General features: G+C 66.1%; 79 protein-coding genes, 5 tRNA genes and 3 pseudogenes. 35 read left to right on the forward strand and 52 right to left on the reverse strand.

Annotated features, from left to right (window positions below):
• Positions 1 to 1883 (reverse strand): two-partner secretion domain-containing protein (locus tag LIG30_RS09195; protein WP_038711508.1); only part of this gene is annotated, 1883 nt, incomplete at its 3' end.
• An 18-nt stretch (positions 1884 to 1901) separates the two neighbouring features.
• Positions 1902 to 3623 carry a ShlB/FhaC/HecB family hemolysin secretion/activation protein gene (locus LIG30_RS09200; protein WP_235510268.1) on the reverse strand — a complete coding sequence of 574 codons (1722 nt, stop codon included), beginning with the start codon at positions 3621 to 3623 and terminating at the stop codon, positions 1902 to 1904.
• A gap of 382 nt (positions 3624 to 4005) precedes the next feature.
• Between LIG30_RS09200 and LIG30_RS26155 the strand changes: the two are divergent.
• Positions 4006 to 4134, forward strand: a pseudogene (locus LIG30_RS26155) (Mu transposase domain-containing protein); the annotation flags it as partial.
• A 304-nt stretch (positions 4135 to 4438) separates the two neighbouring features.
• Here the strand turns inward: LIG30_RS26155 and LIG30_RS09205 are convergent.
• The 6 genes from LIG30_RS09205 to LIG30_RS09225 are packed head-to-tail and all read right to left on the reverse strand — an operon-like array spanning position 4439 to position 9693.
• Positions 4439 to 5239: a c-type cytochrome gene (locus tag LIG30_RS09205; protein WP_038711510.1), complete on the reverse strand. Its 801-nt coding sequence runs from the start codon at positions 5237 to 5239 to the stop codon at positions 4439 to 4441.
• The gene (locus LIG30_RS09210) at positions 5239 to 6861 is read right to left on the reverse strand and encodes a b(o/a)3-type cytochrome-c oxidase subunit 1 (RefSeq protein ID WP_038711513.1); all 1623 of its coding nucleotides are present in this window, start codon (positions 6859 to 6861) and stop codon (positions 5239 to 5241) included. Before LIG30_RS09210 ends, LIG30_RS09205 begins: the two co-directional genes overlap by 1 nt.
• Positions 6848 to 7420: a cytochrome c oxidase subunit II gene (locus tag LIG30_RS09215; RefSeq protein WP_038711514.1), complete on the reverse strand. Its 573-nt coding sequence runs from the start codon at positions 7418 to 7420 to the stop codon at positions 6848 to 6850. Before LIG30_RS09215 ends, LIG30_RS09210 begins: the two co-directional genes overlap by 14 nt.
• Positions 7421 to 7422: 2 nt before the next feature.
• Positions 7423 to 7599, reverse strand: a complete 177-nt coding sequence (locus LIG30_RS26985) for a hypothetical protein (protein ID WP_200929661.1) — start codon at positions 7597 to 7599, stop codon at positions 7423 to 7425.
• Positions 7600 to 7642: 43 nt separating this feature from the next.
• Complete coding sequence (locus tag LIG30_RS09220) at positions 7643 to 8947, reverse strand: c-type cytochrome (RefSeq protein ID WP_442856847.1); 1305 nt, start codon at positions 8945 to 8947, stop codon at positions 7643 to 7645.
• A gap of 32 nt (positions 8948 to 8979) precedes the next feature.
• Positions 8980 to 9693 (reverse strand): c-type cytochrome, encoded by a 714-nt coding sequence (locus LIG30_RS09225; protein WP_038711517.1) that lies wholly within the window; start codon positions 9691 to 9693, stop codon positions 8980 to 8982.
• 560 nt (positions 9694 to 10253) lie between these two features.
• Between LIG30_RS09225 and LIG30_RS09230 the strand changes: the two genes are divergently transcribed.
• From LIG30_RS09230 to LIG30_RS25210, 7 genes are all read left to right on the forward strand, one after another.
• Positions 10254 to 11642, forward strand: coding sequence for a uracil-xanthine permease family protein (locus tag LIG30_RS09230; RefSeq protein ID WP_038711518.1), 1389 nt, complete (start codon positions 10254 to 10256; stop codon positions 11640 to 11642).
• Between the two features lie 148 nt (positions 11643 to 11790).
• Entirely contained in the window at positions 11791 to 12051 is a 261-nt protein-coding gene (locus tag LIG30_RS09235; RefSeq protein ID WP_038711520.1) for a hypothetical protein, read from the forward strand.
• 470 nt (positions 12052 to 12521) lie between these two features.
• Positions 12522 to 12959 carry a hypothetical protein gene (locus tag LIG30_RS09240; protein WP_038711521.1) on the forward strand — a complete coding sequence of 146 codons (438 nt, stop codon included), beginning with the start codon at positions 12522 to 12524 and terminating at the stop codon, positions 12957 to 12959.
• 246 nt (positions 12960 to 13205) lie between these two features.
• On the forward strand, positions 13206 to 13622 hold the full coding sequence (locus tag LIG30_RS09245) for a type II toxin-antitoxin system HicB family antitoxin (RefSeq protein ID WP_038711615.1): 417 nt from the start codon (positions 13206 to 13208) through the stop codon (positions 13620 to 13622).
• Positions 13623 to 13855: 233 nt separating this feature from the next.
• Entirely contained in the window at positions 13856 to 14305 is a 450-nt protein-coding gene (locus LIG30_RS09250) for a site-specific integrase (RefSeq protein WP_152986049.1), read from the forward strand.
• Between the two features lie 404 nt (positions 14306 to 14709).
• Complete coding sequence (locus LIG30_RS09255; protein WP_051994939.1) at positions 14710 to 15156, forward strand: hypothetical protein; 447 nt, start codon at positions 14710 to 14712, stop codon at positions 15154 to 15156.
• A gap of 358 nt (positions 15157 to 15514) precedes the next feature.
• Positions 15515 to 16573: an acyltransferase family protein gene (locus LIG30_RS25210; protein WP_083493971.1), complete on the forward strand. Its 1059-nt coding sequence runs from the start codon at positions 15515 to 15517 to the stop codon at positions 16571 to 16573.
• A gap of 23 nt (positions 16574 to 16596) precedes the next feature.
• Here the strand turns inward: LIG30_RS25210 and LIG30_RS27525 are convergent, their stop codons facing one another.
• From LIG30_RS27525 to LIG30_RS09275, 3 genes are read right to left on the reverse strand one after another with little or no spacing between them, the layout of a single operon-like run.
• On the reverse strand, positions 16597 to 17409 hold the full coding sequence (locus tag LIG30_RS27525; protein WP_051994940.1) for a patatin-like phospholipase family protein: 813 nt from the start codon (positions 17407 to 17409) through the stop codon (positions 16597 to 16599).
• Complete coding sequence (locus tag LIG30_RS09270) at positions 17406 to 17894, reverse strand: hypothetical protein (RefSeq protein ID WP_038711524.1); 489 nt, start codon at positions 17892 to 17894, stop codon at positions 17406 to 17408. Before LIG30_RS09270 ends, LIG30_RS27525 begins: the two co-directional genes overlap by 4 nt.
• 9 nt (positions 17895 to 17903) lie before the next feature.
• On the reverse strand, positions 17904 to 18353 hold the full coding sequence (locus LIG30_RS09275; protein ID WP_162491945.1) for a hypothetical protein: 450 nt from the start codon (positions 18351 to 18353) through the stop codon (positions 17904 to 17906).
• Between LIG30_RS09275 and LIG30_RS09280 the strand changes: the two genes are divergently transcribed.
• The 3 genes from LIG30_RS09280 to LIG30_RS09290 are packed head-to-tail and all read left to right on the forward strand — an operon-like array spanning position 18342 to position 21558.
• Positions 18342 to 19121: a hypothetical protein gene (locus LIG30_RS09280; protein ID WP_051994941.1), complete on the forward strand. Its 780-nt coding sequence runs from the start codon at positions 18342 to 18344 to the stop codon at positions 19119 to 19121. The two genes, LIG30_RS09275 and LIG30_RS09280, sit on opposite strands and share 12 nt — an antisense overlap.
• A gap of 17 nt (positions 19122 to 19138) precedes the next feature.
• Entirely contained in the window at positions 19139 to 20905 is a 1767-nt protein-coding gene (locus tag LIG30_RS09285; RefSeq protein ID WP_038711526.1) for an AAA family ATPase, read from the forward strand.
• Positions 20902 to 21558, forward strand: coding sequence for a hypothetical protein (locus tag LIG30_RS09290; RefSeq protein ID WP_038711528.1), 657 nt, complete (start codon positions 20902 to 20904; stop codon positions 21556 to 21558). The genes LIG30_RS09285 and LIG30_RS09290 overlap by 4 nt, the downstream gene beginning before the upstream one ends.
• Before the next feature lie 26 nt (positions 21559 to 21584).
• Here the strand turns inward: LIG30_RS09290 and LIG30_RS09295 are convergent, their stop codons facing one another.
• Complete coding sequence (locus LIG30_RS09295) at positions 21585 to 22190, reverse strand: hypothetical protein (protein WP_152986050.1); 606 nt, start codon at positions 22188 to 22190, stop codon at positions 21585 to 21587.
• Positions 22191 to 22222: 32 nt separating this feature from the next.
• Between LIG30_RS09295 and LIG30_RS09300 the strand changes: the two genes are divergently transcribed.
• Both LIG30_RS09300 and LIG30_RS09305 read left to right on the forward strand, forming a co-directional pair.
• Complete coding sequence (locus LIG30_RS09300; RefSeq protein WP_038711531.1) at positions 22223 to 22450, forward strand: DUF4224 domain-containing protein; 228 nt, start codon at positions 22223 to 22225, stop codon at positions 22448 to 22450.
• Complete coding sequence (locus tag LIG30_RS09305) at positions 22419 to 23621, forward strand: hypothetical protein (protein ID WP_038711532.1); 1203 nt, start codon at positions 22419 to 22421, stop codon at positions 23619 to 23621. Before LIG30_RS09300 ends, LIG30_RS09305 begins: the two co-directional genes overlap by 32 nt.
• An 85-nt stretch (positions 23622 to 23706) precedes the next feature.
• Here LIG30_RS09305 and LIG30_RS09310 read toward each other — a convergent pair.
• From LIG30_RS09310 to ssuD, 8 genes are all read right to left on the reverse strand, one after another.
• A tRNA-His gene (locus LIG30_RS09310) sits at positions 23707 to 23782 on the reverse strand.
• Between the two features lie 75 nt (positions 23783 to 23857).
• The gene (gene dusA / locus LIG30_RS09315) at positions 23858 to 24889 is read right to left on the reverse strand and encodes a tRNA dihydrouridine(20/20a) synthase DusA (protein ID WP_083493974.1); all 1032 of its coding nucleotides are present in this window, start codon (positions 24887 to 24889) and stop codon (positions 23858 to 23860) included.
• 70 nt (positions 24890 to 24959) lie between these two features.
• The gene (locus LIG30_RS09320; RefSeq protein ID WP_038711536.1) at positions 24960 to 25214 is read right to left on the reverse strand and encodes a hypothetical protein; all 255 of its coding nucleotides are present in this window, start codon (positions 25212 to 25214) and stop codon (positions 24960 to 24962) included.
• Positions 25215 to 25264: 50 nt separating this feature from the next.
• The gene (locus tag LIG30_RS09325; protein WP_038711537.1) at positions 25265 to 25462 is read right to left on the reverse strand and encodes a hypothetical protein; all 198 of its coding nucleotides are present in this window, start codon (positions 25460 to 25462) and stop codon (positions 25265 to 25267) included.
• A gap of 143 nt (positions 25463 to 25605) precedes the next feature.
• Complete coding sequence (locus LIG30_RS09330; protein WP_038711624.1) at positions 25606 to 25821, reverse strand: TOBE domain-containing protein; 216 nt, start codon at positions 25819 to 25821, stop codon at positions 25606 to 25608.
• A gap of 70 nt (positions 25822 to 25891) precedes the next feature.
• Positions 25892 to 26857, reverse strand: a complete 966-nt coding sequence (locus tag LIG30_RS09335; RefSeq protein ID WP_038711539.1) for an ATP-binding cassette domain-containing protein — start codon at positions 26855 to 26857, stop codon at positions 25892 to 25894.
• Positions 26854 to 27666, reverse strand: coding sequence for an aliphatic sulfonate ABC transporter permease SsuC (ssuC, locus tag LIG30_RS09340; protein ID WP_038711540.1), 813 nt, complete (start codon positions 27664 to 27666; stop codon positions 26854 to 26856). The genes LIG30_RS09335 and ssuC overlap by 4 nt, the downstream gene beginning before the upstream one ends.
• A gap of 16 nt (positions 27667 to 27682) precedes the next feature.
• Positions 27683 to 28840, reverse strand: coding sequence for an FMNH2-dependent alkanesulfonate monooxygenase (ssuD, locus tag LIG30_RS09345; protein ID WP_038711541.1), 1158 nt, complete (start codon positions 28838 to 28840; stop codon positions 27683 to 27685).
• 338 nt (positions 28841 to 29178) lie between these two features.
• Between ssuD and LIG30_RS09350 the strand changes: the two genes are divergently transcribed.
• Together LIG30_RS09350 and LIG30_RS26160 are read left to right on the forward strand one after the other, a co-directional pair.
• The gene (locus LIG30_RS09350) at positions 29179 to 29607 is read left to right on the forward strand and encodes a hypothetical protein (protein ID WP_038711626.1); all 429 of its coding nucleotides are present in this window, start codon (positions 29179 to 29181) and stop codon (positions 29605 to 29607) included.
• A 16-nt stretch (positions 29608 to 29623) separates the two neighbouring features.
• Positions 29624 to 29740 (forward strand): annotated as a pseudogene (locus LIG30_RS26160) (IS110 family transposase); the annotation flags it as partial.
• Positions 29741 to 29756: 16 nt separating this feature from the next.
• On the opposite strand, the gene LIG30_RS09355 reads toward LIG30_RS26160, so the two are convergent.
• Genes LIG30_RS09355 through LIG30_RS09365 form a run of 3 tightly spaced genes read right to left on the reverse strand, consistent with a single transcriptional unit; the run spans position 29757 to position 31767 of the window.
• The gene (locus LIG30_RS09355) at positions 29757 to 30896 is read right to left on the reverse strand and encodes an enoyl-CoA hydratase/isomerase family protein (protein WP_038711543.1); all 1140 of its coding nucleotides are present in this window, start codon (positions 30894 to 30896) and stop codon (positions 29757 to 29759) included.
• A 31-nt stretch (positions 30897 to 30927) separates the two neighbouring features.
• Positions 30928 to 31260: a DMT family transporter gene (locus LIG30_RS09360; RefSeq protein WP_442856848.1), complete on the reverse strand. Its 333-nt coding sequence runs from the start codon at positions 31258 to 31260 to the stop codon at positions 30928 to 30930.
• A 9-nt stretch (positions 31261 to 31269) separates the two neighbouring features.
• A complete protein-coding gene (locus LIG30_RS09365; protein ID WP_038711546.1) occupies positions 31270 to 31767 on the reverse strand; it encodes a heme-degrading domain-containing protein in 498 nt (165 codons plus the stop codon).
• Between the two features lie 187 nt (positions 31768 to 31954).
• Here LIG30_RS09365 and LIG30_RS09370 point away from each other — a divergent pair.
• From LIG30_RS09370 to LIG30_RS09400, 7 genes are all read left to right on the forward strand, one after another.
• Positions 31955 to 32031 (forward strand) — tRNA-Met (locus LIG30_RS09370).
• A gap of 147 nt (positions 32032 to 32178) precedes the next feature.
• Positions 32179 to 32724, forward strand: a complete 546-nt coding sequence (locus LIG30_RS09375; protein ID WP_038711547.1) for an NUDIX hydrolase — start codon at positions 32179 to 32181, stop codon at positions 32722 to 32724.
• Positions 32725 to 32736: 12 nt separating this feature from the next.
• Complete coding sequence (gene aat / locus LIG30_RS09380) at positions 32737 to 33501, forward strand: leucyl/phenylalanyl-tRNA--protein transferase (RefSeq protein WP_038711548.1); 765 nt, start codon at positions 32737 to 32739, stop codon at positions 33499 to 33501.
• Between the two features lie 33 nt (positions 33502 to 33534).
• Positions 33535 to 34365 carry an arginyltransferase gene (locus LIG30_RS09385; RefSeq protein ID WP_038711550.1) on the forward strand — a complete coding sequence of 277 codons (831 nt, stop codon included), beginning with the start codon at positions 33535 to 33537 and terminating at the stop codon, positions 34363 to 34365.
• 212 nt (positions 34366 to 34577) lie between these two features.
• On the forward strand, positions 34578 to 35615 hold the full coding sequence (locus LIG30_RS09390) for a quinone-dependent dihydroorotate dehydrogenase (RefSeq protein ID WP_038711551.1): 1038 nt from the start codon (positions 34578 to 34580) through the stop codon (positions 35613 to 35615).
• A gap of 95 nt (positions 35616 to 35710) precedes the next feature.
• Entirely contained in the window at positions 35711 to 36505 is a 795-nt protein-coding gene (locus LIG30_RS09395) for a cystine ABC transporter substrate-binding protein (protein WP_038711554.1), read from the forward strand.
• A 114-nt stretch (positions 36506 to 36619) separates the two neighbouring features.
• A complete protein-coding gene (locus tag LIG30_RS09400; RefSeq protein ID WP_038711628.1) occupies positions 36620 to 37312 on the forward strand; it encodes an amino acid ABC transporter permease in 693 nt (230 codons plus the stop codon).
• Positions 37313 to 37502: 190 nt separating this feature from the next.
• Here the strand turns inward: LIG30_RS09400 and LIG30_RS09405 are convergent, their stop codons facing one another.
• The 5 genes from LIG30_RS09405 to rnr form a co-directional block, all read right to left on the reverse strand.
• Positions 37503 to 38219, reverse strand: a complete 717-nt coding sequence (locus LIG30_RS09405) for a FadR/GntR family transcriptional regulator (protein ID WP_038711556.1) — start codon at positions 38217 to 38219, stop codon at positions 37503 to 37505.
• Positions 38220 to 38482: 263 nt separating this feature from the next.
• Entirely contained in the window at positions 38483 to 39181 is a 699-nt protein-coding gene (rpiA, locus tag LIG30_RS09410; protein ID WP_038711557.1) for a ribose-5-phosphate isomerase RpiA, read from the reverse strand.
• A gap of 65 nt (positions 39182 to 39246) precedes the next feature.
• Entirely contained in the window at positions 39247 to 40125 is an 879-nt protein-coding gene (locus LIG30_RS09415; protein WP_038711558.1) for an N-acetylmuramoyl-L-alanine amidase, read from the reverse strand.
• Positions 40126 to 40138: 13 nt separating this feature from the next.
• Positions 40139 to 40885, reverse strand: coding sequence for a 23S rRNA (guanosine(2251)-2'-O)-methyltransferase RlmB (gene rlmB / locus LIG30_RS09420; RefSeq protein WP_038711560.1), 747 nt, complete (start codon positions 40883 to 40885; stop codon positions 40139 to 40141).
• Positions 40886 to 41030: 145 nt separating this feature from the next.
• Entirely contained in the window at positions 41031 to 43487 is a 2457-nt protein-coding gene (gene rnr / locus LIG30_RS09425; protein ID WP_038711561.1) for a ribonuclease R, read from the reverse strand.
• Positions 43488 to 43719: 232 nt separating this feature from the next.
• Between rnr and LIG30_RS09430 the strand changes: the two genes are divergently transcribed.
• From LIG30_RS09430 to LIG30_RS09440, 4 genes are all read left to right on the forward strand, one after another.
• Positions 43720 to 43806, forward strand: a tRNA-Leu gene (locus LIG30_RS09430).
• Positions 43807 to 43920: 114 nt separating this feature from the next.
• The gene (locus LIG30_RS26785) at positions 43921 to 44088 is read left to right on the forward strand and encodes a hypothetical protein (protein WP_160326688.1); all 168 of its coding nucleotides are present in this window, start codon (positions 43921 to 43923) and stop codon (positions 44086 to 44088) included.
• Positions 44089 to 44221: 133 nt separating this feature from the next.
• Positions 44222 to 44308, forward strand: a tRNA-Leu gene (locus LIG30_RS09435).
• Positions 44309 to 44587: 279 nt separating this feature from the next.
• Positions 44588 to 44674: transfer RNA gene (locus LIG30_RS09440), tRNA-Leu, on the forward strand.
• Between the two features lie 179 nt (positions 44675 to 44853).
• On the opposite strand, the gene LIG30_RS09445 is transcribed toward LIG30_RS09440, so the two are convergent.
• From LIG30_RS09445 to LIG30_RS09455, 3 genes are all read right to left on the reverse strand, one after another.
• The gene (locus LIG30_RS09445) at positions 44854 to 46557 is read right to left on the reverse strand and encodes a SulP family inorganic anion transporter (protein ID WP_038711563.1); all 1704 of its coding nucleotides are present in this window, start codon (positions 46555 to 46557) and stop codon (positions 44854 to 44856) included.
• A 25-nt stretch (positions 46558 to 46582) separates the two neighbouring features.
• Positions 46583 to 47209, reverse strand: a complete 627-nt coding sequence (locus LIG30_RS09450) for a ParB-like protein (protein WP_038711564.1) — start codon at positions 47207 to 47209, stop codon at positions 46583 to 46585.
• 119 nt (positions 47210 to 47328) lie between these two features.
• Positions 47329 to 47871 (reverse strand): GNAT family N-acetyltransferase, encoded by a 543-nt coding sequence (locus LIG30_RS09455; protein WP_038711630.1) that lies wholly within the window; start codon positions 47869 to 47871, stop codon positions 47329 to 47331.
• A 447-nt stretch (positions 47872 to 48318) separates the two neighbouring features.
• Here LIG30_RS09455 and LIG30_RS09460 point away from each other — a divergent pair, with 447 nt between their 5' ends.
• Both LIG30_RS09460 and LIG30_RS09465 read left to right on the forward strand, forming a co-directional pair.
• Positions 48319 to 49086 carry a TetR/AcrR family transcriptional regulator gene (locus LIG30_RS09460; RefSeq protein ID WP_051994942.1) on the forward strand — a complete coding sequence of 256 codons (768 nt, stop codon included), beginning with the start codon at positions 48319 to 48321 and terminating at the stop codon, positions 49084 to 49086.
• Between the two features lie 67 nt (positions 49087 to 49153).
• Complete coding sequence (locus LIG30_RS09465; RefSeq protein WP_038711567.1) at positions 49154 to 50908, forward strand: AMP-binding protein; 1755 nt, start codon at positions 49154 to 49156, stop codon at positions 50906 to 50908.
• Positions 50909 to 51065: 157 nt separating this feature from the next.
• On the opposite strand, the gene LIG30_RS09470 is transcribed toward LIG30_RS09465, so the two are convergent.
• Positions 51066 to 51353: a PXPV repeat protein gene (locus LIG30_RS09470; protein ID WP_038711632.1), complete on the reverse strand. Its 288-nt coding sequence runs from the start codon at positions 51351 to 51353 to the stop codon at positions 51066 to 51068.
• A 297-nt stretch (positions 51354 to 51650) separates the two neighbouring features.
• Here LIG30_RS09470 and hfq point away from each other — a divergent pair, with 297 nt between their 5' ends.
• Positions 51651 to 52172, forward strand: coding sequence for an RNA chaperone Hfq (hfq, locus tag LIG30_RS09475; protein ID WP_038711568.1), 522 nt, complete (start codon positions 51651 to 51653; stop codon positions 52170 to 52172).
• Between the two features lie 83 nt (positions 52173 to 52255).
• Here hfq and LIG30_RS09480 read toward each other — a convergent pair whose 3' ends face one another.
• The 14 genes from LIG30_RS09480 to LIG30_RS09545 form a co-directional block, all read right to left on the reverse strand.
• On the reverse strand, positions 52256 to 52948 hold the full coding sequence (locus LIG30_RS09480) for a DUF2968 domain-containing protein (RefSeq protein ID WP_038711570.1): 693 nt from the start codon (positions 52946 to 52948) through the stop codon (positions 52256 to 52258).
• Between the two features lie 53 nt (positions 52949 to 53001).
• Complete coding sequence (locus tag LIG30_RS09485; protein WP_038711572.1) at positions 53002 to 54393, reverse strand: sigma 54-interacting transcriptional regulator; 1392 nt, start codon at positions 54391 to 54393, stop codon at positions 53002 to 53004.
• Between the two features lie 20 nt (positions 54394 to 54413).
• Positions 54414 to 56225, reverse strand: a complete 1812-nt coding sequence (locus LIG30_RS09490) for a TadG family pilus assembly protein (RefSeq protein WP_083493973.1) — start codon at positions 56223 to 56225, stop codon at positions 54414 to 54416.
• Positions 56226 to 56232: 7 nt separating this feature from the next.
• Positions 56233 to 56568, reverse strand: a complete 336-nt coding sequence (locus LIG30_RS09495) for a DUF3613 domain-containing protein (protein ID WP_038711573.1) — start codon at positions 56566 to 56568, stop codon at positions 56233 to 56235.
• A 1-nt stretch (position 56569) separates the two neighbouring features.
• Complete coding sequence (locus LIG30_RS09500; RefSeq protein WP_038711575.1) at positions 56570 to 57424, reverse strand: pilus assembly protein; 855 nt, start codon at positions 57422 to 57424, stop codon at positions 56570 to 56572.
• A 24-nt stretch (positions 57425 to 57448) separates the two neighbouring features.
• Positions 57449 to 58459: a type II secretion system F family protein gene (locus LIG30_RS09505; RefSeq protein WP_038711577.1), complete on the reverse strand. Its 1011-nt coding sequence runs from the start codon at positions 58457 to 58459 to the stop codon at positions 57449 to 57451.
• Between the two features lie 4 nt (positions 58460 to 58463).
• The gene (locus LIG30_RS09510; protein WP_038711580.1) at positions 58464 to 59468 is read right to left on the reverse strand and encodes a type II secretion system F family protein; all 1005 of its coding nucleotides are present in this window, start codon (positions 59466 to 59468) and stop codon (positions 58464 to 58466) included.
• On the reverse strand, positions 59461 to 60828 hold the full coding sequence (locus LIG30_RS09515) for a CpaF family protein (RefSeq protein WP_038711581.1): 1368 nt from the start codon (positions 60826 to 60828) through the stop codon (positions 59461 to 59463). Before LIG30_RS09515 ends, LIG30_RS09510 begins: the two co-directional genes overlap by 8 nt.
• Positions 60829 to 60831: 3 nt before the next feature.
• Positions 60832 to 62094, reverse strand: a complete 1263-nt coding sequence (locus LIG30_RS09520) for a fimbrial protein (protein WP_038711582.1) — start codon at positions 62092 to 62094, stop codon at positions 60832 to 60834.
• Between the two features lie 60 nt (positions 62095 to 62154).
• Positions 62155 to 63525 carry a type II and III secretion system protein family protein gene (locus tag LIG30_RS09525; protein WP_038711584.1) on the reverse strand — a complete coding sequence of 457 codons (1371 nt, stop codon included), beginning with the start codon at positions 63523 to 63525 and terminating at the stop codon, positions 62155 to 62157.
• Positions 63526 to 63589: 64 nt separating this feature from the next.
• Positions 63590 to 64489: a Flp pilus assembly protein CpaB gene (gene cpaB / locus LIG30_RS09530; protein WP_038711586.1), complete on the reverse strand. Its 900-nt coding sequence runs from the start codon at positions 64487 to 64489 to the stop codon at positions 63590 to 63592.
• Between the two features lie 104 nt (positions 64490 to 64593).
• Positions 64594 to 65064 (reverse strand): TadE/TadG family type IV pilus assembly protein, encoded by a 471-nt coding sequence (locus tag LIG30_RS09535; protein WP_038711588.1) that lies wholly within the window; start codon positions 65062 to 65064, stop codon positions 64594 to 64596.
• Entirely contained in the window at positions 65061 to 65561 is a 501-nt protein-coding gene (locus LIG30_RS09540; protein ID WP_038711590.1) for an A24 family peptidase, read from the reverse strand. The genes LIG30_RS09535 and LIG30_RS09540 overlap by 4 nt, the downstream gene beginning before the upstream one ends.
• Before the next feature lie 76 nt (positions 65562 to 65637).
• Positions 65638 to 65814 (reverse strand): Flp family type IVb pilin, encoded by a 177-nt coding sequence (locus tag LIG30_RS09545; protein ID WP_038711592.1) that lies wholly within the window; start codon positions 65812 to 65814, stop codon positions 65638 to 65640.
• 651 nt (positions 65815 to 66465) lie between these two features.
• Between LIG30_RS09545 and LIG30_RS09550 the strand changes: the two genes are divergently transcribed.
• The 4 genes from LIG30_RS09550 to LIG30_RS09565 all read left to right on the forward strand — a co-directional run bounded on the left by LIG30_RS09550 (position 66466) and on the right by LIG30_RS09565 (position 71973).
• Positions 66466 to 68001, forward strand: a complete 1536-nt coding sequence (locus LIG30_RS09550; RefSeq protein ID WP_038711593.1) for a collagen-like triple helix repeat-containing protein — start codon at positions 66466 to 66468, stop codon at positions 67999 to 68001.
• A gap of 42 nt (positions 68002 to 68043) precedes the next feature.
• A complete protein-coding gene (locus tag LIG30_RS09555) occupies positions 68044 to 69516 on the forward strand; it encodes a collagen-like triple helix repeat-containing protein (protein ID WP_038711595.1) in 1473 nt (490 codons plus the stop codon).
• 143 nt (positions 69517 to 69659) lie between these two features.
• On the forward strand, positions 69660 to 71342 hold the full coding sequence (locus tag LIG30_RS09560) for a ShlB/FhaC/HecB family hemolysin secretion/activation protein (protein WP_038711596.1): 1683 nt from the start codon (positions 69660 to 69662) through the stop codon (positions 71340 to 71342).
• A 169-nt stretch (positions 71343 to 71511) separates the two neighbouring features.
• Positions 71512 to 71973, forward strand: coding sequence for a DUF2147 domain-containing protein (locus LIG30_RS09565; protein ID WP_038711598.1), 462 nt, complete (start codon positions 71512 to 71514; stop codon positions 71971 to 71973).
• Positions 71974 to 72065: 92 nt separating this feature from the next.
• On the opposite strand, the gene LIG30_RS09570 is transcribed toward LIG30_RS09565, so the two are convergent.
• The 6 genes from LIG30_RS09570 to typA all read right to left on the reverse strand — a co-directional run bounded on the left by LIG30_RS09570 (position 72066) and on the right by typA (position 81715).
• Positions 72066 to 72476 (reverse strand): transposase, encoded by a 411-nt coding sequence (locus tag LIG30_RS09570; protein WP_038711600.1) that lies wholly within the window; start codon positions 72474 to 72476, stop codon positions 72066 to 72068.
• A gap of 142 nt (positions 72477 to 72618) precedes the next feature.
• On the reverse strand, positions 72619 to 73716 hold the full coding sequence (zapE, locus tag LIG30_RS09575) for a cell division protein ZapE (protein ID WP_038711603.1): 1098 nt from the start codon (positions 73714 to 73716) through the stop codon (positions 72619 to 72621).
• Positions 73717 to 73812: 96 nt separating this feature from the next.
• Positions 73813 to 75243, reverse strand: coding sequence for a dihydrolipoyl dehydrogenase (lpdA, locus tag LIG30_RS09580; RefSeq protein ID WP_038711604.1), 1431 nt, complete (start codon positions 75241 to 75243; stop codon positions 73813 to 73815).
• Positions 75244 to 75325: 82 nt separating this feature from the next.
• On the reverse strand, positions 75326 to 76573 hold the full coding sequence (odhB, locus tag LIG30_RS09585; protein WP_038711606.1) for a 2-oxoglutarate dehydrogenase complex dihydrolipoyllysine-residue succinyltransferase: 1248 nt from the start codon (positions 76571 to 76573) through the stop codon (positions 75326 to 75328).
• A 135-nt stretch (positions 76574 to 76708) separates the two neighbouring features.
• The gene (locus LIG30_RS09590; protein ID WP_038711607.1) at positions 76709 to 79573 is read right to left on the reverse strand and encodes a 2-oxoglutarate dehydrogenase E1 component; all 2865 of its coding nucleotides are present in this window, start codon (positions 79571 to 79573) and stop codon (positions 76709 to 76711) included.
• A gap of 315 nt (positions 79574 to 79888) precedes the next feature.
• Positions 79889 to 81715: a translational GTPase TypA gene (gene typA, locus LIG30_RS09595; RefSeq protein ID WP_038711608.1), complete on the reverse strand. Its 1827-nt coding sequence runs from the start codon at positions 81713 to 81715 to the stop codon at positions 79889 to 79891.
• Between the two features lie 315 nt (positions 81716 to 82030).
• Between typA and LIG30_RS09600 the strand changes: the two genes are divergently transcribed.
• Positions 82031 to 82531 carry a MarR family winged helix-turn-helix transcriptional regulator gene (locus LIG30_RS09600; protein WP_038711610.1) on the forward strand — a complete coding sequence of 167 codons (501 nt, stop codon included), beginning with the start codon at positions 82031 to 82033 and terminating at the stop codon, positions 82529 to 82531.
• 87 nt (positions 82532 to 82618) lie between these two features.
• Positions 82619 to 82876: pseudogene (locus tag LIG30_RS09605) on the forward strand (efflux transporter outer membrane subunit); the annotation flags it as partial.

Raw genomic sequence — 82876 nt, forward strand, 5'->3', positions numbered from 1 at the left:
CCCACACGCCCCTCCCCGGTCACGCCCGCCGCACCCAGCACCACGCCGACATTGCGGATCGCACCGCTGGTCTGCGAGAACAGCCCCACGTTGACGGTCCACGGCAGGTTGATTTCGAGCCCGGTAATCTGGTGCCCCAGGCCATCGAACACGCCGGCGAAGGCCCCGACATTCGTGCCAAACATCCCGATCGGCGTGAAGGCGCTGGTCAGCGCCACGTCGCTGCCCAGGTAGTAGTAGCCGTTCAATGACAGATTTTGCAGGTCCGCCTGCGACGTGATTTGCGTGTAGGTATTGCCGTTGATGGTCAGGCTGCCGCTCGAATTGAAATCGACGCGTCCCTTGAAGCCGCTGGCATCCAGGCCGACGCCCATGCGCACGGTACCGGTAAGCACAGAGTTGGCCTGGGTCCCGGTAGCGGTGTTCATCACCAGCGAGCCCTGTCCGCTCACGCTGGCCACGGCGTTGAAGTTGATGTTGTTCTGCGCGTTCAGCGTCAGCGTGTTCACGTCCCACGTCACGGCATCGTTCACGTTGATGCTGCCGTTGTCGGTGGTACTGGTCCCCGCCGTCGCGCCGTCGCTGGAACTGATCGTGACATTGCTGCTGGCGAGCTGCGCGCTCAGCGCCGCACCGGTGATGTCGCCGCCCGACGCAGCAATGGTGTAGTTGTTCGGATCGATCAGCCAGTTCCCGGTCCGCCCCTGCGGCGCGCGCGTGTCCACCATTGCGCTGTCCGCAATCTTCACCTGCGACCCCGATGTCTCCACGAAGCCCCCATCCCCGCCCAGGTCCCCCCCGCGCGCACTGATGGTGCCGTCCACCGTGGTCAGGCTGCCGGCGTTACCCAGGTCGGCGATCACGCTCACCGTGCCGCCCTTGCCCGCGCTCTGCGCGGCGGCGTCGGCGTTGATGGTGCCGCTCTGCTGGACTGTGTCGCTGGCCAGCAAGCGCACCGTGCCGCCATCACTGGTCAGGCCGGTGGCTTCCAGCGTCCCGCTGTTCTGCACCACGCCGCCCTGCAGACGGTCGGCCGCCTGCGCCGACAGGATGATCAGCCCTCCCGGCGCACGCACCGCGTTGCCGTTGGCGACCAGCGCCGCGATGGTGGCGGGCGTCACCTGGATATTGGCCAGCGTGTGGCTGCCGCTGAACTGCAACTGGTAGGTCTCGCCCGCCGCCAGCGCCACGGTGCCGAGCTGCGCGACCACCACGCCGTTGTTGCGCACCTCCGGCGCCAGCAGCGCGACGTAGCCGCCCAGCGCGGCCTGGATCTGCCCGTCGTTGACGATGCTACCCGTGGCGCCGTTGCGCGCGAAGCTGTAGTTGCCGGCCATGAAGTCGGCATCGCTGATGCCGTGCGTGGTCGCCACCAGGCTGCCGACGTTGACGCTGGCCGTGGGCCCGAAGTACATGCCCGCCGGGTTGACGAAGAACACCTGCCCCGGTGCGTTGATGTGGCCGTAGATCTGGCTGGGGTTGCCGTCCAGCACGCGGTTGAGGATGGCCGCGCTGGCCGAGGGCTGCTGGAAGTTGACCGTGGCCGCACTGCCGACGTTGAAGTTCTGCCAGTTGACCACCGCGTTCGGCGAGGTCTGCTTGACGTTCATGGTGTTGCCGCTGCTGCTGATGGCGGCCTGCCCGGCGGCCACCTGTCCGCCCGTGGGCAGTTGGTTCGGCAAGGGCGGCACAGCATGGGCCGGCAGGGTACCCGCGAGTGCCAGGACCAGCGGTTTGACGACAAAGCGATGGCGCAACACATTCAATGCGCCCGTGCGTGCGACCGCACTGCGGCCACCCTTGCCCCGGCCACGTGCGGTCTCGGCCACAACCACCCAGGCACGCGTGAGTTCGCTCCAGATCAGGCGATAGATCTTGTTCATAAACGGATTCCTGCAAACTTAGAACGACAGGCTGCCAGTCAGCCAGACGCGGTTGCTGATATGCGAGCCGTCCTGGTCCTTGCCGAATGCCGTGGCGTTCGGGTTGGCGCCGATGCGGTGCGCCCAGGTCACGCCCAGGTTCACCCCGCGCCCGGGCTGCCATTGCACGCCAAGGCCCGCGCCCTGCAGCTGGTAGCTGTTGAGCGGCGACGCACCCGGGAAGTTGTTGTCGTGGTTGACGGTGACGTGGCCCCAGTCATAGAAGCCCGACAGCGACACCCCGTAGCGCAGCCGCCAGCGCAACTCCAGATTGATCAACTGGCCGTCGCTGCCGCCGCCTTCGCCGATCGGGTAGGCGCGCACGCCGCCCGGCCCGCCCAGGTAGAACTTCTCCGACGAGTCCAGGTTCTTGCTCGCCACCTGGCCGGACAGCGTAGCCACGGCCGACAGCGCGTCGGTCAGCACCTGCTGGCGCGACATGGCGTAGCGCATCTTGAGAAACGTCCCTGCCGTGCGCAGCGTCATGGCGTCGGCCGGCTGCGTGGGCGACTGGCCCAGATTCAGGCTGCCACCCGTCAGCATCATGCTGGCCGTGTTGGCCCCGCCGCCGCCCAGGCCGTCGAACAGGTTGCCGCTCAGTCCCACGCTCAGCGTGTCGTCGAAGTAGCGGCTGGTGGTGATCTCACTCGCCTCGTTGTCGTAGGTCTTGTGGTCGTAGTTGAGCACCAGGTAGAGGTTGCGCTGGCGCGCCCGCACCAGCGGGTAGCTCGCTTCCAGCCCCACCGTGTTCGAGTAGCCCCGCGCGTTGAGCGCCTCGAAGTCGTCCGTTACCAGCCGGTAGTCCAGGTGCGAGGCGTTGACGCCCACGCGCCAGCCGTCATAGCCCACCGGCACCGTGTAGCCCAGGCGCAGGTAGTGGTAGCCCTGGCTCAGCAACCCGTTGGCCAGCAACTGGTCACCGATGCCGGCCAGGCTGTTGACGCTTGCGTTGGCCACCAACCGCGCCGCCCCGGTCGAGCGCGCGCCCTGGTTGTCCACCCCGATATTGCCCGTCGCCAGCGGCGTCTCGACGAAGTTCAGCGCGAGGTCGGTCTCCTGCTCTTGCGCGCCCGGCTGCAAGCGCCCCACCAGCGACACGCCCGGCAGGTCGTTGGCCAGCAGCAGCGCGCGGTCCAGCGCCGCGGTGTTCAGCGGCGCGCCCACCGCCTGATGCGCGGCGAAGCCGGCCTCGATGCGCTCGCGGCTGACCCGCTGCGGGCCCTTGCCCTCGATGCGCACCCCGCCGAACATGCCCTCCACCACCTGGATAGTGATGATGCCCGCGCGCACGTCCTGCGCCGGCAGGTAGACCCGCACTACCCAGCCGGCCGCGCGGTAGACCTCGGCCACCGCGGCGGCAGCCGCCTGCAGTTCGCTGAAGGACAGCGGCCGGTTCAGAAAGCCGGCCACCACCGGCGCGAGCTGCGCGTCGCTAAACTGCTTGTTGCCGGCGAAGCGGAAGGCGCTCACCGTGACTGTGGCCTCCGCGCGCGGGCGCATCGGCGGTGGCGGTGCGGTGCGGTCCGGCGCCACCGGGCGCGGCAGCGCCGGCGGCAGTTCCGGCTCGATCTGCTGGCGCAGCGCGCCGGCGTCGGGCGGCATCTGTGCCAGCACCGGGGTGGCGGCCAGGGCGGTCAGCCATAGGCCAGCGAACCGGCACGCGCGGCGCGCGACCGGGAAACGGATAATGGAATGGCGCATTGGACGGCGGCACTGGTTGCATTTGTACGGGTGCCGATGTTAGCGAGCCGCCTGCGCGAAAAGCTGACAAATCCTGACATTGGTCCGACGACACCAACGACGCGTGCACTTCGGCCTCCTGATCACACGCTCGATCGTGCAGGCGACCAAGCGCGCCGATCCCCCGCACCAGGAATCGGCGGCGAAGCATCCACGGGTGAAGCCAGGCTAAATTTGTTGCGGATGTACGCAGGCCTTGCAGATAGGATGGCTGGCCCGCCAGTTAATCGTCGCGCCGCGCGCGGTCGTTGCTCAGGTGGTGGGCCGGGTGGCGGCATATTGGAGCGCCGCCGGGAGCGCCTCGATCTCGCTTCAGAGTCTGGCGGCGTAAGCCGGGTTGCGTGAAAGTCTGGTCTCTGTCGGCGGCAACTATTACAGCGTGCCCGATCACGAGCACACACTCGATGTTCACAGTCCGGCTCACGAGATCCGCATCTTCGAGGACGGCGAGCTGTTGGCCGGGTACCCCGTTACTATCTTCCCGCCCCGATAATCGGCGCCCTGCGCCGCGCCGCGCCACATCGCGTTCGACCGGGTATTTCTACTCTACCGTTCCAGCGCTCGGTAGCCCAAATTCTGCGCTGACGACAGTAGTCATCCCCGAATCCCGTCGCTGTCGTCCAGTCGTAAATTTGTCTTTAGCTTGAACCAGGCCGCCCCGATCAAGGGCGACCGGGTCTTTTTTACCTGAACATCCCTACGCAACACGAAAAACGGGCCGGCGCGGCAAGCGAGCGAATCGCCCGCTTGCCGCGCCGGCCCATCCCGTCCCGTTATTACGGTTGCGCGGCGTAGTACTTCGCGACGCCGTCGATTTCCTCAGGCGTCATGTGGCGCGCGACGTTGCGCATCTGTTCGTTGATGTCGTTGCGACGCTCTCCGCTGGCGAATGCGCGCAGTTGCGTGCCCAGATACACCGCCGACTGACCGCCCAGCCACGGAGCGGCGCCCTTGCGGTCCCGCTCGCCGTGACACGCCGCGCAAGGCGCCATATTGCGCATCGGCGAGCCTTGGTTGACGAGCTTCCGGATATTCGCGTCGCCGTCGAACGCCGTTGCGACGGACACCGGCCGCGACAGCGTCGAGTAGTAGTTCGCGAGATCGTGCAGGTCACGATCGCCGAGACTGCTGACGATCGGCTGCATGATCGCGTTCCCGCGCGCACCGCTCTGGAAGTCGCGCAACTGCTTGTACACGACGTCCGCATGCTGCCCGGCGAGCACCGGCGCGGTCACCTGAACGGCGCTTTCCACGCCGTGGCACATCGAGCAGTTCTGCGCGAGCGTCGCGCCGCGCCCCGTCGACACGACATCGGGATCCGCACGGCGCAGCGGCGGCAGCACGACAACCTCGCTCGGCGCGGGGCCCGCGACGTTCGAGCTTCCCGAGTACCACGACGACGGCGCGCCCGCCGCACTGCAAATTGCCGCCCACAGCCCGCGCTGCGTGAAGTCCGGATGCTGGGACGGAAGCCAGACGAAGCCGATCAGGATCGACACCGCGGCCACCGCGACGACACCGGCGACACTGGTCGTGAACCACCGGTTGCTCAACGTGAATACGCGTTCCTGGCTCATCAACGTGCTCCCACCGCCACTGCGGGCACCGAGGTTTGCTGGAGGCGCAGCAACTGCCCGATCGGCACGCTGTAGTTCACGATCGTCAGGCCGATCATCAGCGCAACCCACAGGCCGAAGGTATTGAGTGCGGCCGGCACGCGATCGACGGGCTGCGCCGGCGCGCTGAAGGTGAACGGACGCGGTTGCTCGACTCGACCGAACTGCCCCTTCACGAGGATATAGATGAACAGCAGGCCAGAAACCACGAGAATCAGGCCGCCAATTGCGGAGACCGTCACCCAGATCGCCTGCGGCGCGATCGCCGGGTCGCTGTAATCGTAATAAGCCATCCGGCGCGGCGCGCCGAGCAGGCCGACGTAGTGCCACGGCAGCGTCACGACCATCATGCCGATGAACCACAACCACAGCTGGGTGCGGATCAGGCGCAGCGAACCGAGCGCGCGGCCCGTCAGCTGAGGCCACAGCTCATACGCGATCGCGAAATACATGATGACGATCGCACCACCGAAGATCAGGTGGAAGTGTCCCGTGACCCACTGCGTGTTGTGCACCGTCTCGTTCAACTGGTAGCTCATGTTGATGAGGCCGCCGGCGCCGCCCAGCCCCAGCATGATGAACGAGAACGCAATGACCAGCATCATCGGGTTGTCCCACGGCAGTGCCTTCAGCCAGCCGAACGCTCCCTTGCCGCCGCGCAGGCGCCCCGCGATCTCGACCGACGCGCAGATCGTGAACACCGTGAGCAGCGTCGGGACCGACACCATGCCCGTAAACACCGCGTGCAGGAACTTGAAGCCCGCGCCGACCTGCGGATCGGCATACAAATGGTGAATGCCGATCGGCATCGCGAACACGAGGAACAGGATGAACGACACGCGCGCCATCGCATCGCTGTACAGGCGTCCGCCGATCGCGCGCGGCACCAGCGTGTAGTACGCGATGTACGCGGGGATCAGCCAGAAATACACGATCGCGTGCAGCGTCCACGAGAACAGCACGCGGGCGAGACCGGCGTCGATCGTGGACTTCAGGCCGAGCGCGACGGGCAGGATCTGGAAGAGGATTTCCAGCGCCGCGCCGATGGCGGTCCATGCCCACAGATAGGCGCCCGCCACGTTCGCGTACATCGCGAGCGGCACCGGCTTGCCGGGGTTGGCACGCTTCCATGCGCGCAGATTCACGTGCATCAACGCGACCCAGATCCACGATCCCACGACGACGAGCACGACGCCGATGTAATAGAGCGGGCTGGCGATCATCGGCGGATAGAACGTAAAGAGCACCGAGGCCTGGCCCATCGAAACCGGCACCATCGCCGTCACCGCGCCGACGGCCAGCATGATGAACGCGGCCCATGCCCACTTGAGGCCGATGAGGCGCTGCTGCAATGCCAGCTCGACAATCGCGTAGCCGAAGCCCATCGCAACGAGTGTCGGCAGCACATAGGCCATCACGGTGCCGTGTGCGGTCACCGAGCGATAGTACAGTTCGGGGTCGCCGATCCACTGATGCAGCGGGCTGCGCACCACCATTTGCCACGCGCCGAGCAGCAGCGCGATGGCGAAGGTGATGAACGCCAGCCAGAAATGCGCGAGTACGAGTCGCTTAGCGTGAAACACAGCTCAACCTCCGGTTTTGTTTTGCCTGCGCGAAGAAGGTGGCCTTGTCGACTACCTTCACGTGCGCCCACATCGTCTGGTGACCGAAGCCGCAGTATTCGTGACAGGGCATCAGGTGCTCGGCCGGTTTGTTGAACACCGTCGAAAACGTCGCGACATAGCCCGGCACGACCATCGTGTTGACGTTGGTGTCCGCGATCAGCAGGCCGTGAACGACATCGGCGCTGGTCGTGCGGAACGTCACCGGCGTATCCGCCGGCACCACCAGGCACTGCGGCGTGAACGAATACTGCTGCGCGACGAAGCGCACGATGACGCTGCCGTCCGGCTCGACCCCGCTGCCGAGGTTGCTCTCGACGAATTCGCCGGATAGCTGCAGGCGCGACGGGTCGATGGTCTCGACCCGCGACGGCGGCATCATCGCCCAGTGCAGCCCCACATAGACGATGACGGCCAGCATGAAGACGATGAGCGCGACAGCGAAATACGCCCAGTTTTTTTCCGCGCGCTCGGAAACGGCATGACCGCCGTTCGGGGAATGGGAAGGTTGGGTCGACATATTCAGTAAATCGTGCCTCGCGGCAAAAACACGAGGAAATAGAAGCCAATCCAGATCGCCATGACGATCACGGTGGCCACGCTCGCGACGGCGATTGCACCGCGCGGTCCTTCCGCGACGATGCGCCCCACTTCGTCGTCCGAAGCTGAAGCACCGCCGGAGTGGTCGTTAAGTTCCATCTGCTCGTTCTCCGGGAACAGGGTTTGAACGGGTAAATCGTGTCTAGCGCTGCGGGGCCTTGCGCAGCTCGTTGACCTGTGCTGCGGTCACCGGCTGGCCGTGATTGCCCCATGCCGTGCGGATATACGTGACGACGGCGGCCGCATCCGCATCGCTCAGTTCCTGCGCGAACGGCGGCATGCCGTAAGGCTCGGGATTGCGGCGCGTGCCCGGCGAGAAACCGCCATTGAGCACGATGCGGATCGGATTGACGGCGGAATCCATTTCGATCGACTGGTTGCCCGCGAGCGGCGGATAGTGCTGCTGCTTGCCTTCCCCGTTGTCGCCGTGGCACGCCGAACATTTCGCCATGTAGATGCGCTTGCCGTTTGCCGCCACCGCCGGCTCGACCTTCGCGGGCGGCCCGGCCTTGCGGCCCGGATCGTTGTCGGGCAGCGTCTTCAGATAGACGGCCATCGCCTTCGCGTCGTCATCGGTCATGTACTGGAGGCTGTGATACGTCACCTCGGCCATCGGGCCATAGACGGCGCCACGATCCGAAATGCCCGCCTGCAGCAGGTCGACGATGTCCTTCGTGCTCCAGTCGCCAAGACCGCCGTCCTTGTCGGAGGTCAGCGACGGCGCATACCAGTTCTGCACCGGAATCAGGCCGCCCGCGAACTGCTCGTCCTTCGACGAGCCGCCCAGCATGTTGATCTTGGTGTGGCACATCGTGCAGTGGCCGAGCCCTTCGACCAGGTAGGCGCCGCGGTTCCATTCGGCCGACCGCTTGGTGTTCGGCTGGAACTCGCCCTCGCTGAAATACAGCGTGCGCCAGCCGATCAACAGCTCGCGCTGATTGAACGGAAAGCGCATGTCATGCTTGCGGTTGGCCTGATGCACGGCCGGCACCGACTTCAGATACGCGAAGATCGCGTCGGAATCCTGGCGCGTGACCTTCGTGTATTGCGCGATCGGCATCGCCGGATAGATCAGCTTGCCATCCGGGCTCTTGCCCGTATGCATCATTGCGTAGAACTGGTCGGCGGTCCACTTGCCGATGCCGTACTTGCTGTCCGGCGTGATGTTCGGCGAATACAGCGTGCCGAACGGCGTCTCCATCGCGAGGCCGCCGGCGAACGTCTTGCCGCGCGGCGCGGTGTGGCAGGCGATGCAGTCGCCGGCACGTGCGAGATATTCGCCGCGAACGACGACTTCGGGGCGTGCATTGGCCGCCACCGCGGACGCTTCGGCCGCCTGCGCGGCGCTGACGAACGGCGATGTCGGCAGGATCGCTGCGAGCGTGAGCACGGCGAGCGCGACGATCGGCTTTGCCGCGCGGTGGGTAAGGTGTGCAGCGCGCTGCATGTGACTCCCGACGCTGAGGGTGCTGAAGGTTTTCATTCCGGTTGACTCCCGCATACGAGCGGCAGCTTGCCGGGCAGTCGAGGCACAGGCCGCGGGTCAGCGGGGCGCGGCTGACGCGCGAGCCAGCTCGACACCGCGGTGATGTCCTTGTCGTTCAGCTTGACGGCAATCGAGTGCATGCAGTCCGGGGCAACCGCGTGACGCGTGCCCGAGCGCCAGGTGCCCATCTGCCCGGCGATGTAGCTCGCATGCAGGCCGAGCAGGCCGGGTATGCCGGGCTGCTGCCCGGTCAGCCGCTCGCCGTGACACGCCGCGCAAGCGGGAATCTTGCGAGACGGATCGCCTCGCATCACGAGTTGCTGGCCGAAGTCGAGCGTGGCCTGCGGCAGCGGATTGGCATCGGCATTCGGGAAAGGCGGCTGCCGATCGGCGAAGTACTGGCTGATCTTGCGCAAGTAGTCGTCGGGCAGGAATGCCAGCAGATAACCCATCGGCGGATACGTGCGACCGCCGTCGCGGAACGCGGTCAGCTGGTTGAACAGGTAATCCGCCGGCTTGCCCGCGATGCGCGGAAAGTAGTCGTTGTCGCGCCCCTCTCCCTGCGTGCCGTGGCACGTCGTGCAGGCATGCATCTTCTCGTCCATTGACGAAGACATCGGCGCCTGGCTCGCGGAAGCGAACGCGGCGCCCGCGCATAAAGCGCAAAACAGCAACAGGATCGAACGGACGACGGCTCTGCGATGCACGACTGACCTCGTATAAAAAAGGTATTCAATGTACTTCATTAAACGCGGAAGGAAGCGTATCGCACCCCTTTCCTCACGTCTGCCGAATCCGTCAAGGCAGGCTCACATTACTGCCGGGAAACATTGCGTCAGGTTGACGCAGCGAATCGCCGCGCCGTCATCGCGGACAGACATCGTGAGCATCGCAATTCGAATCGATACGGCATGCGACTCATCTGACGTCGCCTGCAACACACGTTGAGACACATTCGGACAGACGTAACGCTGTTAACGGCAAGCACACCGACAACTTGAGGCGCCCGTAGTCGCCCGAACGCGACTTCGAATAAATATTGACCTGCATCAATCGAGGCACTCGAAAACGAAGCTCGACATAAAAATTTCGCATGCCGGACCACATCCCGCCGCGCATCGCTTCGGAAAGCATCATTTATCGATTGCGACATGCTTTACCCGCCATGGCCGGGTCGTTCAAGCCACCCATCCGGCGAACTGGCCGGGTGCCGGACCGGGCTTCCCGCTAAAATCCCGCACTTTCCATCTTGACCGGCCCTTCCGCCATGCAACCCGCGTCCCCCACCAAACCCGCTTTCCACGGCGCCGACGATGCCGACCCCGCGCACGACCTGGTCTATGGGCCCGACGACCGCCCCGCCCCGACGGTCGCCTTCGTCGCCGCGCTGCAGCACCTTCTGGCCATCCCGGTGCCCATCGTCACGCCCGGCCTGCTGATTTGCCAGGCGCTGAATGTGTCGAGCCGCGACACCACGCTGATCGTGTCGATGTCGCTGGTGATCTCCGGCATCGCCACGTTCCTCCAGTGCAAACGCATCGGCCCGCTGGGCGCCGGCCTGCTCATCGTCCAGGGCACCAGCTTCAACTTCGTCGGCCCGCTGATCGCCGGCGGCAGCCTGATGGTCAAGCAAGGCACCCCGGTCGAAACCGTGATGGCCGCCATCTTCGGCGTCGTCATCGCAGGCTCGTTCGTCGAGATGTCCGTCTCCCGCATTCTGCCGTTCATCAAGCGCCTCATCACCCCGCTGGTCACCGGCATCGTGGTCCTGCTCATCGGCCTCACCCTGATCAAGGTCGGGCTCGTCAGCATGGGCGGCGGCTACGGCGCCATCGCCAAGGGCACCTTCGCCAGCGTCGACAACCTGATCCTCTCCGGCCTGGTCCTCGGCACCATCATCGTGCTCAACCGGGTGCCGGTCGTCTGGGTGCGCAGCACCGCGCTGGTCATCGCGCTGGCGATCGGCTATCTCGCGGCCGCCGCCATGGGCCGCCTCGACTTCACCGGCGCACGCGAAGCCGCGCTGTTCCAGATCCCGACGCCGCTGCGATTCGGCATCGGCTTCTCGTGGTCGCTCTTCGTGCCGATGCTGATCATCTATCTGGTCACCTCGCTGGAAGCCATCGGCGATGTAACCGCCACCAGCAAGATCTCCAGGCAACCCGTCGAGGGCCCGGTATGGATGCGGCGCATCAAGGGCGGGGTGCTGGTCAACGGCGTCAACTCGCTGCTGGCGGGCGTCTTCAATACCTTCCCCAGCTCCGTCTTTGCGCAGAACAACGGCGTGATCCAGCTCACCGGCATCGCCAGCCGCCATGTCGGCATCTGGATCGCGGGCATGCTCGTGCTGCTGGGCCTGTTCCCCGCTGTCGCCGGCGTCCTGCAAGCCGTGCCCGAGCCGGTGCTGGGCGGCGCCGCCATGGTGATGTTCGGCGCGGTGGCCGCGTCCGGCATCAACATCCTCGCCGGCATCCGGCTGGACCGCCGCGCGCTGCTGATCATCGCTGTCTCGCTGGCGCTGGGTCTTGGCGTGTCCCAGGTGCCGGAGATCCTGAACAGCCTGCCGCATGCGCTGAAGAACGTGCTGGAATCGGGTGTCGCGACGGGCGGCATCTGTGCGGTGGTGATGAACTGGTTCCTGCCGGAGAACAAATAACGCGCGCGTGGCGCGACCCGGCGGCACGGCCAGCAACACGTGCCGCTTCGTCGCCGGGAGCGGCCGGCCAGCCGTCAAAAGAGGCGAAGCGCTGCTGTGCGAAAATCGGCGCCTCGGAGTTCTTCACCCCACACATCACAGGGTTCACATGACCACGACGATCACCCTCGAATTCACCGAACAGGCCGCGGAAGCAATCGGCGATCGGGCGCACGACAGCTTGACCTACGGAGAAGCAGCGCATCTCCCGCAACCGGGCGACTTCGTCGAACTCGAGCACCTGGAAGGGCACCAGACGTTTTTCGTCATCGGGCGCGTGTTCTCGCTCAAGGCCGACACGACCGCAGTGAAGCTGGTCCTCGATCTTCCCCCGGCGGACGAACATCAGGATTTCGATCCGGCATTGTGAAAGAAACCGGGCGAGTCACGCCGTCGTTTTCATCCCCAATCGAATGGCTGGCGGCTGACATGCAACGCGCACCGTCAGCCCCCCCCCGTCTGACGCCCCTGCCCCGGGCGACGATGCGCAGCCACTGAGGCGCGACGCCTCCGTCACGTTCCCGTGACAGCAACGCTCGACGACGCGCTCGCCAGCCCGATCCGCTCCGCTACTCCGCGCTTCGTCACGATCGCAAGATCCCCCGGCTTGCACTGCAACAGTGTCGTTCTGGCTTCGCCCGTCACGCTTGCGTTCGCCGCTCCCGGCCATAACATTTGTGCATATGCAGAATCAGAACCGGGAACGACGGCGCACTCGATGGAATCAGTCAATCGTTTGACGGAGCCGGATTGCCGCACCCGGCTCCGCTGTGTGCCGCGCATGAATATAATAATTAACCACTGCACGACCCAATTCCCGAAAGGGATGAAGTTTATAAAATGAAGAAGATTTTCGTAATTACCACGTTATTGCTGGCCTCAACGCGCGCATTTTGCATCACGACGTACGCCATGGACGAATTCCACAGGATGACCAGGGTGACGTATGACCAGTGCGCCATCAATGCAACGATGGCAATGGTTTCGAGGTCGGATACGCCTTACGACACCCAGAAGGTGAAGGCGAGATCCGAGGAGACCGTTAGTTGCGTAATGAAGTCAATCCAGATCTCGCAGGACTCGTACCAGAAATCACTTGCTTCGGTTGATCAAATGCCTACCGTATCGGCAATGATCAAGGAATACTATTCGATGTGGATCGCGGCGATTCAGCAACTGACGACGATGCAAACGGAGACCAGCGACACGTTCTACACCCACCGCGACGAGGCGGTACGAAAGCTGCGGCAGCAGTGGGAACGCATCACCGTCGAGTGAGCGATCGCTGGCTTCGGGATTGGCGGCATCACCGGCCGGCGCCCGCTGCGTTCGCTAAGCGCTGGCGCAGGGATTCGGCGAGTACGTGACAAGGGGATTTTGTTTTTTGCGGGGGGCTGGCTGGGCATCGGAGCGATACATTTGAGGAGCTGGCGACATGGTGAACGCGCAAGGCAATTGCCGCCGCCCGAAAGCCGATAATCGACAAATGGAGTGAGGCCAACTCACATGCAAGGGAGCTTTACCATGTTGCGCTATCCGGCCCGGTTTGAGCCCGAAGACGGTGGGTATGTCGCGACGTTCCGGGACATCCCGGAAGCGATCACGCAGGGCGACACGCTTGACGAAGCGCGAGAGATGGCGGCGGATGCGCTGTTGACCGCGATGGATTTCTATTTCAACGACAAGCGCCCGGTTCCGGCGCCGTCCAAGGCCTTGAATGACGAGACGCTTGTTGCATTGCCCGCGAGCACATCAGCGAAGATTCTGCTGCTCAACGAGATGTTGACTCAGAAGGTCACGCCCTCGGAACTGGCGCGGCGGCTCAACACACGGCCGCAAGACGTGAATCGCATCGTCAATCTCGGGCACGCCACGAAGATCGACACGATCGCAGAGGCACTCGCCGCGCCGGGGAAGCAACTCGAAATTCGGGTGGTTTGACGCGTAACCGGAACCGGCAGCCTAGGGGACGCGTCATTTGCGTAGGTTGGAGAAGGGTGCGATGGCAAGGCTGGAGTCGATAGCGGACTAGAATCGGATGGAGGTCGAGCCCCCCCTACCGCGAGCTGCGACGCAATGAGGAACAGCCACGCACTGACGAACCGGAGCCGAAAGACTTCCAGGCATTCGCTGCCTGGGTCGCATCGCTCGGTCGTCAACACGCGGTGATCGGCATGGCCGCGGAATATGCCGCGCCCGCCGGGAATCGCAAGGTCGGTTTCATCGACTTGATGTGGCCGCAGATCGACGAGAAGACCGAGATCATCCGGGTGAAACGTGCAAAGCAGCGCGGCGAGAAGATAGAGCACGTCGAGATCACGCCGGCGATCACCGAGCCAATTAGCCGGCTCTGCGCGGCGCGGGAGGATGACTGCCCATACGTGTCCTCGAACCGGTACGGAACCCACTTCACGCCGCAGGGATTCAAGCCGATTGAGGCGAAGCGGATGAGCGACGCGATCGAGAAGAAGGTGATCGCGTGCCGCTTTACATTCCACGATATGCGGGCCTGCTACGTCACTCGACATAACGCCGAACGCGGCGCGTTCCGGACCCTCACGCCAATCCGGAGACGTCTGCGCGCGCACGACCGGACGAAAATCGCGAAACGCAAAGGGATGTAATTCCCAAAACGGGAATTCAAAAGCAAAAACGGCACTGAAAAAAATTCAGTGCCATTTTCTAAAGCGTTGATCTGCTTATGAATTCTTTGGGGTGGCTGATGGGACTCGAACCCACGACAACAGGAATCACAATCCTGCGACATTTTGCATATGAATCAATGCGTTAGGCGCATTCATTGGAATATGGGCGTACCGGAAAGCCCTGTCCTGTAATGGGCTGCTAGACCATCTTCCAAAAAATTTCCGGTCGTTTTCCCCGACTTTCGAGCTGCCGTCGCCGCCACCCGGTCGGCCGGCAGCAGCACGACCGCTGACCGTTTCTCGCCCCGAACGGGTGCCGGATCGTCTCGCGATGCAGCAAATATATACTGCACATCCATACAGCGCGTCGCCAGCATCGCATCATGAAACCCGTCTGGGAATACCGATGGCAGTACACGGACGAGCGTTCGGGCACGCCCGTGTTATCCGCCACCTGGCTGACCGATGACGAGGTGATCTACTGGTATGGGAACGGGATGCCAGATGCTCACCGCCTCGATGAGACCCGGCGCGACCGGAATCTGCACCCGCTGCCCAAAGCAAGGCCATGGCGCGCCACCCTGCCAGAATTCGAGGCTCCGCGCCTGGATGAACTGCGCGAGTTCTGGCAGCGATACCGCGGCAACCCGGATATTGAGCGCCTGATTCTTGAGGTGGTGACGCTCCGGCGCGCGCTGCGCGAGATCGAGGAATGGCGAAAGCTCGCGGAGCAAGCCCCGGACAAAGGTGACATCGGGCGGGCCCGGGGGCCCCTTTTTCTTCTGCGGAACATGCTGCGCCGGCAACGCGAGCGCACCGGCGATGAATAGCCGGGCACCATCGGCGCTACGCGACGCGCGAACAGGCAGGCGCCGAATCGCCGAGTACATCGACCTGCTCTACAATCGCCACCGTGGTGGTGAGCGGTAGCGACGCAGAGCTGCGTCTACTAGACGACAACTGCATCGTGATCGACTGCCTCCAGAACAACGCGATCATAGACGGTAGGATCCATGCATTCTCGTTCCGTGATGAAGCGTGCACGAAGCGGTTGTTCAAAGAGATTGGCAGCAGCGTGCTGTATCAGCATCGACAACCTATGGACGACGTGCTGCCCTAGCACCTTAGTGTCATCGGCATGATCGTAGCGGTAAGTAGCCGACTTTAAATCTGAAGCGTTTTATACAAATGAATAAAATAAGTGGAAATAGATTAGATTCTCTTGATCAAATTAGAGCAATAGCGATTTTATCCGTCATCATCTCCCACTACCATTCGCCGTGGCTACCAGGCGGCGGCGTGGGAGTCGGCGTCTTTTTTGGGCTATCTGAATTTTTAATTGCATCACTGCTTAGCGAGGCACGCCCATCACTTGTTGGGATGATGCAATTTATTATTCGAAGATGGTTCAGAGTCTACCCGTTGTTCATTGCATCGATAACAGTAATTTTTCTGTCACTACCAATTGCGTGGCCCGACAAAACACATCAATTTCTTGAGTCAATCCCGAGGCTAGCACTCATGCTAGGGATGCCGAACGCATGGTTTGGCTATAGCGTTGGTGTTCTTTGGACGCTTCAAATTGAGTTTCTGTTTTATGTCTCGACACCATTGCTAATTTTGCTACTCGGGAAGAAGCGAGCTTTATCAATCCTACCCGCCGCCCTTGTTGCAACCAGCCTGTGTTCTTTCTTTTTTCCGACCGAATTGCAAAAAAGCAATAATTTCTTGTTTAGATATATCTACTGGGGAGGCGCCCTTGGCATAGGGGCGATGCTTTCGTTACTCATGAAGTCAAATACTTCAAGTAGCAATATGATAAAGAAGTTTGTGACAGATAGGGCGATGAGTGTGGCGGCCTTAAGCCTAGCAGGTATCGTTATCCTATTCTTCTTCGAGCCATCACCTATCGAAGCGTGGCATCTTCAGGTCTTTATTGCTGCCATTTGCGGATGCGGTCTGATAATTGCTTACTTATGCAACAGCAAGCTACCGGTCATAGGTGCACTTGTATCGATTGGACGAATATCGTACTCAATGTATCTCACCCATGGCCTATTCCTTGACTACGGAAGCCAGGTATTTCACATCTCAGTTTATGGACACTTTGCGAAATATATATTTGTTGTTATATTTTTGTCGTATATCACTTACTACGCAATCGAAAGACCCGGTATTAAACTTGGTCGAATTGCGGGAAACACTTTGCTCCGCACAAGAACAACGGTTCTTGAATTAAAACCCTAGCCCATCATCCGCGCGCTACCTTACTAGCAGCCCACTGTAGCCGACCGCGCCGCGCACGTACAGCCCCGCAGTTCCTGAATAGCTGCGGCCGTCTCCACATACCCGTCATCATACAGGCGCTGCCGCGTCGCGGACGGCATGTCCCGGTCGAACGAACTGGCGTAGCCGGTCGGCACGCTGATGATGGTCGCGCCGCTCCCGCCGTCGAGCGCCATACGCGCCTCCTCATTCGAGGACAGCATCAGGTCGATGATCCGCGGCGCGAGCGGCGCGTCGTCCGATCGCAGGAAGATCCCGACGCGCGGCGCCGCGTCGACCGTCAGGTCGCTCACCGGGATGTTGTCCGTCGTGCCGCCGTCGACCATCAGGCCGCCGGCCGCAGCGACCGGCGCAAACACGATCGGGATGGACGCGCTCGCTCGCGCGGCCAGCGCGACCGGCACGTCGGGCGTCGCCGCGCGCGAAAACTGAAACTCGCGCTCGGTCAGCAGGTTCGACGCGACGACCTTCAGGTCGACGCCGAGCTGCGCGAACGTCTTGCCGCCCGTGGCGTCCGTCAGGAACGCCAGCAGCTCGTCGCCCGCGCAAAGCGCCTGGTGGCGCAGCACGGGCCACGGCGAGAAGCGCATCATCCGCGACCAGTCCATCTCCATGCACAGCCGGCGCATGTCGGCGAGCGACATGCCGCTTGCGAACAGGCTGGCGACGATCGAACCGCCGGACGTGCCGGCCAGCTCGACGATTTCGAGGCCGGCATCGACGCTCGCCTGCAGCGCGCCCAGGTGCGCGCCGAGGCGAAAGCCCGAGCCGCTCAGTGCGACGCGGATCGGCTTCACTGGAATGCGCTCCCGGCCAGCGGCGCCGACGCCGGCGCAGTCGTGGCGGCCGTCGCGGTTGCCGCCGGGAATGCCGTGTCGATCAGGCCCTTGACCGTGCCGATCGCGATGATCACGGTCACCTTCTGGTCGGCCGGCAGGCTCGATACCTTCACGATCGAGGCCAGCAGCGGCACGGCTGCGCTCGAGATCGACTGCACGTTGACCTGCGTCACGGTCGCGCCCTTCGCGCACACGGCGTCGACGGCCGGCGTGATCTTCTTGTTCAGCGTGTCCGCTGCGCCGCCGGTAAACAGGCCGGCCGCCGACAGCGTGTCGAGTTCGGCGGTCAGCAGCGGGCAGACGTTCGCCGCGACCTGCGCCGGGGTTTGCTTCGGCGCCGGGGTTTGCTTCGGCGCCGGGGTTTGCTTCGGCACCGTGCCGCACGCGGCAAACAGTACGGACGCGGCAACGCCTGCCGCAAGCAGCATCGAAAAACGCTTCATGGGATTTCCTTACTTGAGGGTCTTGAGGGCCGTCACGGCGGCCGACGTGGCTGCAGCGACGACGTTGGATGCCGCAGCTGCGGCGGTAGCTTGCGCTGCGAACGCCTGAACGTCAGTTTCGCGGAGCGAGATGCTGTAGGAGCCGTCAGGCGCCCGGGTGAAACCCGCGTCGACGGCCGCCATCTGCTTGCCGTTCCAGACGCGCAGCACGCAGCACCCGGTCGGCGCGCCGGCCGTGTCGACGAGCGGCGGGATTTCGTAGCGCGCGATGCCGGCGTAGCGCAGCGAATCGCAGCCGGCGAGCGTGGCGCACGCGGCGAGCGCCAGAACGGCGGCCTTCACTGAACCGCCGTCGGCGCCGCCGCGACGATCGGCGCTGCCGGGATGGGCGCGGGCGGCACCAGGTCGAGCTGCGGCCGCTTCTCGCCCCTGCGCTTCGACATCAAGGTGCTCGGCCAAAAGACCGTCGAACGCGTCGAGACGGTCTGGGAAAACGGCAATCGCAGCACGATCACCAAGCAGGTGCCGATCATCGACAAGGTCTGCGTTGCATGGGCGACCGAGAAGGAAACCGGCGAGCAGATCGAGTCCCCGGCCGTGTCGATCGAGATGGCCGTGAAGGAAGGCCGGTACACGAAGAACGGAAGCAAGTGGCAGACGATGGACGAGGTCATGCTGCGCTACCGGACCGCTTCGTTCTTCGGGAAGTTGTACGCGCCCGAGCTGCTGATGGGGCTGACGAGCGTCGAGGAAGTGGCCGACATCGTCGACGTGCACGACGACGGCAGCTACTTGATGAATCGCGCAACGCTCGACGAGCTGCGCGGCAGCCGCACGCAGCCAGCCGAAGAAGTACCGCGCGCCGCCACGCCGACCGGGAACGCGGCCGCCGCCGAGCCGCCCGCCGACTCCGAGCCGCCCGCGCGCGAGGAAGCCGGCGCGCCGCCGGCCACCGACGGCCAGCAAGGCGGCTTCGGGTTCGACGTTTCCGGCCTGGTGCGCGGCATCAGCGAGGACATCGAGTCCGCCAAGACGCCCGAGGATCTCGACCTCGCGCGCAGCGCGATCACCGGCGTCCCGGACGAGGCCGCCAAGGCCGAGCTGAACGCCCTAGCCTCGGCTCGCATGCGTGCAATCAGCGCCGCCGAGCAGCTGGCAGACAAGCCCGCCACCACCCAATCCGCGCCCGCCGCGCGCCGCACGCGCGGCCCGATCAGCGCCGAGTAACGCATCGCGACGAAATCATGAAGATCACCGACATCTGCGTGCAGAACGTGCTCGGGGTCCGCGCCGCGGATCTGCGCTTGTCGAAGCCGGTCGCGCTCTTCGCCGGCCAGAACGGCGCGGGCAAGAGCAGCCTGCAGGAAGCCGTGCGCATGGCGCTGACGGGCGACACCGTGCGCGTCGCGCTGAAGAAGGAGTACGGCTCGCTCGTCACCGAGGGAGCCGAATCCGGCCAGATCGTCGTCGCGTGCGGCGAGCAGGCGAACAGCATCGCCCTGCCCGCCGGCAAGTTGAAGCGCGAGATCGCCGAGGATGCGCGCCTGCCGCTCGTCCTCGACGCGCAGCGTTTCGCGCGGCTCGCGACGGCCGAGCGCCGCGCGTTCCTGTATGACCTGATGGGCATCAAGGTCGGCGCCGACGAGATGCGCCGCCGGCTCGTCGCGCGGCTCGGCATGAAGGCGGACGCGATCCCTGCCCCGGCAGCCGCACGCCTCGACGCGATTACTCCGCTGCTGCGCGCCGGGTTCGACGCGGCCCACAAGGAAGCCGCGGACCGCGCGCGCGGAGCGAAACAGGCGTGGCGCGCGACGACCGGCGAGACCTACGGCAGCCAGAAGGCTGAGACGTGGCGCCCGGCGGCCGTCTCGTTCGACGCGGCCGCGCTGCTGAAGCTCGAGGGCGAGCGCGCGTCGATCGACGGCCAGATCGGTGAGTTGCGGCAGCAGATCGGCGCGGCCGACGCCAGCGAGACCGCCGCGCGCGGCCGTGCCGCGAAGATCGCAGCGCTGCGCGAGGTGGCGGCCGGCTACGCCAAGGCTGCCGAGCTCGCGCAGCTCGCCGACGACCAGGTCGACGAGTTCCTGCCGAAAGTCGAGGCGCTGCGCGCGCGCACCGGCGCCGCGCCGACGGGCGTCGAATGCACGTGCCCGGAGTGCGGCGCACTGCTGCGCTATCTACTCGGCACGCTCACCGCGGCGACGGCCGGCGCCGAACGCGACGAAGACGCCGTTGCGAAGCTGCCCGAGTACGAGCGCAGCCTGAGCATGCTGCAGAACGCGGCGCGCAACCGGCGCGCCGACCTCGAAGCCACAGACGCGGCCGCAACGCAGCTCAAACTGCTCGAGGACGAAGCCGCAGGCAACGACACGCCCATGTCGCGCGAGAGCGTCGACGGTCTGCGCGGCGAGCTGGGCACGCTGCAGGCGCGCCGCAAGCAGCTCGACACAGACATCAACGCCGCGCGCGACGCGGAGCGCCGCGCGGCAGCTGCTGCCGATCTCGCGAAGAAAGCCGCGGCGCTGCACAGCGACGTCTGCGCGTGGGATGCGATCGCCGACGCGCTCGCGCCGAACGGCATCCCCGCCGATCTGCTGCGCGAAGCGCTCACGCCGATGAACGCGCGCCTGACCGCGCTCGCCGAAATGTCCGAATGGGCGGACGTCACGATCACGCCCGAGATGGAGATCCTCGCGAACGGCCGGCCGTACGACCTGCTTTCGGAGTCCGAGTGCTGGCGCGCCAACGCGCACATCGCGGCCGCGATCAGCCACTTCTCCGGCCTGAAGCTGCTCGTGCTCGATCGCGCGGACGTCCTCATCGCGCAGGAGCGCGACCGCCTGCTGTACTGGCTCGACGACCTCGCCTACGCCAACCAGATCGACACAGCGTTCGTGTTTATGAGCCTCAAGGCACCGCCGAGCGGCCTGCCCGATGGCATCGAAGCATTCTGGGTCGAGAACGGCCAGATCACGGCCGCCGCGCAGCGCCATGTCCGGGAGGCCGCATGAGAATCGACATCGAACGCGTCCTCGGCGCGAAGCCCGACGCCACCGCGAAGGCGATCGCCGCTGGACTCGGACTTCCTCAGCTCGAGGTCACGAAGGAGCTGAACAGGATGCTCAACGACGGCACGGTCGAGCGCGAGAAGCGCGTCGGCGGCGGCAACGAATACGTGTACTGGCTCGCGCGCGCCGCCGCGCCCGCGCAGCCTGCTGTCGACGCGCCGCCGGCCGCCGTGGTGACGGAGACACCGGATGCCGCCGCGTCGCCCGACGTGATTGACGCGAACTTCGTCATCGGCGGCCTGCGCGCCGACGTCGCGCGCCTCACCACCGAAAACGAGACTCTCGTCGCGGATGTGGCCGGCCAGATCTCGCAGCTGCAGATCGAGAACGCTGAGCTGAAGCAGGAGGCCGAGACCTGGCGCACGAACTGCGCCGCGCTCGAGGCGCGCATCGACGAGCTGACGCTCGGCCCGGTCGGCGCCCGCGCGCCACTGTTCGTGACGGTCGGCCGGAACTGCAAGCCGCAGCGTCACGACTCGCTCGAGAAAGCGCAGAAGCGCGGCCGCGCGCTGGTGCGCGCCGACAAGGAATCCGAGGTGCTGGTGCTCGAGCCGGTCGGCCGGATCGTTCGCGGTACCGAATGGAGGACGCAATGACCTACGCCCCATTCAGCCAACTGCAATCAACGCGAGCGGGAAAGCTGTCTCGACCAGCTATCGAACTGAGAGCGAGCCGCCTCTGCAATATCTCGAAGGCGCTCGAGCTCCTCCTGTTCAAAGAGCCAGTACCTCATATGCATATCGGAAGTCATGTCGCCGGACGGAAAGAATTCGAGACTTGCCGCTGTCGCCGAGCGCAGCTCCAGGATAGATGCGCGCAGTTCGAACGGCTCGACTTCCGGCAGGTGTATTGCATTGAGCGCGTCGAAGGCGATTTCACGAGCAATACGATTTTTACGTACAAGAAAATATTCCCGTGCCGCCTCAATCGTCGAGGATTCTTCATGTGGCAATTCCAGCAGAAGATTGATCGCCTCGCGGGTGATCGCATACCACCCGTTGAACTTCCGTTTCACCTCACCCATCGCCTTCACGGCCTCGCGGCGTCTATCTTCGACGCGCTGATGCCACGCGATGAATATTGCAACAAAGATGGCGCCAATCGAGCCAATGGCTTGTACCCACGCCGCAACATCACCAGATCTATGTGGCCGGTAGTGCACGAACACCGGAATTGCAATCGTGAATACAGCGCAGCCCAAGATCATTACCCACTTGTCAATCTTCACGCTTTGCCCTCGCTTTTCCGAGGAATCCTAGCATGAGCGACTATCTCACTGCCCACGAGCTGGCCGATCTAGTCGGCTGCAAACCGAATCGGCGCGCGGCGATGTCCCGCTGGCTCGACCAGAACCACTGGCGCTACGTCCTCGACATGAACGGCGTGCCGAAGGTCGCGCGCGCGTACCGCGACCAGAAGCTCGGCCTCTCCACGAAACCCAAAGCGACACGACACGATGCCGGCCCGAACCTCCAAGCCTTCTGCTGAAAACGAATCGACCGGGGTCGACCGGCTGTACCGCCGCAACGGCGCACGCAAGGTGTCGTTCTGGTACAAGTACCCAGACGGCCGGTCCGAGACCCTCGCGACCGCGCCGCGTGGCGACCGCGCCGCCCTCGTCGTCGCCGAGCGCACCGCGAAGCGCCGCGCGCTCGATATTCAGGAAGGCGCCATCATCGCCGGCACTGTCGGCCAGGCGATCGAGCGGTTCCGCGACGAGATCGACCCGCAGCATTACCGCGACCAGTCGCGCGACGGCAAGGCCGTGCGCACGTCCGCGTACGACCGCCTCACGAAGTTCTTCGGCCGGATGGCGCCCGAGCGGCTCGAGACGATCCACGGCTACCAGTACCTCGACGCGCGTGCGAAATCCGGCGCGCCGATCGGCGCCAACAAGGACATGGCGCTGATGTCGACGATGTGCAATTACTGGATCCGGTGGGGCGTCATCAAGGCGAACCCGTTCACCGGCATGATGCAAAACAAGGCCGAGAAGGACGTGCGCGCGATCGAGCGGCACCAGGTGCTCAGCTTCTACGTGTGGGCGCTGCGACAGAACCAGGCATACCGCACGATGGGCGTCGCCGCGATGTTCTGCTACCTGACTGGGTTCCGTGCGGCCGAGGTTCGCCCGTACCACATGGGTGGCCTAACCGAGGGCGGCGTGAAGGTGATCGCGGCGAAGCGGAAGAAAGGCGAGGCGCAGACGGTGAAGCTGCGGCACTGGTCGCCGCGGCTGCGCGCCGTGGTCGAGCGCGCGAAGCGCGACCGGCAGCTCGACAGCGACTTCCTGTTCCCGAACCGGCGCGGCCAGATGTACTCGAAGAGCGGCTGGGCGTCGGTGTGGCAGGACGCGATGTACGCCTTCATCGGCGAGCGAGATCCGGAGATCGCGAGGGAGCAGGAGGTGAAGAAGATGCGAGAGGCGGCGCAGCGGATCGCGAATCGCATCAACCGGCCGGTGAAAGGCGGGATGGAAACGATGCTGACGAAGCACCCGGATTATTTTTCGCTGCAGGACATTCGCCCCGCCGCCATCACGACAAAACTCGCGAATCGCGACGCGGATGCCTATGATTTCGCGGCGCACGCGAATCCCGGCACGACGCACCGACACTACGATAGACGGAAGGTAAAAGCCGCGGACGCAACAGAGTGAATTCCGAAATTGATATTTCCGTTCCGAAATTCAGATCGTGAAAAGCAAAACAGGCGCCTAAGCGCCTGTTTTTACTTGAATTTTTTGGGGTGGCTGATGGGACTCGAACCCACGACAACAGGAATCACAATCCTGGACTCTACCAACTGAGCTACAGCCACCACTGACATCTACTGTTTCTTCGTCGCTTTCGTTTGCTGCTCAACAACGAAGAAATAAGATTATACAAACCCTTTTTAACTTTGCAAAGCTTTTTCTTCAAAAATTTCGTCGACGCTGTTTTCGGTGCTGTTCAGGTACGCGCGCGCCTCGTCGAAGATCGCCAGATCGCCGCGCGCCAGCTTCTTGTTGTCCGACAGAATGCGCCGCCAGCCGCGCGCGCCCGCCACCCCGCGATACAGCCCGAGCGCATGACGGACGATCGCACCGAGGTACGTGCCGCGCTTCAGCTCCGCTGCACAGTACGCGATCAGTGCCGCCTCGGCCTCTTCGCGCGTCGGCGCGGGTTCGGTCGCGCCGTAAAAGCGCGCGTCCACGCCCGCGAGCAGGTACGGGTTGTGATACGCCTCACGGCCGATCATCACGCCGTCGACGTGCTCGAGATGCTGCGCGACTTCGTCGAGGGTCTTGATGCCGCCGTTGATCACGATCTCGAGCGACGGGAAATCGCGCTTCAACCGATACGCGTAATCGTACTTGAGCGGCGGAATCTCGCGGTTCTCCTTCGGCGACAGCCCCTTCAGGATCGCGTTGCGCGCATGCACGATGAAGACTTCGCAGCCCGCTTCGGCCACCTTGCCGACGAAATCGCGCACGAATGCGTAGTCCTCGACCGTATCGACGCCGATCCGGTGCTTGACCGTCACCGGCACCGACACCGCATCGCGCATCGCCTTCACGCCATCGGCCACGAGCTGCGGCTCGTTCATCAGGCACGCGCCGAACGCGCCGCGCTGCACGCGCTCCGACGGGCAGCCGCAGTTCAGGTTGATTTCATCGTAGCCCCACTGCTCGCCGAGCTTCGCCGCGCGGGCGAGATCATCCGGCTCGCTGCCGCCGAGCTGCAGCGCGATCGGCGATTCGCTCGGCGTGAACGCCAGGTGACGCTGCACGTCGCCATGCAGCAGCGCGCCGGTCGTGATCATTTCCGTGTAGAGCCACGTATGGCGCGAGAGAGTGCGATGGAACGACCGGCAATGACGGTCGGTCCAGTCCAACATCGGCGCGACGGAAACGCGGCGCGGGCTGAGCGGGGGCGAAACAGACATGAAATCGGGCAAGGTACGGCACAGGAACAATCGGCGATTCTACCGCAATGTGCGCCCTGCCCGCCCGGCACTATGCGCCGCCCGTGTCCGCCAGTTCCGCGTCGACTGCGCGCCGCGCCTCGTCGAGCACCTGCTCGATGATCCGGTGTTCGGTCAGGATCAGGCCGTCGACTTTCACGAGCCGCCAGTCGATGCGCACCGCGTCGCCTTGCAGCACGCGATAATGCACGCGCTCGCCGTCCCAGACCTGCTCGGTCTTCACCTCGATCTCGAAGCCGCGGTACGGCTCGCTGAAATCACCGAGGTCGCTGCCTTTCAGTTCCATCGCACGCTCTCCCTGTTCCGTGGACACGCCCGTACGCCGGCGCAACCGGATCAGTCGTATTCATCAGACAAACACGTGCGCCCGTCATCGGTGAGATCGACCCGGCCGGGCGTCGGCTCGTAGATCAGCCCTTCGCTGATCAACACATAGACGATGTCGCTGAACGCGGCCGGAAACGGCCGGCTGTCGCCGAACTGGTCGATCCACTTCAGCGCTTCGATGGCTTCGGGAGTAAGGATGGGGGACATGCGCCGCCTCCGGCATCGTTGTCGCTCCATCCTAGCACTTCGCCCGGACGACGAACATCAATGCATACGCGGCGCGACGTTGCGCGCGCATGCGGCGGGCAGGCAACGCTCGGCCCGCCGCATGCCAGCCCTGTGCCCGGCACTCACAGCCGGGCGAGCGACACCTCGGTCGACTTCACGAGCGCAACGACTTCCGCGCCGACCTTCAATTCGAGTTCATCGACCGAGCGGGTCGTGATGACCGACGTGACGATGCCGAACGGCGTCTCGACATCGACCTCGGACACCACGGGACCGCGAATGATCTCCTTGACCTTGCCCTTGAACTGGTTTCGCACATTGATCGCGGTAATGCTCATCGCGTTGACCACTCCCGAAAAAACGTCTGAAAACGAACGGGCGAGCGCCTGTCCGCGCCAACGACAGGCCCTAAACGGCCCAGCGAATCCGCCCGGCCGGCAGCCCGTCGCTCGCCTCCCGCGCAGGCTGCGCCGATTGCGCCGTCGCCGTGCCACCTGCGAGCACCCGCTGCAGCACCCGGTCCTCGAGCGCCGCGAACCCCGCCGACGCGCGGCCACGGGGCCGATCCAGCGGCACCGCCTGATCGAGCGCAACGCGCCCTTCCTCGATCAGCAGGATGCGATCGGCGAGCGCGACGGCTTCCTGCACGTCATGCGTGACGAGCAGCGCGGTAAAGCGGTGCTCGCGCCACAGCCGCTCGATCAGCGCGTGCATCTCGATGCGGGTCAGCGCGTCGAGCGCACCGAGCGGCTCGTCGAGCAGCAGCAGTTGCGGCCGGTGCACCAGTGCACGCGCCAGTGCGACGCGCTGCCGCTGGCCGCCCGACAGCTGCGCCGGCCAGTCGTTCGCGCGTTCGAGCAGGCCAACCTCGTCGAGCACCGCGCGCGCGTCATCGCGCCCCCCCCGGCCGAGGCCGAGCATCACGTTATGCAGCACGGTCTTCCACGGCAGCAGGCGCGCGTCCTGGTACATGATCCGGGTGTCGAGCGCGCCGCCCGCGTCGCCGTGCGCGGCAAGCGTGCCATCGCTCGGCGTCTCGAGGCCGGCCACGAGGCGCAGCAGCGTCGACTTGCCGCAACCGCTGCGTCCGACGATCGCGACGAAACTGCCGCGCTCGATGCCGAGATCCACGTCGGCGAGCACCGTGCGCGCGCCAAAGCGCTTGCTCACGCCGCGCAGCGTGACCGCGTGGTCGTCGCGCGCGCCGTTCGCCGCGCCGCGCCGCGCGAGCGGGACGACGGCCGCGCCGCCGTCCCGCTCGAGGATCGCCGCATCGCGGGCGTTGCCGTCCGCGATGCGCGCATGCGCAAGCTCGGTTTCGAGATCGGCGCCGGAAAGCGGCCCGTAGACGGCCGCCGAAGTCGTCGCATTCATGCCTTCGCTCCTGGTTGATAGGCGGGGTGCCAGCGCAGCGTCGCGCGCTCGATCCATTTGGCCAGCACGTCGGCCAGCTTGCCGAGCACCGCGTACAGCAGGATCCCGACCACCACCACGTCGGTTTGCAGGAATTCGCGCGCGTTCATCGTCATGTAGCCGATGCCCGATTGCGCGGAGATCGTTTCCGCGACGATCAGCATCACCCACATCAGGCCGAGCGCGAAACGCACGCCGACCAGGATCGACGGCAGCGCGCCGGGCAGGATCACGTCGCGATACAGCGCGAAGCCGCGCACGCCGTAGCTCTTCGCCATCTCGATCAGGTTCGCGTCGACCGAGCGGATGCCGTGGTAGGTGTTGATGTAGACCGGAAAGAACACGCCGAGCGCAACGAGGAACAGCTTCGCGCTCTCGTCGATGCCGAACCAGAGGATCACGAGCGGAATCATCGCGAGCGCGGGGATGTTGCGGATCATCTGGATGGTCGAGTCGAGCGCGGTCTCCGCGGCCTTCGAGAGGCCGGTCGCGAGGCCGAGCGCAAGCCCGACGCCGCCGCCGGTCACGAAGCCGAGGAGCGCGCGCCACGTGCTGACCTTGACGTTCGCCCACATCTCGCCGGACGCGACGAGCCCCCACGCCGCGCGCACGACGGCGACCGGCTCGGGCAGCACGCGGGTCGACAGCCACCCGACGCGCGCGGCGAGCTCCCATCCGGCCAGCAGTGCGAGCGGCACGAGCCACGGCGCCACGCCGCGCCATGCGTGGGCGGCCAGCCTGCCGCCCGTTGCCGATAGTTTCGTTGTCATCGTGCGCCTCCGTCGCTCAGCTCTGGCTCGCCCTGGGCACGTAGTTGTTGCCGACGATCTCGCCGCGCGGACCGGACAGCGCCCCCGTCGAGTTCGCCGCGTCGCGCCCCTTGATCAGCGGGAACACCAGTTCGGCGAACCGGTACGATTCCTCGAGGTGCGGATAGCCCGACAGGATGAAAGTCTCGATGCCGAGTTCCGCGTATTCGCGCATCCGCGCGGCCACCTGCTCCGGATTGCCGACGAGCGCGGTGCCCGCGCCGCCGCGCACGAGGCCAACGCCCGCCCACAGGTTCGGGTACACCTCGAGCTCCTTGCGGCCGCCCCGCTTGCCGCCGTGCAGCGCGGCCATGCGACGCTGCCCTTCGGAATCCATGTTCGCGAACACCTGCTGCGCGCGCGCGACCGTGTCGTCGTCGAGGCGGCTGATGAGCCGGTCGGCGTCGGCCCACGCCTCTTCCTCGGTTTCCCGCACGATCACGTGCAGGCGGATGCCGAACTTGATCTGGCGGCCGCGCTCGGCCGCGCTCGCACGGACGTCGGCGATCTTCTTCGCGACGGCCTCGGGCGGCTCGCCCCAGGTCAGATAGGTGTCGATGTGATCAGCCGCGATCGCGTGCGCGGCCGGCGACGAGCCGCCGAACCACAGCGGCGGGTGCGGCCGCTGCACCGGCGGATAGAGCGCCTTGCCGCCCTTCAGCTGCAGGTGCGAGCCGATGTAGTCGAACGAGCCGCTGTCGTGCGACGCGCTCAGCAGCCCGCGCCAGATGTGCAGGAAATCGTCGGTGATCCGGTAGCGCGTGTCGTGATCGGCGAACAGCCCGTCGCCTTCGAGCTCGGCCGCGTCGCCGCCCGTCACGACGTTGATCAGGAGCCGCCCGCCGGACAGCCGGTCGAAGGTCGCGGCCATGCGTGCCGAGAGCGCGGGCAATGCCACGCCGGGCCGCACGGCGACGAGGAACTTCAGGCGGCGCGTCGCCGGAATCAGGCTCGATGCGACGACCCACGCATCCTCGCAGGAGCGCCCGGTCGGCAGCAGCACGCCTTCGTAGCCAAGCGTGTCGGCCGCGACCGCGACCTGCTTGAAGTAGTCGTAATCCGCGGCGCGCGCGCCTTCGGTCGTGCCGAGATAGCGGCTGTCGCCATGCGTGGGGATAAACCAGAATACGTTCATCTGCTGCTCCTGCCTGACTGGCCTTACCAGGAATTGAGATAAAAGCCCGCCCTGCGCGCGTCACCGGCGGGTGGCGCGCACGTCGCGTGCGCTCGAATCGGGATGTCTCGCCGGTCAGGCCGCGCGGCGGGCGAGTACGCGAATGCGCGGCTGTTTCTGGGAAATCAGTCTAGGGATGGGGGTAGCGCTTTGGAACGATTTTTTTGAGCTTAGGTTTTCCGCTTTCGTGATTAGGGTGTCGCTGGAACGAAGGTCGTCCCGAGCGCCCCTATAATGGCGCATCCATCCGAACAATTTCACGGGTGCGGCACGCGCCGCGCGCGTATGCGGTGTCACCGATGCAGAAAATCATCCTGCCTTTCCTTTCCGGCTTCCTCGCCGCCCTGTTCTTCCGTGAAGCGACGCTCGCGCTCCTGCACACGGCGAACGTGATCGACGCGACGGGTTTCTCGACCCTCCCGCTCTTACCGCTCGGCATTCCTGAATTTGTCGCAAACGCGCTGATGAGCGCAGGCTGGGCGATCCTGCTGGCGTGGCTGCTGCGCGTGTCGCGGGAGCAACATGCGCCGTGGATCGGCGCGTTCGTATTCGGCGGCGTCGTGCTCACCGCGGCGCGCGTGTTCGCGATCGACCCGCTGCGCGGCATCTGGCCGTCGGGCAACATGCTGCCGCCGCTCGCGGTGGGCTTCGCGGCGAATGCGATGTGGGGCTGGGGCACGCTCGTGTTCCTGCGTGCGTTCATGTCCGACGACGCCGGCGAGGACTGAGCCGCCCACATGCGCGGCGGGCGGCAGATTGGCCGAGGTCGCGCTCGTTGCCTGCATGCGCAAGCTTCTGACCATGCTCAATGCCATGGTCAGAACCAGCGCGCGTCGGCACGCTTCACTTCATCGGGCTTGACCCGGAAGACGTTTGCTCAGTCCTTCAGATCCCGCAGCGGATGCGTCTGCGGCGTCCACGGGCTGTCGAACATCGCGAGCACGTCGGCCCGGCCGACCTCGCCGATCGACTTGAATCGCCACACCGGCTGCTGATCCTTGTCGACGATCAGCGCGCGCACGCCTTCGATCACGTCGCCGCGCGCGAACGTCGAGCGCGTCAGATCGAGATCGCGCCGCAGGCAATCGGCCATCGTCGCGCCGCGCGCCCGCTCGACCACCTCGAGCGACACCGCCATCGACAGCGGCGACAGTTGCCCGCGCATCGCGTCACCCGCCTTCTCGACCCATGCATCGACCGCCGCGCAATCCTGCTCGCCGTCGAGCGACGCGAGAATCGCGACCAGATCCGGATGCGCGAAATGGCGGTCGATGCCGGCACGCGCGTCGGCAAGCGCGGACGTGTCGGGCGTCGGCACGACCTTGTGCGCGGCGGCCGCCGCGGCGACGCATTCGACGACCTGCGCGCCGCTCGCGAAAGGCTCGTGCCGCAGCGCATCGAGCAGCGCGGGCAGCGCCGCATCGGGCAGATAGACGTCGGCGAGCTGTGCGTACAGCGCGCCCGCCGCGTCGAGCGTGGCGCCCGTGACCGCGAGATAGCGGCCGATCGCGCCGGGCGTGCGCGCGAGGAACCAGCTCATCCCGACGTCCGGAAACAGGCCGATGCGCGTTTCCGGCATCGCCATCTTCGTCGAGTCGGTCACGACGCGCAGCCCGCCCGTATGGCGCGCCGCCTGCGAAATGCCCATCCCGCCGCCCATCACGACGCCGTGCATCAACGCGATGTAAGGCTTCGGATAGGTGAAGATCGCGTGGTTGAGCGAGTACTCCTCGATGAAGAACGTATCGACCGCGTCGCGATCGCCGCGCCCCCACGCATCGTGGAAGAAGCGCACGTCGCCGCCCGCGCAGAACGCGCGCGGATGCGGGCTGCAGACGACGACGGCGACGACCTCCGGATCGTCGCGCCATGCGTTCAGCGCCGCGTGCAGCATGCGGATCATCTCGACCGACAGCGCGTTGAGCGCCTTCGGCCGGTTCAGCTCGAGAAAGCCGATGCGGTTCGCGACGAAGGCGCGCACGTCGGGCTGGGCGATATCGACAGTGGAATCGGTCATGAAGAAAATCCGGCAATCGCAGGCGCGCCGGTCAGTGCGCCTGCATCCTGGAGAACAGGTTCAGCACCACGACGCCGGCGATGATCAGCGACAGGCCGATCATCGCCGGCACGTCCGGCACCTGGCGGTAAAGCAGCATCGCGACGAGCGTGATCAGCACGATGCCGGCGCCCGACCAGACCGCATAGATGATGCCCACCGGCATCGTCTTGAGCGTGACCGACAGGCAATAGAACGCGGCGGCATAACCCGCCACGACGATCAGCGACGGCCCGAGCCGCGTAAAGCCGTCCGCCGCGCGCAGCGCGGAGGTGCCGATCACCTCGGCGACGATCGCGATCGCAAGCCACGCATATCCCGGTATCTGCATCGCTCAGCTCCTGTCCAGCGCGAGCGCGGCGTAATCGCAGCCCAGCTCCGCGCACAGTGCTTCGACCACCAGCTCGTGGTCCGCGCGTTGCGGCAACCCCGACACGGTGACCGTGCCGATGACGCCCGCCCCCGCCACCGTCAGCGGAAACGCGCCGCCGAACGGCGCGTATTCGGCGACCGCCAGGCCGTACTTCGCGTCGAGCGTCGTGCCGGCCTGCTGCGCGCGCAGCCCGACCGCATACGAGCTACGGCGAAAATGCGCGACGACGTTGCGCTTGCGGCGCACCCAGTCGACGTAGTCGGGCGTCGTGCCGGCCAGCGCCGCGAAAAAGAGCGGCTGGCCGAACGTGCCGACATCGATCGCGACCGCATGGCCGCGCGCGGTCGCGAGCGCGTGCAGCCGGTTGCCGAGCGCCCACGCGCGGGCCGGATCGAAATGGGGAAAAACGAGCGCCTGTTCCTGCGCGTTGATCGATTGCAGATCGAGAGCGATATCCATGAACCCTGCCAGAGCGAGAAGAAGACACAGACGAGGCCCGATCCGCTCGCGCGCGCCTCGCTGCCAGAGTGACGACACAAACCGCACGATTCTAGCGCACGCGCTTCGCGCGCCGGCCCAGCGAGCCGTTTATAAAAAACGCTTGCACGCCACGAGGTTCGTCCCTATAATTCAATTCTTCGACGGACGCGGGGTGGAGCAGTCTGGCAGCTCGTCGGGCTCATAACCCGAAGGTCGTAGGTTCAAATCCTACCCCCGCAACCAATCGTCCCGAATCGATGCAAAAAGCCCGGCCCTCGCGCCGGGCTTTTTGTTTTTCCGCGCCCCGGGCGGCATGCCGCCCGGGGCCACCGGTTCGAGAATGCCCCGCCCGGGTGATACACTCGCATCACCTCGTCCCTTCCACTCGACATGAAATTCTGCTCCGTCTGCGGTCACGAAGTCATCGCGCGCATCCCTCCTGGCGATAACCGCGAGCGCTTCGTCTGCGATCACTGCGGCACGATTCACTACCAGAATCCGCGTAACGTCGTCGGCACGGTCCCCGTCTGGGGCGATCAGGTGCTGCTGTGCCGCCGCGCGATCGAGCCGCGCTACGGCTACTGGACGCTGCCTGCAGGCTTCATGGAGATGGGCGAGACAACCGCCGAGGCCGCCGCACGCGAGACGCTCGAGGAAGCGGGTGCACGCGTCGAGGTGCAGAGCCTGTTTACGCTGCTCAACGTGCCGCACGTGCACCAGGTCCATCTGTTCTACCTCGCGCGGCTGACCGATCCCGCGTTCGAGGCGGGCGAGGAAAGCCTCGAAGTGCGCCTGTTCGACGAGGCGGAAATCCCGTGGGACGAGATCGCGTTCCCGACCGTCAGCCAGACACTGCGCTTCTTCTTCGCCGACCGCGAAGCCGGCGACTACGGCGTCCACACCGGCGACATCTTCCGCTCGCTGCGCAGCGGCTGAGCACCTCCCCTCATGGTTCCCTGGCTCGCCCCCGACGACCCGTTCCCGCCCATCGAGCGCGCGCTCGGCGAGGGAACCGGCGCGCCGGGGCTGCTTGCCGCCAGCGCCGACCTGCTGCCGGCGCGCCTCGTCGACGCCTACCGGCGCGGCATCTTCCCGTGGTATTCCGACGGCCAGCCGGTGCTGTGGTGGAGCCCGGACCCGCGCATGATCCTCGCGCCGCGCGAGTTCAAGGTGTCGCCGTCGCTGAAGAAAACGCTCAGGCGCGTGCTGCGCGAGCCGGGCTGGGAAGTGCGCGTCGATCACGATTTCGCCGGCGTGATGCGCGCGTGCGCGCAAGCGCCGCGCCGCGGCCAGCGCGGCACCTGGATCACCGCGGAGATCATCGACGCGTATTCGTCGCTGTATCGCGCCGGCAGCGCGCACAGCATCGAGACCTGGCACGACGGGCAGCGCGTCGGCGGGCTTTACGGCGTCGCGCTCGGCCGGATGTTCTTCGGCGAATCGATGTTCGCGAACGTCACCGACGCATCGAAAATCGCCCTTGCCGCACTCGTCGCGCACCTTCGCGAGCACGGGCTGGAAATGATAGACTGCCAGCAGAATACGTCGCATCTGGCGTCGCTCGGCGGCCGCGAGATCGCACGCAACGCATTCGTCGCTCACGTGCGCCGCGCAGTGGCCGAGCAGCCGATTCCGTGGCAGTTCGACAAGCGCGTGCTCGTCGGGCTGACGGGCTGCAGCGAACCCGCTGCCTCGCACGGCATCGTGCGCTAGCGCGGTACTTCACCCCTGCATCGAGAGCTGCCCATGACTCATCCGACTGAGCTGCCGCTTTCACCGCTATCGGCGCTGCAATTCTATGCGACGGCCCCCTACCCCTGCAGCTATCTGGACGGGCGCATCGCGCGCTCGCAGGTCGCCACGCCGAGCCACCTGATCAATTCCGACATCTACACCGAGCTCGTGAAGGCCGGCTTCCGCCGCTCGGGCGTGTTCACCTACCGCCCGTATTGCGACGGCTGCCGCGCGTGCGTGCCGGTGCGCGTGCCGGTCGCCGCGTTCGTGCCGAGCCGCACCCAGCGACGCATGTGGAAGCGGCACCGCGCGCTCGTCGCGATCGTGTCGCCGCTGCATTACGACGAGGAGCATTACGCGCTCTACATGCGCTATCAGGCCGCGCGCCACGCGGGCGGCGGCATGGATCGCGACAGCCGCGACCAGTACGAGCAGTTCCTGCTGCAAAGCCGGATCAACTCGCGCCTCGTCGAATTCCGCGACCTCGACGCGACCGGCGGCGGGCCCGGCACGCTGCGCATGGTCAGCATGATCGACATCCTCGGCGACGGGCTGTCGTCGGTCTACACGTTCTTCGAGCCGGACGAGCCGCACGCGAGCTACGGCACGTACAACATTCTCTGGCAGATCGAACAGGCCAGAAGCCTCGGCCTGCCGTACGTCTACCTCGGCTACTGGATCCGCGAAAGCCCCAAGATGGCCTACAAGGCGAATTTCCATCCGCTCGAGGGGCTGGTCGACGGCCGCTGGAACGTGCTCGATCCGGCGCGCATCGACCTGCCGCCCGTCGACGCCGCGTTCGCGCGCGCGCCGCTTCCGGGCGGCCATTCCGGCGCCGACTGAGCCGTCGCCGGCCGCCGCAGCCAGCCAAAATCCGCCACGCCACCGGCTGTATCCGCCGCTTCGCCCAGTCTCGCGACATCGGTTTCGCGGTGCCCGGCCGCGCCGCCGTCCGGTGCACGCCGGCCTGCCCGCACCCGGGAAAGCGAGCCCCGGCCGTACAACTCCCGGTAAAATGACGGGTTACCAATTTTCTGGCTGCCCGCCCTTTCGCCGTGTTCAGTTCCCTCTATCCGCTCGCCCGCGCATCCCTGTTCAAGATGGATGCGGAAGATGCCCACCACCTCACGCTGCGCGCGCTCGGCGCCGCCGGCCGCACCGGCCTCGCGTGCGCGCTGTCGGCCCGCGTGCCCGACGCCCCGCGCACCGTGATGGGCCTCACGTTCCGCAACCCGGTCGGCCTTGCGGCCGGTCTCGACAAGGACGGCGCGGCGATCGACGGCCTCGCGGCGCTCGGCTTCGGCTTCATCGAGGTCGGCACGGTCACGCCGCGCGCGCAGCCCGGCAACCCGCGCCCGCGCATGTTCCGGCTGCCGCAGGCCGACGCGCTGATCAACCGGATGGGCTTCAACAACAGCGGCGTGGACCAGTTCGTGAAGAACGTCCAGGCAGCCCGCTACCGCGGCATCATCGGCCTGAACATCGGCAAGAACGCCGACACGCCGATCGAGCGCGCCGCCGACGACTACCTGTACTGCCTCGAACGCGTCTACCCGTTCGCGAGCTACGTGACGATCAACATCTCGTCGCCGAACACGAAGAACCTGCGCCAGCTCCAGGGGGCGGGCGAGCTCGACGCGCTGCTCGCGGCGCTCAAGGACAAGCAGCAGCGCCTCGCCGACCTGCACGGCAAGCTCGTGCCGCTCGCGCTGAAGATCGCGCCGGACCTCGACGACGAGCAGATCAAGGAGATCGCCGACACGCTGCTGCGCCACAAGATCGAAGCGGTGATCGCGACCAACACGACGCTGTCGCGCGCGGCCGTGCAGGGCCTGCCGCACGCGGACGAGGCCGGCGGCCTGTCGGGGCGCCCGGTGTTCGAGGCGTCGAACCAGGTGATCCGCAAGCTGCACGCCGAAGTCGGCGACACGGTGCCGATCATCGGCGTCGGCGGGATCTTCTCGGGCGAGGACGCCCGCGCGAAACTCGCGGCGGGCGCGTCGCTCGTCCAGCTCTACACGGGCTTCATCTACCGCGGCCCCGCGCTCGTCTCCGAATGCGTGAAGGCGATCGCCCGCGAGCGGACGTCGTAATATAGAAACAGGCAAACGATATTTCCATATCAATTGCCTTTTTGCTATCGTCGCCCCCAGTGCATTGACCCGAAAGCGGGCAAGGAATCCACACGATGAAAATGATGCTGCTGAAGAAACTGATGGTTTCCGGGCTGATCGGTGCGTCGTTTGCGGCCGCGACCGCGCACGCAGCCGACCTCCTCGACGAAGTGAAGCAACGCGGCACGCTGCGGGTCGGTCTCGAAGGCACGTTCCCGCCGTTCAATTCGAAGAATCCGCAAGGCGAGCTGGTCGGCTTCGACGTCGACATCGCGAAGGCGGTCGCGGCGAAGCTGGGCGTGAAGCCCGAGTTCGTCACGACCGAATGGAGCGGCATCATCGCGGGCCTGCAGGCCGGCAAGTTCGACGTGATCGTCAACCAGGTCGGCATCACGGACAAGCGCAAGGACGTGCTCGACTTCTCGCCGGCGTACACGTATTCGGCCGCGCAGCTGATCCAGCGCAAGGACGACGCGCGCCAGTTCAAGTCGCTGGAAGACCTGAAGGGCAAGAAGCTCGGCGTCGGCCTCGGTACCAATTACATGGACATGGCGAAGTCGGTGCCGGGCATCGACGTGAAGACCTACCCGGGTGCGCCCGAATACCTGCGCGACCTCGCGGCCGGCCGTCTCGACGCGGCGCTCAACGACCGCCTGATGCTCGCGTACCTGCTGAAGAGTTCGCAGCTGCCGTTGCGCACCGGCGCAAGCGTCGGCGCGGGCAACCCGTCGGGCATTCCGTTCAGGAAGGGCAACCCGAAGTTCGCGAAGGCGATCGACGACGCGATGACGCAGCTCGAGGCCGACGGCACCTTCGCGAAGATCTCGGACAAGTGGTTCGGCATCGACGTGACGAAGCCGCTCAAGTAAGCACCCCGACATTTCCCGCCACGCCCGGCGGGACGAGGGCGGCATCCGCAACGATGCCGCCCTTTCTTTTGTTTCCGCGGTTTATGATTGCGCTTTCGCGTATTCATCCATTACATGTCCACCACCACCCTGCTCGTCCAGTCGCTGCCGGTTCTCGCCCAGGGCGCCGTGCTCACCGTCAAGTTCGCCGTGCTGTCGATGGTGTTCGGTCTCGCCGGCGCCGTCGTGCTGGCGACGATGGGCATCCGGCAGAGCGACGGGCTCGTCGGGTTCAAGCGCTTCTGCGTCAACGCGCTCGCGGCGATCGCACGCGCCTACGTCAGCGTGATGCGCGGCACGCCGCTGCTGGTGCAGATCTTCGTCATCTATTACGGTCTGCCAAGCCTCGGCATCTCGCTCGACCCGACCCCGGCGGGCGTCATCGCGCTGTCGGCGAACGTCGCGGCCTACATGTCCGAGAGCATGCGCGGCGCGATCAACGGCATTCATCGCGGCCAGTGGCTCGCGGCGTACAGCCTCGGGCTGTCGTGGGGGCAGACGCTGCGCTACGTGATCGGGCCGCAGGCGCTGCGCATCGCGGTGCCGAGCCTGTCGAACAGCCTCATCAGCCTGATCAAGGACACGTCGCTCGTCTCCGTGATCACCGTGACGGAACTGCTGCGCAGCGCGCAGGAAATGATCGCGGCCACCTACCAGCCGCTGCCGCTGTATCTCGCCGCCGCCGCGGTGTACTGGGTGCTGTGCCAGATCCTCGAATGGGTGCAGCGCTGGTACGAGAAGCGGCTCGCGCTGCCCGCGCGCCACTGAGGACGCCCGGCGCGGGCCGGGCGCAAAGCCGTCCGTGCCGGCGGCGCCGAAGCCTGCCGGACCGGCCGGAATCGAGATCGCCCGTCCAGGGTAGCGCCCCGCCCGCTCGACACTGAGCGAAACGCGACACGCCGGCGGCCGGCCGTCAGGATCGACGGCCGGCGCGCGCCGGACGAGCGAACCGCACGGCTCAGGCGCGCATCGGCACGTCGACGGAGAAATCGCGCGAGATTTCGTCGGCGCTATAGTCGATCAGCGCGAGCGAAGCCGCCTCGGCCTCGCGCGGATCGCGGCGCTCGATCGCCTCGACCACACGCGCATGCGCCTTGAGCGCCACCTCGTGCGCGCCTTCCTTCTGCGCGAGGCGCGGATTCACGAGCCGCACCGCGCCGCGAACGATCGCGGCCATTTGCTGGAAGAACTGATTGCCGCTCGCGTGAACGATGCGCGTGTGCAGCAACTCGTCCGCGGCATCGTAGCCGGCGTCACCCGGCTGCAGCACCTTGAACGCGTCGAATGCCTCGCGAATGCCGGCAATCTCCACCGCGCTCGCGCGCACGGCTGCCTGCGCGGTCGCGCGCGGCTCGATCAGCATGCGGAATTCGATCACGTCGCGCATGAACTGCGGATCGGGCTTGGCCCGAAACCGCCAGCTCACCACGTCCTCGTCGATCATGCGCCAGTCGCGCATCGGACGCACGCGCGTCCCGACTTTCGGGCGCACGTCGAGCATGTCGCGCGCGAGCAACATCGACAATGCTTCGCGCATCACCGTGCGGCTCACGTCGAAATCCTTCGACAGCACGTCCTGTGGCGGCAGGATGCCGCCGTACTTGTCCTCGACAATGCCCGCGACAAGCCCATCCATCACTTTGGCGACCAGTGACCGGTCTTTTCCCTGCTCCATGACACCTCCCCGTACGTCTATTTGCGAAAAACTGCTCCGCAGTTCCGCCGGCCCTGTCACGACTTTGTTCTTATGATCTATAAGTTGATGAGTTTCGGGGCTATTTCGCTATCTGGTAAACACCTGACAGGGTTATCCCTCTTTTGATTCAGCTGCTTTATAAGGTCTCAAAAAAAGCCCGGGAAGCGCTCTGCGCTCACCGGGCCACGACTTCCGCAAGATTCGGGCACATGGCGCACAACACGCGCCACACGCCGTCCGGCTCAACCGCGCGGCGGATAAACGATCGTCTCGACGCCGTCAGCCGTGCCGAGCAGGCACAGGTCTGCGCCGCGCACGGCGAACAGGCCGACCGTCACGACGCCCGGCCAGCCGTTGATCTGCGCTTCGAGCGCGCGCGGATCGGTGATCTGCAGCCCCTTCACGTCGATGATCTCGTTGCCGTTGTCGGTGATGTACGGCGCGCCGTCCTGGGTCACGCGCAGCACCGGCACGCCGCCGAGCGCGGTCACGCGGCGGCCGATCGCCGTGCGCGCCATCGGCACGACCTCGATCGGCAGCGGAAACGCGCCGAGCACCGGCACGCGCTTGCTCGCGTCGGCGATGCAGACGAACGTCTGCGCGACCGACGCGACGATCTTCTCGCGCGTCAGCGCACCGCCGCCGCCCTTGATCATCGCGCCGCTGCCGTCGATCTCGTCGGCGCCGTCCACGTACACCTGCAGCGATTCGACCTCGTTCAGATCGAAGACCTGGATGCCGTGCGCGCGAAGGCGCTCGGTCGTCGCGATCGAACTGGACACCGCGCCGCGATAGCGCGACTTGACGGCCGCGAGCGCGTCGATGAAGCAGTTGGCGGTCGAGCCGGTGCCGACGCCGATCACCGAGCCTTCCGGCACGTGCTGGATCACGTAATCGGCCGCGGCCTGGCCGACGAGGCGTTTGAGTTCGTCTTGAGTCATGGGGGATCTGAAGCTGTCAGAGTGCAAAAACCACAAGTTTACCGGATTACCGCCAGCGGCCCGGACTACGGCGCGGCGGCGCCCGACGCGTCGGCCGGCGGCGCCGCGCCGGGGAAATACTTGTCGAGCAGCGCCTGCGCGATCGCATCTGTTTCGGCATCCGGATTACCGGCGTAGTCCGACGGCCGGAAGTGCATCTGGAACGCCGCGAACACGCGCCGCGTGCGCGCGTCGAGCACACCGTCGACCGGCACGTCGTAGCCGTAGCGCGCGAGCTTCCACTGCAATCCGCGCACGTCGGCGGGCGCATTCGGCGCGCGGCCCGCGAGGCGCGCGGCGACCATCGCGCCGTCCGGCCACGCGCCGACGCCTGCGTCGGCGAGCGCGTGCCACGGAAACAGCGGGCCCGGGTCGAGCTTGCGTTGCGACGCGATGTCGCTGTGCGCGACGACGCGCGTCGGCGGGATGCCGTAGCGCGCGACGATGTCCTTCGACAGCCGGATCAACGCATCGACCTGCTCGCGCGGGTACGGCTGCCAGGTGCGGCCCTGCGGCGTGTCGACCGGGCCGAGGTTGACGTTCTCGATGCCGATCGACGCCGCGTTGAGCTCGGTCGCGCCCTGCCACGCGCTCGCGCCGGCATGCCATGCGCGCTCCGATTCGGGCACCAGCTGGTAGACGACCGGCACGCCGCGCTCCACGTGCGGATGCTCGGGCACGAGGTAGTGCGAGCTGACCGTATCGCCCGTCAGCACTTGCAGCGCGCCAGGCTCGCCGATCTGCGTGTAGTGCATCACGAGAAACCGCACGCGCGAATCGACGCCCTTCGCCGGATGACGCGTATCGGCGTAGTACGTCCCGCGATCGGTCAGCCCCGGCGCCGCGCACGCCGCAAGCACGGCGATCGTCGCAAGGGACGCGGCGAGGCGAAGGCGCGCGCGCACGATTGCCGCTCCGTCAGGCCGCCTTCACCCGGCGCTGCCGCACGGCTTCGTACAGGCACACGCCGCTTGCAACCGACACGTTCAGGCTCTCGACGCTGCCGGCCATCGGGATGTTCATCACCTCGTCGCAGGTATCGCGCGTGAGGCGCCGCATCCCTTCGCCTTCGGCGCCCATCACGAGCGCGACCGGACCATCGAGCTTCGTCTCGTAGACGCTCGCCGATGCGTCGTCAGACGTGCCGATGATCCACACGCCCGCCTCCTTCAGCTCGCGCAGCGCCCGGGCCAGGTTCGTCACCGTGATGTACGGCACGGTGTCGGCCGCGCCGCTCGCCACCTTGGCCGCCGTCGCATTCAGGCCGACCGCGCGGTCGCGCGGCGCGATCACCGCGTGCGCGCCGGCGGCGTCCGCCACGCGCAGGCAGGCGCCGAGGTTATGCGGGTCGGTGACGCCGTCGAGCACGAGCAGCAGCGCCGGCCCGTGGATGCCGTCGAGCAGCTCCGACAGGTTCTGCGCGAGCGGAATGTCCTCGACGCGCGCGACGACGCCCTGGTGACGCTCGGTATGCGCGAGCCCCCAGAGGCGCGTCTCGTCGGCCGCGATCAGCCGCACACCCGCTTCCTTCGCGGCGTGCAGGAAATCCTGCATGCGGCGATCGCGGCGGGTCTGGTCGTACAGCACCTCCGCGACCGTCGACGCATCGTGCCGCAAGCGTGCGGTCACCGCATGAAAACCGTAAAGAACCTTCAGACGTGACATGACTGGAACAACCTTCGATCAAACGCGCGACCGCGCAACGCACGGCCGCAATCCATGGAAATGTAAAGCGCCGCGTTCCCGGCCCGTGACCGGCAACGCGGCGTCTCGATACCGCCGGGCGCCGCGCAGGCGCCGCCCGGAACGGTCAGTACTTCTTGCGCGCGCGAACCTTCTTGGCCGTCGGCTTGGCCGGTGCCGCGCCTTTCTTCTTCGCGGCGACGCGCGCCCCACGCGCATCCTTGACGGCGGCGCTCGGCGCGCTCGCCGCCCGGTTGCGGCGCGCCGGCTCCTCCGCCGGCGGCAGCGCGCGCACGCGCGGGCCGCCGCGCTCGGCGCCGGGCGCAGCAGCCGGTGCCGCCACGCGCGGCGCCTTCACCGGCGTCTCGCGCACCAGCCGGAAATCGATCTTGCGCGCATCGAGATCGACGCGGCTCACCTGCACGCGCACACGGTCCGACAGGCGATAGCGGATACCCGTGCGCTCGCCGCGCAACTCGTTCTTGATTTCGTCGTACTGAAAATAATCCGAGCCCAGTTCGGTGACGTGCACAAGCCCTTCGATGAACAGCGTGTCGAGCTGCACGAAGATGCCGAACGACGTGACGCCGTTCACCATCCCGCCGTATTCCTCGCCGAGCTTGTCGCGCATGAAGTAGCACTTCAGCCAGGCCTCGACGTCGCGCGACGCCTCGTCGGCGCGGCGCTCGTTCGCCGAGCAATGCAGGCCCAGCTCCTCCCAGATCGCCGTGTTCGACGGCTTGCGCGAGCGCGCCTCGTCGTCGGCCTGCTGCATCGCGCGGGCACGCGGCGAAATCGCCGTGTTCAGCGCGATGCCGTCCGGCGCCTTCGGCATGTACTTCTTGCCCGACAGGATCGCGTAGATCGCGCGGTGCGTGAGCAAGTCCGGATAACGGCGGATCGGGCTCGTGAAGTGCGCGTATGCCTCGTACGCCAGGCCGAAGTGGCCGATGTTGTCCGGGCTGTAGACTGCCTGCTGCATCGAGCGCAGCAGCATCGGCTGCAGCATCTGCGCATCGGGCCGGTCGCGGATGTGCGCCATCAGCGCCGCGTAGTCGCTCGCGTGCGGCGTGTCGCCGCCGCCGAGCGTGAGGCCCATGCCGCGCAGGAATGCGCGCAGGTTCTCGAGCTTCTCCGCGGTCGGCCCCGCGTGCACGCGGTACAGCCCCGGATGCTTGTTGCGCTTCAGGAAGTCGGCCGCGCAGACGTTCGCGGCCAGCATGCATTCCTCGATCAGCCGGTGCGCGTCGTTACGCTGGCGCGGCAGGATCTGCTCGATCTTGCCCTGCGCGTTGCAGACGATGTACGTCTCGGTCGTGTCGAAATCGATCGCGCCGCGCTTCTGGCGTGCGGCGAACAGCGCCTTGTACACGCCGTACAGGTTCTGCAGGTGCGGCAGCAGCTCCGCGCGGCGCGTCGCCTCCGGCCCCTTCGTGTTCGACAGCACGGCCGCGACTTCGGTATACGTGAGACGCGCGGCCGAGTGGATCACCGCCGGATAGAACTGATAGGCCTTGATGTCGCCGCGCGCGGTGATGACGATATCGCACGCGAGCACGCAGCGGTCGACCTGCGGATTGAGCGAACACAGCCCGTTCGACAGCTTCTCCGGCAGCATCGGGATCACGCGGCGCGGGAAATAGACCGACGTGCTGCGCTCGACCGCATCGGCGTCGAGCCCGCTGCCGGGCTGCACGTAGTGCGACACGTCGGCGATCGCGACGATCAGCCGGAAGCCGTCGCCGCGGCCGACCTTCACCGGCTCGCAATACACGGCATCGTCGAAGTCGCGCGCGTCCTCGCCGTCGATCGTCACGAGCGGCACGTCGCGCAGGTCGACGCGGAAACGCAGGTCGGCGGGCCGCACCTTGTCCGGCAACGCGGCCGCGCCGTCGAGCGCGGCCTTGTTGAACTCGTGCGGCACGCCGTACTTGCGCACCGCGATCTCGATCTCCATGCCCGGATCGTCGATGTCGCCGAGCACTTCGAGCACGCGGCCGAGCGGCTGCGAATGGCGGCTCGGGAAATCGGTCAGCTCGACCACCACCACCTGCCCGACCTTCGCCTTCTTCGCGTTCTGGGTAATCAGGATGTCGTGGCCGATGCGCTTGTCTTCGGGCGCGACGATCAGCGCGCCGTTCTCGTTGAGCAAGCGGCCGATCACGCGCTTGTTCGCGCGCTCGGTGACCTCGACGACATGGCCTTCCGGCCGGCCGCGGCGGTCGTAGCCGACGATGCGCGCGAGCACGCGGTCGTTGTGCATCACCTTCTGCATCTCGCCGTTCGGCAGGAACAGGTCGTCCTGGCCGTCGTCGCGGATCAGGAAGCCGTAGCCGTCGCGATGGCCCTGCACGCGCCCGGCGACGAAATTGGACGGATGCGTCAATTGATAATGGCCGCGCTTGTCGAGCCGGATCTGGCCGTCGCGCTCCATCGCGGCGACACGCCGGAAGAACCCCTCGCGCTCCTGACGCTTGATCGTTAGCGCCTCGGCAATGTCGTTCGCGGCGAGAGGCGCGTCACTCGTACGCAGCACGCCGAGAATCTCTTCGCGGCTCGGAATGGGGTACGGATATTTGCTCAAGGGCTTGTCGATGGTTGTTCTCGTTGCGTTGGCGAGCGGTGTGCCCGATCGGGGCGGCTCGCGGGCCATTCTAACACCCGCCGCCGCGGCCCAAGCAGTGTTGCGTGTTGCGACCCCCGCCCGACACGCGGGCACTCACGAAACAGACGAATTCAAAAAAAGTGTTGACGCCCTTCGAGAGTGCTCTATAATGGCGGTCTTTCGCAGCGCAGTAAGCAGTCAAGCGAAACGTGCCCAGGTGGCGGAATTGGTAGACGCACTAGGTTCAGGTCCTAGCGGTGGCAACACCGTGGAGGTTCGAGTCCTCTCCTGGGCACCATCTGTTTTAAAAAGGTCGGCTTTATGCCGGCCTTTTTTCATTTCCGGCCCAAGGAAGCAAAGCGAAAGCGCTTGCTCGCTTTGCGCGATGCCTCGAAAGGCCGCACGCGAATCCATGGCGCGCCACCCCATCACCTCGCCCGACACTCGCCGCACCGCCGAATACCGCAATCCGCATCACGCAGATCAACGCAAACGGCACGTTCGCGCGCAGTTCGCACCACAGAGCCTCGACAAGCAGCTCGACCACACTCTCCTGCACGAATACCGGTCCGCCCACTGACGAGCGCAGCGCACGCATCGGTGGATTTCGATATTTTTTCGGAGAAGCGCCCGAAACCTATTGACACATTCTGAAGATCGTATATAATTACGGTCTTTCGCGATGCAGCAGTAAGCAACTCGACGAAAAACGTGCCCAGGTGGCGGAATTGGTAGACGCACTAGGTTCAGGTCCTAGCGGTGGCAACACCGTGGAGGTTCGAGTCCTCTCCTGGGCACCATCTGTTTTAAAAAGGTCGACTTTATGCCGGCCTTTTTTCATTTCCAGTCCAGGAACGCCGGCCCGGCGAAGCATGGCGCGTATCGTCACCTTCCACCGGCCGAGCACGATCTGCACACCCTCCTCCCCCGCCTCGATACCGCACACATCGGAACGCACGGCGACACGCTTTCACGCGCCGGAAATATTTTTCGCTCGCGGCCCCAAATAGCGTTGACATACCCGCTGACTCATTTATAATTTCATTCTTTCGCAGGCAGTAAGCAGTCAAGCGAAACGTGCCCAGGTGGCGGAATTGGTAGACGCACTAGGTTCAGGTCCTAGCGGTGGCAACATCGTGGAGGTTCGAGTCCTCTCCTGGGCACCATCTGTTTTAAAAAGGTCGGCTTTATGCCGGCCTTTTTTCATTTGAAAAAGCCTGCATCCGCGGGCTTTTTTGTTTTTCAACCGACGTCCGTCATCACATGGATCCCGGCATCACCGATGCCGGCGACGCGGGATCGACTGCGACCGCCAATCCCGCCCCCTCCGCTGCCACGCCGCCCGTCACGACGCGCGCGCCGCCATCAATTGCTGCAGACTTTCGTCGACGCTCAGTTCGTACATCGAATCCGCGCGCAGCATGTCATCCGCCGCGCGATGCAGCGCCCGCAACGTGTGCAGCTTGAGCCGCACCAGCACGAACCGCTGCCCATGCGCTACGCATTCGGCGGCGAACGAGCGCAGCGACTCGATCGTCGTGCCGTCGACGTCCGGCGTCTCCTCGAGGCTCAGCATCACCGTCTGCGTGCCGGGCGCCGCCTTCAGCAACAGCCGGACCTGCCCCAGCATGCGCTCCACATTCCCAAAGAAAAGCTGCGCCTCGGGCCGCGCGATCAGGACGCCGGGAATCGCCTTCGCGTCCGGATGAATCGAGACGTCGACGAAGTCGTGGCTGTCGCGCAAGCGGCCGAGCACGCTCACGTTCGGCTCCGACAGCTTGCGCAGCGTCACGAGCAGGCTCACGCCGATCGCCGCCAGCAGACCGTGCAGCACGCCGAAGATGAGCACGGCGAGCAGTGCGGCGATCACGACGAGGCGATCGCGGTGCCAAGTCCAGTACGGCCTGAATACCGACGGATGCAGCGAATGGCTGACCGCGAAGATCACGATCGCCGCAAGCACCGGCTCCGGCGTGAGCGACAGTTGCGGCAGCAGCAGCCAGACGATGATCGCGATCACGCCCGCCGCCCACAGCCCGGCAAAGCGGCTCTGCGCGCCGGCCGCCTCGTTCGCCGAGGTCGCCGAGTAGCCGGCGCCGACCGGCATCCCGTGAAACAGCCCCGACACGAGATTCGCGCAGCCGAGCGCGACCAGGTCGCGATTCGTCGACACGGTGTCGCCATGCTTCAGCGCGAAATTGCGGATCGAGCCGTACGACTCCGCATAGAGGATCAGCATCAGCGCGAACGCGAGTTCGGCAGTCTGCATCCACCCGCTCCGGTCGAGCAGCGGAATGCCGAATTCGACGTGCTGGAAATCGATGCGTCCGACCACCGCTATCCCGTAGTGCTGCCAGTCGACCACATAGCCGGCCGCGATCGACAGCACGATCAGGATCAGCGTGGCCGGCACGCGCGACCCGCGCCCGAGCACGAACAGCAACGCGAGCGAACCGGCGCCGAGCGCGAGGCTGGCCGGATTGCCGTGCGAGAAACCGTGCACGATCTCGTACGCCAGGCGCGGCGCGTCGCTGTACTGCACGTGGATCTCGAGGATCTTCGGCAGTTGCTTGATGACGATCGTGAGCGCGAGCCCGAACGTGAAGCCGCGCAACACCGGCCGCGCGATGAAGTTCGACATGCCGCCAAGCCGTGCGACGCCCGCCAGGATGAACAGCACGCCCGTCATCGCGACGAGTGCGGCCGCGAGCGCGAGTTGCTCGGCGAGCCCCAGGCCCGACTCCGCGAACACCGTCGCGGCAAGCACCGCGGCGGACGACGAGGTCGACGATACGATCGCGAACCGGCTGCTGCCCGTCAGCGCGTACACGACGAGACCCGACAGCAGCGCGATGAGGCCGGCCTGCGGCGGCAGATTCGCGAGCCCCGCATACGCGACGGCTTCCGGGATCAACAGGCCCGCGATCGACACGCCGGCAAGCGCATCGCGCCCGACGCGCCGCATGCGCGGCAACGGTGGCTCGTTGAGTGCTGCGAAGTGCTCGGGACGCTGCGGATCGGCGTCCGTGGGGTTCAAAGGCATCGGCATGCGTTCGATTGGTGCGGGACTCACGTCAGGGTTTGGGCGCAATGAGGCCCGACCAGCCGGGCAGGTAACGCGCGTCCTGCTCGTGCGCGTGGCTCAGTGCGACGTCGAGCGCCTGCTCGAAATGCTTGTCGATCATGTCGAGCGCGACGCGCGGGCGCAGGAAATCGGCCCACAGGAATTCGCTGAACGGCGTCGCATCCTTCGCATAGCCGCCCGCCGTGCGCAGCTCGCCCGCGAGGCTGCGATACGGATCGTCCAGCAGGCCGGTCAGCACCTTGGGCAGATGCACGTAATCGTGGCGCGCGCCGTCGGGACCGAACGGATGCACCCACTGGTTATGCTCCATCATCCGCCAGAAAATCGTCTCGTCGAGCCACGACAGATCCTTGAGGAGCATCGCCTTGACGTCGCTCACCTCCTCCTCGATCAGCGCGAGCCCCAGATGATGATGGTCGACGATGTAGTGGTGCCCGCCCGGCCCGAGCACGGCGGGAAACCAGTGCGATGCGATCGCGGCCTTGCGCGCCGCCTTGTCGAGCGACTTCCAGTGCTTGCGCTTGGCCTTGACCTCGCGATAACCGACCGTCATCTGGGTCGGGCGCAGCGCGTCGAGCTTGACGGGAATGAGATGAACGTCGTGACCGAGTGTCATGTGGTCGTTTCCTGTGCAACGAATTTCGCCAACGATACTCCGGTTCGGACGTGCCGTTAAGGCCATGGCATCGCGGTCCGTGCCGCGTCGACGATCGCCGGCCTGCGCGATGCCCGCGATCAGGCGCTCAGGTCGGCGCGCTCGAGCCGATGGCGGACGTACGGCACGCGATCCTGGACGACACCGACCCGGCGCATCCCGAGCTTGCGCGCGACGTTCAGCGAATTCGCGTTCGCCGCCGCGATGTCGGCAACGAGCCGCGGCAACCGCACGGTATCGAACGCGTGGCGCACGAGGACGGCGGCGGCCTCGCTCGCGATGCCGCGCCCCCATGCCGTGCGCACGAGCCGCCAGCCGATCTCGACGTCGCGCGCCCCGCCCGCGAAGTCAGGGATCAGCAGCACCCAGCCGATGAACGTGCCGGGCGCCCCCTTCTCGAAAATCGACCAGTAGCCGAGCCCCGGCGGATAGTCGCGCTTGATGCGGTGTGCGACGAAGCGGCGATGCTCGACCGGATCGTGCCACGGGCCCGCGATGTACCGCGTGACATCGGGATCGCGGTCCATCGCGACGCACGCATCGAGATCCGCCAGCACACGCGGACGCAGCCACAGGCGGGCAGTTTCGAAGCGCGGAAGCGTTGCGGTGGGATCGGCCGGCATCGGAATTCCAGATTCTGCGGCGCGCATGCACGCGCCAGCGCATGACAGAGCGGATACGGGCGGAAATTCTAACGCATTGGCCTGCGCGCCCGCCGCGCCCGCCACCCGATCGGGATCGTGAATTTCATCGGGATTATTCCGGATCGTGATCGCCGTGCCGATCCTGTTCAGGCGCGAACGGCGCGGCATCGCCATGACGCAATCCGTCAATACACGTACGGCCGCGGCCCGAGCGCGCGCTCTTGCGCGCTGCATCACGCCGCGCGGCCCCGGCTGGCGCGGCCGCGCGGCGCGCGTGCTGCATGCGCACACGAGCGTAGAGGATTCGGTCGAGAATCAGCGCTTGCCGGCACCACCCCAGGCTTTTTATCTTAATCAAAACAGTTGTTTGAATTACATAATCGCAAGGGTGGTTCGCAGCCGGGCGACCGGCATGGGAGGCGGAACATGGCAGTGGGTCAGGCAGGCCACAGCCGGCAAGGCAGCGGCACGAAGGCGCGCATCCTCGATGCGGCCGAGGATCTGTTCGTCGAGCATGGTTTCGAGGCGATGTCGATGCGGCAAATCACGTCGCGCGCAGCGGTGAATCTCGCCGCCGTCAACTATCATTTCGGCAGCAAGGAAGCGCTGATTCACGCGATGCTGTCGCGTCGGCTCGACCAGCTCAACCAGGAACGGCTGCGCATCCTCGACCGCTTCGACGCGCAGCTCGGCACGCACGTCACGTGCGAGCACGTGCTCGGCGCCATGTTCATTCCCGCGCTGAAGGCGTCACGCGACCCCGGGCGCGGCGGCCGCGCGTTCCTGCGGCTGATCGGCCGTGCGTACACCGATCCGTCGTCGTTCGTGCGCAACTTCCTCGCCGCACACTATGCGAGCGTGGCCGGGCGCTTCTTCGACGCTTTCCAGCGCGCGCTGCCGAACCTGCCGCGCGCGGAACTGGGATGGCGGCTGCACTTTGCGATCGGCGCGCTGTCGGGCGCGCTCGCGGGCGCCGAAACCGACAGCCTCATCGACGATTTCTCGCAAGGCCGCACGATGGACGACGTGCAGATGATCGCGCGGCTGTCGTCGCTGATCGTCGCGGCGCTGAAGGCGCCGATGCCCGACAGTGCGGAGCTCGCGATATTCTCGGCCGTGCTCGATGACGCGGACGCGAGTGACGCGCCGGCCGGGCGTCCCGTCGCCGACGCGACGCCGCGTCACGCGGCATGACGCTCGCACGGGTGCCGCCGCGAGCGCCGCCCGCGCGCTGCCTCACCCACCATTCAGGAGACAAGCCATGCCGGCTCCCGCAGCACCAGAAGCAGCCCAGATGCCACCGAACACCGACGGCATCTGGTACGCATCGTATCCCCCCGGCGTGCCGCGCGAGATCGACGTCACGCAGTACGAATCGCTGGTCCAGTATTTCGACGAATGCACGGCGAAGTACGCCGATCGCGTCGCGTTCGTCAGCGCCGGCGCGTCGCTCACCTATCGCGCGCTGGCGCAGAAGGTCGAGGCATTCGCGTCGTACCTGCAGACAATCGGCGTGAAGCCGGGCGACCGCGTGGCGATCATGCTGCCGAACACCTTCCAGTATCCGGTCACGCTGTTCGGCACGCTGAAGGCGGGCGCGATCGTCGTCAATGTCAATCCGCTCTATACCGCCCGTGAACTCGCGCATCAGCTCAAGGACAGCGGCGCGCAGACGATCGTCGTGTTCGAGAACTTCGCGCACACGTTGCAGGACGCGCTGCCCGACACACCGGTGAAGCACGTGATCGTCACGGCGCTCGGCGACCTGCTCGCCGACGGCTTCAACGCGAAGGGGCGGCTCGTCAATTTCGTGCTGAAGCACGTCAAGAAACTGGTGCCGCCGTACCGTCTGCCGCAGGCCGTGCGCCTGCGCGCGGCGCTCGCCGCCGGCGCGCGCGGCAAGCCACGGCCCGTGCCGCGCACCCGCGACGACATCGCGTTCCTGCAATACACGGGCGGCACGACGGGCGTCGCCAAGGGCGCGATGCTCACGCACGGCAACCTGATCGCGAACCTGCTGCAGGCGAAAGCCTGGACCGCCGGGCAGATGACGGGCGAGGCCGAGACGGTGCTCACGCCGCTGCCGCTTTATCACATCTATTCGCTGACGGTGAACGCGCTGATCTTCCTCGGGCTCGGCGGCCGCAACATCCTGATCGCGAATCCGCGCGACACGAAGATGATGATGAAGATCATTCGTCACGAGACGTTCACGGGCATCACCGGCATCAACACGCTGTACAACGCGTTCCTCGACAACGAAGCATTCCGGCAACGCGATTTCTCGAAGCTCAAGCTCGCGATGGCGGGCGGCATGGCGATGCAGCGCGCGGTCGCCGAGCGCTTCCAGCAAGTCACGGGGCGGCCGATCGTCGAAGGCTACGGCCTGACGGAATGCTCGCCGATCGTCACGATGAATCCGGTGAACCTGGATGACATGGCCGCGTTCAGCGGCTCGATCGGCCTGCCCGCGCCATCGACGACCGTGCGCTTCCGGCGCGAGGACGGCACCTGGGCCGGCATCGGCGAGCCCGGCGAGCTCTGCGTGCGCGGCCCGCAGGTGATGCACGGCTACTGGCAGCGTCCGGACGAGACCGCAAAGGTGATCGACGCCGACGGCTGGCTCGCGACCGGCGACATCGGCGTGATGGACGAGCGCGGCTTCACGCGCCTCATCGACCGGAAGAAGGACATGATCCTCGTGTCCGGCTTCAACGTGTATCCGAACGAGATCGAGGAAGTGCTGGTGATGCACCCGGGCATCAGCGAGGCGGCGGCGATCGGCGTGCCTGACGAAGTGCATGGCGAACGGATCAAGGTGTTCGTCGTGCGCCGCGACCCGGCGCTCACCGCCGATGACGTGATCGCCCATTGCCGGAAGAACCTGACCGGCTATAAAGTGCCGAAGCTCGTCGAGTTCCGCGACGCGCTGCCGCAAACCAACGTCGGCAAGATCCTGCGCCGCGCGCTGCGCGACGAGGCGCTCGCGCAGGGCAAACCGGCCGGTCACACCTGATGTCGCGTGTTTCAGACGGCGCCGTCGATGAATGACTCAACCAGACGGCGCGCATGGCAATCGCGCCGGCATGCGGCGGCGCCAGGGCCGCGCAGCAACGCACACTCGCGAAGCGCGTCGCCCTGACCGGCGAGACGCCGGCCGGGCGGCGCATCGATCAGTCGTCTTCGTCGTCGTGATGCTTGCGCCAGTGCTTGTACTCGTGCCTGCGCCACCGGCGGTAGCGGTCGTCGTCATAGCCGTCGTCGTAGCCATAACCATAGCCCGGATACGCGACGACGGCCGGCGGCGGCGCCACGTAGACCGGTTGCGGCTCGACGTAGACCGGCGCGACCGGCACGCCGATGCCGACCGCCACGTCGACGTGACCCGCGATCGCGCTGCCGGACGCCAGCCATGCCACCGCCGCCGCTGCCAACCCGAGCACCATTCGCCTCTTGTTCATGTTCCCGCCCTCTGATCCGCCGGCCATCCGGCGCGCGGGCACGACTGTAGACGAGATGCGCGCGCCCAGGTGCAACCGCAATGCGAGAGACGTAACGCAACGTAACAATGTTGGCGCCGGCCATTCGGCCGAATCGCGCAAACGTCCGCGAGCGTCTATAGTGGGTAACGGCTGGACACAAACGCAAGCGTACGCGCCGGGATCGAACAGGGTAAAATCGTGCCGATCGCCTTGCGTTTTCCACGCTACGCACACACGCACAACATATTTTCTGACGCCGGCTCCTGCCGCATCTCAATGGCCAATCCCGCAGAATCCCATCCGCAAAACGACTTCATCAATGCGGCGCGCAAGGAACGTAAGCGCGTTGAAATCTATCTCGTCAACGGCATTCGCCTGACGGGATGCATCGAGTCGTTCGACCAGTATCTGGTGATGCTGCGCACCCCCGTGGGTCTGCAAGGCATTTACAAGCGCGCGATCTCGACCATCCAGCTCGATACCGGCGGCGCCCGCCCCGGCGGCGGCGGCCCGCGCGGCCCGCGTACTGGCGGCCCCGGCGGCCGCAGCGGTGGCCGCGAGGGTGGCGGGCACGGCCCGTACGGCTCGCATGGCGGCTCCCGCCCGCCGCGTGACGACGCCGCGCCGCGCGACACCTATGGCGCGCCGCGTGACGCTTACGGCGCACAGCGTGATGCATACAGCGCGCCGCGCGACGCTGGCGAGCCGTCCGCGCCCGCATCGACGGAACCGCGCAGCAGCAACGGTCCCGTCATCGTCACACGCCGCCGCCGGCCGATCGTGCCGGACGGCCAGTAAAAAGCAAAAGGGCAAGCCAGACGGCTTGCCCTTTTTTCTTTGCGCGGCTGGCGCGGCATGTTGCCGCGCCAGCCACCGTCAGTTCATCGCGCCGCCGGCAGGCCGGCATCAGCCTCCCGCTGCAACGAGTGCACCTGGTGACGCAACGTCCGCAATTGCGATTGCAGTTGCGCCTCTTGCGCCTGCAGCGCGACCGTCTCGTTGCGCGCCGCCTTCTGGCGATCGGCCACCGCGGCCTGCTGCTCGCGCGCAATGCTCAAGTCCGCCTGAAGCCGGCGTGCGCGTGCCTGCGTCACTTCGATCATGCGATCCGTCTGTGCCTTTTGCGCCTCCAGCTTCGCCGCGCGCAATTCGTTCGTCGCCAGATGCGCGGCGTTATGCGCGAAATCGCGATAGATCGCTTCCGCCCTCGCCTCGTTCGACGTCTTGATCACGCGCCAGAATGCCTTTTGCTGGAACAGCGTGACGTAATACGCACCGTCCTTGACATTGAACAGCAGGCTCGCGCCGTAGCTGCCGTTATAGGTCGTGCGCATTTCCGTCAGCTCGTGCGCCTGGATCAGGCGCTGCAGTTCGTCGACCGTGCTCGGGCCTGTCGACTCGCCCGGCTGAACCTGTGTATCAACCGGCGGCGTCGCGGTGACGACCGCCGATGCCGGCTGAACCGGTTGCGGCGCTGCGTCGCCGCCTGCCACCCCTTGCGCTTGTGCGCCCTGCATTCCCACAATCATGGCGAACATGACGCTCGCCCGCCCCAACCCCGTCATTTGGATCATGAAGTGATTTCCCGCACCGACTCGTTGTAATTGTTCCAGCAAACATCGCATTATTACTCAGTTTCGCGTGCTTCGGGCTTTTCATCGAAAATCTGGTATTTCCTCATTTTTTCCCACAACACCTTGCGGCTGATGCCCAGCTGCTGCGCCGTGTCCTGGCGCCGCCAGCCGTTCGCGTCGAGTGCCGCAATCACGCGGCTGCGCTCGGCCATATCCCACTTGCTGCGATCGACGAACACCTCGGCCACGCTCTCCGCCGGCACCGGCTGCGCGGCGCTGCGCGCGTGCGCGATCAGGCGCTGCAGGCGCGCGGCGTCCCAGCCGCCCGTCTGGCGCACCGTCACGCCGACACGCTCGGCCAGGTTGCGCAGCTCGCGCACGTTGCCCGGAAAGTAGCTGTCGGCCACCGCGTCCGCGAGCCAGTACGGCAGCTCCGGCAGTTCCGTGAGCCGGCCCTCTCCGACCACCTGCGCGACGAATGACTTGAACAGCGCGATCTTGTCGACCGCCCCCCGCTCCTCCAGCGACGGAATGCCGAGCTCGATCACCGCGAGCCGGTAATACAGGTCGGCGCGGAACAGGCCGTCCTTGACGAGTTGCGGCAGCTTCTTGTTGCTCGCCGCAACGAGACGGAAATCGACCTTGATCGGCGCCGTCGCGCCGACCCGCAGCACCGCGCCGTCCTCGAGCACGCGCAGCAGCTTGACTTGCTGGTAGAGCGGCAGATCGCCGACTTCGTCGAGAAACAATGTGCCGCCCGCGGCTTGCTCGAAGTAACCTTTATGCGCAACAACCGCGCCGGTGAACGACCCTTTCGCGTGGCCGAAGAACAGCGATTCGAACAGGCCGTCCGGAATCGCGCCGCAGTTGACCGGCACGAACTCGCCGAGACGGTAGCGTGAGTGCTTGTCGTGCAGCAGTTGCGCGATGCGCTCCTTGCCGACGCCCGTTTCGCCGTGCAGCAGCACGTTGGTGTCGCAGTCGGCGAACGTGTCGACCTCGCCCAGCAGCGCCTTCATCGACACCGAGTGCGCGACGAGCTCGCTCGGCCGCTGCGTCTTGGCTGCGTGCGCGCGCAGTTGCGCGGCGAGCTTGCCGACCATCCCGCGCAGTTCCGCGCCGGTGAAGTCGAGCGGAAGCACATGCGAATACTCGGGCGGATACTGCGACGGGTCGTTATCGCGCGCCGCGCCGACCCATACGACCGGCATGCCGATGTTGGCCTGCCAGTCGCGCAGGAAGGCTGCGCCGCTTTCGATCATCGTCACGCTGATGATCGCGAGCGACGACCGCATCGCGGTGCGCTCTGGCGAGATTTCGGCGTTGTCGGCGCGGATCACTTCGACGTCGAAACTCGCCATGCACCGGGCGACGCGGTCGACAATGTCCGCCTTGCCTTCCCAGACGTACAGGTCGAGCTCTTCAATAGCGGGCGTGGTTCTCATCTGATTGGCCTGGATTTCTTCTAATTCACGATTTGCGCGACGCCGCACGTCAGCGATACGTTGTGTACGGTCGCGCTACCGATCTGCGCACCGAGCAGGTTGAGCAGCGGCACGATCACCTGGTCCAGCGCGGCGAGCAACGGGGACAGCGCCGCCGTGAGCAGCCCGACGACAGGCGCAAGCAGCGTCCCGACCGGAATCGCCAGCCCCGCCACGTACAGTGCGAGCCCGTTGGGCGCCGCGAGGCTTTGCGCGACGCCGGACAGCGCGTTCGTCAGCACCGAGCCGACCGCGTTCGAGTTGGTCGACTGGTAATAGTCCGTATCACCGTGGAATACCATTGTCGTGGCGCTGCTGGCTGGCACCATCGCGGGCAGTGCCACGTTGGCCTTGACCTGAAGGAGCGGCGGCAGCCCGAGCACGCCGACGCTCACGAGCGTCGCGGGATTCGGGCAGCTGAACTGTGTCGTCGCCGTCATGCCGGTGGGCGCGTCGCCGACGCACAGATTCGCGAGCCCGGTCTGCACGCCGACCACCGCGAGGCTGGCCGCCTTCGTCGGCGCGCAGCTCGTCGACTGAAGCCACGCCGTGCCGGGCGACACCTCGAGATAGAGCGGCAGGTGCACGTCCAGCTGGAACAGCGCGCCGAGCAGCGCGACCACCGGGAACAGCGGGCTCAGCAATCCCGGCTCGAAATTGCCCGTCGTCCCGAGATCGACGTTCAGGAACAACCGTACCTGCGCGGTGCTGGCCTGCGTGCGCCAGACGCCCGCCGGCGTGCGGCCGCCCTCGCCGATCGCCATCACGGGCGGCTGGACGATCTGCAGTTGCAGCGTCGCGTTCAGCACGCCGAGGTTGATGCCGGTGTTCACGTTGATCGGCGGTTGTCCGCTTGCGGCCGCGTTCGCCGCCGCGACCTCGGCCGCAACCATCACCGCGTCGAGCAGGTTGATCCGCGCGTCGGCCGCGGCCTGCCTGTTCGCGAGCCCGATCGCGAGCACGCCGGGCGTCGAACCGTTGCTCAGCACGTTCAGGCTGGCGCCGCCCGTCGCCAGCGACACGATCGTCTGCAGCGCGCCGCTGGCCACGCTCGCGTTCACGTTGGCGACCTGCGTGCGCGACAGCGCGTTGACCAGCAACTGCGCGAACTGCCCGGCCGTGACCGACACGTTCGCCAGCTGGTCGACCGTCCCGACGCCCGCTGCGACGACCAGATCCTGCAGCGAGATCTGCGTCGTCGCGAGTCCTTGATAGGACACGGCCGTCAGGTTGAGATTCGCGCCCAGCAGCGCGCCGAGCACGGAATTCAGCAAACCGTTCTGCAACGACACGAGCGACGTGCCGATCGTGAATGCGTCGGGATTGGCCGCCTTCGCGGTCGACGTCGCGCTCACCGTGCGCGCCGGCCCGAAAAAGAAGTACGGCACCTGCTTCGTGACCGTCACCTGCACTGCGTTCAGCTGGCCGGACGCAGCGGCGAAATAAGGCGGGGTCGGGTTGGCCGACACGTCCCATCGTCCGCACACGATCGACAGCGACTGGCCCGACGCCTGCGGGTTGAAGCCGTTCGATGCAGCATTGGCATTCGCGGTCGTGACCGGCTGCGCGCACTGGTCGTCCATGCGCTGGGCTGCCGCGAGCGCCGCGACGTCCGCCACGCGCTGCAGGTCGCGCCGCGTGAAGAACACGTTGCCGATGTCGATCGCGCCCAGCGCTACGATCGCGACGAGCGCCCAGACGGCCGCCAGGATGGACGCGGCGCCGCGTTGGCGCCGCGCCCGCGGCGGAACGCGTCGGAGCGTGCGGAAGGCAGGAGAGCGGGACGGACTCATCGCTGCCTCAGTATTGCGATGCGCCCTGCCCGCCGGACGACTGGCTGCCGGGCGACTGGCCGGCGCCGTCCGGATTCAGCGGCGAGCCCATCGACGCCGGAATCTTGTTCCTGAACGAGTCGAGATAGCGCTGATACGCAAGCGACGCGGCGTCGCCCAGCATCGGCAGTGCCGGGCCGGCCGCGCGGTTGTCGCGCTGCAGCGCGAGCCATGCGTCGGTCGATCCGCCGACGTCGGACGCGCGCGGCGCCCGCTCCTCGCCATATGCGACCGTCGCCGTGGCGGCGCCGATCAGCGCGAGCAACGCGGCGCCGCGCCGGACGGTTGTCCTGTAGCCGTTCATGCTAGTTCCCCCGGGTGTCTTGTCGTTGCGCGAACCGCTGCAGGAGCGGCGCGGTCGGGTCTACGGCCTGGCCGCCCGCGACGGCCGTGGCCTGCTGTGCGCCGGCGGGCGCCGGCACGGCGGCGGTCCGCCGCCACGTGTAGGACGCCGCGCCGATCCGGATCGCGTCGTTGCGAATGTCGTTGCGGATCTCCGCCGGCAGCTTCTGCTCGTTCATCAGCGACTGCGCGTCGTGCGGGCGGCCTGACGCGAGCAGATAGATCGCCAGGTTGCTGATGATCCTGGGATTGTTCTGATCCAGCTCGACCGCCTTCATCAGCGGTACGCGGGCGCCCTGAACGTCGCCGCAGCGCAGTTTCGCGTACGCCAGATCGGACAGCATCGACGCGTCGGTCGGCGCGAGCAGGGACGCCTGCGACAGCGCCTGCGACGCCCGGCTGAAATCGCCGGCCGCGCCGGCGATCAGACCGAGCCCGCGATAGCCGCGCGCCGCGAGCGGCGTCTTCAGCAACTCGGCATAGGCGGACGCGCTGGCGGCCGGCTGGTCGGTCGCGCGCAACGCATCGGCACGCAGCAGGATCGTGTCGGGCGACGCGCCGTACTGTTTCTCGTACGCATCGATGTGCGCCAGCGACGCGTAATAGAGCCCCTGCGCCTGCATCCGCTCGATCAGGCCGAGATACATGCCGGGCGTATCAGGCACGGCCTGCTTCTGGTCGGCCGCCTGCATCAGCGCGGCGCGTTCCGCCTGCGCGCCGATGCCGTATCCGCTTTCCTTGAATGGCGCGCACGCGCCCAGGAGCAGCACGACCGACACCGTGCCTGCCCGCCTCGCCATTTCCCCGTATCGCTTCATGTTCTTTTCCTTACGTCCGTCGACTCAGCGCTGCGCGTCGCTCAGCGCGTGCAGCACCGCGATCATGCCGGGGCCGGCCGTCACGATCAGCAGCGCCGGCAGCAACGTGACGATCATCACGCCTGTCATCTTCACGGTGAGGCGACCGATGCGCTCGCGCAGCATCGCGCGGCGCGTCTCGCGCAGGCGGTCGCCGAACTGCTTGAGCGGCTCCTGCACCGCGCCGCCGTGCTTGTCGACCTGGATCATCAGCCGCACGATCGCGCGCAGGTCCTCGTTGTCGAACCCGGCGGAAAGCCGCTGCAGCGATTGCTCGCGCGTGCGCCCGGCGGCGAATTGCCGCTGCGCGAGCCCCATCTCCGACGACAGCACCGGCATCATGCCCTTGAAGTCGTTCGTCACGACCTGGATGCTCTGGTCGAGCGACAGCCCGACGCCTTGCAACAGACGCAGCATGTCGACGAGGAGCGGCAGCTCGTCGTCGACGCAGCGGCGGCGCGCCGCCGCGCGACGCCGGACATGGATCTTCGGCAGCATGAAGCCGAGCGCGAACGCCACGAACATGCCGGACAGCCACTGCCCGCCGTTCAGGCGCGCACCGCCGACTGCGGCGAGCACCATCGGCAGGATCAGCGCGCAGGCCAGCCGTGCGCTCAGGAACAGGCCGCGCGTGCGCGCGTCGAGGTATCCGCACTGCTCGAGCAGGCGGCGGTCCTCGCCGGCCACCGCGTACTGGCCGACGCGCGTGTCGAGCCAGCGCATTCCGGTCGCCGACACACGCTCGAGCAGCGCCGACACGCGCGTTCGCCGCGCGCCGCCGGCCGGCGCATCGCCCTTCTGCCGGGCCCCGTCCGCGTCCTGCGCGGCCCGCACGCCGGCGGCCTCGAGCGCGGCGGCGCGCCGGTCGAGCGCATCGGCGAGCGCCCGCGCGCTGCGCGTCGTGTCGCTCGCGCGCAGCAGCGCCAGCAGGCCGAAGAGCAGCACGCCGAGCGCGGCGAGCGCCAGTGCAATCGATCCGAGTTGACTGGATGTCATCGCATCACCTGAGCCGGGCCATACGATAGAGCCACGCGCCACCCGCCGCCTGCAGCCCGGCAGCCAGATAAAGGAAACGCTGCCCGGTACGGTCGTGCCACATCGTGTCGAGATACGCGGGATTGGTCGCGACCACGAAACCGCCGATCGCAACCGGCAGCAGCGCCAGCACCCAGGCGGACAGGCGTGTTTCCGACGACATCGCCGCCAGTTCGCGCTCGGCCTGTTCGAGATCGCGCATGAACACCGACATGCGGTCGAGCATCACGTCCGCGCGCCCGCCGTATTTCACCGACAGCCGGAGCACCGAGCCGACCAGCTCGAATTCCTTCGTGCGATAGACATGCGCGACGTGCAGCATCGCGCGATCGATTTCGACACCCGTGCGCAGCATCCGCGACACATGATCGAGGCAGCCGCGCAGCGGTGCGTCGGTCGTCAGGAGCGCGGCCTGGAACGCGGCCGGCACGCTGTTGCCGAGCGTCACGAGCCGCACGATGCCGTCGAGAAACGATGGCAGTTGCCGAATGATCCGCAAACGGCGGCGCTGGATGCGCGACACGAGCCAGAACGTAAGGAGCGCGATGCCGCCCGCGAGCGCCGCGGCGCTCGCCAGCAGGCCGCCCTGGCTGCCCGCCACCAACGCGAGCGACACCAGCGCCGTCATGGCAAGCAGCGCCTTGCCGCGCGCATCCTCGATCCCCGAGCGGCTGACGAAATGGGACCGGTATTCGGCGAACGCGTCGCGCCAGCGCGCCGCACCCGATGTACCCGATGTACCCGATGTACCCGATGCACCCGATGCACCCGACACGTGTGGCGCCGGGCGCGTGCCGGCGGGCGCGCCATGTGCCGGCGCCGCCACGCGCGGGGCCGGCTCGATCCGGCTGTCGATGAAGCGCTGCGCGTCCACGCGCTCCCGCTTCATCTCGCCGTGCCGCCACAGCATCAGCGCTCCCGCGACGCACACCAGCGCGAGCGCAAGCGCCCAGATCGCGACGCTAAACATTGAAGCCCCCGCCGCCGCGCCCGAAGCCGCCGAAGCTGTCCGCACCGAAGCTGGCCGCACCTAAACCGCCGCCCGACAGCGTCTGGCGGAAGCGCGCGAGCTTCGGCGAGTGCGGATGGATGCCGAGCGATTCCCAGTGGTCGAGTTCCTCCCCCTCCTGCGTCACGCGCGCCTCATAGCGATACAGTTCCTGCGTCGCGATGATGTTGTCGGACAGCCCCGTGACTTCCGTGATCGACAGAATGCGCCGCCGCCCGTTCGACAGTCGGCCGATCTGCACGATGAAATCGACCGCGTTCGCGATCTGGCGGCGCAGGCTGGATTCGGTGCCCTGGAAGCCCGCGAAGCCGGCGAGCATCTCGAGGCGGTACAGACACTCGCGCGGCGAGCTCGCATGCACCGTGCCCATCGAGCCGTCGTGGCCGGTGTTCATCGCCTGCAGCATTTCGAGCACTTCGCCGCCGCGGACTTCGCCGACGATGATGCGGTCGGGCCGCATCCGCAGCGTGTTGCGCAGCAGATCGCGGATCGTCACGACGCCGGTGCCGTCGAAACCACCCGGCCGGCTCTCGAGCCGCACGACGTGCGGGTGGTTGAGCGACAGTTCGGCCGTGTCCTCGATCGTCACGACACGCTCGGGCTCCGGGATGTGGAAGGCGAGCGCATTGAGCAGCGAGGTCTTGCCCGAACTCGTGCCGCCCGACACCAGGACGTTGCAGCGCGCGGCGACCGCGGCCTCGAGCAGCGCGGCGATTTCCGCGTTGAACGTGCCGTTGCCGAGCAGGTCGGACGGCTTGAGCGGGTCCTTGCGGAATTTCCGGATCGACACGACCGGCCCGTCGATCGACAGCGGCTCGATCACGACGTTCACGCGCCCGCCGTCCGGCAACCGCGCGTCGACCATCGGGTTCGATTCGTCGAGACGGCGACCGATCGGCGCGAGAATGCGCCGGACGATCCGCAGCAGATGCGCGTTGTCGGTGAAACGCACCGGCAGTTTCGACAGCACGCCGTGGCGCGACACGTAGACGTCGCTGTAGCCGTTGATCAGGATGTCCTCGACGAACGGATCGGCGAGCAGGTCCTCGATCGGCCCGAACCCTGCCAGCTCCTTCGTCAGCGCCTCCGCGATCGCGCGCACCTCGTTCTCGTTGAGCGGGATGCGGCGCAGGCGCACGAAGCTGTCGATCTCCAGATCGACGAACTGGTTGATCGCCTGCCGCGACCAGCGCCCGAATTCGGCGCCGAGCTCCTCGATACGTGTCAGCAAATGCTCGTGCGCGGCATTCTTGATGTCGTGAAATTGCTGCGTCTGCGGAAACGGCGCTGCGCCGTCGGCGAATTGAATGTCGTGTGCCATCGCTTACGACCGCCTGGACGAAGGGTGAATGAAGCGCTTGAGCGCGGAAAGGCCCGACGCGGCACGCGGCGCGGCCGCGCCGATCAGTCGCTGGGCGAGCGGTTCGATCGCGCGCACGTAAGGATCGCGCTCCGTCAGATCGACGATGAGGCGCCCCTGGTTCGCCGCATGGCCGATCGCCACGCGGCGTGCGGGCAGCGTCGCGAGCAGCGGAAGCCCGAGACGTTCGGCGATCTGCGCCGGCGTGAGGCCGAGCGCCGGGTGATACTGATTGACGACGAGACGCACGCGTGCCGTGTCGACGCCCGCGTCGCGCAAGCCCTCGAGCAGATCGACCGCCGAGACGATCGACGCGACGCCCTGGTCGCAGACGAGCCATGCCTCGTCCGCTGACGCGGCGACCTGCGCGACGAACTCGCGGTTGGAGAATCCGCCGAGATCGACGACCTGCTGGTCGAAGAACGCGCGCAGGCGATTGAGCAGGCCGACGCACGACGCATACGACACGTCGCGCAGATCGGCGAGATTCGGCGGCAATGCCGTCAGCGCGACGCCGCTCGCGTGACGGGCCAGCGCGGTGTTGACGAACGTGCGGTCGAAACGGCGCAGATTGCGTACGGCCTCGACGAAGTGGAACTCGCAGCGCGTATTGAGAAACAGCGCGCCGTCGCCCGCCGGCAGGCCGAGATCGACCAGTGCCGTATGCCGGTCGTGGCGGTCGTGCCCCGCGGCGCCCGCCGACGCCTCTGCCGCGCCGTGCTTTTGCAGCCACACCGCGAGGTTCGCGGCCAGCGTGCTCACGCCCATGCCGACGCGCGCGCCGAGCAGCGCGACGACCTTGCCGTGGCGGCTCGCCGGCTCGGCGACGTTGTCGAGCAGGCCGCGCGTGATGCGCAGCGCATCCGCGGCCGGCGCGGAGATGTCGACGAAGTCGCGCACACCGGCGCGCAGCGCGGCGAGCGCGCTTTCCGGCTCGGCGATCGAGCCGAGCGCGACGACCGGCAGCCCGGGATGCGCGGCGCGCACCGCCGCGGCGGCCGTGCTCGCCAGCGCCGCGTGTTCGCCGGAAAAGTCGATGAAGACGAGGGTCGGGTTCAGTCCGGCAATGCGCTGGGCGAGCGCCGTCGGGTCGTACGGCGCAGCCTCGACCGCGCCGGCGGACACCAGCGTCTCGGCCAGCCAGCCGACGTGCCTGTCGTGCAGCGACGCGCACACGAAATAGTCGGTCACGGCAGGCTCAGCCAACGAATCGGTTCGAGCATTCATGTTGAAGCCCCCCGGTTACGCGCGGCGCGTCGGCACGCTGCCGCGCATGATGCACTGCGCTCATTTCGAAAACCCCGGTGCCGCGTCCGGTGACGCGATGCCGCCGAGATACGACCGCCAGACCGGGCCGTTGCGCTGTTCCGACAACTCGCCCGGCGTGGCCGGCAACGACGCCCCCTTCGCGATCGGCGCCACCAGATGCGGCGTGACGATGATCAGCAGCTCCTTGTCGCTTTGCTGGTAGTTCAGCGTCTTGAAGAACGGACCGAGAACCGGCAGGTCGCCGAGGAACGGCACCTTGTCGACGTTCGACATCGTTTCGCGATCGACCAGCCCGCCGATCACGAAGCTCTCGCCGTCGCCCAGCTCGACCGTCGTGTCGGCGCGGCGCGTCGTGATCGCGGGCACCGACACGCTGTTGATCGTCACGCCGTGCAGGTAGTCGAGCTGGCTCGACTCCGGCGCGACCTTCAGCGCGATGCGGCGCGCGCCCAGCACCGTCGGCGTGAGCGTCAGGCCGACGCCGTACTGCTTCCACTGGATCGCCGTCGAACCGAGCGCCTGCGGCACCGGCACCGGGATTTCACCGCCCGCGAGGAAGCTCGCGCTTTGCCCGGACAGCGCGACCAGCGTCGGCTGCGCGAGCACCCGCGCGAGATTGTTCGCCTCGAGGATCGAGATGTCGGAGAAGATTCCGCGGCCCGCCGCGTTCACCACCAGGTTGAACGCGGACGCCATCGGCGTGACGAGCGTCGGGATATACGACAGCGTTCCCGGACCCGACGCGGCGGCCGAACTCGTCGACTGCGACGAACCGTTGAAGCCCTGCAGCCCACCCGGCGCCAGCGAACCGAACGAGAAACCGTTGCTCTGCTTGAAGAAATTCAGCCCGGCCTGCTTCAGCACCGAACGACTGAACTCAACGACGCGCACGTCGACCTGCACGACGTTCTTGTCCCCGACCGTCGACGCGTCGACGATCGTGCCGTCCTTGCCGCTCATGCTCTTGCCGACCGCGACGGCGCGTTCGTGCCCGTCGAGCGTCTCCGCCGCGCCGCTCAGCACCGATGCGTCGCCATACGCCTTCACGTCGGGCGTCGAGCCGTCGCGCACGGCCTGCGCGGCCGCGCTGACGACGCTGACGTTCCACGCCACCGGCTCGTCATGGCCACGCTCCCACAGCATCACGTTCGTCGCGCCGGGCGCCTTCCCGACCAGCAGCACGGTGCCCGCGCGCGCGCCCTTCACGATCAGCACGTCGGCGACCGACGGGTCGCCGACCGCGATCCGCTGCAACGCGCGGCCGGTGGCGATCTGGCGCTGGGCGCCGACCGCAAGCTCGATCGCGCCGTGCGTGCCGGCGGCGGCGGCCAGCGACGCGAATGTCATGGCCCAGATGGCAATCGCGAATGCAATCAGTGTGTTCTTCATTATGTCGGTGACCGTCGACCGGCCCTCTCCTTCCGTCGCTGCTCTCGATGACTGCTCGTTTCGTTCAATAGGCGACCGTTTCGACTCGCCCGCCGCGAATCACTTCGATGCCGCCGCCCGGCCGGGCCGGCGCCACCGGGCGCGGCGCGCGGACGTCACGGGGAGGGCCCGCGCGCGACGCGGCCAGCTCGTCGAGCATCATTCCGGCGGCGGCGACCGCCGACGGCGCGAGGCCGTTCGCCGCGCGCATCGCGACCGTCTGCGCCGCCGTCTCGTCGTCGCGCGGATTGCGCAGCGCGAGCGTAAGGCGGCCACTCGCCTCGGCGAGCGTCAGCGCATCGATCTGCGCGGTCGGCACCGACAGCACGACGGTGCGCGCGCTGCCCGTCGGGCCCGATACGCCATCGCGATCGGGCGTCGCATCGCCGAACGCCAGCACGCGCACTTTCGACAGCAGCAGACGCGCCTGCGAGCGCGGGATTTCCGCGCTCGACTGGCCGAACCCGCCGCCCTCGCGCTTCAGGTTCATGAACACGTCGACGAAGTTGCCGGGCCGCAGGCGATTGCCGACCGCATTGGTCTCGTCGACCTTGACGGCCACCGCCCGCTCGCCGGGCGCGACCAGATCCGCAAGCCCGGACGTCAGTGCAGCGGCCAGCACTGGCGATGCGGCCATGATGTCGCTCGCGGGCAAGCGCCCGACGAGCGAGGCCGGATCGCTGAATGCGCCCGTCGGCAGCACCGGCGTCTGCTCGACTTTCAGCGCATCGGCCGTAATCGGCTGACCGGCCGGCAAGAGGCGGGCCGCGACCACCATCGGCACCGCCTTGGCGGCGGCGGCCTGGGGCGCGGCCGCGATGGCCGGCTGGGCCTGGCCGCGCCCGAGCATCCACGCATAGATGCCCAGAAGCACGGCGATTGCGATCAACAGCCCGGCGATGATCTTGGTCATGTTGTTGGCCATGGTGAATATTCTGTGCCGCCCAAAAATGCTGACTCGGTCTTCGTTGGTATCGGTGTCACGTCGCTTTCATGGCCTGGCGCAGGTTCCGCGCCGCGTGCCGTGCGTCATATGATGTTGGCCGGATTGAGCTGCACGGTCGCCGAACTGGCCAATGTGTTCGGCAACACGAAACCGAGCAGCGGCAACGCCGGAATCAACGGGGACTGCGAATACGGGTAAGTCACCGTGACGGTCACGCAATACATCGACGGGTCATAGCTGCACGCCGACGACGCGGGCGGAGGCACGCTCACGTTCGGCAGCCACTTCGTGAAATTCTGCGCGACGGTGCGTGCCGCGTTTGCCCGGTCCGTCAGCGCCTGTGCCTGCGACCCGCTCGGCTCATGGATGTAATTCAACGCCGCCCGCGCGCCTTCGGTCGCCGCAAGCGTCAGGTTCTGCTGAACGGCGAAGATCAGCCCGAACGTGACGATCGCGTAGAAAATCAGGAAAAACAGCGGGAACACCATCGCGAACTCGACTGCCGTCGCCCCCCGTTGACGCTGCCGCGACCGCCTCTGCACCGGCCTGCTCATCGCACGCTCCCCGACACCACCAGATGCATGAGCCAGACGGCTGCCGGCACCGCCAGACACGCGGCATACGGTGTCGAACGATGTCCGCCGAGCGCGAACGCCGGCGCGCCGCGCCGCCATAGCGCACCGGGCGACGTACGCGACAGCGCGATCAGCCCGAGCGCATGCGCGCCGGCCGCGAGGCTCGCGACGACCCAAAGCCAAAGCAACGCATGGACGCCGCACCACGCACCAAGCACGGCAAATACCTTTACGTCGGCCGCTCCCATTACGCGAAAGGCGAAAAACGGGAAAAGGCCGGCGAAACCGACGAGCATGCCGATCAACGCCTGATTCGGGAAAACACCAAATGGATTTGCATTGGCAAATGTGCTTGAAAATGCCGCAATCAAACCCGCGACGACAAGCGAATTCGCGACGCGTCGAAAGCGAATATCGCCGGCGGCAACGAGCGTCACCCAGGCCAGAAAGAAACCGATGCTGAAAAGACGTGCCATGTCATGCCCCAACGCGAACGCAGACGCGAGCGAGTCGCCGAAACGACTCGCTCACTGCGACAACGGAACACAACAATCAGCTGGCGGCTTGCTGCAACTGGTTGGCTATCTTCGTAAACAGCGAGGTGACACTGGTGCCGATACTCGAGACGCTGGTGATGATGACAACAGAGATCAGACCCGCGATCAGACCGTATTCGATCGCGGTTACCCCGGTTTCTTCCTTCAGGAAGCGATGCAACAGTGCTTTCATTTTTTTCCTCGTGCCTGTGTATGACTATTGTCTCAGGCCGCCCGTGTGCGCCCGGCACCTCCGGCCCGCGCCGCGCAACGCCACGTATGGGAACGTGCGGCGGCAGCTTCTTTATAGCCCGCCCCTGGCGGGACATATCATGAACTGATGCAAGTTGACATTCGCGCCAATAACCCTCCTCTAACGTCGGGTACTTATCATACGGAACTCGCATTGCTGCCGATCTTATCTCCAACTCCGTAACAGCTCAAACCTCTTTTAACAATTTTCATCAGATGTTTTGTTTTCGACGATGCAACTTTGTACGGCGTTACGTCCCCGGCAACACATAGGATTTACGATAGGTTAGATTCGAACATCTAATCCACCTATAAAACAGACGAATCGAGCGGCGCGCCCTTCGCTGGAACGGCACGTTACGTCGCTCGCGTAACGCTTCACGTATGACGTTACGTTACAAGCGGGCGAAATTCACGCTTGCTTCCGTCCATCTGGCGATTTTCAACATTCTTTCAATTCCCCTGACGCCTTTTCCAATAAGGAATCATCTGGTATCAGGTGAATTTACCGGCACCCAATCATTGAAATGGCACGACAGTTGCAGAGTAGTCCGCGCAGCACTCAACACAACACAGCTAATGCGAGGACGAAATGGACATTCAGGCAATCACCCATGGCACGCTCCGGACGACTCTGATCTCGGCCACCGTGGCAGCCATGCTCTCCCTCTCCGCATGCGGCGGTTCCGGCACCATCAGCAAGGGTCTCGACAGCACGAGCACCGACAGCAGCGGCGGCGCCATTTCCAGTTCCGGCGGCTCGTCGGGCACGAGCGGCACGTCTGGCGGCGGCACTGGCGGCGGCACCAGTGGCAGTACCAGCGGAACCACGAGCGGCAACACCAGTGGAAGCACCAGCGGCACGTCGGGTGTGTCGTCCAACGCACTGGGCAACGTCCTGGCCGGCAGCAGCAACGTCGTGACGGGTGCGGGCTCGACCGTTTCGGGCCTCGGCAGCGTCATCGGCAGCCAGACGCTGCCGGGCGTCAACCCGCAGACGACGCAGGCACTGGGCGGCGTCGTGCAAAGCGTCGGCGGCGCCGTATCCGCGCTCGGCAATGGCCTGGGCAACGGTCTCGGCCAGCTCGGCGCGACGAACAACCCGCTCGGCACCACGCTCGCCAGCACGGGCAGCGCAGTCAGCCAGCTCGGCGGCGCCGTGACCCAGACCGGCAACCTCGTCACGAGCCTCGGCAGCGGTCCGCTTTCTCCGCTCGCCCCCGTGACGTCGACGGTCGGCGGCCTCGTCGCGACGGTCGGCAATGCTGTCACCGGCGGCGGCACGACGCTTGCCAATGCGCTGTCGACCGGCCCGGTCCAGCAAGTCACGCAAGCGCTCAGCTCGGCGATCACGCCGATCACGACGATGGTCGGCACGACCACCCAGACGGTCGGCACCACGACCGGCCTCGGCACGCCGGTCAATACACTGCTCGGCACGCTCGGCAACGGCCTGAACCAGGCCGGCGCGCTGATCGCATCGAAGGGCGGCAACCCGGTTACGACCGGTCTCGGCAACACCGTGTCCGCAGTGGGCGGCACCGTCGGCTCGGTCGGCGGATTGCTGACGGGGGGCACCACCAATCCGCTCGCACCGCTCACCGGTCTTCTCTCCGGCGCGACCGGCGCGCTCGGCGGCGCAACGGGCGGTAGCGGCACCAATCCGCTCGCCCCCGTCACCGGCCTCCTTTCCGGCGTGACCGGCGCGCTCACCGGCGCAACCGGCAGCAGCAGCTCCAACCCGCTCGCCCCCGTCACCGGCCTCCTCTCCGGCTTGACCGGCGCGCTCACCGGCGCAACCGGCAGCAGCGGCTCCAGCCCGCTCGCCCCCGTCACCGGCCTCCTCTCCGGCGTGACCGGCACGCTCACGGGCGCAACGGGCAGCAGCGGCTCCAGCCTGCTCGCCCCCGTCACCGGCCTCCTCTCCGGCGCGACCGGCGCGATCACGGGCGCAACGGGCGGCAGCGCACTCGCACCGGTGACCACCGTGGCCTCCAACGTGACCGGCACGGTCAGTGGCGCGACGTCGAGCGGCTCGGCGCTCAGCGGTTCCACGGGTGCGTCGTCGAATCCGCTCGGAGCCGTCACATCGTTGGTCGGCGGCCTGCTCGGTGGCCGGACCAAGTAAATTCCGCGCCCCATCCATCGACAGGACAGCGAGGAGGCAATCATGTCCCAGCAGCGTAATCTTTCGTCGGCGGCGCGCCGTCAGTGGCGCGCGCCTCTCACGGCAATGGCTGTTGCCTGCATGCTGGCCGCATGCGGCAGCGGCGGCGTCACGGCTCCGTCCGCCAGCACCACCGGGAGCAACAACACCAGCGGCACGAACGACGGCAGCTCGAGCGGCTCGTCGTCAGGCACCATCGGCGCCGTCACGACGGTCGGCCAGGCGGCCTCGACCCTCGGCAGCACGATCGGCAGCACGAACGTGCCCGGGCTGGGCAACGGCGTGACGCAAGGCGTCGGCAGCACCGTCTCCGGCACCGGCACCGTTCTCAATGCGGCAGCCGACGCGATCAGCAACGGGCTCGGACAGATCGGCTCGACCGCCAATCCGGTCGGCACGACAGTCGCCGGTCTCGGCAACGTCGTCGGTGCGACCAGCAACACCGCCGCAGGCCTGAGCGCGACCGTGAAGGCGCTCGGCGGCGGTCCGCTGTCGCCGCTCGCGCCGGTCACGACACCAGTCGGCACGGTGCTCGACACCGTCGCCAACGGCCTCGGCGCGGCCGGCACGACCCTCGGCTCGGCGCTGTCGTCCAGACCGGTGCAACAGGTCACGCAACCGGTCAGCTCACTGGTCACGCCGCTCGTGATCACCGCCGGCCAGATCACCCAGACCGTCGGCACGACCACCGGCCTCGGCCAACCCGTGTCCGGCCTGCTCGGCCAGATCGGCGGTGCGATCAGCTCGGCAGGCACCAAGGTCAGCGGCAGCGCGTCGCAACCGCTCGTCGGCGATGTCGGCCAGCTCGTGACGGCGGTCGGCAATACGGTGACCAACGCGGGCGGCCTCGTCAACCCGAACGGCCCCAACGGCGTAGCGCCGATCCCAGGCCTGATCACGAGCCTCGTCGGCGGCTCGACGGCCACCGTGCAGAGTGGCTCGCCGTCCGGCTCCGGCGCCGGCTCGGGCACGATCAATCCGCTCGGCGGCCTGCTGTCGGGCCTCGGCTCGACCCCGCTCGGCATCACACCGAACGCGCCGGGCGGCAGCGCCGTCTCGGGCGGCGCGAGCACCGCGTTCTCGCCGGTCACGGGCCTGGTCGGCACCACGAGCGGCAGCAATCCGCTCGCGCCCATCACGGGGCTGGTATCAACCGTCACCGGCACGCTCGGCGGCGCGGCGGGCAGCAGCAACCTGCTCGCTCCCGTCACCGGGCTGGAATCGACCGTCACCGGCACACTCGGCGGCGCAGCGGGCAGCACCGGTAGTGCAAACCCGCTCACGCCCGTCACCGGTTTGCTGAATACTGTCACCGGCGCGTTGGGCGGCGCGACGGGCAGCGGTGGGACGTCGAGCGTGCTCGCGCCGGTCACGGCGCTCGCCGGCGGCACGAGCACGGCGTCGACGGGCAACGCTGCCGGCCTGCTCGCACCGGTGACCGGGCTGCTCGGCGCACTCGGCGGGGTGGGCAAGTAAGCACGAACGACGCGCGCTCGCAGCGGGAGCGAACGCACGTCATGTGTCATGACGAGCAGTATCGCGGCACGCGACGCGCGGCACCCGGAGTGCCGCGCGCAAAAACCAGAAGACAAGAACAATAAGGCCAACGAGGAATAACAATGACATCCAGACTCGATGCATGGACGATGCTGCTCGCTCTCACGGCAGCCGCAGGCGTCGCGCATGCGCAGACACGCGCAGCCGGCAACCCGCTCGAATCCCTCCCCCAGATCAATGCGCCGCAAAAAGAGCCGAACGTGACCGTGCAGGTCGTGCCGCAAGTCCCGCCGTTGCAGGCCCTGCTCGCCCGCCACCTGACGCCGGCCACGTTCCAGGTCGAAGGTGTCAAGTCGGTGCCGTTCGAGGAGATCTCGCGCCGTTTCACGCCGCTGGCAGGCAGGGACATCACGATCGCCGACCTGATCGAGACCGCCAACGGCGTGACGAAGCTCTACCAGGAGCGCGGCTACGCGCTGTCGTTCGCCTTCATTCCCGCGCAGACATTCGAAGGCGGCGTCGTGCGCGTGACGGTCGTGGAAGGCTATGTCGCGGACGTGAAGGTCACCGGCAAGCCCGGCGCAATGGAATCGAAGATACGCGCGATCGCCGAGCACATCACGGCAGACCGCCCGCTGCGTCGCGCGACGTTCGAACGCTACGTCAACACGTTCGGCCTGCTGCCCGGCGTCGCGGTCAAGGCGAACGTGCCGCCGCCGCAGACGACCGACGGCGCGACGACGCTCGAACTGAACGTCGACCGCAAGCCGTTCAACATCGGCACCGGGATCGACTTCAATCATCCGGGCGTACAGGGCCTCGTCACCGCGACCGAAAGCGGGCTGACCTCGCTCGGCGAGCAAATGAGCATTTCCGCACTGCTGCCGAAGGGACGCGACAACCAGACCTATGTCGCGCTGAGCGGCGCCGTGCCGATCGGCAGCAATGGCCTCGTCGCCCGCGTCGACGCCTCTCACTATCGCGGCAACCCGGTCGACAACCCCGGCCTGCCGTCGTACGTCAAGCGCACCGTCGTCAACGAGAAACTCGGTCTTTCGGCATCCTATCCACTGCTGCTGAGCAACCAGCGAAGCCTGCTCGGCACCATGTCCGGCTATGCGGCGCACAACGAAGACAGGTACCACAACGACATCACCGATGCGAGCCTCGGCATGCGTTCGCAGGTGCGCGTGCTGCAGATGCAGCTCGACTACACGAATGTCGAACCCGGGCAGGTGCGGAAGCTGAGCCTCAACGTCGCGAAGGCATTCGATATCCTCGGCGCGTCGAAGTCCGCGGATATCAGCACACCGGGCGCGACCGCGACCAACCCTGTCTCGCTGACGTTCGTGCGCACCAGTGCGACGGTCACGCAGACCAACGAATGGCCGTTCAAGATCGGCACCTCGCTGTCACTGACGGGCCAGTACAGCCCGGACTCGCTGCCGACGTCCGAGCAGATCTCGTTCGGCGCGCAACGTTACGCGCTCGGCTATCAGCCGGGCGAAACGTCCGGCGATTCCGGATGGGCGATGTCGGTCGAGATCAATCGCGCATTCGCGCCCGGATTCACGTACCTGAAGACGATCACGCCCTACATCGCCTATGACATGGCGCGGGTCTATCTGCACAGCGGCACGCCGGCGCCGAACCGGCTGGCGTCGGTCGGCGTGGGCGTGCGCCTGTCGGACGGCCGTTTCTACAACCTCGACCTGTCCATCGCGAAACCGGTGGGCGACGCGCCGATCGAAAGCGCGTCGCGCAGCCCGCGCGTCAACGCCGCGTTCTCGTACCAGCTGAACTGATCGTGCCCTCGGCAGCCCGCCGCCGCGGGCTGATTCGATTAGAGTCTTCTCTATCAGACGCACCGCCCGGTTTCACGTATTCTGCAGGCAGCTCGCGAGATGACGCCGTCCGATGCAGACGGCCGCGCGAGCGGCTCGAATACGACAATGCGATACAAGGAGGAAGACGATGGTTCAACTCACTCGCCCGCTGCGCTCGATCGCCGTCGCCGGCGCGCTGCTCGCGTGCGCCGCTCACGCGTTCGCGCAAACGGACAGCCCGCTCGGCACCTGGCAAACGATCGACGACAGCACCGGCAAGCCGAAGGCGCTCGTGCAGATCACCGCTGACGCGAATGGCGCGTTGTCCGGCAAGGTCGTCAAGGGTCTCGGCGAAAACGACACGCCCGACCGCCGCTGCTCCGCCTGCACCGACGAGCGCAAGGACCAGCTGATCAAGGGCATGACGATCATCAAGGCGATGAAGAAGGACGGCGACAAGTGGGACGGCGGCAACATCCTCGACCCGGAGAACGGCAAGGTCTACAAGTGCAAGATGACACTCGAGGAGGCCGGCCAGAAGCTCGTCGTGCGCGGCTACATCGGCGTGTCGCTGCTCGGCCGCTCGCAAACCTGGGTCCGCCAGCAATAACCGCCTGCGCCTGTGCCCGCGCCAGAACGAATCGGCCTGCGACATCGTCGTCAGGCCGATTTTCATTTTGCGGCGGGAACGGAGGCAGGCCGTCACGCCGCCGGACTCAGCGCCTCCGACGCATAACCCGGCACCGCCGCGTGCACCGGCATCGTCAGGCTGCGTACTTCAGCGGCCTTCGAATTCACGTGGTTGCGCATCCGCGCGGCAAGCGTGTCGCACAGATTCTCGCCTGCTTCGCCATATAACGTACGAAGCACCTGTTTCAGCGTGCCCGTTTCATGCCACAACTTGAAACGGCGATGGCAGGTCTGATACGACGGGTAACGGCGCGGCATCGCCGACCAGGTCGCACTGCTATAGATGACCCAGAGCACGCCGTTCAGCACCGCTCGCGTGTTGGCGAGCGGCCGCCCGCGCAGCTCGGCGCGCGGGCGCAATTCCGGCAGCAGCGGCACGATGCACTGCCACTCGTCGTCGGTAAGATCGCGATACGGTGTCATGAATTTCTCCAACCTGAGGAACCATGACACAACGATATCGACTCGCATTCGCATTGAATATAAGACCAATCCGAAACTGAAACGAGATGCGACTGACTTGACCGAATTTAACGGGATTCAACAATTGAACGGCGCCGCCCGCTCAGGTCAACGAAGTATCAACCACGCGGCGCGGCGTCTCGAGATACTCCTTCGACTGCATCTCGACGATCCGCGACACGGTGCGGGTAAATTCGTTGGCCATCGGGCCCTCGACGTACAGATCCGCGGCGGGTACTGCCGCCGACATCAGCAGCTTGACCTTGTGGTCGTACAGCACGTCGATGAGCCAGGTAAAGCGGCGCGCCTCCGACGCCATCCGCGGCGACATCTGCGGCACGTCCGACAGCACGATCGCATGAAAACGGCTCGCGAGTTCCAGGTAATCGTTCTGCGAACGCGGACCACCGCACAGCGTCGCGAAATCGAACCACACGACGCCGTCGGCGCGGCGCAGCGCCTTCAGCTCGCGCTTTTCGATATGGAGGATCGGGCTTTCGTCCGGCACCGCCGCGAGCTGCGCGAACGCATGCCGCAGCGCGCGGTCCGCTGCCGCCCCGAGCGGCGTGTGATACATCTGCACCTGCGCGAGCGTCCGCTGGCGATAATCGACGCCCGCGTCGACGTTGAGCACGTCGAGACGCGCCTTCAGGAGCGCGATCGCCGGCAGCATGCGGTCGCGATGCAGGCCGTCCGGATACAGGTCGTCCGGATCGTAATTGGACGTCATGACGAACTGCACGCCGTTCGCGAACAGACGGTCGAGCAGACGATAGAGGATCATCGCGTCGGCGATGTCCGACACGTGGAATTCGTCGAAACAGATGAGCCGGTAGCGCTTCGCGATGCGCAGCGCCAGCTCGTCGAGCGGGTCGGCCTGCCCTTTCAGCTCCTCCAGTTCGCGGTGAACCTCGCGCATGAATTCGTGGAAGTGCAGGCGCGTCTTGCGCTGCACCGGCACGACCGCATAGAAGCTGTCCATCAGGAAGCTCTTGCCGCGCCCCACGCCGCCCCACATGTAGACGCCGCGCGGCAGGTCCGGACGAATGATGAGCTTCTTGAACGCGTTCGAACGGCGCGCCTTGTACGCGACCCATTCGTCGTAGCAGCGCTGCAGGCGCTCGATGGCCGCGCGCTGCGCGGGGTCGGTACGGTAGCCGCGCGTAACCAGCTCGCGGTCGTAGTATTCGGTGACGTTCATCAGGCAAACCGGAAAGCACGAAGGCGAGCGGGAAACCCCGCCCGCCTTCGTCGTGTTACGGCAGCGCCGGCCGGCAGGCCGGCGCTTCGTGCGCGCTTAGCTGTTCAGCGAGCGCTTGTCGACGGCGAGCGCCGCCTCGCGCATCACTTCCGACAGCGACGGGTGCGGATGACAGATGCGGGCGATGTCTTCCGACGCCGCCTTGAACTCCATCGCGACCACGGCTTCCGCGATCAGGTCCGACGCGTTCGCCCCGATCACGTGCACGCCGAGCAGCTCGTCGGTCTTTGCGTCCGCGATCATCTTCACGAAGCCCTCCGGCGCGTCCATGCCGAGCGCGCGACCGTTGATCGAGAACGGGAACTTGCCGCTCTTGATTTCGCGGCCTTCCGCCTTGAGTTGCTGTTCCGTCTTGCCGACCCATGCGATTTCCGGCGAGGTGTAGATCACCCACGGAACGCAGTTGTAGTCGATGTGCGGCTTCTGGCCGTCGATGACTTCAGCGACCAGCACGCCTTCGTCCTCGGCCTTGTGCGCGAGCATCGGTCCGCGCACCACGTCGCCGATCGCGTAGACGTTCGGCACCGCCGTGCGGCAGTGGTCGTCTACGTCGATGAAGCCGCGCTCGTTGGCCTTCAGGCCGATCGCTTCGAGACCGAGGTTGTCGGTGTTCGGCACGCGGCCGACCGACACGATCAGGCGATCCGCTTCGAGCGTCTTCGCGTTGCCGTCCTTGTCGGTATACGCGATCGACACGCCGTTCGCGCCCGTCTTCACCTCGCCGATCTGCACGCCGAGATGGATATCGAGGCCCTGCTTCTTGAACAGCTTCGCCGCTTCCTTCGCGAGCGCTTCGTCAGCCGCGCCGAGGAATGCCGGCAGCGCTTCGAGCACCGTCACTTCGGCGCCCAGGCGGCGCCACACCGAGCCGAGCTCGAGGCCGATCACGCCCGCGCCGATCACGGCGAGCTTCTTCGGCACCGAGTCGAACGACAGCGCGCCTTCGTTGTCGGCGACGATCTTGTTGTCGACCGGGATGTTCGGCAGGTGACGCGCCTTCGAGCCCGTCGCGATGATCACGTTCTTCGCGGTGACGACTTCGGTTTCACCCTCGCCGCTGACCTCGATCTGCACGCCGGCGTCGGTCTTGCCGGTGAACTTGCCGTGGCCCTTCAGCCAGGTGATCTTGTTCTTCTTGAAGAGGAACTCGATGCCGCCCGTCATCTTCTCGACGATCGCATCCTTGCGGCCGAGCATCTTCGTGACGTCCATCTTCACGTCGCCGACGGTGATGCCGTGGTCGGCGAGATGGTGTTGGGTCTTCTCGAGCTCTTCCGACGATGCGAGCAGCGCCTTCGACGGAATGCAGCCGACGTTCAGGCAGGTGCCGCCGAGCTTCAGCGCGCCGGCCGGGTTCTTCCACTTTTCGATACAGGCAACGGTCTTGCCCAGTTGAGCGGCGCGGATCGCGGCGATGTAGCCGCCGGGGCCTGCGCCGATCACGACGACGTCAAATTCCTTGGACATGGCAATCCTTTTTTCTTGTGGCGCCGCACGGGCGCGCGGTGTCGCGCGCCCGTGCGGAACGGTTCAATGCGGGTGGCTTGGCTTACAGGTCGAGCAGCAGACGTGCCGGATCCTCGAGCGCATCCTTCATCGCGACGAGCGACAGCACCGCTTCGCGGCCGTCGATGATCCGGTGGTCGTACGACATCGCCAGGTAGTTGATCGGACGGATCACGATCTGGCCGTTCTCGACGACCGGACGCTCCTTCGTCGCGTGCACACCCAGGATCGCCGACTGCGGCGGGTTGATGATCGGGGTCGACAGCATCGAGCCGAACACGCCGCCGTTCGAGATCGAGAACGTACCGCCCGTCATTTCCTCGATCGACAGCTTGCCGTCCTTCGCCTTCTGGCCGAACTCGGCGATCTTCTTCTCGATCTCCGCAAGGCTCAGCTGGTCGGCGTTGCGCAGGATCGGCACCACCAGGCCACGCGGGGAGCCAACGGCGATACCGATGTCGAAGTAGCCGTGGTAGACGATGTCGTTACCGTCGATCGACGCGTTCACCAGCGGGAACTTCTTCAGCGCGTGAACGGCCGCCTTCACGAAGAACGACATGAAGCCGAGCTTCACGCCGTGTTCCTTCTCGAACTTGTCCTTGTACTTCGCGCGCAGATCCATGACCGGCTGCATGTTGACTTCGTTGAACGTCGTCAGGATCGCGTTGGTCTGCTGCGACTCGAGCAGACGCTCGGCGATACGCGCACGCAGGCGCGACATCGGCACGCGCTGCTCCGGACGGTCGCCGAGCCACGTCGTCGCCGACGCCGGCACCTTCACTTCCGGCAGCGCCGGCTTGGCGGCTGCGGCCGGAGCGGCCTTCGCCGGCGCCGTGCCGGCGGACAGCACGTCGCCCTTCGTGATGCGGCCGTCGCGGCCCGAGCCTGCGACCTGGCCTGCCGACAGGCCCTTCTCGGCCATCAGCTTGGTGGCGGACGGCGATGCGCTCGCCGAGCTCGACGCGGCGACAGCGGCCGGTTGCGCGGCCGGTGCCGGCGCCGGCGCGGCAGCAGCAGCAGCCGGCTGCGCGTCGGCGGCGCTCGCCTTCGCTTCGGTGTCGATCGTCGCGATCAGCTGATCCGCGACCACGGTGTCACCGTCGTTCTGCAGCACTTGCGCCAGCACGCCGGCAGCCGGTGCCGGCACTTCGAGCACGACCTTGTCGGTTTCGAGTTCGATCAGGATTTCGTCCTGCGCGACGGCTTCGCCGGGCTTCTTCTTCCACTGGAGCATGGTGGCTTCCGAAACCGACTCCGAAAGCTGGGGAACTTTGACTTCTACGATAGCCATGAGAATTTTCCTGGATGCTTAATCTGGGTAATGACGAGATTCGCGCGAGTCTTTCGGCCGTCGCGGCGCGGTGCGCCTGCTGCACGCCAAAAGATTCGGGAAAGCGCATGGCGCTTTCCCGTTTCGCTTCGTCGGTTATTTCGCGATTGCTGCGCTCTTCAGGCGGCCGAATGCACCTTCGATGAGGGCCTTCTGCTGCTCGTAGTGCTTCGCGTAGTAGCCGACTGCCGGCGAAGCCGAAGCCGGACGGCCGCTGTATGCCAGCTTCTGTCCTTCCTTCAGGCCTTCCTTCAGGTGGTGTTCGACGTAGAACCACGGGCCCTGATTCTGCGGCTCGTCCTGCACCCACACCACTTCGGTCGCGTTCTCGTACTTCTTCATTTCAGCTTCGAACTGCTTGTGCGCGAACGGATAGAGCTGCTCGATCCGCACGATCGCGATGTCGTTCGCACCCGTTTCGCGGCGATGCGCGACGAGGTCGTAGTAGACGCGACCCGAGCAGGCCAGCACGCGCTTGACCTTCTTCGCGTCGATGCCGCCGTCGACTTCGCCCAGCACCGGCTGGAACGAACCGTTCGCCAGTTCCGACAGGTCCGACACCGCTTCCTTGTGACGCAGCAGCGACTTCGGCGTCGCGATGATCAGCGGCTTGCGGAACAGACGGATCATCTGACGGCGCAGCACGTGGAAGATCTGCGCCGGCGTCGTCGGCTGAACGACCTGCATGTTGTGATCCGCGCACAGTTGCAGGAAACGCTCGATACGGGTCGACGAGTGTTCCGGACCCTGGCCTTCGTAGCCGTGCGGCAGCAGCATCGTCAGGCCCGACACGCGGCCCCACTTCACTTCGCCCGACGAGATGAACTGGTCGATCACGACCTGCGCGCCGTTGACGAAGTCGCCGAACTGCGCTTCCCACAGCACGAGCGTGTTCGGCTCGGCGGTCGAGTAGCCGTATTCGAAACCCAGCACCGCTTCTTCGGACAGCACCGAGTCGATCACCGTGAACTTCGCCTGGTTCTCGGCGATGTTCTGCAGCGGCACGTACGTGCCGTCGTTCCAGCGCTCGCGGTTCTGGTCGTGCAGCACCGCGTGACGGTGCGTGAACGTGCCGCGGCCCGAGTCCTGGCCGGTCAGGCGCACGGTGTAGCCCGATGCGACGAGCGACGCGAACGCGAGGTGTTCGCCCATGCCCCAGTCGAGCGGCTGGTCGCCACGCGCCATGTTGCGGCGGTCGTTGATCACGCGCTCGACGAGCGGGTGGACCTTGAAGTTTTCCGGAACCGTGGTGATGCGTTCGCCGAGGCGCTTCAGTTCGGCGAGCGGCACGGCCGTGTCGGCCGCGTCGGTCCACTTGCGGTTCAGGAACGGCACCCAGTCGACCGCGTACTTGCTCTTGTAGTTCGACAGCACCGGATCGACGGTGTGGTGGCCGTCGTCCATCGCCTTGCGGTACGCCTTCACGTAGCCGTCGACGTCTTCAGCGGCGATCACGCCCTGCTGCACGAGCTTCTCGGCGTACAGCGCACGGGTGCCCGGGTGCTGCGCGATCTTCTTGTACATCAGCGGCTGCGTGACGGCCGGCGTGTCCTGCTCGTTGTGACCCAGCTTGCGGAAGCAGACGATGTCGATCACGACATCCTTGTGGAACTGCATCCGGTAGTCGATCGCGATCTGCGTCGCCAGCACGACGGCTTCCGGATCGTCGCCGTTCACGTGCAGCACCGGCGCCTCGATCATCTTGACGACGTCGGTACAGTACAGCGTCGAGCGCGCGTCGCGCGGGTCGGACGTCGTGAAGCCGATCTGGTTGTTGATGACGATGTGCAGCGTGCCGTGCGTGCCGTAGCCGCGCGTCTGCGCGAGGTTCAGCGTTTCCATCACGACGCCCTGGCCCGCGAAGGCCGCGTCACCGTGGATCTGCACCGGCAGCACTTGCAGGCCGTCCGCGTCGCCGCGACGGTCCATCCGCGCCTTCGCCGAACCTTCGACCACCGGGTTGACGATTTCGAGGTGCGACGGGTTGAACGCGAGCGACAGGTGAACCGGACCGCCTTCCGTCGATACGTCCGACGAGAAGCCCTTGTGATACTTCACGTCGCCGGCCGGCAGGTCGTCGACATGCTTGCCTTCGAATTCGGCGAACAGGTCTGCCGGCATCTTGCCGAGCGTGTTCACGAGCACGTTCAGACGGCCGCGGTGCGCCATGCCGATGACGATTTCCTGCACGCCCTTCTTGCCCGCGTGCTGGACGACTTCGTCCATCGACGCGATGAAGCTCTCGCCGCCTTCGAGCGAGAAGCGCTTCTGGCCGACGTACTTGGTGTGCAGATAGCGTTCGAGGCCTTCCGCGGCGGTCAGGCGACCGAGGATGTGCTTCTTCTTGTCTGCGGTGAAGCTCGGCGTCGCGCGGATCGACTCCAGGCGCTCCTGCCACCAGCGCTTCTGTTCCGGATCGCTGATGTACATGAATTCGGCGCCGATCGTGCCGCAGTACGTGTCGCGCAGACCCTTGACGATGTCGCGCAGCGATGCCTGGTCGAAACCGAGGTACAGGTTGCTCGCGCTGAACGTCTGGTCGAGGTCGCCCTCGGAGAAGTCGTAGAACGCGGGTTCGAGCTCGGGGATCGCGGGACGCTCGCGGCGCTTCAGCGGATCGAGGTTAGCCCACTGCGAGCCGAGGAAGCGATAGGCGCTGATGAGGGACTGGACGTGAACCTGCTTGCGCGCGGTTGCCAGGTTGCTGGTGCTTTCGCGCGGGACGAAGGCGTTGGCCTTGGCGCGCTGGGCAAAAGATTCGACGATCGGGAAATGCGCCACGTCGTTGGCGTTCGAACCGTCCGTTGCAGGAACGTTCTGCAGCGCGTCGAAATATTCACGCCAGTTCTCGGGCACTGACGCCGGATTATCGAGATATGCATCGTACAGTTCTTCTACGTACGAAGCATTGCCGCCGAACAGATACGAGTTCAGCTGAAACTGCTTCATTACATCTGACATTTTACGCTCACCTTTCTTCGAGCTTCTCGAGAAATAGCGGGTTACTCAACCTTCCGCGACACGGCCTGACCGTTTAGCGGATTGCGCGAATCAAGTCTTGCTTGGAAGGACCTAAACTTTGCGTGCGCGCAGCATATCACAGAACAGATGGCGCGGCTCACGCGGAAAAGTGTGAGGAAGCGTGACAGGACGGGGGTTCGCCGGGATTTCGCCGGATTGCCACCACACCACGAAAGATACCTTTACGCGCAACGCGCGGATATGAAAAAAGCCGCCCGAAGGCGGCTTTCTTTTTTGCGCGAGACCCGGCAAAGGTTAGTCGATCGCGCCTTCGCGGCTTGCGCGACGGCGCTCGTGCTCCTTCAGGTAGCGCTTGCGCAGGCGAATCGACTGCGGCGTCACCTCGACCAGTTCGTCGTCGTCGATGAATTCGACCGCATACTCGAGCGACATCTGGACCGGCGGCACGAGGCGCACGGCCTCATCGGTGCCCGACGCGCGCACGTTGGTCAGCTGCTTGCCCTTGATCGGGTTGACGACCAGGTCGTTGTCGCGGCTGTGGATGCCGATGATCATGCCCTCGTAGAGCGCGTCGCCCGGCTTCACGAACATGCGGCCGCGATCCTGCAGCTTCCACAATGCATAAGCCACCGCCGCGCCGTCGTCCTGCGAGATCAGCACGCCGTTGCGGCGCTCGCCGACCGAACCGTCCTTGACCGGTGCGTACGAATCGAAGATGTGGCTCATCAGGCCCGTGCCGCGCGTGAGCGTCATGAATTCGCTCTGGAAGCCGATCAGGCCCCGCGCCGGAATCTTGTATTCGAGACGCGTACGGCCACGGCCGTCGGAAGCCATGTCGAGCATTTCGCCCTTGCGGCGACCCAGCTCTTCCATCACGCCGCCCTGGTTTGCATCCTCGACGTCGACGGTCAGCAGCTCGTACGGCTCGTGCTTCACGCCGTCGATTTCCTGCATCACGACGCGCGGACGTGACACCGCCAGCTCGTAGCCTTCACGGCGCATGTTTTCGACCAGGATCGTCAGGTGCAGCTCGCCGCGGCCCGACACCTCGAACACCGTCTCGTCGCCGGTGTCCTTCACGCGCAGCGCGACGTTGTGGTTCAGTTCCTTCGTCAGGCGGTCGCGGATCTGACGGCTCGTCACGAACTTGCCTTCCTTGCCCGCGAGCGGCGACGAGTTGACGAGGAAGTTCATCGTCAGCGTCGGCTCGTCGACCGTGATCATCGGCAGTGCCTCCGGCGCCTCGACCGCGCAGATCGTCGCGCCGATGCCCACGTCCTCGATGCCGTTGATCAGCACGATGTCGCCCGCTTCAGCCGACTCGACCTGCACGCGCTCGAGCCCCTTGAACGACAGCACCTGGTTGATCTTGCGGTTCAGGATCTCGCCTTCCGGGCCGAAGCGCATCACGACCGACTGGCCGGGCTTGATGCGGCCGCGCGTGATGCGGCCGACGCCGATCCGGCCGACGTAGGTCGAAAAGTCGAGCGACGTGATCTGCAGCTGCAGCGGCGCTTCCGGATCGGCCGGGCGTACCGGCACGTGCCGCAGGATCGCTTCGAACAGCGGACGCATGTCGCCTTCGCGCGCCATCGGGTCGAGCGACGCATAGCCGTTCAGGCCCGACGCGTAGACGATCGGGAAGTCGAGCTGCTCTTCGGTCGCGCCGAGCTTGTCGAACAGGTCGAAGGTCTGGTTGATGACCCAGTCGATACGCGCGCCCGGACGGTCGATCTTGTTGACGACGACGATCGGCTTCAGGCCGAGCGCGAGCGCCTTCTTCGTCACGAAGCGGGTTTGCGGCATCGGGCCCTCGACCGCGTCGACGAGCAGCAGCACCGAGTCGACCATCGACAGCACCCGCTCCACTTCGCCACCGAAGTCGGCGTGCCCCGGGGTATCGACGATGTTGATGTGCGTGCCTTCGTATTCGACGGCGCAGTTCTTCGCGAGAATCGTGATCCCGCGCTCCTTTTCGATGTCGTTCGAATCCATCACCCGTTCGGCGATCTGCTGGTTCTCGCGGAAGGTGCCGGACTGGCGGAGCAGTTGGTCGACGAGCGTGGTCTTGCCATGGTCGACGTGGGCGATGATGGCGATGTTGCGAAGGGCGCGGGTCATAGAAACCTGAAATCGATTGAACGCGCAACCGCGCACGCACGTGTTGTGTGACGTGGGCGCGCGATGCAGCTTGGAAAGCGTGGAATTATAGCACGCGCGAATGTCGGAAGCCGCTGCGCATTGCAGCGCAGCACACGCCGGCGCCAGACAGACCCGACCCTGATTTGCAGCGCCGGCGGCCGCGCGGCAAAGACCCGCATTCGTCAGGGGTATTACGCGACGGTCAGCGCCGCCCTCCCGCTTCGATTAATATTTGCCGAGGCAACGAACTCTGCCTATACTGCTGCCTAGTCAACTATTGCAGTCACATGATTTATGTCGGACGCCCCCTCCTCCAAACCGCAAAACCTGTCGCTTTCTACGTACCAGGTCAATGACAGCGTCGGCTACCTGATGTCACGCGTGAAGTCGCTGATGACCAACCTGGTCACGCAGCGCACGCAGGACGAGCTCGGCATCACCGGCACGCAGGCGAGCATGCTGTTCATGGTCGCGGTCGGCAAGTGCTCGACGGCCGCCGAGCTCGCCCGCGAGTACGGCATCGACGCGAGCGCGGTGACGCGCCTGCTCGACCGCGTCGAAAAACGCGGCCTGCTGTCGCGCGTGCGCAGCATCGAGGACCGGCGCGTCGTGCACCTCGAACTGACCGACGAGGGCCGCGCGATCGCGGAGCGGCTGCCCGACATTTTCTGCGGCGTGCTGGATCAGTTGCTCGCCGGCTTCACGCCCGAGGAAGTCGGCTTCCTGAAGAGCATGCTGCGCCGGATCCTGGGCAACTCCTGCGACGCAGCCGGCGGCGTCAGCAGCGGCGCATAATTCTTGCCATAACAATCAGTTTTGAGAGATCGATGTAAGGAAATCCTTGCAATGTCCATCATTCATTCCGAGTCAAACAACCCCGCGATGAACACCTCCCCGCTATCCGTGCGAGCCGGGACGCGCCGCACCGCCGCCGCGGTCGCCGTGCTCACGCTCGCCGGCTGCGCGAACTACATTGGCATCAAGAGCGACAAGCAGATCGCCCCGGCATCGCAATTCGCCGCCTCGCAGAGCCTGCCCGCCGAAGGCGGCCCATGGCCGTCGCTCGACTGGGCCGGCCAGTTCGGCGATCCGCAGCTGCCCGCGCTGATCGCCGAGGCGCTCGACGGCAGCCCGACGATC

The sequence above is a fragment of the Burkholderia sp. lig30 genome, assembly GCF_000687455.2.
In the GTDB taxonomy this organism is placed as follows: domain Bacteria; phylum Pseudomonadota; class Gammaproteobacteria; order Burkholderiales; family Burkholderiaceae; genus Burkholderia.

What these genes read in the sequence shown, in the direction of transcription:
- LIG30_RS09200 (WP_235510268.1), bottom strand. Translation starts at nt 3,623, where the DNA reads ATGCGCCATTCCATTATCCGTTTCCCGGTCGCGCGCCGCGCGTGCCGG.
- LIG30_RS09205 (WP_038711510.1), bottom strand. Translation starts at nt 5,239, where the DNA reads ATGAGCCAGGAACGCGTATTCACGTTGAGCAACCGGTGGTTCACGACC.
- LIG30_RS09215 (WP_038711514.1), bottom strand. Translation starts at nt 7,420, where the DNA reads ATGTCGACCCAACCTTCCCATTCCCCGAACGGCGGTCATGCCGTTTCC.
- LIG30_RS26985 (WP_200929661.1), bottom strand. Translation starts at nt 7,599, where the DNA reads ATGGAACTTAACGACCACTCCGGCGGTGCTTCAGCTTCGGACGACGAA.
- LIG30_RS09220 (WP_442856847.1), bottom strand. Translation starts at nt 8,947, where the DNA reads ATGCAGCGCGCTGCACACCTTACCCACCGCGCGGCAAAGCCGATCGTC.
- LIG30_RS09230 (WP_038711518.1), top strand. Translation starts at nt 10,254, where the DNA reads ATGCAACCCGCGTCCCCCACCAAACCCGCTTTCCACGGCGCCGACGAT.
- LIG30_RS09235 (WP_038711520.1), top strand. Translation starts at nt 11,791, where the DNA reads ATGACCACGACGATCACCCTCGAATTCACCGAACAGGCCGCGGAAGCA.
- LIG30_RS09240 (WP_038711521.1), top strand. Translation starts at nt 12,522, where the DNA reads ATGAAGAAGATTTTCGTAATTACCACGTTATTGCTGGCCTCAACGCGC.
- LIG30_RS09245 (WP_038711615.1), top strand. Translation starts at nt 13,206, where the DNA reads ATGTTGCGCTATCCGGCCCGGTTTGAGCCCGAAGACGGTGGGTATGTC.
- LIG30_RS09250 (WP_152986049.1), top strand. Translation starts at nt 13,856, where the DNA reads ATGGCCGCGGAATATGCCGCGCCCGCCGGGAATCGCAAGGTCGGTTTC.
- LIG30_RS09255 (WP_051994939.1), top strand. Translation starts at nt 14,710, where the DNA reads ATGAAACCCGTCTGGGAATACCGATGGCAGTACACGGACGAGCGTTCG.
- LIG30_RS25210 (WP_083493971.1), top strand. Translation starts at nt 15,515, where the DNA reads ATGAATAAAATAAGTGGAAATAGATTAGATTCTCTTGATCAAATTAGA.
- LIG30_RS09270 (WP_038711524.1), bottom strand. Translation starts at nt 17,894, where the DNA reads ATGAAGCGTTTTTCGATGCTGCTTGCGGCAGGCGTTGCCGCGTCCGTA.
- LIG30_RS09285 (WP_038711526.1), top strand. Translation starts at nt 19,139, where the DNA reads ATGAAGATCACCGACATCTGCGTGCAGAACGTGCTCGGGGTCCGCGCC.
- LIG30_RS09290 (WP_038711528.1), top strand. Translation starts at nt 20,902, where the DNA reads ATGAGAATCGACATCGAACGCGTCCTCGGCGCGAAGCCCGACGCCACC.
- LIG30_RS09300 (WP_038711531.1), top strand. Translation starts at nt 22,223, where the DNA reads ATGAGCGACTATCTCACTGCCCACGAGCTGGCCGATCTAGTCGGCTGC.
- LIG30_RS09305 (WP_038711532.1), top strand. Translation starts at nt 22,419, where the DNA reads ATGCCGGCCCGAACCTCCAAGCCTTCTGCTGAAAACGAATCGACCGGG.
- dusA (WP_083493974.1), bottom strand. Translation starts at nt 24,889, where the DNA reads ATGTCTGTTTCGCCCCCGCTCAGCCCGCGCCGCGTTTCCGTCGCGCCG.
- LIG30_RS09320 (WP_038711536.1), bottom strand. Translation starts at nt 25,214, where the DNA reads ATGGAACTGAAAGGCAGCGACCTCGGTGATTTCAGCGAGCCGTACCGC.
- LIG30_RS09325 (WP_038711537.1), bottom strand. Translation starts at nt 25,462, where the DNA reads ATGTCCCCCATCCTTACTCCCGAAGCCATCGAAGCGCTGAAGTGGATC.
- LIG30_RS09330 (WP_038711624.1), bottom strand. Translation starts at nt 25,821, where the DNA reads ATGAGCATTACCGCGATCAATGTGCGAAACCAGTTCAAGGGCAAGGTC.
- LIG30_RS09335 (WP_038711539.1), bottom strand. Translation starts at nt 26,857, where the DNA reads ATGAATGCGACGACTTCGGCGGCCGTCTACGGGCCGCTTTCCGGCGCC.
- ssuC (WP_038711540.1), bottom strand. Translation starts at nt 27,666, where the DNA reads ATGACAACGAAACTATCGGCAACGGGCGGCAGGCTGGCCGCCCACGCA.
- ssuD (WP_038711541.1), bottom strand. Translation starts at nt 28,840, where the DNA reads ATGAACGTATTCTGGTTTATCCCCACGCATGGCGACAGCCGCTATCTC.
- LIG30_RS09350 (WP_038711626.1), top strand. Translation starts at nt 29,179, where the DNA reads ATGCAGAAAATCATCCTGCCTTTCCTTTCCGGCTTCCTCGCCGCCCTG.
- LIG30_RS09355 (WP_038711543.1), bottom strand. Translation starts at nt 30,896, where the DNA reads ATGACCGATTCCACTGTCGATATCGCCCAGCCCGACGTGCGCGCCTTC.
- LIG30_RS09365 (WP_038711546.1), bottom strand. Translation starts at nt 31,767, where the DNA reads ATGGATATCGCTCTCGATCTGCAATCGATCAACGCGCAGGAACAGGCG.
- LIG30_RS09375 (WP_038711547.1), top strand. Translation starts at nt 32,179, where the DNA reads ATGAAATTCTGCTCCGTCTGCGGTCACGAAGTCATCGCGCGCATCCCT.
- aat (WP_038711548.1), top strand. Translation starts at nt 32,737, where the DNA reads ATGGTTCCCTGGCTCGCCCCCGACGACCCGTTCCCGCCCATCGAGCGC.
- LIG30_RS09385 (WP_038711550.1), top strand. Translation starts at nt 33,535, where the DNA reads ATGACTCATCCGACTGAGCTGCCGCTTTCACCGCTATCGGCGCTGCAA.
- LIG30_RS09395 (WP_038711554.1), top strand. Translation starts at nt 35,711, where the DNA reads ATGAAAATGATGCTGCTGAAGAAACTGATGGTTTCCGGGCTGATCGGT.
- LIG30_RS09400 (WP_038711628.1), top strand. Translation starts at nt 36,620, where the DNA reads ATGTCCACCACCACCCTGCTCGTCCAGTCGCTGCCGGTTCTCGCCCAG.
- LIG30_RS09405 (WP_038711556.1), bottom strand. Translation starts at nt 38,219, where the DNA reads ATGGAGCAGGGAAAAGACCGGTCACTGGTCGCCAAAGTGATGGATGGG.
- rpiA (WP_038711557.1), bottom strand. Translation starts at nt 39,181, where the DNA reads ATGACTCAAGACGAACTCAAACGCCTCGTCGGCCAGGCCGCGGCCGAT.
- rlmB (WP_038711560.1), bottom strand. Translation starts at nt 40,885, where the DNA reads ATGTCACGTCTGAAGGTTCTTTACGGTTTTCATGCGGTGACCGCACGC.
- LIG30_RS26785 (WP_160326688.1), top strand. Translation starts at nt 43,921, where the DNA reads ATGGCGCGCCACCCCATCACCTCGCCCGACACTCGCCGCACCGCCGAA.
- LIG30_RS09445 (WP_038711563.1), bottom strand. Translation starts at nt 46,557, where the DNA reads ATGCCGATGCCTTTGAACCCCACGGACGCCGATCCGCAGCGTCCCGAG.
- LIG30_RS09450 (WP_038711564.1), bottom strand. Translation starts at nt 47,209, where the DNA reads ATGACACTCGGTCACGACGTTCATCTCATTCCCGTCAAGCTCGACGCG.
- LIG30_RS09455 (WP_038711630.1), bottom strand. Translation starts at nt 47,871, where the DNA reads ATGCCGGCCGATCCCACCGCAACGCTTCCGCGCTTCGAAACTGCCCGC.
- LIG30_RS09460 (WP_051994942.1), top strand. Translation starts at nt 48,319, where the DNA reads ATGGCAGTGGGTCAGGCAGGCCACAGCCGGCAAGGCAGCGGCACGAAG.
- LIG30_RS09465 (WP_038711567.1), top strand. Translation starts at nt 49,154, where the DNA reads ATGCCGGCTCCCGCAGCACCAGAAGCAGCCCAGATGCCACCGAACACC.
- LIG30_RS09470 (WP_038711632.1), bottom strand. Translation starts at nt 51,353, where the DNA reads ATGAACAAGAGGCGAATGGTGCTCGGGTTGGCAGCGGCGGCGGTGGCA.
- hfq (WP_038711568.1), top strand. Translation starts at nt 51,651, where the DNA reads ATGGCCAATCCCGCAGAATCCCATCCGCAAAACGACTTCATCAATGCG.
- LIG30_RS09480 (WP_038711570.1), bottom strand. Translation starts at nt 52,948, where the DNA reads ATGATCCAAATGACGGGGTTGGGGCGGGCGAGCGTCATGTTCGCCATG.
- LIG30_RS09485 (WP_038711572.1), bottom strand. Translation starts at nt 54,393, where the DNA reads ATGAGAACCACGCCCGCTATTGAAGAGCTCGACCTGTACGTCTGGGAA.
- LIG30_RS09490 (WP_083493973.1), bottom strand. Translation starts at nt 56,225, where the DNA reads ATGAGTCCGTCCCGCTCTCCTGCCTTCCGCACGCTCCGACGCGTTCCG.
- LIG30_RS09495 (WP_038711573.1), bottom strand. Translation starts at nt 56,568, where the DNA reads ATGAACGGCTACAGGACAACCGTCCGGCGCGGCGCCGCGTTGCTCGCG.
- LIG30_RS09500 (WP_038711575.1), bottom strand. Translation starts at nt 57,424, where the DNA reads ATGAAGCGATACGGGGAAATGGCGAGGCGGGCAGGCACGGTGTCGGTC.
- LIG30_RS09505 (WP_038711577.1), bottom strand. Translation starts at nt 58,459, where the DNA reads ATGACATCCAGTCAACTCGGATCGATTGCACTGGCGCTCGCCGCGCTC.
- LIG30_RS09510 (WP_038711580.1), bottom strand. Translation starts at nt 59,468, where the DNA reads ATGTTTAGCGTCGCGATCTGGGCGCTTGCGCTCGCGCTGGTGTGCGTC.
- LIG30_RS09515 (WP_038711581.1), bottom strand. Translation starts at nt 60,828, where the DNA reads ATGGCACACGACATTCAATTCGCCGACGGCGCAGCGCCGTTTCCGCAG.
- LIG30_RS09520 (WP_038711582.1), bottom strand. Translation starts at nt 62,094, where the DNA reads ATGAATGCTCGAACCGATTCGTTGGCTGAGCCTGCCGTGACCGACTAT.
- LIG30_RS09525 (WP_038711584.1), bottom strand. Translation starts at nt 63,525, where the DNA reads ATGAAGAACACACTGATTGCATTCGCGATTGCCATCTGGGCCATGACA.
- cpaB (WP_038711586.1), bottom strand. Translation starts at nt 64,489, where the DNA reads ATGGCCAACAACATGACCAAGATCATCGCCGGGCTGTTGATCGCAATC.
- LIG30_RS09535 (WP_038711588.1), bottom strand. Translation starts at nt 65,064, where the DNA reads ATGAGCAGGCCGGTGCAGAGGCGGTCGCGGCAGCGTCAACGGGGGGCG.
- LIG30_RS09540 (WP_038711590.1), bottom strand. Translation starts at nt 65,561, where the DNA reads ATGGCACGTCTTTTCAGCATCGGTTTCTTTCTGGCCTGGGTGACGCTC.
- LIG30_RS09545 (WP_038711592.1), bottom strand. Translation starts at nt 65,814, where the DNA reads ATGAAAGCACTGTTGCATCGCTTCCTGAAGGAAGAAACCGGGGTAACC.
- LIG30_RS09550 (WP_038711593.1), top strand. Translation starts at nt 66,466, where the DNA reads ATGGACATTCAGGCAATCACCCATGGCACGCTCCGGACGACTCTGATC.
- LIG30_RS09555 (WP_038711595.1), top strand. Translation starts at nt 68,044, where the DNA reads ATGTCCCAGCAGCGTAATCTTTCGTCGGCGGCGCGCCGTCAGTGGCGC.
- LIG30_RS09560 (WP_038711596.1), top strand. Translation starts at nt 69,660, where the DNA reads ATGACATCCAGACTCGATGCATGGACGATGCTGCTCGCTCTCACGGCA.
- LIG30_RS09565 (WP_038711598.1), top strand. Translation starts at nt 71,512, where the DNA reads ATGGTTCAACTCACTCGCCCGCTGCGCTCGATCGCCGTCGCCGGCGCG.
- LIG30_RS09570 (WP_038711600.1), bottom strand. Translation starts at nt 72,476, where the DNA reads ATGACACCGTATCGCGATCTTACCGACGACGAGTGGCAGTGCATCGTG.
- zapE (WP_038711603.1), bottom strand. Translation starts at nt 73,716, where the DNA reads ATGAACGTCACCGAATACTACGACCGCGAGCTGGTTACGCGCGGCTAC.
- lpdA (WP_038711604.1), bottom strand. Translation starts at nt 75,243, where the DNA reads ATGTCCAAGGAATTTGACGTCGTCGTGATCGGCGCAGGCCCCGGCGGC.
- odhB (WP_038711606.1), bottom strand. Translation starts at nt 76,573, where the DNA reads ATGGCTATCGTAGAAGTCAAAGTTCCCCAGCTTTCGGAGTCGGTTTCG.
- LIG30_RS09590 (WP_038711607.1), bottom strand. Translation starts at nt 79,573, where the DNA reads ATGTCAGATGTAATGAAGCAGTTTCAGCTGAACTCGTATCTGTTCGGC.
- typA (WP_038711608.1), bottom strand. Translation starts at nt 81,715, where the DNA reads ATGACCCGCGCCCTTCGCAACATCGCCATCATCGCCCACGTCGACCAT.
- LIG30_RS09600 (WP_038711610.1), top strand. Translation starts at nt 82,031, where the DNA reads ATGTCGGACGCCCCCTCCTCCAAACCGCAAAACCTGTCGCTTTCTACG.